We start from the raw sequence: 115,343 nt of genomic DNA on the forward strand, positions 1-115,343 counted from the left end.
AATTTGCCTCCGCCATACCTGACATAACAGCCCATAAACAAAGGTCTATTTTTCATGTTGAGAAATATAATTATTACAAAACCTTACATCGGATTCCATTTGACTTTTTGGTGATGATAGCTATGCTGGCATGATATAAGATTTAATTTTTTTCAGGAAAACTCAATGGTGAGTGGACCTGCCCTATTCTCAGATGATGTGTCTGGCCATGGGTTCTTGCAGGAATTTTACCCGAATCGCCCTTCCAGCCGGATCAATCTGAATTTTTAAGGAGGAATTATGAAAAAGTGGCACTTAGCAGCCCTGCTGTTCTGTCTCATTCCCCTCAATCTGTTCGCTGCACAGTCCAATCAAGCGGCTCAAACCGGCCGGTTCTTTGTCAACCCGATGGTCGGCATCATTGACATGGAAAGCAGCAGCTACGATCCCGAACTCAACTACAGCCTCGGCGGTGGGTACAACTATAACGCCAACCTCAGTAGCGAAATTCTGGCAACCTACGCCGAAGACAAAAGTGGTTCAGACAGTGATGTGTACAGTATCTCCATTGGCGGCATCTACCACCTGATCCCGGAAGAAAGCCTGGTGCCTTATCTGGTCGCCGGACTCGGACTGTTGACCGTTGATGAGGATGGTGAAGACAATGACCACCATGGCCAGCTCAATTATGGTGCAGGTCTGAAATACTTCCTCTCCGATGACTTTGCCGTCAACACGGAAGTCCGTCACATGCTGGCCACCAGTGGTGAATCCAACAACCTGCTGGCCAGCGCCGGTCTGGTTTACTATTTCGGCGGCCAGAAACCGGCACCGGCACCGTTGGACAGCGATGGCGACGGCGTCATCGATGCTGACGATCAATGCCCCAACACTCCGGCTGGTGTCACGGTAAACAGCATGGGTTGTCCGTTGGATACCGATGGCGACGGTGTCTATGATTATCTTGATAAATGCCCCGGAACACCTGCAGGCGTTGCCGTTGATGGCAAAGGGTGCCCGCTGGATACCGATGGCGATGGCGTCTATGATTACCTCGACAAGTGCCCGGGCACACCGAAAGGCGTGGCTGTCGATGCCGTGGGTTGCCCGTTGCCAATGGATAGTGACGGCGATGGCGTTTATGACGATGTTGACCGCTGCCCCAACTCTCCGGCGGGAGCTCATGTCGATGAATATGGCTGCCAACTGGTCCTGACCCTGTTGATTGAGTTTGACACCAATAAAGCGGATATCCGCCCGCAGCACATTCAGGACATGACCAACGCCGCCGCGTTCATCAACAAATATCCGGGCGAAAAGATCCTTATTTCCGGGCATACCGACAGCGACGGCAGTGAAGCCTACAACCAACAACTGTCGCAACGTCGTGCTGATGCCGTCAAAGCGTACTTGATCCAGAACTACGCTATTGACGGAACCAATCTGACCGCCAAAGGTTTTGGTGAAAGTCAACCGATCGCCGACAACACCACGGCTGCCGGCAAGCAGAAAAACCGCCGCGTTGAACTGAGCCTGTTTAACAACTAATCCACACAAAACTTAATACAGCCGTCCTGAGCACTCAGGGCGGCTGTGTTTTTTTAATGGAAAACTAACCCTCGCATCAGCTGCTTTTTCTTACAATCAGGTCTATAGATCGCGGCTTGTGCCCCCGTCATGGAGTCTGCTATGAAAACTCTTATCAAGCTCGTCGTTGTGCTACTGGTTATTGTCGCAGTGATCGTTGGAGCAGCAACCTTCTATCTCGATTCCATTGCCAAAAAAGCCGTCGAATATGGGGGAGAAAAAGCGCTCGGGGTTACAACCAAGGTTGACAGCCTGCATATTTCCCTGCTCGGCGGCAGCAGTGAACTTGGAGGTTTTACCATTGCTAATCCGCAAGGATTTGAGCAACAACACTTTATGAAACTCGACAATGCTGCGGTGGCCATCAATCTGCAGTCCCTGACATCGCAGACCATCCGTATCTCTAAAGTCGCTCTGTCCGGCTTGCACCTGGCCATCGAACAACAGGATCAGGCATCTAATGTCCAGGCGTTACTGAAAAACGTGCCGAAATCTCAAGGATCGACGCCCGCGAGCACTTCAAGCGATTCCAGCACAACTGACAGCGGTAAAAAATTCATCATTGAACACCTGATCCTTGAAGATATCAATGTTTCGGCCCAACTGACGGCGTTGGGCAACAAAGTCAGCCAGGTCAGCCTGACGGTTCCGCCCATCAACATGACCAATGTCGGCGAAAAAAACGGCGGCATGACCATGGAACAACTGATCGAATTCATTGTCCAAACCGTTGTCGAAGCCACAGCCAACAATTCAAGCGGACTTTCCCCAGCCCTGTCGCAATTACTTAACGCCGACCTGGCAAGCTTGGACAGCTTAAAAGGAAGTGCATCCGAAGCCGTGAGTAAAAAGATTGATGAAGCTCGCCAGAAAGCTCTCAAAAATATCCAGTTACCGGAAGGCAGCGACGAACAGTTAAAACAAACGACCGACAGCTTGCTCAAAGACTTACTCAACGACAAATAACCGTAACCATCGCGACCTGACAACTCATCAGGTCGCGAATTTTTTCAACAGGATCACGAATGACCGATACATTCACCCTTAATCAGCAACTGGCCAAGGACTGCATCGTCCTCGGCTCTCTCGGTGACAGTCTGTTACTTTTACTCAACAACTCTCTGGTTCCCTGGTTTATTCTGGTGCCACGCACCAACGCGTGTGAAATTCACGATATGCCCGCCGAAGAGCAACAACGGCTATTTGCCGAAATGATGGAACTGGCACGTTTTGTCGATAACGAATTCAAACCGGACAAAGTCAATACCGGTGCCATCGGCAATATGGTCCGCCAACTCCACGTCCATATCATTGCCCGTTACGAAGATGATTATTGCTGGCCACAGGTGGTTTGGGGGCGCCCGGAAAAGAAAGTTTACACCCAGAAGGAAATTGATAGGATTGTCACCCGACTGACATCACGCTTAAAAGAACGGTTTGTTGTCGACCAAAACTTGAATAAATAAGGTGAATAAAACGCCATAAAAGACTGAAACAACAACTAAAAAATGATGTTCGACGTGCCGAACTTTTCAGTCTCAGGTACGCTCCACAAAAAAGCACCGATCAGAGGATCGGTGCTTTTTACGTGAATGGGTTGATGGGAGCAAGCGCTTATTTGATCCATACAGTCTGGATGTTAACAAACTCCTTAATACCGTAATGGGATAATTCACGGCCAAATCCAGAGATGCCAACACCACCAAACGGCAGGCGAGGATCACTCTTGGTCATACCATTAACGAACACCGCACCGGAACGGATCTGTCCAGCAATCTTTTCACCTTTCTCGATATCCGTTGTCCACACAGAACCGCCCAGGCCAAACTCAGTATCGTTGGCGACAAAAAGTGCCTCTTCGGCGTCCTTAACACGGATCACAATCGCCACCGGGCCAAAGAACTCTTCGCTGTAGGCCGGCATCCCCTTTGCAACTTCAGTGAGAATGGTAGGCGGATAAAACGCCGCTTCGCCGGGAACACCGCCCAGCGCAACCTTAGCGCCTTTAGCCACAGATGCTTCCACCTGGTCATGCAATTCACGCATCAGGTCCTCGCGTGCCTGCGGGCCGACCTGGGTAGATTCATCACAGGGATCTCCAACCTTCAGTGCTGCCATATTGGCTTTAAATTTCTCCAAAAAGGACTCATAAACCCCATCTTCAACGATGAAGCGCTTGGCCGCAATGCAGCTTTGCCCTGAGTTAATACAGCGTGCCGTCACGGCAACAGATGCAGCCAGATCGAGATCGGCATCATTCAACACGATAAACGGATCACTGCCACCCAGCTCCATCACCGATTTTTTCAGCATGGCTCCCGACTTTTCCGCGACCTTACGCCCGGCGATATCACTACCGGTCAAGGTGGTGGCCACCACATAGGGATGCTCGATCACTTGGGCCACTTTGCGTGAGCCGATCATCAGCGTGCGAAATACATCGGCCGGGAAGCCCGCCTGAACAAACACCTCTTCAATCGCCAGAGCACAGCGCGGCACATTTGAAGCATGCTTGAGTACGCCAACATTGCCAGCCATCAGTGCCGGAGCGGCAAAACGAAACACCTGCCAAAACGGAAAGTTCCACGGCATGACCGCCAACACAATCCCTTGCGGTCGAAAGGCCACATAGGAACGACTGGCATCACTTTCGATCGGCTCCGGGGCCAACATCTGCTCGGCATTGTCCGCATAGTATTCACAGACCAGAGCGCATTTCTCAACTTCGGCGCGCCCTTCCACCACCGGTTTCCCCATCTCCAGGGCCATCATTGTGGCAAATTCATCTTTGCGTCGTCGCAGCACCTCAGCAGCCTTAAGCATCAACGGCTTGCGCTCGGCAAACGTTGTGGTTCGCCATTTCAAGTAAGCGTTATGAACCGTTTCAACGGTGGAGACCACCTGCTCATCAGACCATTCTGCAAAAGTTTCCAGCACGTCACCTGTCGCCGGATTCAGAGATTCCAGAGCCATCGTTTCCCTCCTTATTCATTCGCAACAAAATTGTGTTCAGCTTTATTTATAGACCGCCTTCAGCATAACCGCCAAAAGCGCTGTATACAACTGTGTATCATAACGTCATCACAAGGGCCAGATCAACAAAATAACATTGTTAACTTATTGGTTTTAAAGGCATCTAGCTAAAAAACTCAGTGACTTCTCTTGATTGGCAGACAAATTTCTGCAATAGTCTGACTTCAAACAGAATCACCCCCTTAAGCTTTTTGATCGGCAAGGAGACCAGCACGTGGATTGGAAACGTTTTTTCGATAACCTGGGCATGAATGGGACACGTTGGCAATGGCGCATTATGAAATGGCAGCGTCAATGGAAGCAGGTCAAACGTGGTGAAGGGGTTGCCAGCAGTAACTTCTCCATCTCCCAGGTACTACTGTTTGTCAATCTGGTCCTGTTCTCAGTGATGATCCTGCGCGGTATGGCAACGGGAGGCGGTATGTCCAGCCTGCTCAGTCCCAATGCCGAGTTACTGGTTATCTCAGGTGGACAATGGTGGCCGCTTGTCATTCAGAACGGTGAATGGTGGCGTTGCATTACGTACGCCTATACCCATGCTGGACTGATCCATATCGGTTTCAATATGATGGTGCTTTATCAAGTCGGCCCCATGCTGGAGCGGGAGATCGGCCCGAGTGGCTTCATCTCCCTGTATACCATCACGGCACTGGCCGCGACCGGACTCGGCTATTTCTGGCACCCCATGACCGTGGTCATTGGCGCTTCCGGTGCCCTGTTCGGCATGATCGGCTTTTCCATCACCTATTTTCACCGAATTGGTGGCCACCAAGCACTTGCCCAGCGTGACTTCATGATCCGTTGGGCCATCTTCGCCTTTATCTTCGGCTTTCTTGTCGGAGCCGATAATGCCGCTCATTTGGGCGGTGCCGTCAGTGGTGCCGTATTTGGATTGGTCTACCCGATCGCTCTGCGCACCCGACGCACTCTGGCTCCGCTGACCAACACCCTGGCGGCCGTGAGTCTGATTGCGACTGTTGCCAGCCTGGTGTTTCTGGTGCTGAGCTGGTTTTAACCCCGTTTCTTATAGATCGACTGTTATGGCTAAAGTTAAATTTCCAACAACACAGGCTGTTCGCCAACTGAAACAGCACAAAGTCCGCTACACCCCACAACTCTATGCCTATGAGGAAAAAGGGGGAACACGCGTATCGGCACGAGAGTTGGGCGTTGAGGAACACGCTGTGATCAAAACCTTGGTCATGGAGGATGAACACCAATCACCGCTGATTATCCTCATGCACGGTGATTGCGAGGTTTCCACCAAAGAGATGGCCCGTACTCTCAATGTCAAACGGATCGCCCCGTGCAGTCCAGACATCGCTCACAAGCATACCGGCTACCAGGTCGGCGGCACCTCCCCTTTCGGCACCTTAAAGCCTTTGCCCGTTTATGTGGAACGCACCATTCTTGATTTGCCGTTGATTTATATCAATGGCGGGAAACGGGGCTTTCTGGTCAGTCTGGCTCCTGAAGTGTTGGTGAATGTGTTACAGGCAACGCCTGTTGAGGTGGCGATCTAACACTTATCCTCCGCACAGAATTCGCTGATCCGGTCCAAGTGGTTCATCTTACGGAACAGCCCGCATCAGTCCTCAAGCAGGTTGCCGATACCCATCGCGCTGACGTTCATTGCGTTCGGTGCTGCTGAACGGGAGTGCTTGGCTGCTCAATGACAGACGAACAAAGGGGTGGGCACCGTCCCACCCGTTTGATCGGTGCCACACCAGAGATAAAGCGCGACTTAAGGTTGTTATCAACGTTTTATGCCATTGCAGATGAGTTGCACGATTCGTCGACCTAAAGGGCGGCGAGCCGAATCTGTGAAGCATCACGGAAACAGACACAGTGTCGGTGGATCCAGGTTCAGGAGGTGTTCAAGCCGGTTTTTGCATCTTTTGAGCGGCCAGTCAAAAGGATGTCGGCTGCCGGGGCGAAACCCGGCGACCTTGACTGTGATCTTCATTTTACTTGGTCCGCAGTTCACTCCATTCGATGCTGCTAAGCGGAAGGCTTCGCTGCTATAAGTCATAGAGCGGCACAACAAAGCGCCCCTGCCATAAGGTCAGAAGACGCTTTGTTGATAAAAACATTGTATTACCGCCGTTGCCACTGCGGCTGTCGTTTCTCAAGAAACGCCCGCACGCCCTCTTCGGCATCTTCAGTGGAACACAACGCAGCAAACAGATCATCCATGCTCTCTAAGCCCTGATGATATGGCACATCCTGCAAACGTCGCAGCCCCTCTTTGCCGATGCTCAACGCCAGCGGGCTTTTCTTCACTAGCTTTTTCGCCAATTTGAGGGTTTCCTCCTCAAGCTCATCATCAGCCACGGCTTTATTGATCAAGCCCAGCCGTTCCGCTTCTTGGGCCGTGATCATGTCACCGCTCAACACCATCTCCATCGTCTTTTTGCGACCGATCAACTTTGTCATCGGTGCTGCCGGTCCCAGACAGATCAGGCCAACATTAATCGCCGTGGTGCCAAACATGGAGGATTCAGCAGCCACGGTCAGATCACAACCAAATGAGAGCCCGGCCCCATTGGCCACGGCATAGCCCTGCACAGAAGCGATTGTCGGCGTATTCAGACGGTTGAGAGTATGATAAAACGCATCAATACCGTAAAGGAACTGCCGGTATTCCAAAGAGCTTTTGTTGTTGAACTGATCAAGCGAAATCCCGGTGCAGAAATGTTTTCCCGCCGCTTTGACAACAATCACGCGGATATCCTCATCACGTTCGAAATCCCACAACGCCTGATCCAGCAAGTCGGCAAACTCTGGGGTGAAAGTGTTCATATGTTCAGGACGGTTTAAGGTGATAAAACCGATCTGATCTTGTCGATCCGTCAAAATACAGGGGTCTGCCATGGTCTCCTCCATAAATAGGTCAATTTTAAAACATCGTTTAAATAATAACACATCATATTCAGAAGACACGATATACGTCAATGCCAATGGTGAAGAAAAGTGCCTATCAGTGGCTCCCCGTTGTCATAAAACAGATATGTAAAAACGTCATACAGAAATAGTAATAGACAGCTGCAATCAAACCTGTTAGTGTGTTTCATTCTTGGTGCCCATCGGTCGGCACCCGTTGTGTCCTCGGTAGTATCTCTTTTTTGCGACATTCCCCTGACACCCTGTTACAGCGTCTCCCGCCTCATCGACCGATCCTCGGCACTGCCCAGGATAGGCTGGTTACCATTTTGGAGTACAATTTTTGACGAAGTTTAACGACCTCGGCCTGTCGGCCGAACTGTTGCGTGCTGTTGCCGATCAAGGTTACAGCGAGCCCACCCCGATTCAAGCACAAGCCATTCCCGCCGTCCTTAATGGTGGCGACATTCTCGCCGCAGCGCAAACCGGCACCGGTAAAACCGCCGGTTTTACTTTGCCCGTCCTGCAGCGACTCAGCGACACTCCGGTGTCTTCAGGACGCCGCCCGGTACGCGCGCTGGTTCTGACACCGACACGTGAACTGGCGGCCCAAGTCGGTGCCAGTGTTGCTGATTACGGTAAATATCTGCCGTTGCGCAGCGCCATTGTTTTTGGTGGTGTTAAAATCAATCCGCAAATCAGCATGTTGCGCAAAGGTGTGGACATTTTGGTGGCAACCCCCGGCCGTCTGCTTGACCATGTGTCGCAGAAGACCGTTGATCTGTCCAAGGTGGAAATTCTTATCCTTGACGAGGCAGACCGGATGTTGGATATGGGATTTATCCGCGACATCCGCAAAGTCCTTGCCCTGCTGCCCAAGAAACGCCAGAACCTGTTGTTTTCGGCAACCTTTTCCGATGACATCAAACGTCTGGCGGATTCACTGTTGAATACACCGACTCTGATTGAGGTTGCCCGTCGCAATACGGCATCCGAACAGGTGGAACAAAGCGTTCACCTGATTGAAAAAAGTCGCAAGAGGGAGCTGCTCTCTCATATGATCGGCTCACAAAACTGGCAGCAGGTACTGGTCTTTACCCGTACCAAGCGCGGTGCCAACCGTCTGGCCCAACAGTTGGAAAAAGATGGCCTCAAATCCACAGCCATCCACGGCAACAAAACCCAGGGTGCACGCACCAAGGCGTTGGCTGATTTCAAAGCAGGCCGAGCACGGGTCCTGGTTGCCACGGATATTGCCGCACGTGGTCTGGATATTGATCAGCTACCCAATGTCGTTAACTACGAGCTTCCCGATGTGCCGGAGGATTATGTCCATCGCATTGGCCGCACTGGTCGTGCCGGACGTGACGGCAAAGCGGTATCTCTGGTGTGCAGTGAGGAAAAAAAGCAGCTGCGCGACATTGAGCGGTTACTAAAACGGCCCATCGCCAAAGAGGTGATCGCCGGTTATGAGGTGAGTACGACCAACAAACCTACGGCCCGGCCTGCGTCTCAGCCGAGAAAGAGTGCTCAGCGCAACCAACGCCCCAACCGTAACGCCGACGCTGGCCAAAAAAACGCGTGGTCAGGACGACGTAAGCCCTCATCGAGAGCCGCTGTTTAACAGCCAGCTCCCTGACCAATACACCTTAAAAAGACCTTCCGAAAAAGCGTTCGGAAGGTCTTTTTTTATTGCAATAGTCCTCACTCAAGTGCAAACGAGAGGACTTCTATCTTGCCCAGAACCCCGGTTGCCACTATTCTGAAAAGAGAACAGCTCCTCATCCAGTCCATAAATCAGGATAATTCGAAAGACTTTTGCGGAGACAAAGACATGGCACAAAAGAGCTTACAGAAAGCGGTCGACTATCTGCAGCAGGCGGAAGCGTTAGTAATCAGCACAGGTGCCGGCATGGGCGTGGATTCAGGCCTGCCTGATTTTCGTGGCGACGAAGGGTTCTGGAATGCCTATCCCATGTATAAAAACCTCGGCATCAACTTTTACGACGCTGCCAACCCTATCCACTTTTCCCGCGATCCGGAATTCGGCTGGGGATTCTACGGCCACCGTACCAATCTGTATCGTGAAACCGTACCCCATAACGGGTTTTCCCTGCTCCAAAAATGGATAAACACATTGGGACTGGACAGTTTTGTGGTCACATCCAATGTCGACGGTCAATTTCAAAAGGCGGGCTTTGACGTTGAACGGATTGTTGAGGTGCATGGTTCCATTCATCACCTGCAATGCCAGCGCCCCTGCCGTCGCGACATCTGGCGCAACAACGAGGAGATTCCCGTTGATTTTACCACCATGCGCGCCCAGCATCTGCCCCACTGTCCCCATTGCGGCGAGATTGCCCGACCCAATATTCTCATGTTCGGTGATTTTTCGTGGATAGGCGATCGTAGTGCCGCCCAGGAGAAACGCTTCAATGAGTTTCTCATCCGCCATAACGGCAAACGGCTGGTGATTATTGAAATGGGTGCCGGAACGGCAGTTCCGACCATTCGCCACTTAACTCAAACGTTAGCCCAGAAACCCAATGCAATAGCGATCCGCATCAATCCACGCGAGCCACAGATTTCCGCGCCAAACATCGGTCTTTCACTCGGCGCTCTGGAAGGACTGATGGCCATTGATCAGGAATTATTCTGAGGCGAATCGTTGACTGATGTCTTGTCGATCAATTCCGGGAGGTTAAAACCACTCAGATAATCATGATAGAAGCGGTTAAGGGGGCCGACAACCGCACTCACCTCCCGATCAAGCGTCTGAGAAATCCCAGGTTCAAGGATCAGCTCCAGGTCGATAATTTCTGCAGATTTCTGTGGAACCACCACCAGAGCATCTTGTGTTTCATCATCCGCCACCACCACAATGTCGCAGGCTTTGAGGCGTTCCAGCGCCAGAAGCGCCTGGGCTTTCGGCATGGAAGCCGCTTCCAGCAGCTCCTCCATCGGCCAGGGTGTCCGCCCCTGTTCGAAGCGATTATAAATCAACAGCAACAGCTCCAGCACATGCATCGGTTCCCACTCGTCATCGCGACTCCCCTTGCCCAGCAGACGACTGATATGACCACGAAACTGAAACGCCCAGCACAGTTCTACACCCAGCAAGGTGATCATCCACGACACATACAGCCAGATCATGAAAATCGGCAGCGCCGCCATAGTGCCGTAAATAGCATTGTATTTGCCGACGCCATACTGGAAGTTGATATAAGCCCACTGTGTCAACAACCACAGACTACCGGCACTGATGCCACCGACCAGAGCGGACACCAACTTGACCTTGGTATTGGGCACAAACATGTAGAGAAAAATAAACGCCGCCCAAATCGCAAAAAAAGGCAACACCTCAAACAGCAACAGCAGCGCATCACCAAACACCGGCTTGCTCAACAGCCATTGCACCACATGCTGGCTGCGAATCGAGGTATTCATGGACACGGCGGCGAGAACAAACAATGGGCCGAGGGTGACGACCGAGAAATAATCGGCGAAACGGCGGAACAGGGATCGGGTTTCCTGCACCTGCCACAAATCATTGAATGATTTTTCGATGTTGGACAAAAGTGCGAGAACGGTAAACACCAACATCACCAGACCAACGGATCCAAGGCGGCCGACATTGGTGTTGTTAATGTAGGTGATGATATTGGCAACAACTTCTTCAGAGCCGACAGAGAGTTGCTTGAGAAGCATCGGTTCAATGGTGTTATGAACACCGAGCCCTTTAAGCAGGGCAAACATGATGGCCAGCAGGGGAATCAGCGCCAGTAACGTATTGAAGGTCAATGCCGCCGCATGTTGAATGCAATTGTGGCGGCGAAAACCGATCAGTGCTGCTGCCAGCACTCGGGCAATGTCATAGCCACCCCGTTTGCCATCATCTGCCCACAAATCTCTGGCCAGCCACTTCTGCCATTTTTCCACGGATGCTTTCAATACCACGCGTTGTCCTCCCGACTCCGTCCGTTTTACACTTTAGTTTAAAACAAGCAGGCCAAAAAACAAATACCAGGCTTACCTAAGGACTCTTTTTTACATGATAACAACACAACAACACCCTGAACGAACTAAAGGTTGAGATAGTTGATAAACTGTTCTTTCTGACGCAGAACGCAGGCTTCCCCTTCATGGATCGCTTCTTCGGCACGATAAAATTCCAGCAAACCGATTTTGGACAATTTAGGGGTCAAAAGGAAATCGGGCGGATCACCGGCCATGCGACTGCGGGTAATGCGATCTTGGGTGATATTGATGGAACCGGCCAGGGCTTCGAAAATCCCCGGTGGTCTGGGAGTATCCTCTTTATCTTTTGTCGGAAACAACGCCGAAGAATAATCACGCAATGTCTTGCTGATATTGGCTTTGAGGCTATTCTCCTCCACGGCAGTTTCAATCTGTTTATCCGGATCAATTCGGGTGAAATGCTTGCCGACAATATCACCATTGAGGTTAACGGCGATCACCACTTCAGCGCCCAGCGCCCGGCAGATGGACACCGGAACCGGATTGACCAGACCACCATCCACCAGCCAACGATTCTGATGCCGTACCGGAGGAAAGATTCCCGGCAAGGCAATTGAGGCCCAGATCGCCTCTTTTATCGAACCTTCGGTAAACCAGATTTCCCGGCCGTTTTCCAGGTCAGTTGCCACAGCGGCAAAGGTTTTATCCAGCGATTCAATCTGCGATTGACCATCCATCACATAATCATCAAAAAAGCCCTGCAATCGCTCAATATCGATAAAACCACTCAGAGAAAAATCAAGCTCGAAAAAACGCGCCACATCCATGCGGGTCAACGAGCGCACCCACTCTTCAAATTGCTCAAGACGACCACTGACATAGGCGGCTCCGACCACACTGCCAATGGAACAACCGCTGATAATATCCGGCTCAATGCCGATCTCGGCCAAGGCCTTGATCACCCCGATATGGCTCCATCCACGGGCCGAACCACTGCCAAGAGCGAGTCCGATTTTGGGCATCTCTTGTTTGGTCATGAGTTATCTTCCTTAAAAGCTTGGAGAATCCAATTAGCCACAGACTAAATCAGACCTGACAGGACAAAAACCAAAGAAGTTCTTTTGTCTTGGTTTTTATCTGTGACCAAACAACTGATGTGACCTTTCCTCCGTGGTAACGACAACAGTTATTTAGTACGACATCGCCAGCAGATCAATAATGAGGCGGACGCTCTTCGTCATTGCTGTTTCCAGCCCCTGTCGACGCTGTAGACATCTGACTGATGCGTCGTGCCATCACCTTCATGGCCTCTTCCATATCGTAGAGTTGCTTCTGATGTGTCGCGATAAGATCCTGCAATTCCTGAATGGTGTGTTCCTGAAAAGCGATACGGCTTTCCAGATCATTGATACGATCGTCCATGGGGATATCCTCTCTGCAAAAACACGGCAGGCATTCGATGAGTTGGTGATAAAAACAATTACTGTTATGATAGCGGAAATACATGGGCAATGACAGTCATGAACAATCTTTTGCAGGAAAACAAACCAGGAGACAGTATGAACTACTGGCTGATGAAATCGGAACCGGAAGCGTTCGGCATTGACGATCTGCAACAGATGCCGGAGCAGACCGAACATTGGGACGGCGTGCGCAATTATCAGGCGCGCAACATGATGCGCGATGACATGAAGATCGGTGATCTGGCGTTTTTTTATCACTCCAACTGTGCCGAACCCGGTATCGTCGGCATTATGGAAGTGGTCAAAGAGGGCTATCCCGACTTTACGGCGTTTGACCCCAACAGCAAATACTTTGACGCTAAAAGTGTTGGTGATAAACCGCGTTGGTTCATGGTCGATATCCGCTATGTTCGTCACCTCAAAAGGCCGATTGCGCTCAAGGAGCTCAAAGAGTATCCACAGCTTGACGGCATGCAGATCCTGCGCAAGGGGAATCGACTGTCCATCACCCCCGTCAGCAAGGAGCATTGGGACTTTATTGTTGGTCTGGAAAACGCTTGAGCTTCTAGGACGCGCATTGTGAACGCCCCTGGCAAAACACGGAGATTAAACCTGCATGGAAATCACCCTGACCACACCAGCCCTGCTGTTTCCGGCTATCTCACTGCTGTTGCTAGCCTATACCAACCGTTTTCTGACCTTGGCCGCCCTGATCCGCAGTCTCTATGCCGAGTGGCGCGATAACCACGACCATGTTTTGTTCGGCCAATTGAAAAACCTGCGTAAACGCGTGTTGCTCATCCGCACCATGCAGACCATGGGCATTGCCAGTCTATTTCTGTGTGTGCTGGCCATGCTGCTGTTTTATTTCGAACTCATCCTGGTTGGAGAGATCATCTTTGCCCTGAGCCTGGTCTTGTTAATGATCTCTCTCGGTCTGTCGGTGTATGAAATCCAAATATCGGTGCACGCACTTGATCTACAACTCAAGGATCTGGAGTCACCCCGGCCAGCCAACCCCAACGGCACCTGTCATCCGCAACCGGAACAACGTCCCCCCTCATCACTGGGAAATTCATAATGACCTCGGCCAATTGGAATCAACGCTGGAAAGAGCGCCAGGAGCGCCCCTTGCAGGCCGACAACTGGCTGCTTAAAATGCTGCCATTGCTGCCTGAAACAGGTACAGTGCTGGATATCGCCTGCGGCAGAGGGCGTAATGCCGTGTATCTGCAACAACACGGCTGGCAGGTCACAGCAGTGGACGGATCAGACGAGGCTCTGCATCAGCTTCAATCCGTTTGTCCGCAGATCATCACACGCCATCATGACCTCGATCAGCCTCTTGAACTGAGTCAGCGCTTTGATCTGGTGCTGCAGTTTTTCTTCCTTAATCGCCGACAATTGCCTCATTTTATGCAGCAGGTGCGTCCCGGTGGCGCGATGATTGTGCGCACATTCAGCGATGCCGGAGAATTTGGCAGCAAGGGTGGTAACCCTGAGCACCGTCTGCAGCCGGGGGAATTGCTGGAGATCTTTTCACCATGGGAGATTCTTTGTCACGAAGAAGGGCTGGATCCGTCACACAAAGGTGGCAGTCTGGCCGGAATTGTTGCGCGGCGGCCGCTTTAAGAAGAAAGGTTTGGCTGAGCCTGAAGGAGTCCGTGACTAAACAGGCTTCAGGCAGTGAAAACTTTCCACCGTCCAGCGCCGGTAACGGCAATTGAAGCACGATATCTCTTCGTCTGCGACCCACTCATCTTCATCATCGGCGTGAAATTTTCCGCACTTTTGGGCGGCTTGGGCTGCTGCTTCGTCGTTCTGACGTCCTGGGACGAATTGACGGGTGCCGTTTTCCAGGTCTAACCACATTTACGATTCTCCTGTTTCTTTGGATAAGATCAAAGTCAAGGTCAAGGTCGCCGGGTTTCGCCCCGGCAGGCGACATCCTTTTGGCTTGCCGCCCAAAAGGATGCAAAAACCGGCTTAACTTCTCCTGAACCTGGCTACACCGACACTGAGGCTGTTTCCGTGAAGCTTCACGGATTCGGCTCGCCGCCCTTTAGGTCGGCGAATCGTGCGTATCATCAGCTTTGGTGTAAAACTGTGATAACACAATGATGTCTCGTTCTATTTTTCCCGTGGCACCGATCTAACGGGTGGGACGGTGCCCACCCTACCATAGAGTGTTATTTAGCACCTGAACTCTCTCGTTCAGCAGCGCCGAACGTAAGGAACGTCGCTGTGATGGTTGTCGGCAAACTGTTTGAGGACTGTTGCAAACAGGCCGAGTTTTTGCCGACATCACGGCGTAAGCGACTGAAGAGAGGGAACCCGCCAGGGTGCAATGACGGAAGTCGATTTTGCGCCACTTTTGTCGACGCAAAAGTGGCGCGACGTGTGGGCGCGGAAGCCCACGTCACGTGCGTACCAGGTATCGTGAACGGATGATTTCCATATGAAATGCCCCCCACAACACAACCGACTAAAGCAGCCTAATACTTCTTCAACTTCTGGCGCGTCAATGTCTGCCACTGGCCCTGCTCATTCTGCTCCACCAACAACACCGCCTGATGTCGCAAGCGCACCACCTTCACCTTATCCATCAACATCACTTGTGCAGAGTCGGAAACGGCAACGCCCTCCTCGGTTTCAACTGCATCAATCCACGGATGATCCTTGAGCTCTTCAGCCATAAAGGTCACCCTGTCACCACTGAAAGCTACTTTCCCTTTAAGCCGTCCGTCCATGCCACCAAGACGCAAACCGATGCCTGCCAAAGCGCCAATCACCCCTTGACCGGTGCCACCGTGCTCAGACAAATGCAATCCATTTTCCACCGCCATCTGATAGGCCAGAGTTTTATTCAACACCTCCAGCTTGGCGCGTTGGCCATAGGCAATTAACGCTTCAACATCGGCCAGGGCATCAACGACCGCGACACATAAACCGGGATCAGAACCTTCAGCACTGTTATTGGCCAAAAACTGACTGCTCCAGTCGATGATCGCCCCTAACTTGTCCGCATCAATGGTCGCCTCGAAACACATGGCGCTGTTGTGGGACGTGTACGGCACATCCGGATGAACCAGCAACTGGTGACGGGTGATGTAACTGCACGTTCCCCAGCCCTGCTCTGCAATGGTCTGGGAGATTTGTGTGGCCAGCTCGCCCGTGCCACAGCTTTCCAGATTGTCGGTATCGTCAATCGAAATAAGAATCTTCATCAGTGCATCCATTATCGTGTTGAATCCTGAATCACGCCACGTGCTTTAAGTTGCCGCAACAACGGCGGCACACACAACGCGGCCAGGAATGAAAAGATCAGACTGCCGACACCATCAATGGCTGCGCGCTGCAACACCACCGTGCTGTCCATCCCCAGAAATGTTCCCTGAGTCCAGCTGAGAAAGAACTTAGTGCTCCCGGCAAGCAGTGCCACAACCACACATGTTGCGACACTCCACAACGCCAATGGAAACAACAGCAAGGCTCCATCGATGACCAGGGCAGGAACAACAAACTTGGTCAGGATCAGCGGCCCGCCCTTGCCGAGGCCAAGCGACATGGCCATCAGCCCGGCCAGCAGTCCGGTCATGGTTGCGCTCCAGCGGTAGCTGACACAACTGCGCGCCACCATCAGGCCAATGAGGGTGAAAAACATTGAATGGCCGGAGATCCCCAGATGCCAGCGAAACAGAATTTTGCACAGGATAATGGCTCCGGCACAAAAGCCGAAAAACAGGGCATCGCGCAACGGCAACCGATCCAGAAAACGTGGTGATGTCATTGTTCCTCCATCCAGCAACTGCGGGGTCCATTTGTGAAGTTTCGGGCTCTGGCGGCCAACGCGATCTCATGGGCCAGACTCATGGCAATCACCACGGCGGGTACCACCAAACAGCGCATCACCAGTGACCATTTCCACGGTTGCAACAACTGCTTCCACGCCAGAGGCACGCCACGCAACTGCTGCGCTTGATAAAGAATGCGCCATTCGCCAAGCACCAGCGGGAAAAAGTGCAGGCTGGCAGCAAGAACAAACGCGGCCTGATCCGGCATCCAGCGCGAAAAGGTCCGCGCCATGTGAGACGGCGGCACACACCAGCTCAGCACGATGGGCGGCATCAGGGTCAGCATCAATTGCAACGACACCTGAGCTGCCGGCACCACACCCTGCTGGCCCTGTTTAAAACCGTAAAGCAGCAGCAACAGCAGCGTCTGCATAACAAAAGGGCGCACCAGACGTTTTAATTGCCGCCACGGGACCCCGCACACCATCATCCACAACAGATTCACGACAATCATGGTCGAAATCCATCGCCCATCACGCACCAGGAATGCACAGCTCGACAACGCAATCGTCATCAGCAAATGGACGCCAACCGGCACGTTCAGCCGCGACTCGGGTTTATTGAGGACCGGTGCAGCCATAAACAGCGCATCAACGCTTTTGCGTTTCAAAACGGCCTCCGTGAATGGCAAACACCTGGTCAAAATCGCACCATTGATCGCCGGACTCATGACTGGCGCAAATCACCGTCATCCCCTCATGACAATAACGCTCAATTAACTGGCTTACCCGGCGTTGACTGGTCGCATCCAGCCCGGCAAACGGGTCATCCATCAGCAACACTTTAGGCCGCGCCACAAGTACGGAGGCCAGTGCCACCAGATGACGCTGACCATAGCTGAGTTGATGCGGCGAGGCGTGTTTGAGATGAGTAATCCCGCACTGTGCCAACACCTCATCGCACGCTTGATGACAGTCACAGCGGGAATGTCCGGCCAGGCGATGACTTAAACTGACCTCATCCCAGACACTGGTCTCGGTCAACTGTTTATGCGGGTTCTGCATCATCAGTAACGCCGAGCCCTGCAACAGTTGAGGTGAGGGACAATGGCCCAGCACACGTAACTCACCATCGCGGGGGGAGAGAAAACCGCACAACGTTTGCATCAGAGTGCTTTTGCCACAGCCATTGTCGCCACACACCAGCATTTTTTCACCGGCAGTGAGGGTAAAGCTAGCGCCTTCCCACAGTGTTTTGCCTTCGTAGCCGACACTGAGATTTTCAGCCTCAACCACGGTCTCTTTACCAGTGCTGGCGGAAAAGGACGGAAGCCTTGTCGGTGCATCACTAAGCTCCGCAGGCACACGGCCAGCCAGCAATCGGCCGCCCTGCGCCAACGTCCAATACTGATCAATCAGATCGGCAAAGGGCTGGGGAGAATGCTCACACAACACCACGGCAATCCCCTGATTAAGCAACCGACGCACCACGCGCACCAACTGCTGTTGCCCCTCTTCATCCAATTGTGCAACCGGTTCATCAAGGATCAGCACGCGCGGCTGCAACACCAGAACCGCAGCCATCAGCAGGCGATATTTCTGGCCCATGGACAAATGTGCAGTCGGCGTACACAATGAGACAGTAAGATTAACCAGCGCCAGCGCCTCCGCAACCCGTGCCCGCATCTGGGCAGGCGGCACGGCTTCGTTCTCCAGACCAAAAGCCACTTCGGCACCAACAGTGTGAGCAAACAACTGGGTTTCCGGATTCTGCAAAACAAGCCCGACAGCCGCAAAGGGAAGATCCCCTTCGTGCCGTCGGGCTGAACTGGACACGCAGCTGTCCTGTTGTCCCCCCTCAAGCAGCCCTTTCATCGCCAAAGCCAGGGTCGATTTACCCTGGCCGGTGGCACCACACAAACAATGGCACTCACCGGCACGAATGGTCAGATTGATCCGGGAGAGGATCGGTTGCTGCACTTGGTAGCTGAAGCTGAAATTTTCCAGCTTCAGCACCTCGGCGTTTTCAATGTTAGAAGTGGTATTCCACTCCGCCATAGACATACCGTCCCGGTTGCGGGAAACCATAACTCTGCTCGTAGTCTTCGTCGAACAGGTTATTGACCCCGACATAGAGTTCGAGAGCTTCTTCAAGCAGTTTCTGGGTCAGTTTGACATCCACCAGCGTAAATGCCGGAGTACGTCGTTGATTGGCGTCATCATCGTAAGAGTACTGATTGGCGACATACTGCACAGAGGCCTGAGCCGTCATATTCCACGGCGTGTCATAGACGGATTCAAAGGTGACCCGGTCACGGGGGCGGTTCTGCAACTGGTGAATGTCACTGTCACTGGAACGATCTTCCGATTCAAGGTAGGAGTAGCTCAAACGCAGCAGCAGATCATCAATGGCTTCATTTTCCAGTGCCACTTCAAAACCGTGGAACATGTACTCATCAGCATTTTTATTGATCTCGGTGACCTCATCCTTTTCGATGAAGTCTTTAGCGTCGTTGATAAAGCCGGTGAGGCTGAACAGCGTCTTGCCGGGAAGAGCCTGCTCAACACCCAACTCGTAGTGCATGGTATGTTCGGCATCAAGATCTTCGTTACCGCTGTCGATATCATACAACTGCTTGATGGACGGGAAACGCACCTTGCGAGCATGGTTGATCTTGAGACGGGTGCCGACCACCGGATCAAAGTGGAAGCCGATCAGGTAAGAATAGGCATCTTCATCGCCACCACTGCTGCGATCTTGAACATGATAGCCCATACCGGCAACCATACCGGCTTTACCACCCAGTGCCACTTCGTATTCCAGAGCGACATTATACTGGTCAACATCTTCATTGTTTTTATAGTTAACGGCAACATTGTTTTTATCGACCTCAAAGCCTTTATCTTCCCAGTCATCGTTTTGAGTCGAGACCGCCAGGCTTAAACCACCGGCATCCTGAAGATCGGCATTAAGCTGAATGGCACCGCCTGTCGTGCGTGTGGTACTGTTGGACTCATAGGCCCCTTTTTTGGCTTGTGATGAATAGGTGTTGTCGTCGTAACGGTTTTCTTCCAATTCCAGTTCGTTGTAAAAACCCCAACCCCGAACAGTGAAACGATCCGTTGCCTTGTGACTGAACGCCAACTGAGACGACATGCCTTCGCTGTCATCCACACGCAGAAACTTTTCTTTTTTGGTAAAAGGATCGTTTTTATCGTAATTGGTTACGGCGGGTTTACCGTACTCCCCTTCCTGGTAATTGAATGTCAAGCCCACCAGGGTCTTGTCCGTCACCTGAACATCGAGGTTGGTGAACACATTGGTCTGCTCAAAATCGCTGTTGTCACGCTCATCGCCATCCTCGGCCTTCGTGGGTGAAAAATGGTTGGACAATGGTGTGCCGTCACGGTCGATGCGACCGACACTGGCAAACGCATGCACTTTTTCCGTGCCGCCAACCAGGCTCAGCCGACCGAGAGCACTGTCTTCTTGACCAATCTCAGCAACGATCGAGCCGTGCAGACCCGGCTGGCCCTGCTTGGTGATGATGTTGATGATGCCGCCGTTACCGCCGGAACCATACAACACCGATCCGCCGCCGGTCGTGACTTTGATCTGCTCGATGATCTCAACGGGAACCGTGCGCGGATCAAACTGGCCATCGTAGGTGGAATTGAGCGGAATGCCGTTGAGCAAAAACAGCACGTGGCGCGTCCGAAAACCACGGATATCAATGCGGGGAACCCCATCAGCACCGTAACGCACATAGACACCGGGCACCAGCACCAGGGCATCTTCGAGGGTACGAACGCCGCGATCCTTAAGGTTTTTTGCGTCAAGAGTGTACAGGGTTGCGACCTTTTCGGTTTCATTGCTCTCTGCAGAAACAACGATTTCTCCCAGTTCATAGCTGGGAACAGTAGCTTGTGCCGCCCATGACGTTGATGTCATGGCAACCAGGACCCCAAGGGTCAGATATAACATCAAGGCCTGATGCAGTTTCTTGCTCATCTGGATTCTCCATTCCTTCTGATAAATTTTTCTCGGTTGAAGCTGCGTTCCGTGCTTTACGCTATATGCCACGCTATACAACGCAAACGAAACAGCTCCTGTGACAGGTTGGTGAGATGGAAGAGCAACATCCGTTCCAAGCGATTAATCGGCTGCAAATGCCCCAAATGCGTTATATACGCAAATAATCACGAAATAGTTTCAAGGTGTTACATCCTGTCACAATGGCTCAAACTGAGCCACCATGTTCCACAATAGATCACTTTGGCAAAAAGTCGACTGCAGTCAAGTTTTTATTGACACACCTGTAACACTCTCCTAAGGTCAGACGATTAAAAGACACGCAACTGAACAGACTCCTCGCAAGAAATTCTTAGCGGGGTGTTGAAAACATCCCATCCGGGGGCTTTTCAACGGCGCAAGCCGAAGATGCAATTTCCGTCTTACTGACATTAGGGAGCGACACAGGAACATTCATGAGCGGTAAACGTGAAGAAAATAAACGCCTTACCCGATTGTCGATCCTCGATGCGGCGCGCATGCTGTTTATCCGCAAAGGGTTTGAACTGACGCGTATTGAAGATCTGGCCCGTCAGGCTGAGATTGGCAAGGGAACGGTGTACAGCTATTTTTCGAGCAAGGAGCAGATCCTTATCGAGCTGATCGGCGAAGAGCGTCAGAAACTGGTCGGCCGATTTGAACAGCGCAACGATGATAACGCGCCCGTGAGCGAGCAGATTCTTACCCTGTTCCTGTGCCAGTTTAACTATGCCCAAGAGCATCGTGAGATCTCTCGCATTATGTTTCGCGAATCGTTGTTTCCGGTCAAGCCATCGATTCATCAGCGCCATCAGGTCGACAACACCTATCTTAATGCGGTTGTCGCATTGGTTCGCCTTGGTCAGCAACGCGGTGAAATCAATGTCCATTGTGATCCACTCAGTACTGCAATCATTTTTTACAACCATTACACCATGGCCATCTCGGCCTGGTACATGGGGTATATCGAAACCGAACACATGGTCACCAATCTCAGGCACCTGATTGAAACGGCCATTCACGGGCTGCAGACATCGAACAACGAACCAACAACCGTACAGCCACTGAAATTAGCGCGTTTAAGCGCAGCCCCTTTGGAGAGTTCATGAAAAAAGCACTTTTTATCCTTATTGCATCCTGCTTGATTTCCGGGGGGATGGCCGGACAAACCCTGGCAGAATCACTGCGTGTTGAGCCAGGTTTTCGTGATGTCATCTTGCGTGGCTACAGCCGCCCCTTGGTCTCATCGACGGTAGCAGCCGAAGTCTCCGGAGTGATCACCACACGGTATTACGATGTCGGCGACACCATCACTAATCAGCCATTGGTGCAGATCGACCCCACCTGGATCAATCTGGAATTGCAGGAAAACGCCAGCGCCATAGAACGGACCCGCATTGCCGTTGATCAGGCCCGCTTACGCGCATCCTGGCTGGAAAAAGACTTTAAACGCCTGCAGACCCTGGTCAACGAAGGTGGCGTATCACGCAGTACCTTTGACGAAATCGAACAACAACGTGATCAGGCCCGTCTGGAGATCCGCCTTCAAGAGCAACAGTTCGAACAACTGCAGATACAGCGCAAAACCCTTGTTGAGCAACAAAAGCGCCACCGCCCCACCGCACCCACTGGCTGGCAGGTCGCGCAGCGCTATGTGGATGAGGGGGAACTGGTCGCTGCCGGCAGCCCATTGATGGATGTCGGCGATTATCGCCATCTGCTCATCCCGTTGTCGGTTACCGCCGCGGAGCTGTCCGCTATCCGTGAACAAACGCAGGCACGACTCAACGGTCAGGACGTAACTTACCACCTGCACACCGTCAGCCCGGCATTTGATGAAAAAACCCGCAAAATCACCATTGAACTGATGATTGATCATTTTACCGGAGAACAGCGCGGCGGTCTGCCTTTTGAGGTGGCAGTGCGCATGCCTGATGAGGGGCTGATGATTCCAGTCGCCGCAATCAGCAACCGCTACAACCATCCAAAGGTGAAGCGACGCGACCAATCACAGGCCATTGAGATCTCTATCCTCAATCACCAGGGAGACTGGGTGCGTATTGCGCCGACAACAGCTCTACAGCCGGGAGTGGAACTGCTCGATCAGACACCGGATGGCGGGAGTGGTAAACCGTGAAAAACTTTGTCACCCTGAATCTTAAACAAAAGGTGTTCATCAACGTCGTGTTCGTCATTCTCATGGTGAGCGGCGTGTACAGCCTGTTTAACACCCCGGTGGAAAACCTGCCGCCGGTAGCCATCGGCAAGGTAGTGATCACCACCATCCATTACGGCGCTTCGGCACGTGATGTGGAGCAACTGGTCACCCGCGAGATTGAAGAAGCCATCGACGGACTGGAGAATGTCGAATACGTCCAGTCCACTTCGATGCGTAACGTGTCGTCGATCCTGATTAAATTCATTGACGACACCGACTATCGCCATCTGTATGACGAGCTGCGTCTGCGCGTACTCAATGTGCGCGAGCAGTTGCCGGATGCCGTGGATGATCCGATCTTCACCTATCTCGACAGCCAGGACTGGAAACCGGTGATCATCGCCAACTTGATCGGTGATCTGTCCAACACCAGCCTGACCCTGCTGGCCGAGGAGTTGAAAAGCGATCTGCGCAAGCTCGATGGCGTGCAGGAAGTGGCGCTCGAAGGGGATTATCATCAGGAGTTTCAGGTTCATATCGACCCGCAACGGCTGCGCGACACCGGCATCAGCTTTGCCGAAGTGGCCAAGGCGATTGCCGATGCCAACGTCAAGATCCCCAGCGGCCGCTACCGTCAGCAAGGCCACAACACCCTGCTCGACACGGGTCAGGTGTTTGACCGCCAACAACAGGTGCTCGATGTGGCCGTACGCCGTGATGGCGACGGCAACTTCATCCGCGTGCGCGATCTGGCGACCCTGGCCAGTCTGTCTCACCGTGAACCCGACCTGATCTCCACGGTCAATGGTCAGAGCACGGTCAAACTGAAAGTCAAAAAACAGGATGCGGCCAACGCCATCACCATCGCTGAGCGGGTCAAGCAGGAGGTGGAACGCTTCAACCAGCTTCATCAGCGCGACGGTGTCACCACGGTACTGACCAACGACTCCACCATCGAGATCGACGACTCGATCCGCACCCTCGGCGGCAACATGGTGCTCGGCATGATTCTGGTTACCTTGGTGCTGTGGATCACCCTCGGCTTTCGTAATGCCATGCTCACGGCCATCGGCATCCCGTTTTCGTTTTTGGTCACCATCATCATCGTCAAGCTGACCGGTGAATCGATCAACACGATCAGTCTATTTTCGTTTGTGCTGGTGTCAGGGATTATTGTCGACGATGCGGTCATCATCATCGAAAACGTCTACCGCCACCTCTACATGGGCAAGACGCGTCGCACCGCCATTGTCGATGGCGTCAGCGAGGTGTTCCTGCCGGTGATCAGCTCGGCCATGACCACCATCTGCGCGTTTGCTCCCATGCTGATCATGACCGGCAGTACCGGCGACTTTTTCAGTGTCATTCCCAAAGCAGTCAGTTTTGCCTTGTTCGCCTCGCTGGTGGAATCGTTGTTTATCCTGCCGGTGCATATCCTTGATTACGGTCCACGCCAGATGAGTGCCAACCTGCATCCCGAAGGGGATTATCACCATCTGCAGGAAGGACCGTTTGCCCCATTGTGGAAGATCTATCGCGGTTTGCTCAACACCCTGCTCAACCACAAATGGCTGACCATGGCCGGAATCACCACGGCATTTATGGTCACGATGGTGATGATGATCGTCTCCGTAACCGGCATCATGCCCCTTATCAAGGTGAAGTTTTATCAGGACAGCTACCTGCGCTACCATGTCACCGTGGATATGCCTACCGGCACCTCCGTGGAAGGCACCGACGCGGTCATTCGTGATCTGTCGCGCTACCTGGTCAGCCTCGGCCCCGGCCAGACGTTGTCGACCAGCGGCAGCGCCGGGCTTAAAGAAGATCAGGATTATCAAATTCACCGCGCCCAGCATTACGGTCAGGTGGTGGTAGAATTACCGCCACAAAGCGAGATGGACCTGCCGACGGGTAATGATCAGATCTCCACCTATATCGACCAGATGTACGATCAGGTGGAAGCGTATGTCGACCAACATGCCGATCAATGGCCGGGACGACCGACCATTCAGGTATTTGGCGAAAGTACCGGCCCCCCGTCCGGCAAGGCAGTTAATATTCGCCTGTCGGCCATGGACATTGATCAGGCCCGCGCCGCTTCGGACGATGTTCTCGCCTATCTGCATAACGACCCGGCCTTTGCCGATCTGATCAATCTGGAGGACAACCGCGCTTCGATCCAATCGGTGCTCAATTTCGAAGTACGGCGGGATCGCGCGTTGGAATACGGGCTGTCGAGCAGTGACGCCACCCGTCTGATTGCCGGCTCACTCAACGGCATGCAGGCCGGCAACTACCGCACCACCCGCGAAGAGATCGACCTAATGGTCAAACTGGCCCGTCAGGAAGATTCGGGCCGTGGTCTGCTCAACCCCGAGCAAGTGGCCACCATTCCCATTGTCGAGCACAGTGAGCAGCCGATTCTCATCGGTGACCTTGCCAACCTCGATTACCGTCAGGAGCCGGACGCCCGCACCCGCTACAACGGCAAACCAACCCTGACCATCACCGCCGACATCCGCACCGGCTCACAACTATCGGCGAGTCGGGTCCAGGTGCTGGCCCAGCGTTATTTTGATTCTATCAATGATCGCTACCCCGGCGTCAGCATTGCTTTCGGTGGTGAATTTGAGAGCACTGCCCGTGCCTACACCTCATTGGCGGCAGCGTTTGTCATTGCCGTGCTGGCCATCTATCTGATTCTTGCCTCGCAGTTCAACGACTATATCCAGCCGATTATTATCCTGTCGGCCATCGCCTTTGCCTTCATCGGCGTGGTACTGGGGATGTTTTTTACCCGCTCAGTGTTCACCATCGGCAGCTTTATGGCAGTGATCGGTCTGGCCGGAGTGGCGGTCAACGACTCGTTGATTCTGATCGACTTCATGAACAAAGAGCGTGAACGGGGGCTGGGTCTGCGTGAAGCGGTGATCAACGGTTGCAGTGCGCGGATGCGCCCTGTGCTGATCACCACCCTGACCACCATGCTCGGTATGCTGCCCATGGCCATCGGCATTCCGCACAAGTCCATCACCTGGGCACCCATGGCCACAGCCTTTGCCACAGGTCTGGCCAGCGCCACCACATTGGCGTTATTGTTGATTCCAGTGGAATATGAATTGACGGAGAATGCCAAGGAACGGGTACGCAATTTTATGCGTCGTCGCCAGCGGCAGAATTTGAAGCAACAAAGAGAGAAGAATAAATAGGAAAATCTGATTGACAAAATCGGCAAGTCTAATCATAATCACCAGCCTGAACCCGTCATAACAGGCATCTGATCTTGTCAGATGCCTTCTTGCTGGGGTGTCGCCAAGCGGTAAGGCAACGGACTCTGACTCCGTCATGCGTAGGTTCGAATCCTACCACCCCAGCCATTTCTTTTTTGTTTGAATCCTAAGTCAAAACCCTAAATTCAAGATCAAGGTCGCCGGGATTCGCCCCGGCTGGCGACATTCTTTTGGCTGGCCGCCCTTTAGGTCGACGAATCTTGCAACTCATCAACACTGGCGTAAAACATTAATAACTTATTACGCTGCTCTCTATTTCTTTCGTGGCACCTGTAGGCGGGTGGGCGGTGCCCACCCTATTTTCTGAGTTTTCTCTACAACGTCACAAGATAGGTGCATAAAAATGATAAGACCAGCCATTCGGCTTAAGGCTGCAGCGGTTTGCTAGGAGACTAACTTGCCATATAAAAGCGCATTGTAAAATGAGCCGTTCTTATAGAGTGCTTTTTCGAGGTTGGCCTCTAATTTGAAACCGCATTTTTCGAGGACTTTGCAGGAGGGTGTGTTTCGATCAAAAACAGTTGCTTGTAACCTGACAAAGGTTTCCGGTGGAATAAGCGCAAGAAGTTGTTTTAGCGCTTCTGTGGCATGACCTTGATGCCAATATTCCTTGGCAAGCCAGTAACCGACTTCACCGGTAAAAGCATATTCATGTTGACCGGGTTCAACACCGATACATCCGGCCAATTCACCGTCAATTTCGATGGCTCTGATAAGACCTTGTTTACAGCCCGTTTCCAGCCACCAATCTGCATCAGCCACGGTGTAGGGCAAAGGGATGCGACTGGACAGCAGTTCAGTGACTTCCGGGCAATTGAGGATCGCCACAATTCGATTGCGGTCTGATTGTTCAAATTCTCGAAGAATTAACATATCCCTGCCTCATAACGCCCTGCTTCACCGGACGCAAAATGTAGAGCAAAGAACGCGCGCAGTTTTTTACGATCTTCAATCAAGCAGTTGTTCGCAGTGGATTTACAAGAATCTTAAGACATAACAGCGACAACAGCCAGAAATTGATCGGTAATCTCTTTATCACCGCGACACTCAAACTTGATGTCACTCTTGGGCTTGCTGTTTGTGACTAATTTCCAGAATTCTTCCTGACTGATTGAAACCTTGTTTTTTGACTCAAGATCATCAATAAACGCTGTCGACCTGTCAATTTTCTCAAGGGTGTATGTGCCACCACAGCAACCTGTGATCTCAACGTTTATCGTAAAATTTGTTTTGTCGAGTTTGTCGTAAGCAAACGGAATAGCCTTTATAAAGGTATCGATCACGGGTTGAAAAAAGTCTTATCATATAACTGACCCTCAATACCTACGGCCTGCCGAAGTTGCATTTGATGATGCCACTTTTCTGTGTATTCCCTTGCAATATCAAACCAATTTTCCGATTCATTTTCACCCGCCCAGTCAACTGGAAAAAAAGCCTTATCATGTGGGTTTAATAAGGTTTTCAAAAACGCAACCAACTCATTTTCCGAAGCCTTAAGCAGTGAGATAATGACTCTGGGCTCAATCTCCTGGTTGCACCAATCCAATCCCTGTTAAGCCGTTGAATAAAATCGACCAAATCGTCATAGGAATGGATTTCGGGATTCTCAGAAAAATAATTATCTCTCTGCAGTGATAACCGTCTAAGTGACGTGTCAAGGATGTGGCTGGCAAGGTCTTTTACATTTCTATTTTTTAAACAGGTGTCTTTTTCCCAATCCTCTTTGGAGAGATTTTCCAAAAGAAGAATCAGCTCTTTATTTAACTCGGCAAAAGCATCTAAAACATCAATCATGACCTGCCTCTAAATTTATTAAATTCGGCGACGAAATATCCCATTGCATGGAATAAACGACTAACAGCTCTTAATCCAAAATTATATCTAGCCCAGAAAGTAACGAAATAGCTTCTGGACTAGAAAACCTGGTTTTCTTCAATAAATTACATTCCGGATTAATAGTGTAATTGATTGAGCTTCGAAAATCAGATTGAGTTAAATTTGTTTTGGAGAAGCGACTATTTAAGAAATTCGTTGCGGCAAAAGTTCCTCTCGTCAAATTTGCTTCAGTAAAATCGACGTCTTTTGCACTACAATCAGTTATTGATATTTGTGTAAGGTTTAAGCCAAAAAATGATGATGAATTGATCGTACTAGAGTAAAAATTGATGTTAATTGGAGTTGCCGCTTCTGCCCAATTGATACCAACTGCTTTACAATTCACAAAATCAACATCAATAAACGAACAAAATTTAGGGATCGCTAAGCTAAGATTGCATTCTATAAAGGTGCAATCCTCAAACCTGCATTTCTTAAAAATTGTTCCAGTAAAATTGCATTTAATAAATCTGCAACCACAAAATTCAAAATCAATTAACTCCCGGTTTGCTAACTGTTTATTGTTAAACTCCAAACCGTCACTGTGATTGTCAAAATAATCCAATTGACTACCTTCTAGTACCATTTATTCACATAAGCCGTAAAACGCTTCCAGCAGGGCAATGTTCCTTCCCCCTAAGTTTTATTCAGCGGGGCATGAACCGGTCTCAAGATATGTCATAGCGACACTGAGCATACCTTCCTCTCTATCTCCCAACGGGTGTGTCACATCGTCAGTGGCGGAACATGTAACAGGAAAGCCGTCATAGTAGTCGCCTTCCATGTTTGCGTTCACCAATTTAAATGCAATAGGTTTTATATAATTACCACAATATTCGATAGCAAAGCTGCCCACTGGTTTGCCGGCTGTGGTTGAGCCTATCAGGGTGATATCCATATAGGGTTTGAGCATGTTGATCATAAGCTCGCTTGCTGACATTGTGCTCTCTGTGACAATGAACACAACTTTTTCGATATTCAGCGTGTTCTCCGATGCAAAAGAATACTGTGTACTCCATGATGAATAGTGGTCGTTGTAGAGTTCTGAATATGCGGGACGACCGGCAACAGTTGTACCGCCGATGATACCGCCCAATATCTGGGCTACATAGACTCTTCCGCCTCCATTGTATCTTAGGTCAACGACTATCTCTCTGATATCGTTCACAGCAAATGCTGTGTATGCTTCCGCTAAGTCTGTTGAATAATTGTCGTTAAATGTCAGATAGTTCAGGTAGCCTACTTTGTTACCGTTTGTGGAATTGGTAAGTATGCTGTATGCCGCGACAGAGCTTTCTGTAAAGGTTGTTTTTGTAATTGAAACGGATCCTGCGTTACTGTCGTTGTCAATATAGTCAAGATCCAAAACATCTGGTCCTAATGCTTCATCCCACAGGTCGTTATTTATGATGTCTGCTACAGGGTAGCCGTTTATGCTGGTCAGTGCGTATCCGCGCTGGAGACCAGCATCTTCAGCCGGAGAATCAGGATAAACATGTGTCAGATAGATCATGTCATCTTGGTCGGTAAAATTTATGCCAATAGCGACGGCTTCTCCAACCATATATGAATCATATTCTTCAAGAGTCGTGATACCGCTCCATTGTTCATCGTTATAAACGAGAGCATCCAGCAGTTCTCTTTGCGATGCGTATGAGTCGACATCCACATCGGGTGTGTATTCACTCCACAAGTAAACATCGTGCATCACTTTGTTGATGAAGTCCCGCTGGTCTGATTCTGAGCAGGATGCCGGTTCATACGAGAGTGTCTGGATGTCGCCCACCTCTATCTCTGAGGTGCCCTCATCTGAGTAGCTGTTATTATTTTCTGAAGTGCCGCAGGCTGATATCAGGACTGTTATTGCTATAAGCACTAGATAGTCAATAAATTGTTTTTTAATCATGGCTGAATTATTTCCAAAAACGTATTTTGCGATCATGAAATTAAAAATACTGTGGGTATGCTTAATTTTCAAACGTACTATTTTCCTGACTCATCAATTCACGAAACACTGTCGCCTTAATTTGGCCCCAAGAGCTCTCCATCATCATCTGTTTGAGCCTGTAGCACCCAGTTCTGCTCGAGATTAACCGGTTTGCAACAGGATGCACAAGAAAACACCTTCATATAAAAGCCATAGTACTTACCGGGCTTAAAAGGCTCGATACTCACGGACCAATCTTTGCTCCCACAATATTGGCAAATAAACAAGGTAGAGTTATCAGGTTCATTCTTTAGGGTCATTTCCTATTTCTCAATCAGACGGTTACTAATCACGAATGAGTTCCATAGGATCGTAAAAAGGAATACCGTTTTCTTACTGAGCTCACGGAGTTGAAAGCCTACATCGTTTGACGGTCACCCGTCTGTGAGTTCCACAGACTGGTGACCGTCCCTTCTCGAAGCTTCAACAAAAAATCCCCACCAAATCAGGCAGGGATTTCTTCAATCAATTTAGGGTAAAAGGGCGTTTACTTCGCCACAGTCCCTTTATCTTTGGCTGTCTTGGACTTATCATCCACCACATGCAGCTCTTTCTTTTTCAACTTCACTTCCCCATCAAGGAAAGCTCCCGATTCGACGGACAGATCTTTTGTGGTGATGGTGCCGTCGACATTGCCACCCTTCTTGACCTGTAATTCATCGACAGACAGATTGCCGGTCACTTGGCCGTGGCAGATACAGCTCTTGGCACTAACATCACCAACAACCTTGCCGCTGGCACTGATGATCAAATGATCGCCGGTGAGATTACCATCAAACTGGCCGTCAATACGCATGCTGCCTTTAAACACCAGATCACCGGTGACTTCAGTACCTTCACCAAGAATGGTGGTAATGGCTTCGGGCGTTTCTTTTTTGTTCGATGAGGACGAAAACATGGTTGCCTCCACGGTTGGGAATCAACTGCTACCGATTCAGGAATGTCAGACTATAAGGATTGATGGTACGGCCGTTGTCGTGAATTTCGTAATGAAGATGAGGGCCGGTGGAACGACCGGTGTTACCCATCGCGCCAATGGCATCACCACGCGCTACCTTCGTGCCGGGCTTGAGATAGATTTTCTGCAGGTGGCCATAAACCGTACTGTAGCGATCACCATGCTTGATCTTGACCATTTTTCCATAACCGGAAACCACCCCACAACTGACCACAGTGCCGCTGGCTGTGGCATACACCTTGGTGCCGACATAATGGGCAATATCGATACCGCTGTGAAACGCCATGTGGCCATTGAAAGGATCACGGCGACGACCATAACTGGAGGAGAGATAGCCTTCAGTGGGACGCCCTAAAGGCACCTGATCGGCAAGCTCTAGCAGTTGACCAGAATAAAACAGCGCGTCGTCAAAGGTTCCTGCACCGGCTTCGATGTAGGGACCACCGCTGCCTTCCTGTCCGGCACCACCATCTTCGGCAGCCACTTCAACACCCACCTTCTGCAGTAACGATTCGATTTGGGTGCTACGCTCGTTGAGATGGTTGACCGCATTGCTGATCAACTCTTTTTTCTCTGTACGTTGGCGATTGACCTGATTGCGCAGATGAGAGTTCTGATCGTTCAACCACAGAACCTGACTTTCCAGGTTGCTCATTCGCTGCTGGCGGCTGTGATCCTGAACCAGGGTGTAAATGGACACGACGGTAAAAATGGCAAACAGAACAGTTGCGCCTAGACCAGTACGGATCAGACGGCGCAACCGCTTTTCTGTCATCACCACGGAACGCGAATCGCGATTATCACCGGTGATAATTAGATGAACCTTTTCTTCCATGTGTCAGCAACTCCAACTAGAAATTCCGATCTTTGAAGGCTAAAAAACAGTGGCAGACCTTCATAATTTAGACACGGGCTGACAATATATCAGAAGAAAGGGGCAAAACGCACGCAAAACCGCTCATTATAAGAAAAAACACATTGGCCTACAGTGGGAATAAGGTGAAAAAGCACGATTATTGGGGCTTTTGCACCACCATCCAGAGGCCGATGGCATCGCTGTGGCGCACCGAGTAGTCGCTGATCCCGGCCTTTTCCAGGGCGTTAGTCAAGCGTTTTCGACTGGTATCACCCAAGTTGCGCCGAATGCGGTCGCGAAAAGTGTCCTCTTCACCACGTGCTTTAAATGCGCAAATGACCTGTTCAAGAAGCTGCTGATCGCCGAAACCACCGCCAATGTACATCCAGCCACCGGGTTTCAAAACCTGATAAAGATGCGAAAAACTTTGGTGAAGATCCTCCCAGAAGAACACGGAACCACGGCTGACAATCAGATCAACACTGTTGGGGGGCACCTCTATCCGTGCGACATCGCTGCATAGCGCGTGGCAGCGGTGTTGAAGCTGACGTGAGTCAATTGTGGTGGTAACCCGTTTCACCATATCCACAGAAGCATCTACAAAGCCTACGGCAAGATCCGTCTGCTGCAAAAGGGAAAAACCAAGATCACCGGGACCACAACCGACGTCAAGGCAGCACCCCTCTCGCACATTGGTCGTCTCAATAATTTGAGTCGCAATAACTGGATACACTGGGGCAAAAACGGTTTTGGCTAAATGATCAAATTTCTTGGCATCAATGGTCATGGCATTCTCCATAGCTCCACAAAGGGGGCTGAAAAAAGGAACACAAATAAGGTGATAGGCATTTACAATTTACCTGCTTATGAGAACGCCAGTGACCACTGCAGGTGACAACAATGCCACCCTCCAACTGCTGCACCATTTCTCTGGTGAATCAGACTTCGGCAATCACCTTGCCGGTGGCAGACGCCTCATAACCGGGCAACGCATCAATCTCTTTACGCAGTGCTGACGAATGCATGACATCAAGCACCACTTTGACCGTGGGGTGGTCAATCAAATCTTCGGGAAACAGCAGATCACAACGCACCGCTGTTAAAGGCACAAAACCGAGGTCAAAAGCTTCAGCTATGGCACGTAAGCCCAAAGCGGCATCTGCCACATTGCAGGCAATGCGGAAGGCCCCCTCGCGATGGGAATCGACCTCAGTAAGATAGCCGTTGATCATCGGACCGGCGATACCGGCTTTTTGCAGATGATCATCCAGCAATACACGCAGGGCAGCCCCGCAATCACGATTGACAAAACGCACCATGGGCTGAACCAGATCAGCGACGCCGCGAATCCCTAACGGATTGCCCTTAGCTACCATCAACCCCTCTTCGAGCAGGGAAAAACCGATCACTTTAGTACGACGCTGTTGCAGATCTCGGCTGGCGGCAATCACGTTGGATTCCTTTTGATCCTGATTGTGAAAATGACTGCCGGCAATATGGGCAACCCCTTCCCCCAACCCGCGTAGCGAACGTCGGCTGGAAGCAAACCGGCAATAGACCTGTGCATCGCGCACCAATCGATTGACATGGTGACTGAGAATTTCAAAGGCCGGATCACAACCCATGAGAATAATATTGTGGTCAAGGGTCTGCGATGGGGAAAAAATCCGCGCATGCTTACCGTCTTCCGACAAGAGTCCATCGGCGGAACGCAAGCCGAACGGCATGGCGTCATGGCCACTGAGCGGCAAGCCCACCAGGCGGTCACGCACCCGGCTCAAGGCCAAGCGAGTCGAGGGCAGGCACGTCCCATTGACCAGATCGACCCCCTGCTGTTGTTCCGGGGTGTCATCGACAAACAGATCCTCCACCCGGCAGCCGAACAACCGCGCCAGCCGGAGCGATATGCCGGTATTGGGCAGATAGCGGCCAGTTTCAATATCGTAAATGGCCTGGCGTTTGATGCCGATGCGCTCAGCGAGTTCTTTTTGCGACCAGCCTTGTTTCTGGCGATAGTCACGCACCATGCATTTAATCGAATCATCTTGTCGGGTCATAACGTTTTCCTTGTCGCAGATCACAGTAAATTGTGTTTACGCCAGACACATGTCTGGTACACACGTAACAACCCTCTATTTAGCACAGCGCATTCCCGCCCGTCAAACAGACCGAGGTCGATAAACATCACGCTAACAAATTCCCGGCTTCCTTTTGCTCATGCCAATACCAATCCGAGGAGGGTTTAGCAAATGAGCGATTGACTCTGTCGGCAATGAAATCGACACCATAGAAGCGGCGATAAAACTGCTGTGCTTCATCGAGCACATCAATCCGACAACGTTCCGGATGAAAAATACTCGCAAGATGGAGCAAGCCGAGAATCCAGCGCGGACTGCCGAAATCCCAGCCCGCAGCAGGGTGCACAATGATACGTTGGTTGCGCACCGCTTCGACATCAATACCCAGCGCCGCGCACTCTGTCAGCACATCTTCTTTAGAACTCGACATAAACGCCGACATGACGATCACCTGCGGGTTCAACTCATTCAGTTTATCAACCGTGAGTCGCCGACCGGGGCGACCACCAACGGAAAGTTGCCGGTTCAGACTTTCGCCCCCTGCCAATTCAACCAGACGGTTTTCCAGACGTCCCGGCCCTATGGCAAACAGTGTCTTACCCATGGCATAGTAAACACGCGGTCGATCTGTGACACCCGTCATCGCCAGATCCAGATTGTCCAACCAACGTTCAAGGTAGTCAGCCAACTGCGTTGCGGCAACGGGACGCCCAGCCTGGCGGCCAAAAGAATGTAGCGCATTGAGATAACGACGCGGATCCTGAATATGTTGATGCAGCACCTGCAAACCATCGCCCTGCAGCAGACTTTCCCATGATCGTGCCACATCCTGCTGGCGTACCACTCCCATGGCGATCAACATGGCTTCAACCATTTCCAGAGCGCGGGTTAACGGGTAGCCGCCTTGAAAATCCCCCTCTTCAAAGATCGTTGCAGCCACCGTCCCTTTAACAGGCAACTCCACATCACACTGCGGGCACCGCCCCCCGGCCAAAAGAGCCGGACTTTGATCAAGGAGCAATTTTGCACCCATGGGTCCATAGAAATCCCGCCGAATCACTTCCCCACCACAATCACGACAATAGCTATTAAGATAAGTGCTGCCGGGAGAATTAAACAGGTAAACATGGTGAAGCCCTTGCTGTAATTCAAGGCAGAGCGCTTCGGCTTCGATAATCGACGGTTCTTCATCAATCGTCGCCCCTTCAAAGGGCAGAAATCGCATCACCTGTAAAGGAATCTGTCTATCAAGGCGGCTCAACCACTGGCCCAGGGCCATCACTTCATTACGATTGGATCGCTGATAAACGCAAGACACTTCAATATGGATACCCGCATCATGCACCCGTTCAATGTTGCGGAGCACCGGAGCCAATCGCGCCCCTCCACAGGCCTGATACGAGGAGTCACTGAAGCCCTTCATGCCGAAATTGATAAAATCAAGATAAGGCACCAGCTTATCCAGCGCTGCGGCGCTGAAATAGCCGTTGGTCGAACAACCGACGCTCAGCCCGCACTGAGAAGCCAACTTGGCCACGGCGAGAAAACGCGGAAACGCCGCAAGTGGGTCATTCATCAAAAAAGCGATCCCCTCGCAGTCGCTATCCAGCGCCCGATCAATCACCATCTGCGGAGTTAACACTTCAAGGGCACAACTGTCCCGGTTCATCTCTTTAACCAGCACCGTGGAGATACACCCGGGACAATCAAAATTACAACCGGTGGTGGTCAGTTGCAGAAACTTGCCACCGGGCTGAAAATGCAGCATAGGCATGGTTTCAATGGAGATGGGACAAGCAACCAGATACCGGTCGGGCTGTCGCTCAACCAGTTGACCATTGCTGAGTTCATAGAGCCCACAGCGGCCAGCCGTTCCATCCTGAAGACGGCACTGATGTTCACAAATTGGACAAGTCATTTCAGTCATATACGTAATCCACAGAGAAAGAGAGGTGATGCGAAAGACAACGGTGATTCACGAAGGAGGCACTTGACGAACCCATCACCGCCGCTTTCGCATCAAGCCGTTTTTTTATGCTTCACCACCAAAGGATTGGCAAGAAGAGAGTCAATCTCTTCGCTGGTGAGTTCCATACGGTAAAACAGACGGTAAAAGCAACGCACCTCGTCGGCCATATCCCAGTTAAATTGCTGCGGATACAGCACCCCGCTCAACCAGATCACCCCGATCAGGCGGTTAATCGACGGGGGACGATCAAACCAGCTATACAACAGCCCCGGCGGTTCGTAACAGGTTCCCCTCTTCACAGCTTCAAGACACGACCAAAACGGATCGTCGGTCATGCGGGTCAACAGCCGATCTTCGGAATTTCCCTCATCGGACATCACCAGAATCACTTCTGGGTTCCACCGCAGCAGATCATCGGCACTAATCGGCGTCTGGCCGCAACCACGCAACTCATAGGTTTCAGCACAATTGATCCCGCCGGCCAGATCGATCACTTCGCCATGACGCGCTCCGCGAGGTTCGGTGTGCAAACCAGACGGCGTTTGCGCGTAATACACGGTATGGCGCGAAGACTTGGGGATGGTGGCTACTGTTCTTTGGATAATGTCGAGTTTTTTATCAAAATAATCGGCCAGCATCTCAGCGCGATCTTCGACACCAATCACCAGGCCGACACGGCGAATCACTTCGGCACTACGCTCCAGAGCACCATCAAAAATCAGCACCGGGATATCCAGTTCCTTTTGCAGGTTCTCAGCCATTTGAACCTCAGGTTCGTCAATCTTCGACAGCGTCATCGACAGGATCACATCCGGCTGTGCCTGGCGAATGGCTTCGGTATTAAGGGTTTGTTTACCGCCACCGAACAGGGCACCAAGTACGCCGAGAACCGGCAGGTCAAGATACGATTGCGGCGCGACCTGCAACTCCAAAGGCGATGGCGGAAAGTTGTGTCCGGCAATCTTTTCCGGCGCCAGGGCATACATCAACGCAGTGATCATCGGGTTGTAACCAAAAACTTTTTCTACGCGCTCCTTAACAATGACTTTGCGTCCGGCCATATCAGTGACCAGCCGGGTTCCAACTGGTGGCGTTTTTTCAATATCACTCATGGATTCACTCCTTGTTAAAGTCAGCATCTGTTATGCGGACGGCAATATTTTCTTGGCTCCCTTCTCCCGCCGGAAGAAGAATGCTCTGTTAACCAGGTACCGCGACCATTAAATTTGCGGCATACAACAGCGATAGCCGTGACGGCTCTCGGCAATTTCTACCGCCACACCGTACAAACGCTGCACGTTATCAGGCGTCAGCACGCGATCTACCTGATCAAAAGCAAGCATTTCTCCATGGTCGAGCATGGCCACCCGATCCGAACAGGCCAACGCATGATCCGGGTAATGGGTGGTTTTTAAAAACGTGGTGCCCTGTTTGGCAAAGTCACGCAAAAAGCGCAGCAACTTGATTTGATTGCCGTAGTCGAGTCCATTGACCGGCTCATCGAGAAACAGGATCTCCGCCTGCTGACACAACGCCCGAGCGATCAGAGCCAACTGCTGCTGGCCGCCACTGATCCGTGAAAAAGGCATGGCCGACAACGCATCTGCACCAACCTGCTCCAACGCTTCGTGAGCCAGTCGGTAATCATGCTTGCTGTAGTTTGAAAACAGACCACCATGGGCGAGACGGCCCATCAACACCACATCCAATACCGTGTAGGAAAACGGCATGTGGTGGATCTGCGGCACATAAGCGATCTTGCGGGCCAGTTCCTGACGGCGGTAATCGCCAATCGGCTTGCCGAACAACCTCACTTCCCCCTGACCGCGCAGCAGACCGAGCAGGATTTTCAGCAAGGTGCTTTTGCCGCTGCCATTGGGCCCCAATAAAGAGACCACTTCGCCACCGGCAAGATCGAAATCAACCCCCTGCAATACCGGCTTGCGACCGTAGGAAAATCGGATATTACGCGCCTCAATCACCATTAATGAAATCCCTCCCGTGCATGTTTCAACACGATAATAAAGATGGGAATGCCAACCAGTGACGTCAGGATGCCGATAGGGATCTCATGGGCAAACAAGGTGCGCGACAAATTATCCGTCACCAGCAGGAACAGCGCGCCGATCAGCGCGCTGGCCGGCAGCACTTTGCGGTTATCGGCACCGAGCAGCAGCCGCGCCATGTGCGGAATAATCAGACCAATCCAGCCTATGACACCAGCCATCACCACGCACAGGGCACTGACCAGGGTGGCCAAAGTGATGGCAATCACCTTGATGCGCCGCACGTTGAGACCAAGAGACTGCGCCTCTTCATCGCCAAGGCTCAGGGCGTTGAGATATTTAGCCATCAGCGTCAGAACCAGGACGGAAAACAGCATCGGCCCGGCCACCAGCACAATGGTGTCCTTATCGCTGAACGACAGACTGCCCATCAACCAGTAGACAATAGCCGGCAGAGTATCGTAGGGATCGGCACTGTACTTAAGCACCGACAACAGTGCGGTAAACAATGAACTGCTGATCACCCCGCCGAGGATAAGGATGATGACACTGCGACTATTGCGGTAGATCAAAGAGATCATCACCGCTGTGGCCACAGCCGCCGCACCAAACACAAATGCCGCCACCTGCACGCCCAGCCACGGCAATTGCAGCACCATGCCTAAAGCAGCACCAAACGATGAACCGGCCAGCACACCGAGAATGCCCGGCGACACCAGTGGATTAACAAACATGGCCTGAAAGGTACTTCCGGCCACGGACAGTGAAGCACCAATCACCACAGCGGCAATAATGCGCGGCAGGCGGATCTCAAATATCACACTGTACAAGGTGGCGAACTGCTGGCGCGCCACATCAGACTGGCCGGTGATCACCAGACGAGCAAACTCAGTATAATCATCGTATGATACCGGGTATTTGCCCAACAGCAGTGAGGCTTGCATGGCCACCAGCAACACCAGAACCAAGCCGACAAACACCAACTGTTGTCGATTGAACGACCAGCTCAGTCGCCGACAGGTACTGTTCCGCTTCCACAGCGGACGCCATTTCTCTGAACAGGAAGTGTCCATCAGCGCAACTCAAAAATAATCGGCGCGGTCACCGTCAGCGCACCTTGGGGCGGCGCAGCAAACGGCGCGGCATGACGAATGGTATGGATCGCAGCCCGATCGAGCATGCGCCTGCCGCAACTGGTCAACACCGTCACGTTGTTGTCGGTAAGAGAGCCATCCGCCGCAATCTCGAATTGAAATTTGCCCTTCCCTTCGATATGCCATTTACGCGCTTTAAGCGGGTAATGGAGATGTGCCTGAACCTGCTGTTGGACCAACATGACGTAGCGCTCCAGCTCCGTTGCCATTCGCTCGCCCTGCATGGCCATGCCCGGCACGGGATCAACCACCTGTTCGGCGGAGGCTGAAACCATTGACGGCCCCTGAACCTGTTCCGCGACATTGGCGACCGCGGCGGCAGCGGCGACCGGCGGCTCAGGCAGGACTTCAGGCTTCACAGCCACCTCTTCCTTACGTGGTGCAGGCGGCGGTTCTGGTTCACGCTGCTTTTCAATCGTCGTTTTGATCACTGGAACCGTCGGTTCCACCACTTTCGGTCTCTCGACAGGTTTGGGCGGGGCAACCACCGGAGGTGGCGTGACAGGCTCGGTGACGCGCACAACAGGTTGTGCGGCAACCGGAGCAGCCGCCACCGCAGACGGAGCAAAACTGACCAGTGTAATAGGCTGCGCCTCCACCGACTGCGGTGTCTGCGCCGGCACGGCCAGCAAGCTATACAGGCCAACATGCACCACCGCCGACAGGGTCAAAAATGTGCTCAACCCGGTGCTTTTTACCACTCCCAGCCCAACGGAACCACTGGAGCACAATGGCACCATGGCAACCAAAATGGCCTTCACGGCCAGCAACCAGGAATACGGCATCACCGCAGAAGATTTAAAGGTTCGGTTCATCGTCCTGACTCTCCAGAGCAAAGGTAAAAAAACCATGGCGTTTGCACAGATCGATCACTTCAACCACCAGACCGTAGCGGGCTCCGGCATCGCTGCGCACCAGCACCGGCCATTCACTATTCGCTTGCTCAAGGTGCGCCACCAGTTCGCGACGCTTCACCTGTTTATCGTCCACATACAGCAGTCCTCGCCGGTCGATGCTGATGGTAACGTGGGGATCAGTCTCAGACAGGGAGGCGGCAGTCTGCGCCTTGGGCAAATTCAGTTCCAGCGCCTGCTGCGTAATAAAACTAGCCGTAGCCATAAACACGATCAGCAGCACCAGCACGATGTCAACGAACGGTGTCATGTTGATCTGCGAGATCTCCTGGTCCGTCGTGAAATCGTTATTCATTGTTCTGCCTCAACAACAGCCAGGTTTGCAGGGTCTTTGAAAAGGCGTTGTAAGCGATCACCGCCGGGATGGCCACCAACAACCCCATGGCCGTGGCCACCAGAGCTTCGGAGATCCCACCCATGACCACCTTGATCCCAGAGCCTTGCTGCAGATGCAGGTCGTGGAATGCCTTGATCACGCCGAGTACCGTACCAAACAGCCCGATAAACGGCGCGTTGTTGCCGAGGGTAGCAAGTATCGTCAACCGCTTCTGACCGAACAGCAGCAGATCACGCTTGCTCAATTGACCATAACAACGCCGCAAGTGAACAAACGCATACAGCCGTTCGAGAATGACGCCCAATGTCACCACACTAAGTGCCAGCAAAATATACAGAACAAAATCACCGCCACCGAGAAACATCCGCAACAGGGAATCACTGACCTTCATCACGCCCCTCCTTTTCCTATCGCACGGGTCGCCGCCGGAAACATCATGCGTGATAAGTCGTCTTCGTCCACCCGCACTCCGAAAAACAGCTCAAAAAACGCCCGCGCCTTCGCTTTGACATCGTAGGGATAGCGCTGTGGATAAAACTGGGCCGCCAACCAATGCCCACCGATCAGCCGCATGAATGACGGTGGACGGTCGAGCCAGTTGAACGGGGTTTTTGGCACCAGAGCCACGCGGCCCTGCCGCACCGCTGTCAATTGTTGCCACAGAGGATCGTCAAACAGCTCGCGATAGCACAGCGGATTTTGCACAACAATCACTTCGGGATCATAGGCCAAAAGCTGCTCCATATTAATGCTCTGCAACCCCGTCACCGTGGTCTGACGCCCCTGGTGGACATTAATACCTCCGGCATAACGCAGCGGCTCCGCGTGAAAAGAACCGGCACATTCCGTTTGCAAGCCGTCACGCCCTTCGGCGTAATACACCCGCACCCGTTCGTCGGGGGGGATGGTGGCGACAAAGCGTTGCAAATCATCAATCTGCTGTTCGGCCCAAACAGCCAGCGCCTCGCCACGTTTGGCACGACCAATAACTGCAGAGAGTTGACGAAATACCTGCGGGTAGTTGGCCGTGTCATCAATATTCACCGCCAGCGCCTTGTATCCGATTCGTCCCAGATCGCCATCCACTTTGTCCTGCAACAACGGCGTATCCCAACTGACAATCAGATCCGGCTTTTGCCGGAGAATCTCTTCGAGATTGGGGTGACGATTGCCGTGCCAACCACCGAGAACCGGCAAGTGGCGGAACCATTCACGCAAAAACCGATCATCCGCGTTGTTGGATGGATTGCGCAGCGGAGCATTAACAGCAATCAGCCCGTCTGCACCAAGCACATAGAGGAGATGGGTAATGGGCGGCGCCGTACCGTAAATGCGCTGTGGCTGGGCATCCCTGTGCCCCCCCTGGGAAGCGGGGGCCACATTGGGAAACATCACAAACACACAACAGATGAGCAGGAGCAGGCCACGCATGGCTTAAAATCCGACCTGTACCGACAGCACACCGTTAATACCGGCTTCATCGGGCAGATACCACGAAGTCGCCGACACTTTATCGAGATGCTGACGATAATCGCGGTCAAGAACGTTGTTCAGTTCAAACGCCACCACCGGCGCAGTCATCCAGCCGATATCGGCAAAGGCATAGCTGACAGCCAGATTGGTAATGGCATAGCCCGGTGTTTCCACCTCGCCATTGACTGTGGAGATGCGGTCCTGCTCATCAACCATCACCTCTTCGATGAACCAGCTCAGACCGGTTTTACGCTGCTGACCGATGGTCAGGGTCAGCTTTTGCGGAGCAATGTAGGCCAAAGGCTGGTCATCCATTTCATTTTTGCCATAGGTATAGAGATAGGCGGCTTCAACAAACAGATCAGCGCCGAAATCGTAACCAAGCAACGCCTCTGCACCGTAGACTGTGGCGTCATCGAGATTGACATAGCGCTTGATGGGCAGACCGGCAGTGGTCTGGTAACCGGTTTGAACCAGTTCGATATAGTCGGTGTAGTCTTGGTAGTACAAGGCACTGGTGTAGTAAAGGCCACCGATGCGACCGTCAAAACCGACATCAACACCCCAGACACTTTCGTTGTCCAGATCCTGATTAGGGACCATGGAGCCATTGTTGGGGTTGTTGCCGTAGGACTCATTAAAGTACGGCGTGCGACTGGCATTGGAGAGTTTCACATAAGGGACAAAGGCGGAACAGAACTCATAGCCGGCCGTGGCACTGACCGACAGCAGATGATCACGTTCATCCGTATCCTTCTGTTGCACCTGATCAAGCAGTTCCGACGGCACCAGGCCGGACAGGGCTGTTGAATTGACGTTGGAATGGACTTTGCGACGGACAAATTCATACCCGGCCGCAACATTGAAAAACGCCTTGCCGTAGACCATATCGTCGGCAACGTTAACCATGGTGGAACTGATTTCGCCATCGGTAATGCCGAAAGCACTCACCCAGTCGCTCCAACTCTGCGTGGCACCGTTAAACATACGCACGCCGTTGGTCACTTCCATCTTGGTATATTTGCCGGAAAACGACAGCAGGTGGTTGCCGAGCTCTTTTTGCGCCGAGAGCTTGCCACCACGGGTTTCGCTATCGCGGAACAGCTCACGCACTTCGGGAATAGCCGCTTCCTTTTTCATGTCCATATCATAGTGGAGATCGCTGCCAAACAGTTGCAGATGAACGTTTTGCAGGCCTCCGAGTTCCGCGTCTTTGTAGCCGATGAACAGGGTCTCGCCGTCATCGTTGGGGCGGTCGGTATAAAACCAGACGCCGTTATTCTGGTAACGGGAAAAAGGATCCTCCGAATCAGCTTTATCCTTCATGTAACGGACATAGACGTGACTGTCGTCAGTGATCTTCACGGCCATACTGACATTGTAGTTAGAGGTCTCGTATTGGGAGTGTTCAACGTCATCGCCCTCACCGTCTTCATAGTCATCGTAATCGGACAAGCCGCCACTCACCGCGATATTGAAGCGATCATTGTAAGCGCGTCCTCCCAAAGCGGCTGAATACCCAGAGGTGGAAAACATCGATGTTTTGGCTTTAAAAAAACCACTGGTGACAAACGCCGCACTGTCGGCGAATTCGGGATCACTGAATTTGACCACAACCGCGCCGCTCATAGCGCCCATACCCAATGTTGCTCCACTGGGGCCGCGATAAACTTCCACGGTTTCCACGTCAATCAGGTTGAACAGATTAGTCGAGTCACTATGACCACTGTTAAGGCGCATCCCTTCCAGATAAACCGGCACACCCTTGGTGCCGCGCCCGCGAATGTAGGGTTCGGAGCTATACTCGCCGGATTTCTGGAATTCAACAAAGAATTCCTTGTCGAGCGCTTCGGTAAGAGACACCGGCTGCACCGGTTGTTCCGTGACGACAACAACCTTCTTGGGCTCTGCCAGCGTCTCGGTCACAGGAACCGACTCGGTGATCTTGACGGGGTCAAGAACAACGCTGTCATCGGCCAAGGCGCTGCCGACAGTACTCAGGACCATCATTGCTATGGTCAGGGAAATAAAGAACGTGGATAAACGTTTCATGGATGGGCCTCCTGCTGAAAAACATGACTACATCGAATGTACACACACGCGTCACTGGCGCAGCACCGGCAAAACAGCCATCAGCAAAAAAGACACTCTGTGACCATTTCAGTGGCACCGTAACGCGTAAACCCGTTCGCGAACGTGCTTCACGACCCTATCTGCCCACAGCGGTGTGGGGTCGGGTCCCGTTGATTGGCTGGAATCTCCAGGCAGAGAATCTGCCAAATATCGCCGCGAATTTAATCATCACTACGATGGACGGCAAAAGATACTGAAAGGAAAGATCGAAACGTCACATGACGTTTAAAAAGTACAAGACAGGAAAAGATGTAGCACAGCAAATTTAAACAAGTCAAACGAATCTTCCTAAATAAATCCTTATAAAAGAGCAATTTAGACACCAATAAACCATCTACTACAAGAGCAAGTGATGATTTTTAAAAAGGCGTTATGTCGTCTTAAGACGACTATTTGGTATGTAAATCGTAGACAAAGGAATACAAATTTTCCATGCAGGGGAAAAAATCAAACGTCTTTGCGCAAGGTGATAAAAAAACCGTTGAGGAGATTAAGGCAGGAAAAAAAGGGGTAGTGTGACCACACCATCAGTCTTTATGTGGTCACACCAGATAAGGGGTTATTCGGCGGTGGTCGGATCAATCATAGTTTCGATCTGACAAATCCGGTTGGCGGGAAAACCACCTTGAGCGGCATGATCAAGGATCTGCTGCTCATTTTCGGCAATATAAACGCAGTAAATCTTATCTCCGGTCACATAGCTTTCCACCCACTGAATCGACGTTCCCATTGCGTTAAGAACCTCACGTGACTTACGCGCAATGGCTTGCAGTTCTTCAGCCGATACCTGACCAATGGAAGGAATCTCTCGTTCTACAACAAATTTTGGCATAACATACTCCTTATCAAGATATAAATGGATGCGGGAAAACAGAGCAGAGACCGTGCCAAGCCAAGTGCCCTGGCAACACATAATCTTCAAATCCGGCTTCGCCTCACACCATTCCCCCTGCGTTGAAAAACCTTGAAGTGGAGTAACCACTTCGGCGATTTAGCGCCTGTGTGAACGGAACGATGCTGTGCCATAGACTCGAATCGTTAGCATTGACAGAGCACTAGAAGGTTTGTTCTCTGGGTGTTTTTTTTTGCTTTTAAAAAAAGCTGTAGACATGGGAAGTGAGGCAAAGCGTCCCACAGTGGCTCACTGTGTCACCATCCATTTAGCAACGCGCGACCACAAGAACACAGGAGAACCCTATGCAACAACTTATTGATCGATTGAGCTTGGCCCCCCATCCTGAAGGGGGCTTTTACCGGGAAGTGTATCGCTCCGAGCAAGCCGTTTCATCATCCGTTACCGATGCACCACGCCAGGCCCTGACCCATATCTATTTTCTATTGCTCAAAGGTCAGGTCAGCCGCTTTCATCGTGTACTCCATGATGAAGTGTGGAACTACTACGAAGGAGCGCCACTGCGTCTGTTACGCTGGCATGACACCACCATCGAAGAACAGCTTATCGGCCCGGGCGAAGCGGAGTATTGCACCACCATTGTCGGAGGTGATTTTCAAGCGGCAGAGAGTTGTGGCGATTACACCCTGGTCGGGTGTACAGTGGCGCCTGGCTTTGATTTTGCTGATTTCTCTTTTGCCGACGATAGCCAGTGGCTGAGTGTTCCCGAACAAGTGCGCCAGACGTATCAACGGTTTCGCTAAAAGGTTCTCAACGTTTTTGAGAACATAATAAAATTCTCATCTCCCTTTAACCCGGCAACGGTGAACTTGCTGCGTTTTGCAAGACAACGATTCACCACTGCCAACCACGGGAGAACACAGGATGAAACATCTGAACATGCCCAACCGCCCTCTGCTGAATTTTTTATTGATTGCTCTGACCCTGTTACTGGTCAGCGCCTGTGGCGACAGCAACAGCTCACCACATCGCACCTCAGTTAAGATTCTTCACGTCAACGATGTCCACTCGCATCTCGACAGCGACAACGTTGACCTAACACTGGACGGCACCACCACCGAAGCCGAAGTCGGCGGCATGGCACGGGTTGCCAGTTTGATCGACGCCTTGTCCGCTGAAAACGACAATCACCTGGTGCTGCATGCCGGTGATGCGGTTCAAGGCACCCTCTACTACACCCTGTTTCAAGGCGAGGCCGATGCCGAAGTGATGAACGCCATCGGCTTTGACGCCATGTGCATCGGCAACCACGAGTTTGACGATGGCGACACCTGGCTGGCCGGGTTCAGTGACCAGCTTGATGCCCCCCTGATCAGCTCTAATATTGAAGTGGCCCCAGGCAATGTGCTGGAAGGTAAATTTGCCCCTTACATTATTAAAGAGATGGGTGGCGAGCAGATCGGCATCATCGGTGTCACCATTGCCGGTAAAACCGAAGAGTCTTCTCAACCTAGCGATGAGATCACTTTCAAAGATGAAATTGAATCAGTTCAGACGGCTGTCGATGAGCTGAAGGCTGCCGGAGTCGGAAAAATCATCGTGCTCAGCCATTACGGCTACAACAACGTTCAAATACTCGCCACCCAGGTCAGCGACATTGATGTCATCGTTGACGGCGACTCTCACACCCTACTCGGCGACTTTTCGCCCTATGATCTGTCCAATTCCGGCGATTACCCGACCATGGCCACCAATGCCGATGGTGACGATGTGTGTATTGTTCAGGCGTGGGAATACAGCAAAGTGCTCGGTGAGCTGGACGTGACTTTTGTTGGCGACACTCTGGGCAGTTGCAGCGGCACGCCGCACCTGTTGCTCGGTGACACCTTTGTGCGTGAAGATGCCGATGAAAACGACTATACGGTAGACGGCGACGAACTGGCTGCCATCCAAGACGCCATTGATACCGACGACAAGCTGACCATCACCGAAGAAGATCCTACGGTAGCGGCCATCATTGCCGACTATGCTCAAGACGTGGATGCGCTGGGTGAAACCGTGATCGGTGAAGCCGGAGAAGACCTGCTGCTGAGCCGTGTCCCCGGCCATGATTACTACGGTGTCAACCTGCCACTGGGCAGTGACATTACCCCGGTCGTTGCCAAAGCGTTTTACGAGATGGACCCCAATGCCGACATCGCCATTCAAAACGGCGGCGGCGTGCGCACCAGCGTCAACAGCGGCGACATCACCTATGATACCGCCTACACCCTGCTGCCTTTCGCCAACACCCTGTATGAGATCGACATGTACGGCTCCGAGATCAAACAGGTGATGGAAGACGCCATCGAAAACATCGCTCAGGGTGGTTCCACCGGCGGATTTCCCTATGCCTATGCCATCAAATACGATGTCGATGCCACCCAACCCTACGGCAGTCGCCTCAGCAACCTTGAGTTTAAAGCCCGCGGCAGCGACAGTTACGTTCCCCTGGAAGACGGCACCTTGTATGTGGTGGTCACCAACAGCTACACCGCAGCCGGACGCGACGGCTACGACACCTTTGCCACCGTTCAGCAAGAGCGCGGTCTGGGTACCGATACTTACCTCGATTACGCCCTGTCGTTTGTCAACTATGTGGAAAGCCTTACGGTCAACAGTGAACAACTGATGAAGCTTCCGGCCGAAGACCACTGCATCAAAAGCTACATCGCCACACCGGACGCCACCGACAATCTGTAAATCATCCAGTACAAATAACAACGGGGGAACGCTTCAATACGTTCCCCCGTTTCTTTTCGAGACCAATCGGCGTTTAACTCGGCTGATGACAGACCATGCATTCCTCTTTATGGGGATGCGCCTCAGGCAGATCGGCCAGCGGATGACACTGGCGACAGCCCTGCTCCACCTCGACCCGGCGCTGTCCCTGCTCCAACTGACTGAAGAACGCCTGATGACCGGCATCTGTCGGCACATTCGGTCCGAGCTCTTTGCCGGTACCAAGCACCACCACAATCAGCACCGCAACAGCGCCACCAGCAAAGGCCAGATCTTTCCCTGATAATTTCATGCGCTTCCCCTCCTTTGAACAGTTCGGCCTTCAACTATACGGAGTCCTGCCTCCGTTCGCAATTCTAACTGTGCCCGTCGTTGACAGATGTGCGTAATACATCATACTTGGCGAAACAATGATGACGTCTTCAACCTCCCACCGACTCAAAAGGAACGGCCATGCCTCTTACCCGTGACCAGCACCTCTACAGTGACATCGCCGCCAATGCCGCAGACGCAATCATGTATGCCGATCGTGACGGCATCATCCGCCTCTGGAACCGTGGCGCGCAGCGCATATTTGGTTTCAGCACCGAAGAAGCTCTCGGACAATCGCTTGATATCATCATTCCCCCAAAACTGCGCGAACGACATTGGCAGGGCTATGCAACCTGTATAAAAACCGGCAACACCCGTTACGGCGATAAACTCTTGTCAGTACCTGCTCTGACCAAATCCTCAGAACAGTGCTCCAGTGAGTTTTCCATTGTGCTGTTGACCGATTCGCAGGGCAAGCCGAGCGGTGTTGCGGCCATCTTACGCGACGTGACCGAACGTTGGGAAAAAGATCAGCAGTTGCGCCGTCGCTTACGTGAACTGGAACAGGCTTTAAACAAATAAATTGTTTTCAAAAAAACACTCCAAAATCAAAAGGGCTGTCACCAAATTCAGGTGACAGCCCTTTTATTCTATCTGTTCAAAAAAAACAGAGTTTACTTTACGGCTTGCCGAAAATCACCGGCGGACGTGTTGTATCGCCGTTGGCATTGGGAAAGTCTTTGAAGATATAGGCTTTCTCACCGGTCTCCAGCAGATGACGTGCTTCCTGCATAAACCCGTTGTAACGGTGCTTACACTCGTAGAAACCATGCCACCAGGCATAATCCGGTGCCATCATCGCGGTACCCATGCGGGCCCGGCGCCCCTCGTGGTGCCACAGCTCATAAAATTCAACTTCAAGATGCTCATCAAAAAATCTACTGTTGTCGAGCAACCCTTTGCTGTAGAGATCATCAAGCATGGCCTTGGCCGGCTTGAAATACACTTCGTTGTACTCTTTCACCACGGCGTCTGTCTTGGTGTAATGATCTTCCACCCAGTTTTTGCCATGACATTGCTTACAGATATCCTTCATCTTATTACGTTCCACCTGCCAATTGCTGTTGGACGGGAACGGCTTAAAATCCTCCGGACGCACCGTCAACGGCACTTGCAACTCCCAACTCAACCGCTCGGTCACATCATGCGTGGTCAACTGCTTGCCGGCACCGCTCATATGGCAAGAGGCACAGGTCGGGCCACGATAATCAATGCCAGGCGTCCAGGTTCCGGCCGGAGCGTCCCAGTTATATTCATCACCAAAGGTGTCGTAGATATCACCGTGCTTGGATTCGGTGAAAATCTCAATCTGCGGATGATCCGGCCCCAGGTGACATTGACCACAGGCTTCAGGCTTGCGCGCTTCGGCAACGGAAAAACGATGGCGCGTATGGCAACTGGTACAACTGCCCTTACTGCCATCGAGATTGATACGACCCACACCCACATTGGGCCAGGTATCAGAAGACAACCGTCCCTCTTCATCCATCTCCAGCACCGTGCCGTGGCAATAATAGCACCCGGCCTGGCGTTCGGTTTCAGAGTTCATCCCTTTATTAAGCCACGGATCGATTTTCCACATGATTTCAATGGTATTCGCATGCTTGCTGCGACTGTATTGTTTCACTTCATCCGGATGGCAACGGGAACAGTCTTTCGGAGTGACCACCTCGGCAATGGGCACGCGAAATTCGGCACGCCCCCAAGGCGTATCACTACGCTGATACTGCTTGAAGTGGGTTTTGCTGATATCCTGATCTGTTTCGTCCGCCAGATGGCAATCGAGACAGGTAATATTCGCACTGGCATGGCGGCTTGCCGCCCAATCAGAGAAAATGCCCGGATGTTCCCGCTTGTGACATTCCAGACACGCCTGCGCCTGTTTGGACATGCTGCGCTCCAGCCTGAAATCTCTGAGCTTCACCTGGTTGGCCGCCAGGGCACTCCCAGCCAGAACAAAACAAACAATCCCGGCAATTGTCAGGGTAATCGTGGTTCTCATAACCGCTCCTTTCCTCGTTTTCCAGACAAGATAATTTCAATTCGTTACAGATTTTCGCTGTAGGCATAACTGGATTTGGGTCGATGCACCAGGTAGCGATGGCAGTCGGTACACCGCTTTTCGTAGCCCTGCCGTGCATAAACAACCGTACGATGGGCCAACATGGCTCCGCGTTTATCCGGCAGATACAACAGGTTACGATGACATTTCATGCACTGATCATTATGAATATCCGCCCAGGCATGACGACGGTTCTCGGCCCTGTCATACTCATCGAGCGTAAAGTGGGCAATCACGTCCTTGAGACCGTGATACGCTTTGGCATAAAAGAAATCGAACGTGTCGTGAGGAGCAGGCAGGTGGCAATCCATACAATCCGCCACCACCCCCTGCGCATTGAAACCATGACTGGATGTTTTCCAGTCACGATAGGCAGGCTGGATCTCGTGACACATAGCACAGAACTGCGGCGTCGACGTTCGCACCATGGTGTAATAGCCCATACTCATCAACGGCACTCCGAGAACAACTCCCAGTAATACCAGCAATGAGGCCTTCATCCATGTTCTCATCTAACCACCTCCTTCCAGAGACACAGGTCTTGGGATGTCGTGGTACGTAACAAACATGACTATTCACACGGATTCAGTCATTGAAACCGTGTGAACAGTCCGTGTGTGAAAATGGATTCAGCTATCCTGCAATGATGAAACAGGAGCTGTCACAATAAGATATATTTGCAGCACCCCATTTAATTGATTTAATTTCCTGTTGGTGAAGTATAGATGATGGGCTTTGGCATTCAAGCTAACGGCTGGATTTTGTGGAGAATAATCAGGAAGAAACATTCAAGCGATTCAGAAACGCATGAAGCGATTGCGCTAACTGGCTATGATTACATAAGGTTCGCTCGATCACATATGCTTGATACTCCGAGGGGAGACCATGCTCTTTCATGCCGATTAACAGATGGCGGACATAATCAAGTTCGGTCTTCAAACCACAACGTGGATGCTTGGCGCGATAGGTCCAGACGCAAATCGGATCATCACTGCCTTTGACCCGTACGCCAACCTGTTGCCGGCGATAAGACTCCCCTTCAAGCTCAATCCGGTCCAAGGTCATATGGTTGTGATAGCCAAAAACCAACGGGTCAGGAATCTCATAGACAACCCCATAAACACACCGCCCTGACGCATCTGCAACAATATCCGCCGCAGCACAATTGTTGTGGTGGCTCCACACCGTATAATCGAGATAAAAGCACTCAACGGTTCGTGCCACGCCGACAACCTGCGCCTGACCATCCAGACGGTCCGGCCCGTTCAGGCGAGTTGTGGACAGATTGGAACCGTATTGAAACACCAACGCCATAGTTACTACCTCCCGCCCCGGTTTCGCAGCATGTCATTTGTGAGAAAATCGCGCTAACAGGATGTTGAGAAAGTCCCATCCGGGGCTTTTCCAATGACGCAAGCCGAAAATGCGATTTCCGTCTTGCTTACAAAATCAAGGTCTTGAAAACCTATCCTTGATTTCGGTCGCCCGTCCATGGGCTCCACAGGCTGTTTTTCAACAGCCTGCTAAAAAAGAGCACAACACAACAGGACGCTAGCGGAGAATGTTTCTGTTTGTGTTAGAATACCAACATTTGCTCAATAAGCACATTAATGCAGTATACGCTTTATTCAGCAAAAACAGGGGGTTGTCATCTTATTGAAATTTGACTACATTGGTCAGGTAAATTTCAACCATGCCCCTCTCAACGATGCAGAGGTTCATTCGCACGTGCAAGCAGGCCAACGCAGCAACCTGCTTCAATGCTTATCCACCGAAAGGACGATTCAACATGAAAGCAGTTCAAATCAGTGACGGGATCTACTGCTTACCCGTTAACCTTGAAAGCTATCAATTGTTTGAAGGCATGTGGCCGATGCCCAACGGCATCTCCATCAACAGTTACGTGGTTCAGGGTGAAAAAACAGCTCTGATCGACCTGATCGAAGATATCAACGACAAGCCGGCTGAGTTTCAATCCGAGCTGCAGTCCATCGATCTGACACCGAAGAGCTTCGACTACCTGATCATCAACCACATGGAGCCGGACCACACCAGTTGGATTCCGACTCTGATCAAAGAAAATCCCGCTATCGAAATCTATTTGACCAAGAAAGCGGCAGCGGTGCTCAACTCATTCTTTTCTATCACTGAGCATACCCATATCATCAAGGATGGTGACACGCTCGATCTTGGCGGCGGCAAAGTGCTGCAGTTTTTCGAAACGCCCAATATCCACTGGCCGGAAACCATGATGACCTTCGAGCAGAGCAGCGGCACGCTGTTCTCCTGCGATGCGTTCGGCGCTTACGGCACGGTCAACGATATCTACTTTGATGACCAGCTTTCCAAAGAGCAACACGACTTCTTCCACCAGGAAGCCCTACGCTACTACGCCAACATCGTGGCCAGCTTCTCGACCTTCGTCAACAAAGGCATTGCCCGCCTCGATGATCTCGACATCAAGGTGATCGCTCCGTCCCACGGCATCATCTGGCGGGAAAACCCCAAAGCGATCATTGACGATTACCACCGCTTTGCCAGCTACATGAACGGCCCGGCGGAAAAAGAGATCACCCTGATCTGGGCCAGTATGTACGGCAACACCGCCAAGCTGGTCGACAGCATCATCAAAGGCGTAGAGAGCGAAGACGTGCCCCTGCACGTACATCGCGTGCCCGATGAGCACGTCGGTATTATCCTCGCCTCCGCATGGAAATCATCCGGCCTGATCCTCGGCATGCCCACCTACGAATACGAGATGTTCCCGCCCATGTCGTGGGTATTGGATATGTTCCGCCGCAAAAAACTGTGGAACAAAAAAGTCCTGCGTTTCGGCTCAGCCGGTTGGTCCGGTGGCGCCCAACGTGAACTGGATCGCATCACCGAAAAGAACAAATGGGAGTTCATGGAGCCCATCGAATGGTTCGGCGCTGCCGGACAAGAGCAGCATGATCTGGCCGTGCAACGCGCCGCTGAATTAGCACGGACGATCAAAGAAGGTTAAACCCTTTATTTAGTTCAAAACACGAAAGCCCGGCCACTCAGGCCGGGCTTTCTGTATGCAGGAATAATTATGGCAATCAGTGAATTTGAGATTAAACGTTACAAGAAAATTGTGAACCACTACATTGAAAGCCATCGCCCGGAACCACACATTCGCAACCAGGTGGATCTCTCGTTTCGAATCGAAAATCAAAGTGTGATCATTTTTGAAATCAGGGAAGTATGGAACCAGCCTGGTAAAAAAATGGAGTCGCCTATTGCAAAAGCCACATACGTTAAAAAAACAAATTCGTGGAAACTTTACTGGCAACGTGCTGACCTGAAATGGCACAGATACGAGCCAACCCCAGAAGTAAAAACAATAGAAGTTTTTTTAGCCGTCCTTGAAAAGGACGAGTATGGCTGTTTCTGGGGCTAAAGCGTACAATCAACCAACGTGTTGCTACAAGGGCAATTCTCGAACCGGTCTCTCTTGAATTTATATGACGACACTCATAAATATCGTTAAAACATATTGGATCAGCTTAACTCTGTTGGTTTTGACCGCAATTACCCTTCTTTCACTTTGGCCGTTAGACAGTTTACCAGCCGTACCCGGCACAGATAAAACGCATCACTTTATTGCTTATGCTTGCCTCATGTTGCCCACAGCACTTCGCAAACCAACGTACTGGAGAGCCTACGGGGTCTTTTTCATTGCTTATAGCGGAGCAATTGAACTGATTCAGCCATATGTAAATCGCTATGGTGAATGGATGGACCTATTCGCCAATAGTACAGGTGTGCTATGTGGAGTTCTTATTGCGGAACTGATAACGTTCATAACATCTGCTCAATCGGCAGAGTAATCAATGATAGATTGATCGCACAAATATTGAAAACATCCCGCCATAATTTTTCATAAAATATAAGAAATTATTTAAAATTATAGGTGCGAGTCACTTTGATGCTTTTGTGCCCTGTTGGTCGCGTTCTTCAATAAGTTGCTGTTTGAGTAATTGACATATAAGAACTGGTTTTCCATCCAACAATCGATACATCCGGTAACCACAATTACCGTAGCCACTGCAAGCGTGACATTTTATGTCCTTTATATCAAAGCCCTCAAGATCTTCTGGTTTGAGCTCGAAGTCTTTTCGAGTTTTGTGTGTGGCCATGAGTTTAGTCCTCCTGATTTTTATATAGGACAGCAGAAATGACATCCCGACCTATCATCACGTTGTCAGATTGCCACGTGTTCGACCTCCGGGAGATCACCGCTTCTGTCAATTACCCGATACGTTTTTTTGCTCTTTCGTTGGTTCTCGGCAGAATTTAATGCCTTTGGGGACCCGTTTTCCCGATAAAACGCAATGCCGCGGCCGTTGTGGCCTCCGCTGTTGCCCCACCCTAAATCGGGCCTCGCATGCGGACCAAATTGTTGGCCGCTGCTGCCAGGGTAAATGTTGCACTGCTCGCTGCTGCAGTCTGCCGCGAGCCTGTTCTCGCTCTCAGTCGTCGATCCCTTCGCGCGAGTCCCGCAGCTCATTTGGCGGCACGATGACCTCGAGTCCGAGTTCCCGCACCGCAGCGAGCGTGCGCGAGGGAACTGTAATGCTCTCGAAGCGGGCGCAATACTCCATGGCTTCCATCAGGGTCAAGGCGTGCAGCAGGTCGAGCATCGTGTCCACATCGGGCACGGCGGGCAGATAGAGCGCGGGGATCTCATTTGCTGCCGCCTTCTGAATGTAGGCGGGAAGCACAGTCAGGCCGTCCGGATTGTAGAAGACACCGCTGTGATCGATGCGGGTATCCTTGGTCCAGCCAACCAGTGAGACACCCATCTGCTGATCTGGAGAGAGCACGATGCCGCCCCCCTCGAGGTCGCACAGCCGTTGCAGTTTCTCAAAGCCTTCGATGACGACGAATTTCTCCAGAGTGGGCATATCAGCGCCATACGACAGGATCGTGGTACATCCGCGCTCAAAGACTTGCTCAAAGGCGTGGTTGTAGTGTTCGTCAAAGCTCGCGCCACTATCGCTGATGACCGTAAATTCCCTCGGCCATGGTCCGGCATCCGCAAGAACCTGCTCCATAACAGCGATATTCTCTGCGGGGGTTGTCGAAATAAAGATATCGTAAATATCTTCCAGATCGCCGGGCCGTCTCTTAGCGGCTTGCTTCGCTTCGAGGTCGGCAAGCGCGTCGCAGGTGATCTCCAGCAGGTCAAGAAGCATGCACTTGTAGAGTGAGGCGGCGATCTCCGGGGTGTACCACCCGTCCTTGATGGTGCTTAACCGGGTTTTCACGAGGCCGGGCACGGGCGGTTTGCTGAACAAGAGAATGGCGTTGCGTCGTATGGTCATGACTGGCGCTCCACAGCTTTCGGTTAGGGTTGGGGTTGCACATACTGAGTTCGCATACGCTGGCCCAGGAGCAACGCCGTCAGTGAAAAAAGGGGGCAAGTCTATGTTTAACTAAACCTCATTGTAAAGCTGGCTTTGAACATAGCAAGACAACCATGTTTCTGGAGTCCTGCGCCCTTCATTTATGTCATTGTACATAGCACCTGACAGCGCACAAAGATTTCACCGCCGGTTGCGACCATGCAGTTCCCCTGCCCGATCAGGCCTTGATAGCATCCCAGGCGTTGTTGATAAACTCTTCTGTGTACTCTTTGAGCGGTTTTGGCAGCACTGATTCCAGGTGGAGCATCACCGGGCGCAGAATCGCCCCAGTGTACGTTACCGAACACGCAAAATAATCCCCCGATTTGATATCGTTGGCAGCAATTCCTTCTTTAACAATATTTCGCACGATTTCAAACGGCTCACTCAACAGCGGAGACATATCGTCTACAAACTCGGAATGGCGCATGAACATCAGATACTCGATCATCGCAGGGTCGGATTCCGTCAAATCGAAAACCAACTCGGTAAACGCCCGCAATTTTCCGTAGGTGGTGGTGTGCTGTGCAAGGCGTTTTTGAAAGCTGACCATGAAACGGATACTCAACTCTTCGTACAAAGTGCGAGCAATATTCTCCTTGCTGCCGAACTGATTGTAAATAGCACCGGTACTGACGCCGGAAGCTGCGACGATCATGGGGATAGTCACCCGGTAATAGCCCCTGCTGACAAAGAGTTTGTGGGCGGTTCGAAGGATTTTCTTTCGTTTGGCTTCCGGGTTGATAGTGCGGCTCTTGGCAACTGGTACAGGGCGCTGTTTTCTTACTGAAGTGTTTTCGTTTTGTCGTAATTTCAGATAATTCATTTCTTTCCCCAAAGCTCTTGTTGAGGCCACTTGGACCAACAGGACATTCACATCATTACGGCGACAGACATTACTATGCTGTATTTACAGGTGTTTTGCCTGACAGCGACACCCGGAGCGGATATACAGTGCCTGTGCATGGCAGAACATTTATTCTTGAAAAAAGCAAAAAACATACCTGTCGAGAGAAAGAATTTTAAAAATATATAACCTTATGAAAATACAGGATATTTATTTAGGATAACGGTTGCTGGATAAACAATGGACATGTTTAGTGGTTGGCTAATTCTCAAATTGACATCTCAAACAGAGAGCGCTAAGCCTGTTTCTCTTCAATGGTGCGATGCCTGGGAACAACACAGTGAAGCATGATCTGCTGGGAAGGGTCTGTCTGTTCTGCTTTTAGCGGGATATGGGGGGGGGAAATCAGTCCGGGGACGTTTAATCTTTCGTGTCAGCAAGTCAGGCGATAATCATCTGACCATGGCCTCATAATAGACATTAATGCGATTTCGTCCATCGGCCTTGGCGTAGTACATGGCAATATCTGCCGTCTTGATCAGGTCGTGTTCATCATCGGCGTGAGTTGGGTAAACAGACATGCCGATACTTGAAGAAACATCGAGGGTTTTGCCATCCACGACAAAGGGCTGATTCAACTCTTCTCTAATTTTTTCGCCGATTTTCACACCATCTTCGATGGTTGCCAGAGTTGGCAACAAGATGACAAATTCATCGCCACCAATTCGGGCAACGGAGTCGGTTTTTCGCCGCAAGCAGCCACAGATTCGCTCTGAAACGGCTTTGAGCAGCACATCACCAACATGGTGTCCATATTGGTCGTTGACGGGTTTGAATTTGTCGAGATCCAAAAAGAGCAGTCCAACAAGCCTTTTTTCCCGATCAGCTTTGATCAGCGCCTGCTTCAAACGGTCGAAAAACAGGCTACGGTTGGGCAGGCCGGTCAAAACATCATAGTAGGCCATCTTTTCGACCTCTTCTTCCATGATTTTCCGATCTGTAATATCGTAGAACCACCCGAGCACAGCAGATTTGTTTTCATATTCAACGGCGATATAAGATGCGAGAACCCACTTAACCCAGCTGTTACCATCCGGCGAGCACAATTCAACCAGTTCATTGGTGACCTGCTTGCCATGACAAAGTTTGCGCATCATGTCTGCATAAACATCGGTGTTTGGATAGTAGGCTGTTGTCACAATACTCAGAATCTGGTCGGGAGTTGTATCGATCAAGGTCATATAACTGCTGTTGGCAAAAAGAACCTGGTTGGTTTCAGCATCGGCAATGCGTGCAGCAATCGGACTGCTTTCGAGCATTTGCCGAAACCTCAATGCACTTTCAATCGCCTGATGCCTCAGGTTGCAATTCTCTTCAAACTGCAAACGTAGTTGTTTTGCACTGGGTAACAAAAACAGCAGAAACAGGGTCATCATCGTGGCCATACCAAGAGACATCTTGTCGCCAACAGTGAGAAGAAAGACGATATGGGGAACTAACACAGAGAATAGATAGCTATTCACACACACACGATCAACAGCCATTGTGATCGCTGCCCCGGCACTCAAACCACCAACGGCAAACGAGATATAAATTTTGTGACTGAGGCTTTCCTGTGGTGTCAACACGACCCCGCCGACCCCCCAAAGAACACCGGTGATAATCGCACCAAGACGAAACCAAAACAGCCAGTCAAGTTGTTTGGCAGCGCCACTACGGTATTTTTTCCAGTAAAGGTGAAACAGGGCTCGCCCGAACAACACGACTCCCAGTAACGCTGACCATCCATACAGGCGTTCGTGGGCAATAACAGAATTGAACACAAAAATGATCAGCACAAGAAGCAGTGCACTGATCCCAACCGAGCTCGGCAGATTGGAATAAAGAAGTCTGACCCGCTCCTCCTTCAAAGTATCAGAGGTTCGTACATGCTCAGTGTGCTGAGAAAAGCCCGAAAATAGGCTGACGAAGGAAGGCATGAGACGTTGTCTTTCCAGAGTAGATAAATGATTCCGATCATTTATCTTTCAAACAAAGTTACAGATGGCTAAAAGATTTTACGGAATAACGAACTTCCCATCAAAGGCTAACGGACACACGTGCATCAATTAAAATAGACAAATCTAATTTAGAGCCCTAAATTAGCACAAGTAGATATTTTTTCAATCTTTTTCCTTCCTTGGAGCTGCTGTCAAAACGAGGCAGAATCCTCTTCATTGTCACCGATCTCCCCCCTCTCTACCGATGAATTACCGCTCGATTCGCAACTCCCAACTTAAATCGCCTTTGCATGTTTAAGGAGCATCAATCACATTCTGCCGGTTGCCTTTCCAGAGCCAAACTCCGCAAACAGGAAGAACGCCTACCGGGAGGCTATGACGAGTCTCTTTGAAACGGCGTGAGAGAAGCCAAGTTATCGAATCTCTAGGATTTATCGGTACCGCATCGGCCATTATCGTTCTGATCTCAATTCCTAAATTGACAATTCAAAAATAAACAGAAAAAACTCTTTAATTTCGAGTAATTACTCCACTCCGGCCTAATTTCCTGCTGTTTTTCAAACTCAAAAGAGGACAAACTTCACATTTTTCCACTCAAAGAAACACCTGCAATAACAACACCTTACGCTATTTTTCCATTTCAGAATTGTTGGCATACAAGTCGCAATTAAGCAACCGTACCGTGGTGCAGTCTGTGTCTTTTGCACAGAGAAGCACCGTTAACCGAAGTGATGGTCTTGCCAACCATCAGTTACTTATCACCAGAAGCTAGGAGGAAAAACGCATGAGAAAAATGGTTGTTTGTCTATTGCTGCTCTGCCTGTCCACACCGGCCATGGCTGCAGACAATCTAAAGGAGATGTTTGCCAACGGTACATTTAAGGGAGAAATTCAACTGTTGCAATTTACCAGGCATTTCGATCGGACTACGACTGATCGTCAGGACCGCGCCCTAGGGGGATCTTTCTATTATAGAACAGATAGCTTCAAGGGAATCAACCTGGGAGTTGCTTTTGCCAGTACAAACAACCTTGATAGTGACGATGATAAGGGGACCTATGGCTTGCTTGCTGCTGGACACGATAGTGTAACGCGCCTGCAAGAATACTATGTTCAGTTTCATTATTTCGATACAACCGTCAAGGTGGGTGCTCAGGAAGTATATACTCCGTTCCTGTTCCCTCATCCGTTCCGCATGATGCCCAGATCGTTCCGTGGGGTTTCAGCGGTTAACCAAAGTTTTGACAATCTGAAACTGATGGCTTTCTACCTGAAATCAGCCGTTGATTGGGACGATGAAACCTTTGGTGATATTTCAAAAGCGATCAATCCGCAAATCGATTCTGAAGACGTGTATATCATCGGCGCCAGCTACAACGTTCCGGTTGAGGGCATGAAGGTTAATGTTCAAGGCTGGGGATTCTCCATGACTGACGTCTTCAACCAGACCTATTTCTCCGCTGCCGCCAGTAAAAAGATGGATAACAACATGGTGCTGCACGGTGGAGCCAAATTCTTCACCCAGAACTCTCAAGGTGATGAACGCAATGGTGATCTCGATACCTACCAGTATGGTGTGAACGCTGGGCTTGCTGCATTCGGATTCGACCTGACTGCGTTCTATTCAAAAACAGGTGACGATGGAATCGTTGACCGTTGGGGTTACAACAAAGCGATCATTCAGCAGGTTTGGCACACAGGTATTCTGGCTGACGAAGACGCTTATGCCGCCAAGCTGTCCTACGACTTTGCTGACGTCGGAGCTAAAGGCCTCAGCGCGTATGTGTTCCATACGGAATACGACACGCACGATTCAAACCTCAATGATAAGGCCGAGACCGATTTGAGCGTTCAGTATGCCTTTTCCGGTGACTATAAAGGCCTTGGCCTGCGTGCACGCTACGCCATGATCAACACCAAAGGCGGTGGTGAAGATTTTACCGACACACGTTTTTACATTACCTATAAATTCTAAGTCCTCCTGATCCCTTCCAAACACAACTTACCAATGTGTTTGGCTTTATACCCCTCCTGAGAATACTCTCTTCCAGGAGGGGTTTTTTTGTGGATGTTCAGCAAAGAGATCAGAGTGCCCAAACAGATAGATCGCCCGGTATCGTACTGTTGACACCAGGTTTAAGAGCGGTTCAATCACTTAAGAGCACGGTATATGTTTCTTCTGTGTCATCAGCGTTCTATGGCGTTGCCATAGATTCCCCCGGCTAAAGCCGGGGTTCTAAGGCTTACGCCAACTAATTGCTTCGCAATCAGTTAAATTCACAGCACCTCACGGTGCTGACCTGAATCCTGGCGTCCTTGGTACTCTACGTATCTTTTGATAGTTTCTTCATCAACTCCGACACTACTAACAAAGTAGCCCGGCGACCACGTGACGTTTTCCAACCAATAGACTTTTGATAACCATTTGAACTTCTTCCGCATTCTCGACGACGATTGGCCCTTCAATTTTCCCATGACATCTGAAATTGAATATTTCGGTGGGATAATCATGACCATGTGCAGGTGATCCTCATCAAAGCCAATCGTCTCTATTTCTACGCCGGGCATCTGACGTAACAAGCCCGTAAGCACCTTTTCAAGGTACTTACAGACACCAGGCTTCAGGATCCTCCGGCGGTATTTGCATACCCATACAACATGGTATTGCAAACGATAGGCACAATGTGAAGCGATACGGACTTCCATTTCTCAACAATACCGCCTCCGGGCTCATTCATCCACGGCTAAAGCCGTGGTGTTCTGTCTTCGACCGCATAAACGGCCCTGATTGTGGTCGCCCATCCTTGAGCTTTCAACAACCTGCTAAACCTGGCCTGGAAGGCAGAACATCAAGCAGTAATAAGAATCAGAACAGAACAAGAAAACGCCCGCACAGATCTCTATGCGGGCGTTTTCTTGTTCTGTCTTGCTTGCAAACTCACGTGAGCCCATCCATGGGCATCACAAGCTGTTGTCCAACAGCCTGCTAGAATCGATAACTGTATTGAATCTGAGCGAACACCCAATCAGCGGCGACATTGTCAGCAACGTTTTTTGCAAACTCTCCCGGCCAGAAACGGCTGTAGCCGGCTCGAATAGAAATTTTCTCCCCTTTGACCGGGCGCAAAGCCGGCAGCTGCCATTGAACGATCAGATCGAGCTCATCACCGACATGGGAGCCGCTCTTTCCAGTCTTGTCGCGGTAGGTTTTACTACTAAGGGACCAGCCGTCCTGCTTGGCCGCCAACCAGAAACGATGCAGTTCCATGGTCAGCTTGAGATGTTTGCGTGGTTTGGCCATCACCGTGGCCTGGACTTCATGCAAGTTACTCCAAGAGAACAGGTTGATACGACCGTACATGCTGTCACGTGCCCCGAATACGCCGAGAAATGTCTGACGGGTGCCGTCATCAGGATCGCGATCCCCGGAGGCATAACAGTAATCAACTTTGATGGTAGGCTGCCAAGGTACGTGCTTGAAACAGTGTCCGAGACCGAAATGAGCACCCCAGGCGCGTAAATCGTCCTCACCGAAATGCCCCCACTGGCCAACCAGAGTTGCATCCAGAATCATAGGACCGATCAGACCGGTAACACGGCTGCCCAAGCTGTGACACACCAGATCATCCGTACCACTTTCAGCACTGAACGAACCATGTTCATCGTATTTGATCACATAAAAGGGCTCAATCGCCCAATCGTCACTGATTTGAGCATGGCTGTAAAAACCACCACCGTAGTTTTCATGGCGATGACGCAGAGAAAATTGTTCCGGCTCGTGGATAATGTGCGCGCCCCACAGCAGATCAATAAAATGATCCCCCGAATGCCACGACAGTTTAGCGGCATCCCAGTGGTAGCTACCGCTGTTACCCCAGTTACCGGGACCAAAGATGCGGTTGTCACCGTAGCAGATGGATTGACGGCCAATGCGTAACGTCAGATCGTGCTCTTGGAACGGCTTAAGCTCCAAATACGTCTGATAGAGTTCCCACTGGTCTTCATAGGGGTTTTTCTGGTGATCAAGGCGCTTGTTATAAAAATAGGAATCGGCATCAAGATCACTGTCAAACACGCGTGAATCCTGCATGCCGACGGCAACGGTCAGCCAGTCGTTGGCACGCCAGCTACCGCCGATGCGCAGGCGCTGCAGCCAGAATCCATCACAGCTTTCCCCTTTGGCGGGCTGTTCCCCATACGCCTTAAGGTTGAAATGGTGCTGATATTCATAACGGTAGCGCAGATCGACATAACCGGAAAAGGTGGATGCTGCCAAGGCCGCCGAGCTAAAACACAGGGTGGCACATACGATCAGAGTAACAATAGAAGATCGGCGGATCATGATCATTCCTTTCTTTTAGCAGGATGTTGAAAATATCCCGCCTGGGAGCCTTTCAACGACGCAAGCCGAAAATGCGATTTGCGTCTTGGTGACAAAATCAAGAACGTGAAACTGTCCTTGGTTTTGGTCGTCCGTCCACGGCCTCCACAGGCTGTTATTCAACAGCCTGTGAAATAAACTGGAAACGGCCCTTAGTTGTCTGTTTCTTATTGGAGAAGCAGCCTGTCTTCAGGGATCTGTAACGAACCATCTTCGCTTAGTTGAAATTTCTTGAGTGTGTCCTGAAGTTGAGCGGATTGTGATGACAATTCCTCTGCAGACGCGGCACTTTCTTCGGCCATCGCCATGTTCTGCTGAGTTGCCTGATCAATCTGGTTGAGGCCAACATTGATCTGTGCAATACCGTTGGCCTGTTCTTCTGACGCCATCGCGATCTCTGCAACCAGCCCGGAGACATTGCTGATCTCTGTGACGATGTTGATCAGTTCTTTCGACGTATGTTCCGCGGTCTCTGCGCCCGATGCGGTGAGTGAAACGGCCCCTTCGATCAGATCCGCCGTTTCCTGAGCCGCTTTGGCACTTCGCGCCGCCAGATTACGCACCTCTTCAGCAACAACGGCAAACCCTTTGCCATGCTGGCCGGCACGAGCCGCCTCAACGGCTGCATTCAATGCCAGAAGATTGGTCTGAAAAGCGATCTCGTCGATGGCTTTGATAATCTTCGAAATCCCCTGACTTGATGTCTGGATTTTATCCATGGCCTGGACCATCTCTTCCATCTGAGTGTGTCCCTGTTCAGCATAATTTTGAGCAGAGGACGTCAGGTCTTTGGCACGCATTGCTTTTTCAGCATTGGAGTTGCTTTGCGAGGACAGTTGGGTCACGGTTGCGGTGATCTCTTCAAGAGATGCTGCGGATTCTGTCCCGCCCTGGGACAGTGATTGCGCCGCACTTGAGATCTGATTGCTGCCTGCAGCAACCTGTTTACTGACAATCGTTGTTTCAATCAGGGCATGGTCGAGGTTGGCAAGCATCTTTTCCATGGCCAGACCTAACGTATCCCGATCTGAAAGCAGAGGAACCCTGACGCGCAAATCACCGGCAGCAACCTTACCGATAATCTCTGCACGCTGCCCCAAACTTTCCGCCATTTCGTTAAGAGCCTTACTGAGTTTGCCGAGTTCGTCGCTGCGTTGAACATCGATCCGCAAAGAGGTATCCCCCTGCTGCACCGCTTCAGCAAGAGTCACTCCTTTATTCAGTGCAGAAACGATGGGGGCAACCAGAAGGAAAAGGACGAGGGCAACCACAAGCGCAAGAACACAAGTGCTGGCAATGTTGATATTGCGAACCTGATAGGCCGAAGCATAGATATCTTCCGGTGAAGCCGTCACACCAACCGTCCATCCGGTTTTCGGGTCAATGTTAAAGGTAAGTATTTTCTCTTCGCCATTGAGCATATAGGAGACAATCTGATTCATATTCTCAGATTTCATCATCTCCTTACCGATCTGATAATCGCGCGTGTTCACTTTTAAAATGCGCTTCTTATCCGGGTGGGCAATCAGTATGCCATCCGCATCGGTGACAAAGGCGTAGCCCTCTTCTCCAATTTTCAACGGATCGATAAAATACTTGGAGAAACCAGAAAGAGCCACAGCCGCAAACAAAACGCCTTCGGCCTGCTGATCATTTTTAATCGGCACGGCCACCACAAAAATCGGTTCTCCGGTGTCACGACTGGCAACCGGTTTTGACAAAGAAGCGTGCCCTGCCATCGCTTCACGAAAGTAGGAGCGATCGGCAAGCTTCAATTTGCCGACAACATTTGGGTTACTGCCGGCAACAACAAGCCCCTGGTTATTGAGAATGACGAGGTTCTCGTAAAACGGATAATCGGTTTTAATTTTTTCCAACAATGCGTTGGTCTTGTCGGGTTGAGCCTGGTTTTGAAGTACCAAGCTGATAAGTGAATTGCGAGTCAGACTGTTCAGGTCTGTTTCAATATCATTCACCCAGGAGTCGATCTGCTTTTGGCAAGTTTGAATGGTATTGGTCATATTGTGACCAACAGCGTCCCGGATAGCGTTTTTTGAGTAATTATAAGAGATGGTTGCGGTTATCAGCATGCCGATAATCATGACTGACGTTATGGAGAACAAAAGACGATTTCGTAAACTATGAGACCAGCGCATTATTTAATTTCCCTTCGTTAAATCCAGTTGTGTATACAAATTACTCCAGGAGAGGTGATAGAGCTTGCGGAAGGACGTCGTCTGTATGAAAGGGAGCACCGGTTCCGTGCAGGTAAAACGATCAGAGCGAAAAGGTAAAAAACCTTGACGTGTGTCCGTACCCTCTGGCCACAAAAGCGCGAATACAACCCATCAGCTCCCGGTTAAACACGCCAGCGTCAACCATGCCCTGCTCTCGGTTCTGCCCCTGCAACAATAACCATTACATCGTCATTGCATTTCTCAGCAAAGCGTTGCCCACGTTGGTGGTGCAACAAATTCCAGGGGGCGCCCTCACGCCCCCCTAAGCCAAGTTATGCCAATTCGCTCCGCATGATAGCCCGATAGCGTAATTCATTGATCTTATTTGCGACAGCAATCGACCTGGTGTCAGGACTGGTGTGCAAACGATAGTTATTGGTCCCCATTGAGCTACTCGTGACGCCGTAAAAACCAAGCTCTGAATCTTTTAAGGGAGACACATCGTATTGTTCACACAGCCCTTCATATTCCTCTCTCGACAGCGGGTTGAGAGGAATGTTTCTGAAGCTGCGCATGTGGGCGATAAAATCTTCGGGATCTTCAACATTGATACAGCGAAACCATTGTTCCGGTTCACTGGTATGAAACCCTGTCTCTTCAAATCGACCCTTTTCAGTCTTTTCCATTGTTGTCCAAATGGTAGCCATTGCTTCTCCTTTTTATGGAAATCCCAGAAACATCGGTGTTTTATGTTCCGATTTGGTCCAACAGCAACGATGTAAAATCCTTTGTCGCTGCCTGTTCATTGCATCACGGACTACTGAGGGCCCTGCGTCTGTTCATCGAGAATACGCACAGGCTCCCCTTCGGTAAGGATCGCTTTGTCAACAATGTAATCCGTGGCTTTTTTCAGTCGAATGGAATGGATCAGTTGCTCTTTAGCGCCGGGTGTCTCTTCCATGCGCTTGAGACGCGTTTCAAAATCCAGAGCCATATCCATGATCGAGTTTTCTTGCTGTAGAATCGTTTGCTTGATGTCCTCTTCCGTAACCTCCAGCGCCTGAGTTTGCGCAACGGCAGCCAGAAGAAGATTTCTTCGAACCGTGACCTCAGCCTCAGGGCGAACTTCTTTTTTAACGTCCTCAATGGTCCGATGGGTCGACTTAAGGTATTCTTCGAACCTTTTACTGCCAACTTTCTGGCGGAACTGGTGAATTTGCAGTGCAACTTGTTGGTCAACCGCCTCGTCCTTGAGCGGACAGGGGTTTGTTTCAATCAATTTGCTGACCACGGCTTCTTTGATGTTGAGTTCAGACTTTTCTTGGGCCAGAGACACCAGTGAAGTGTGGATTTCAGCAGCAAATTCCTCTATCGAATCGAACGGCAGGCTTGCAAGCAGTTTTTCATCGTCATCGGCGGCTCCGCGTTGTTGTCTCAGCCCCTGCATCTGCTGGTTGACATCGTCTTCAGTGACTACAACCGGAACATAGCTCACCTCTAAGCCTTCGTATTCTTCCAAGGTGATTTTAGGTTCCAGAGCAACCTGAATTTTGACAACACAGGGTTCTCCCAGTTTGGTTTCCTGCGGCATAATCTTCGGGTAAGACATCGGCGTGATATCGAGCTCTTTGAGAGCCCCCATATAGTAGGAAGGCAGGATATTGTTCAGAGCCTGGGCCGCGATTCTGTCCAGCTCTTTGTGATTAGCCATCATCGCCCGATTGCTTAAGGGCAATCCCTGAGGTTCTTTATTTTCACCCTCAGTCACCATCACAAACTCCTTTGTGATGGCGTTTTCGATGGTATCGGCGTCGATTTCGATTTTGAAAAGCGCTTCTTCTTCACTGGATTGCAGCATCGTCACTGTCATGACTTTTCTCCTGATTCTCTATGGAGGATTACGTTGGTTACACCAAGACGATCATTTTGCTCTGCGGCCTCATTGCCGCATGACGAAGATCATTTGCCTTAGTATTCTTTACAAAAAACAAGCCAACCCTTCTTGAGCATGCCAAAGCCGGTCATATAAAGTCGTCACCGGGCAAGCCCCCAGCACAAAGAGATGTCTATAAGCCGCCAAATTATCGGGCTGTGCCGAACAGAGCCTTTATAATGATCGCAATTTTCCACCTTAGAATTGGAGCCGGTATGCAGGAGGAACAGCTTGAATTCACCACCCCTATTTTGTCTTTTTTTAGGATTTCACGTCTCACATCAGGAATAAACATCACTAAGAACGCTCCCTCGTGAAAAAGGAACGCCGAGCTGACATCAGAACACCAGGGGTGTTTGAAAAGACGTGAAAGAGAAATGGCCGGGGAGCCCGAAAGGAAAAGGACAAAACAGTTCAGGGCGCGATCTCATTCTTTCAAACAAGATCGCGCCCTGAAATTCATCCGCAGTCACGACACGCATCAGCCTGTCTGCACCCTGGGCTTAAAGAGATGTTTGTCGGTTTTTAGTCAAAACCATCATGGGTACAACCCTGATCGAGATGATCCCCATACGGTTTCGAGGCAGAAGAGAGCACCCTATCCGTCACAGTGCACATCAATCAGACTAAGGTGCAGCCAACGGTTCCACCTCAGAGAAATACCGGGCAACGCACAATGTTGGAATTGTCGTTTTCGACCGTGCAATGATAGTGAACTGCCGGCTTGCCAAAGGCCATGGCAGCACCAATCAGATGGTCCTCGGGAATGCCGAGTTTTTTTCGCACACCCGACAACAATTCGTCAATGGCGCAACGAGCCAAACCATCCCAGACCGTCCCAACTCCCAGGGTCTGAGCAAACAGCTCAAAATAGGAGAGCGCAATCACACAATCGGCAACCGGCGAAGAAATATTTCGAGGGGCCGAAGCAACGAGAAGATGAGGGGCCCCACGAAACAGCACATCGATATGTTTTTTTTGCCAGAGGAAAACAAAGTTGGCAAACACCTTGCGCTTGTCAGGAAGTTTCCCGTCATTGGCCAGTTTTTCGACAACATCATAGGTGTGCTGACGAAACTTATCCATCATGTGTTTATCGTCAATAACACTGAGTTGCACCTGTCGAACATTACCTCCCGTCGGAGCCTGACAGGCAACATCAAGCAGTCTCTGCATCAGTTCGGGGTCGAGGTTCTCATCGACATAGTGACGCACCGAGCGACGCCCCTTGATAAGAATTTCCATCTGGTCAGGGTCAGGGAATGCCCCTTGTATCAGCGTACTCTGGCTTGGACTCTTTCCGAGAATCGAGACTGCTCCGCTCGGACAGATCGCCAGGCAATGCTGACACTTGCGACATCCAATTTCTTTCTCTTTTGGAATCCGAGGCCAACCGCTATCCATATCAATGATATGAGCCACGCAATCTTTTGCACAAAGACCGCATTGGGTACATTTTTCTTTGTCGACGCTAAATTCAGGCATCATGTCCCTCATCCTTGCCCCGTTTCCGTTTGCAAACAGTACGCTTGTTGAATTGATGTAAAACTGACCGCTCTTGAAGACGCGATGCGGACACATCCTGGACAAATCAGCTCAAATCGCAGGAGCAACCCATCTCTACGGCCATCTCCTGCCAGTGGTCCATGCGTCGCTGTAACTCCGCTTTACTTTGTTCATCGGTGCGAAAAGCAATCGTTGTCCAGTCCATCTCGTCCAACGCGGTCACCACTTCATCGATTTTATTAAAGGGGATGGAGATCATGCGCAGACCCGCCTTAAAAATATCACGTCGCTTGATTCCATGGTAAAAGCCGGTTGTAATGTGATTCACCTTGCCGGAGATCAGGGGATACGCGTACATCCAACTGCAACTGACCACCGGTGTCGATTTCGACTCCCAGAGATCACCGGAAAGATAGCTGGTCGCACGCATGACAATATCAGCTTGTGGAATGTCGGCAAAAAGCACGATAAGATCCGGGTCAAAGTCACAACTGGCAACCGGGGCAAAAACGACGTAATTGATCGCGCCAGGCACCAGAACCGGCAATTGTTGATACAATTTACGACAACCGGAAAGGCTTTTATACACACCGAAATCCAACCCGGCCTGGCCGCAGGCCGTTACAGGTGGTTTGGGAACCATCCCCAAAGCGACTTTCCCGTAGCAGGCATCGTTCTCTTTCGAAATATAAAACGTTTTGCCGGTGTCCTGTGCTTCTTTGACATACTGACAAAAGGCCAACGTCTTGTCGCAGTGTTCAACCGCTTGTGGCTTGACCGGCAGATACTGCACAGCGACAGCGGGAATTTCCAGCTTGAGTCGCGCAAACATCTGTTTCGCTTTGTCACTTAACATAGAACCTCCACGTGGGACCCGACGTAAAAAAGAGTCCGTTACGATGTGAATATAACCTGGCTTCGTTGAGTCATGCTTAGGGCGGAAACTGGATAGATGAACGTGCCATCCTCTCAACCAATCGTCAATCAGACAAAAGCTTTTATGTTGACGGTTTTTTCTATGGCTCCGCGGCGCAAAAAAGAAACCTTGTGGCCCAAAACCGCCGCTTCGGTCATATTGTGGGTCACCAGCAACATGGTCACACCGGTTTTTCTCTGCAACTCCTTGAGCTCAAGTTGCAATTGTGAGCGGCTTTCCGGGTCCACATGGCTTAAAGGTTCGTCGAGCAGTAATGTTCCGGGTTCATTGGCCAGTGCCCGTGCCAGGGCAATACGCTGTTTCTGGCCGCCACTGAGCATCGCCGGGAATTTATGCTGTTCTTCCAGCAAGCCGACCAGCGCCAGGTAGTGCTGCGCTTTATTGAAGGCAGCCAGCCTGTTCACACCGCTGGCCTTGAGACCATACTCAACATTCTCCAATGCGTTCAAGTGAGGAAACAGCGCATAATCCTGAAACACAAAGCCCACATCGCGCTTTTGCGGCTGTTTTTTTGTGACACAGATATCGTTGAGATAAATTTCGCCGGAATCCGGTTTCTGCAGCCCGGCAATAATCGAAAGTAAGGTACTTTTCCCTTCACCGCTGGGTCCGACCAGCACATGGAAGGTTCCGGCTTCAACATGTAACGACAGGTCACGAAACAGTTCCTGGGAACCGAATTTTTTACTGATCGCCTGAAGTTCAATAGCCATGCTGACGTCCAGCTTGAAGCTTTAAGACAAACAGCAGCGTAAAAGAGAAAAGAATCAGCAGCAGTGCTGTTGAGATCGACTGGCCTAGCTCACCACTCATAGCATCCATGTAGATGGAGATGGTCATGGTTTCTGTTCTTCCCGGAATACTGCCGGCCACCATGGCCGTGGCGCCGAACTCGCCCAAAGCGCGTGCCCAGCTCATTGCCAACCCGGCACAGCCCCCTTTACGAATCAGCGGCAGAATCACGCGCCGAAAGGTATAGAAGTCCGAGGCGTTGAGCGTTGCCGAGGCTGCCAGCAGATTACTGGGTATCGAGGCGATACTTTCCCGAGCCGTCTTGATAAAGAATGGCGCCGCCACAAAAAACTGCGCCAGAACGATGCCGGTTGGGGTAAACAACAGCTCAATGCCTGCGTTATGAAGAAGATGGCCAAACAGGTTGTTGCCATTGAACAGCAACAACAGGCACAGTCCGGTCACCAGCGGCGGCATAATAATCGGCAAATCAAGAATCGCTTCGAGCAGCGCTTTGCCTTTAAAGTTTTTCAGGGCCAGAACATAGGCCACAGGCAAACCAAACACCAGGGTAAGAAGAACAACACCGCACGACGTCTTCAGACTCAACACAATGGTGTTGAGTCCCTGCGCCGAACAAAGATACGTCCAAAGATCGCCCCACGACGCTGCGCCGAGAAGAGCCAGCAACACCAGGCCGATCATGCTGAAAAATACAGCCGTCATCAAAGCCATCAACAGGTTAAAACGGAGCAATCGTGCTATCGGGTTAACGGTCGCCTGACTCGGTAGAGCAGCAACCTGTTCAGTGGAAATGTTGTACATACCGCGTACGCCCTTCTGCCGCTAAGCGGCCTCGAAGCAGTAACGTTTCAAATTCATCAGCTCGGCAGTTCCGGCAATACTGGTGCCGAAAAAACAGATGGGAACAGCGTTGTCATCCGCCAGTGCAAGCAATCCGGGCAAAGAGCCGTTGACCACGGTCGACCCCGTCGCCAACACCAGATCACTTTGCTCAAATAACGTTGCCGTCTCTTTTTCATCACCCCACTTGATCGGCACACCGAACTTACTACAGCCACGCTGTTGTTCATCACGGTCTACGCAAAAGACATTCTCTGCACCAAATGTTGTTGCAAGCTGTTCAAGAATCGCCGGCTGCAAGCCGACCAAACCCACCTTGGCAACGGGCTGTTGCTGCAACTGGCCGATTATTTCACCGGCACACTCTTCCGGCTCGTCGTTACGGCAGTGCACGGTCGCCAGTTCCGGCTTCAGGTAACGCATCACAGCGTTGAGACTGGCGATAAAAAGAGCGCGTTGTTCGGTGTTCTCCAGCGGCAACGCGACAATATCGGCCAGAGTCGAAATTTTCTCGCAAGGGGCATCAGTAAAAGCTTGTCCACGGCACTCTCTGAAACAGGCTTCCATCAGGAATTCCTTGCCTTTAAGCAGTGGATAATCCTGACGGGTCGGGTTGCCGATGGCTTCTTCATTTTTCAAAATTCGGGCAGAAATGCTGATTTTTTCACCAAGGAGGAAATCTTCCCGAACCAAGGTGGTAAACTTCTCTTTGAGTTGTGCATAAAACATGTTCGTCTCCTTAAGGTTTAATGGCTTTAAACCCGTGCCTGGAAAAGACTGCCGGTGCTTCAACGAGCATATACTGCCAGAACAGGTTCGCCTCCACGGGATGTCCAGGACTCTTCAATCGGCAGAACGGGATGGTATCGATCTGGTTAACATCCGGAGGAATCGCGATCGTTTCAACCTGACCGGATTGGAAGGCATCGGCGGCCCAAACAATAGACGCATCGACACTGCCGGTTTCGACCCAGCTCACCAACTGCTTGACGTTGATGCCACGAGCAACGATGTTCATCGCGGCCGGGTCAAGACCGACCTTTTCGAATAAGCGCTTATTGTTGCGACCGATTGCCGCTGCCTTAAGGTCGCCCAAAGCAAGCTTGACCGATGGCAGGGTCAGGTCACTGAGGCTTTGAACCTTGTGGCTCCCTTTGGGTGTGATAATGACCGGGATGTGATAGGCAATGGCGACACATTCTTCAGCCAACCCCTCTTTTTTCAGCCTCTGTGCCCACTTGTTCGATCCGGGAATAAACAGATCAGGCTTAACCCCCAGCAACATTTTGCTGCCGAGCCGTCCTGAGCCGTCAAAATCGAACGCCACATCAATACCGGTTTCGTCACTGAACTTCTTGCCCAGCTCCTGCATCGGCACACGCATTCCGGCACCGGAAAAAACCAACAACTCAGCGGCAAATCCGCTGTTCGCAACCAGAACAAAAATAAGGATCAGGTAAATTTTTTTCATCGGCATCATCCTTAAAACTGCAATGCGAAATCGAGCAGATCAACCTCGGTTCCGGAATTGATTCCATCACATTCTCCGCCGAGCAACACCAGTCCATCGCACATCCCCATATTCATAAAGTGCGAGGTCAACTGGCTCGCTGCACGATACGCCAACACGTCGCCCGGCTCACCCTTCACCTGCATCCGCAAGACATCCCAGCGGCCCTTGCGCCCCTTGAGATCATCGGCCAGTCGCACTTTGCGTGTTGGCGGCAGCACATCATTCAACCCCATCATTCGCTTGACTGCCGGCAGGAGAAAATAGAAGAAATTGACCAGACAAGCAGTCGGATATCCCGGCATACCGAAAAACAGAGTGTCGTCCTTACTGGCCACCATCAGAGGTCGGCCGGGTTTGATTTTGGTGCGGTTCACCAACATCCGGTAACCACTCGATTGCAGCAAGGGACGGATAAAATCGTACTTGCCCATGGAGACACCACCGGAGGTGATCACCAGATCACATTGTGCGGACAACTGTTCAAGACTTTCACGGATGGTGACTTCGTTATCTTTGACCGGGCCGAGAACCTGACACTCGATGCCCAATTGAGCCAGACTACTGACCAGAAAATGACGATTACTATCGAAAACACTTCCGGGTTTGTGGGTCTGACCCAGTTGAAGAACTTCGTCACCTGTAACCAGAATACCGACCCGAGGCAGGCAATGGACTTTCACTTCGGCAATTCCAGCACAGCACAGCACACTGAAATTAACCGGTGTCAGTCGGGTACCGGCTTGCAGGATACAAACGCCCGCCTCCATCTCTTCACCAATACGGTTGATATTCTCTTTCTTTTTAACCTCGGATTGAACGGTCAGCAGATTTCCATCCACAGCAACGTCTTCCACCCGAACAACGGCAATACTGCCTTGCGGGACGGTCGCTCCGGTCATAACAGCGGCGGCCTGACCGGCATGAAGCGGTTGCTCAGGAAGTTGCCCTGCCCCGAGGGTGGCAACAATCTGGTAGTTGCTTAACCCCACCTGGTTGAGGGCATAACCGTCAACGGCACTTCTGGGGGTGTCGGGAAAAGCATAAGGCGTGACGATATCTTCTGCTAAAACGCGCCCCAGCGCTGACCGGGTTGAGATCACTTCTGTGGCCATTGGTCGCGCCGCATCGATCAGAATACGTTGAGCGTCAGGTAATGGTAGTTCAGCGATATCTTTCATCATGCAGCCCCCCAGCCAAACGGACAGATTGGATAACGGCACTCAGGGCAGAAGTGACACAACCCACCATGGCCGGATTTCGAAATCTCTTCGCGGCTGATGTTTTCTCCGGTCAAGATGCGCGGCAGAAAAATATCGAGAGCCGTCTTTTCAAAAAACAGTGCCGCTGCAGGAACGGCGCAGACCGGAACATTACCGGCCCGGCCGATGGTCAGGTTGTTCCCAGGCTGAATCGGGTTGCCCTTTTCGTGGAAAACGACCCCGGCTTCTTTCATGGCACAGACGGTGACATCATCCGGATCAACTGACGTTCCGCCGGTCATCAGAATCATCTCACTATCTTCAGCAGCCGCTCTGATCGAGGCACTGATCTGTTCTTTCACATCCGGCAGAATCGTGGCATAGGTCACTTCAACGCCCAAATTCTTGAGTTTCTTCGTCAAAACCGGGGTGAAGTCATCAACGATTCGACCGGTGTACACTTCGCTTCCCGTGACCAGAATCGACGCCGTCTTGATGCGGTAAGGCTGCACAGAGATCAACGGCTCACGCAACAGATCCTCAATACGATTGATCATGGACCGCGAACAGGTCAGCGGAATAATACGGAAAGCCGCAACCTGCTTCCCCTTACCAACCGGAAAGTTGTTATGGATGGTGGGCAGCGAGGGGACCACCAGACCATTGATTCGCGCTAAACGCTCATGGTCGACTTTAAATACCCCTCTGCTTTCAGCATAAAAACTTACTTTGCCTTCATGCGGCTGCTCATCGTAACGAATGTTGGCACCGGCAATCTGGGGCGCCAGCAATCGCGCTGCGGCATCCTCATGCACATCATTTCCCATGTCCTCCCAGACATAGATGTAATTCTTGCCCAGACGTCGCAAAACATCCAAATCCTCATCTTGGACGACATGCCCGCGTTTAAAAGCCACGCCTTTATAGTGTTGCTTTCGATTAACCTCGGTGATGTCATACCCAAGTACCTGTCCTACCGCGTTTTCCAGAGACACACTATTCATTGATCACCCTTCGATTTTTTTGGTCAAAGTAAGCTTTTCAAGCAAGCAACAGATATGGCCACCTCATCTCAATTTGAGACTTGGCCGATTCTCAATCTGGGAACCGGAAACCATCCTGACCTCTTCCAGTAAACAACTTGTTGTCGTGTGTTTGCGTCATTCTCAGCACCCAATTATTTTTTTTGCAAAAAGGCTTCAACTGTCTACAAATACTCAATCTTTCACCTCTCGTCAGACTGGAGTTTTTTGCATCATCTCTGAAATCACCGAGAATCATTCATGACCCAGCTTCCAGTTTTTGACGAAAGCCCTCGTTTGCATATCTGTCAAACTTTTCAAAAACCGGGCCAGAACCTGCAAAGGCAACCGCCTTCTCATGCCAACCACCGGCAACTCCCCCAATAACCAATTGGAATAAAAGGGAAAAACATCTTTTAAAACAACATGAATCAACCATCGCAACACCGAGCCTTATCATTGTCAAAAACCGCCTCTGCCCCTTGGCCTGATTGTTGCTAAACATAAAAATCACCAAAAGATAAGTTTCACCCGAATACCCCAAAAAGATCTGCCGGGCAGATCAAAACAGGAGTCGACATGGATATTTCAAAAACAATTGCACAGATGAAACAGGATCCGGACTTTGCCCCGAATGTCGGTATGGTCTTGGTTCACAATGGCGTGGTACGTGGATGGTCGCGCAAAGACGGCAGCGATATTGAACAGATTGATATACGTTGTGATCAGGCCAAAGCTGAAGAGATTTGTCGCCAGGTCGAACAGATGCCCGGCATTTATAAAATCGCCATGGAAGCACGTTCCGGACGGATGAAACCCGGGGATGATGTGTTATTTCTGGTTGTTGCCGGAGACATCCGCGAAAATGTCAAACCAGCACTGGCTATCCTGTTGGACCGGATCAAAGCAGAAGCCGTCACCAAAAAAGAATATTTCGGCGAGGATGTCGCATGAGTTTTAATCATTTCGATACAAACGGCCGCGCCGTTATGGTTGATGTCAGCGAAAAAAAGAAAACCATGCGCACTGCAATTGCATCGGCACAGGTCAAAATGCAGCAGGACATTTTGCGCACCATCATTGAGGGCGCTGCCAGTAAAGGAGACGTACTCGGTGTTGCCCGCCTGGCTGGAATCATGGCGAGCAAAAAAGTGCCGGACATGATCCCGCTGTCTCACCCGCTGGCCATTCATCACGCGTCGATAGAGTTTGATGTCAACATCGATGACGGACTGATCACCATCAGGGCAACGGTAAGAGCGTATGAGCGCACCGGAGTGGAAATGGAAGCAATGGTCTCAGCTTCTTTGACCGCACTGACCATCTACGATATGTGCAAAGGGATGGATAAATCGATCGAAATACGCAACACCATGCTGGAGTATAAAGACGGCGGGAAAAGTGGCGTCTATCAAAAGCAGGCCTAGCAGGCGGGTAAAAAGTCCCATCTGTTTTTTCAACAGCCTGCTAAACGGCCAGCCACAACATGGGGAGAGTTCACGCATGAAAGCAGCGATACTGGTTCTAAGTGACAAAGGTGCTATCGGCCAACGAGAAGATACCAGCGGGCCGGCGATACGCGAGTGGTTGGCTGAAAACGGGGTCGAAACCGTCTGTGTGGAGATCATCCCTGATGAGTTCTCGATGATTCAGGACAAGCTGACCAACTGGTGCGATACCGCGATTGCCGAGTTGGTTATTACCTGCGGTGGAACCGGTGTCTCCCCCAGGGATGTGACTCCTGAAGCAACCAGAAGTATCCTCGAAAGAGAGCTGGAAGGGTTCGGAGAATTGATGAGGCAGAGAAGTCTTGCCAAAACGCCCATGGCCATTTTATCTCGAGCCACCGCCGGAATCCGCAGCAACTGCCTGATCATCAATCTTCCAGGGAGTCCGAAAGCTGCGCTGGAAAATCTTGAAGCGGTGTGGCCTGCCGTCGACCATGGCATCGCCAAGATCAAAGGCGACCCCTCCGACTGTGCCGAGGTCCATTCCCGACACAAAAAATCGCCGCCTGTTGTCTCTTTTGCCGGATATTCCGGAAGCGGCAAAACCACATTGGTCACTAAAGTTATCGAACTATTGAGCAATAAAGGGTATAAAATCGGTGCCATCAAACACGACGGGCACAGTTTTGAAATCGATAAACCCGGCAAGGACACCTGGCGGATGACGCAAGCGGGAGCCACAATCACCGGCATCTCTGACAGCAGCACCCTGGCGCTTATCAAAAAGCATCAAAGTGCGCCCAGCGTCAGCAGTATTATTTCAGACTACTATGCAGAGATGGATATTGTCATTGTTGAAGGGTGGAAGGAAAGTGCGCCAAATAAAATAGAAGTCTACCGCTCTGAAGTTGGCCATACTCCCCTGTTCCAACAGCAACATGCCGAAAACTTTATCGCTGTCGCAACGGACTGTGATCTGACAACGCAACTGCCGGTGCTTGATATCAACCAGCCAGACAAAGTTAGCGACTTTATTATCGATACCTACCTGAGCACACCTCACCAACACCATGCTCAGTAAAAATTATCACAGTGAATCTCGAAGGGAGACATGCACATGCCCAAATACACGCGATCGGTGGAAGCAATGAATCAAGGAAATAGGGCTGGGTCAAAAAAGGCGAAAAACGATGAAAAAATTGGTGTGATTGCCGACAGACCCTATTGCTTTGTTTATGTCTCGCTCATTTCTCGGGCCTTACACCAACTCGGCGCGGCAATCTTTTTGGCAACCTATGTTCTAAGCGCGACAGATTCACCCGCCTGGAGGATCTCCCTGATGCTCACTGTGGTAAGCGGAATGGTACTGCTCGGTTCCGAAGCGATCAGACATCGGCAATTTCTGCGCGAAGTCTTCGGCCTCTCAACCCTGTTCAAATTGGTTCTGGTCGGCTTCGCCCATCACGGTTGGCTGCCGGCAATCCCCAGCGTCACGGTGGCCTTTCTGTTGGCCTCACTGATCTCGCACGCACCGAAAGCCGTTCGTCACAGACTGCTTCTCTAGCAGTCTGTTGAAAAAAAATCGATCCGGAGGCTTCTCAACAGACTTCTGACATCTTTTGCGGTATGACATGAACAGCCTGTGACACATAGCGCCCGCCATGGACGTCACAGGCTGTTTTTCACCAGTCAGCGAGAAGACTCTGGTCCTGTTTGCGATCCTCAATCAGCAGCTTGACGCCCCTTTTTACCAACCAGCCAGATACCACCGATCACCAGCAGCGTCCCGCCCATCTGCAACAACGAAACCGCTTCATCCAATATCAGCCAACTGAAAAAGATCGTCAGAACCGGACCGAGACTACTGATCAGCGCTGCAGGCGAACTGCCGATACGGCGAACCGCAGCAGCCAGGGTAAGAACCGGCATCACCGTGGAAAAGGTTCCCATGATAAAGGCCAGCAGGTATATCTGCCAAGGCTGGACCAGATCGCTTAGCGGGTGGCTGACGGCAAAATGAAGCAGAGTTGCTGCCGTGGAAACAACCAGTGCTAAACAGGCGAATCGGGAAGATCCGTACCTGGCAATCAGGTGCCGCCCCCCGGAGAGATAAAATGCGTAACAGAGCGCCGACAGAAAGACCAGCCCACCGCCAACCCAAACCTCCTCCTGTACACCGGAGACGTCCATATCGTGGACAAATGCCAGACCGATCCCGCAATAACAGATCACAACCGCCAGCCACTCATAGCTCCTGATCTTTCGACCACTGAAAATAGCATCAAAAAACAGGGTCAACAGGGGAAAGCTGAACAGAACCACCCGTTCCAATCCGGCGGAAACATACTTTAAACCCAAGAAATCAAACAGACTGGCGCCATAGTAACCAACCGCCCCGAGAATAATGACCACAGCTAAATCCTTGCGGTTTAAGTTGCGCCCCTGATGTCCTGAAGACCTCAATAACAAAAGGAAGAAAGGCAGCGCAAAAAGCATTCGCAAGATTAGCAGGGTGACGGCATCGACAGGTACCTGTTGCGGCAACGCGTAAGCCAGCTTGATCAGAATCGCCTTAAAGGAAAAACCAAACGCGGAGATAACCGCCAACCAGAGTCCAAGGCTGTAGCTATTGGCACTTATTCGCTCAGTGCCTTCTTTACCGACACAACCACCCCGCTGCCGGCGGCCATCGGACGGTCCCTTCACAATTTCAGATCAAAATTCATATCAATCTTTACAACCGCGTCCGGGTACTCTTTCTTGATTGCTCTTTCTACCTGCAGCCGATGCATCCAAACCACATGCTCAGGAGAGAATTCATCCTCTGTTTGCCATAAACTGACGGTACCATTGTCATCAATGGCCGTCAGTTCCATCGTCCCACCCTCGCCGTTTATTGAAGGACGCAACGCATTCAAAATTTCATCGATCTTTTCTTTCATCTCTTTCCTCCAAATTGAAGTCAGACCCGTGACTGAACGCTCAACAATAAAGTATGTGCTCGGACGTTTGCCGGCAATTCATTCACAGATTCAGTAGAATTAACGTTGTGAAACCTCATCGGGATACAATCCCTGCGCCGAGCATGCAAACGGGATAAACCCAGTAATGTATCTATTTCGGGAGTGGCGATACCGACCTTTTGTCCGATTTCTCGCACCGCAGCCACCAATGCATTCAGTTCAAGAGAGCGCCCTGCCTCAACGTCCTGCAGCATGGAAGTTTTGAATGCTCCCAACTGGCGCGTTACGGCATTGCGCTCTTCACCGGTTTGGCTTATGGGACAACCGATTCGGGCACCGATCTCCCCCGCTTCGGCCATAATTTTAAGACAAAAACGATTCACCAACGGGTCATCAAGGATTTTGTCGCAGGTGACGCCAGTGAGCGCCGAGACCGGGTTCATCGTCATATTCCCCCACAGTTTGTACCAGATTTCCTGCTGAATAGAGGCGGTTGTTTCGATCTCAATTCCAGCCTTTGACAGCAGTGTGTCCAGGGCTTTCAAACGTTTGGAATCTGAACCATCGGGTTCGCCGACAATGAGCTTTTTGCCTAAATTGTTACGACTGAAGCCAAGCCCGTTTGAGGTAAAGCTGCCATGGACGACAGCACCGATCACTCGGTCCGCAGGAATCGCAGCGGCAATCTTCCCGCCGGGATCAACCGATTCAAGTTGCATCCCTTCAAACTCTGCACCCGGTCGCTGAAAAAACCACCAGGGCACACCATTCATGGCGGTTAAGACCACAGTCTGCGGGCCGATCAAAGGTGAGATCTTTGCAGCGACATCGGTCATCGACTGGGCTTTGACAGCAACAATGACAAGGTCTTGAACACCAAGATCACGCGGATTGTCTGAGGCGCGGACAGGTGCAACAATGATCTCGTCATCCATCAGCAGTCGTACCCCATCGGCCTTTACCGAACTGAGGGTCGCACCACGACTGACCACACTGACATCACTGCCCTGATGCGCCAATAGAGCACCGATAAAACCACCGACGGCTCCAACACCATAGATGCAGACTTTGTTCATCATGATTTCCACTTACCTTTCCCCTCTTGTTCATTGATTCATCTCTTTCTCATAAAATTGCCGTCACTGCCGAAGTTGCAATCATCGTACCTTGGCAGAACACAAAAACATGAGGGCAACGCAGAAAGGTCGTCATGTTGCAATGAGTCCCCTGCACCAGACAGCAAACCGGCCGATTCTACGCACACTCTCGTGACCATCAGGCCATGTCATCGAAACCGGGGACGTCGTCGCAAAATGAGACGGCTGATTTTTTCAGTCTCAAAAGAAAACAGCATTGCGGGGATGCACCACCCCACCACCAAGACAGTTGTCAGACAGCCATCGCCGTGCTTCAGCGCCTCATGGCACTGTCTTGAGCAGATGGCACGATCCTTGCCATTCTTATCACTGAACTCAGTAAACAGAAACGGCAACGGCGCTCTCATTCGTTATTGAGCAAGGACAAGCAATGGACTTATCGAAATCAGTGATTCAAACGTGCTTTCATCCCGAGTCCCACGCCTCTGTGGACGCTTCACAGGAAATTTTTCCAACCCAGACAACGCAGTCGTTACACAACAATGACAGCGATGCGATCTCGGAAAAAAGAACGCAACAGGAATCGATTACCGGTGTCATCCTTGCGGGTGGGAAATCAACACGGATGGGACGCAATAAAGCGCTGCTTGATCTGGGCGGCATCTGTCTGATCGAAAAGACCTACCAGACGATGTCGGCGCTTTTTCCCGAAGTGATCCTCATCACCAATACGCCTGACGAATATGCATTTTTGAACTGTCGTTGCCAGAAAGACATCTATCCGGGAATCGGCTCTATTGCCGGGCTTCATGCAGCCCTGAGCACCAGCAATACCGAACGTATTTTTGTCGTTCCCTGCGATATGCCCTTTCTGAGTCCGCCACTGATCAACCTGTTGTGCCAAACGACCCAAACCTACGATGCGGTTGTTCCTGTGAGCGATAAAGGGATGGAACCACTCCACGCGCTCTACCATCGCCGCTGTTTGCAACAACTGGAACAGGCCATCACGCACGGCGACAAAAAAATACAGAATTTCCTCCGTAACATCTGGACCTATTTCCTTCCGGTGAGCGCATATCGCCACATTCCACATGCTGAGCAGGCATTCCAAAATGTTAATCGTCCTGAAGATTATGCGGCTCTCGACTTGACGCAACTGAATGAGTTGCCTGCTGAATGGCAGGCAAAAGCGTCGCAATCGGTCCACTCTCTTGAAACGCTGTGAGGAGACAATGAAAAATTCACATTGTCAGACAGAAGAGATCCTCCAACAATTTACCCAACAATGCGTTTCCTGCGGACTGTGCTTTAAGGAATGCGATGTGCTGTCAGGATTGAATCTTTCGCCGGTGGCGATCGCCAAAATTCTTTCAGAGCAGGGTACCTACCCAGACGAGTTCGTTGAAGCGATTCAAAAATGTTCGTTATGCGGACTTTGCGGCCATAACTGTCCATTGGGCCTGGAGCCGAACAAGCTGATGCTGGTCGCCCGCGAGTTGTTTGTCCGGGGCCGCATGGTCAATAGCGACGACTACCGGGTGCTGCATGTTGATCATAAGCATCACCTGTTCAGCCTGTATCGCAAAACCTGGCAGATCGATTATCAAAAACAGCATCGCACAAAGAGTCCGGTTGTGTTTTTCCCCGGCTGTACTCTGTCCAGTTATGCACCGCAACTGACACGAACAGCCTATAGCTGGTTAGAGCAACAAGGCATGGAAGTCGGTCTCAACGAGCAATGTTGCGGCTTGCCCCTGGCAAGCATCGGTCTTGGCGAGCGTCATTCACGCCACATCGATCGCCTTGAAAAAGAGTTTATGGATGCAGGAGTAAAGCAAATCGTCACGGCCTGCCCCAACTGCTTTTATCACCTGCACGACAAATTTGACGGAATTGAGGTGTGTTCTCTCTACCACCTGATGGTCGAAGCCGGAATCAGGGTTGCCGCCATGGATGATCCGGTCACGGTTCACGACTCCTGCCCAGATCGCCACAGTGGCCAGATCGGCCGTTCCATCCGCACCTTGCTCGATGGCAATACGCTGATCGAAATGGCCCACCATAACGCGTCAACGATCTGCTGTGGTGCCGGAGGGCTGGTGTCGATGGTCGACGCGCCACTCAGTGATCAAAGAGCCACAACGCGCCTTGAAGAATTCCGCCAAACCAGCACCACGTACTGCGTCAGTGCCTGTATGGGATGCGTCAAGCGCCTCGAATCAGGACAAAAAAAAGTGACGGCACATTACGCCGATCACGAACACCCTCTTTCTCAACCGCAAATCGTTCACATTCTCGAGCTGGTGTTCAACATGCGTATCAACCATGACGAACTCCAACAGCAATTAGAAGGGATGTGGAGCGGTGAGCGCGGACAACAAAACATACAGCTACTGACAGAGGACACTGAACCCCAAACTGTCGCTTAGAGAATCTCTGGTTTCGTTTCCAAGCGAGGGAGCCCGTTCATGCCAAACCGCACAACAAAAACCAACTGTCGCCTCTGCAGCTATCTGTGCGGACTTGAAGCACAGATCGAGGATGACAAGATCGTCAGCCTGCAACCGGACCCGAGTCGCTACCCCTACGACGTCGGCATCGTCAAAGGGTGTCCGCGCTTTCATAGCAATCTTGAATTCCTCAATCACCCGCAACGGATCAACCACCCGTTGAAACGAGCCGGTGAGCGCGGAGAAAACCGCTGGCAGCAAATCAGCTGGGAGCAGGCGCTCAATGAGATCAGCGAAAAACTGTTGCACCTGCGCGAGAATTTTGGTGCCGAAACCCTTGCCACCTCCATCGGCGGTCCACACACAACATTCTGGCCCCTGCACCGTTTTATGAACCTGTTCGGCAGTCCGAACAACGTCGGCATCGGACAGATCTGCTGGAATCCGTCGATCTGGGTCAACAGCCTCACCTTTGGCTGGCCACTGGAAAACGAAATTGATCCGGAAACAACCGGCTGCGCCATCCTTTGGGGGGTAAACCCGGCGGAATCGGACAACTCGCTTTTCTGGCGTCAGGTCCTGGCTTACAATCTCACCGGCAAACCGTTAATCGTGATTGATCCGAGAGAAACCCGCACCGCCCGTCTGGCCACGCATTGGCTGGCACCGAATCCCGGCACTGATGCGGCACTGGCACTGGGGATGCTGCATGTCATCATCGCTGAAGAACTTTACCCGCAGCAATTCGTTGAACAGTGGTGCCATGGTTTCGAGCAACTCAAGCAACAGGTTGCCGACTATACCCCGCAACATGTCGCGCAGATCACCGGGCTGACGACCCAACAGATTATCCAGACGGCGCAACTCTACGCTCATGCAAACTCGGCGTCGATCTTTCATGGCCGCGGCATTGATCAGATCGGCGCCAACAGTGTTCAGGTCCACCGTGCCATCGCCTGTTTGAAAGGGCTGACCGCAAACATTGATCGTCCCGGCGCTTCCTACCTGTCGGAGATGCCCGAATATATCCCTGAAATCGACCTTGAGCTGACAGACCGGCTGCCTGCCGAGCAACGCCAGAAACAGCTTGGCCGGGATAAAATCAAGCTACAAACCTTTGAAGGGTACGAGCGTCTGACCCGCTATACCCTGCAGCATGGCAAGCAGCTTCCGGCACGCTATCTGACATCGGCGCAACCCAACCTGGTATGGCGGGCGATGCTTGAGAGTCAGCCCTATCCTATTCGCGCCATGATCGTCAGTGGCAGCAATCCATTGATCTGTCAGGCGGACAGCGAGCTGATCGCTAAAGCGTTACAGAGTCTCGACCTGCTGGTCGCCTTGGAACTGTTTCCCAATTCGGTCACCGCCCTGGCGGATTATGTGCTACCGATGGCCGGCAGCCTGGAACGCCCGGTCTTACAGACCAATGCCGGCGTTGCCAATATCGCCTACGGTGGTCCGCAAGCGATTGAGCCTCTCCATGAGCGTCGTTGTGATTACGATTTCTGGCGTGAATTGGGGCTGCTTTGTGGTCAAGATGAATTCTGGCCGTGGGAGGATTTCACCACCAGTTTAGACAACATCCTTAATCCCCTCGGCCTGACGTGGGAATCCTTCTGCGAAACAGGTATTTATGCGCCAGCTCCGGAATACCGTAAATACGAAAGCTATGAAAAGAACGGTCAGCCGGGCTTTGCCACCCCCAGCGGCAAAATTGAGCTGTACTGCGAGGTGCTCAACGAGGTCGGAAGCTCACCGCTACCGGTTCATCAATCGCAACCGGGCGCATCAGCCGAGTTTCCCCTGTTATTGATCACCGGTGGCCGCAAGCAACCCCACTGGGCCTCTTCTTTTCGTTGGCTGAAAACGCTGAAAAAACCGGGCACGGTCCCGCAGGCAGAAGTCAGCAAAGCAACCGCGGAATCGCTGGGATTGGAGCACGGCCAGCAGGTCGTTGTCGAGACCCCGCACGGCAAAACAAGCTTCACCTTAAGCATCGTCATCATGAAAGACAATGTCGTCAATGTCGACTACGGCTGGTGGTTCCCGGAACAATCGCTGGCAGCACCGGAGCTTGGGGGGGCTTTTACGTCCAACGCCAACATGCTGACAACGGCATCCTTTGAAACGTCGGACCCGATTCTGGGACAGTGGATCTACAACCGCATTCCCTGCTGTATCTATCCGGCACAACCCGTAGGACAAACAACCACTGACACCAACCACCTTCAACAGGTTCCGGCCTCAAAGGAGAACTAAAATGAGCCTTAAGAAAAGAGCACTGATTTTTTTCACAAAAGTCCCGACCCCCGGTCTCACCAAAACGCGCCTGACAAAGGAACATGGGGGCATTTTCACCCCGGAAGAGGCCGCCGAGTTCTACCAGGCTGTCATGCTCGACACGGCAGAAGTCGGTTTCCGTGCCCTGGAGCAGTTACAACCCAGCGAACAGGACGTGGAATACGATTTTGTGATCAGTGCCACCCCGGAACATGACCATCCGCGGCTCAAAGAGATTTTTGGCGCACTCGGCCAACGTCAAATCGATTTGAAATTCATTGCCGATCGCGGCCAGAATTTCAACGAGCATTTCAACGATGCCTTCCAGCAACTCTGGGGACTCGGTTACGACTGCGCCGTGGCTGTAGGTGGCGACCAACCGCAAATGACCACCAACAATATCAAGCAAGCCTTCCAGTGGCTTGACCGTTTTCAGGAGTCGCACCAAAAAGGCTTGGTTCACTGCCCCTGCCAGGCGTGCGGCGTCTCTCTGATCGGACTGACCAAAGACACCCCCATGGACTTTGAAGGGGTTTTCTATAACGCCGACGGCATCTCGGCTCTCGACGCCATTATCAATATCTGCAGCGAGAAACAGATCCCTGTCGCCGCCCTCGAAACCGTGGCGGACATCGACAATGTTGAAGACCTTGCTCACGCTTTGAGTCTGGCCCATTCGCAGTCGTACACCGCCGAGTTCCAGTCTGACGTTGTGGTTCCACAGCGTTTCATCGACTGGGCAAAAGAGACCGGCCTGAGCGTCACCACGCCACCTAACGATGACCACGACCCACGGGAGTTAATCGATGCCTGATGTCCAGATAGCAACTGAACAGTGTACCGGCTGCGGCATGTGCGTTAATTTCTGCCCGGTCGAGGTCTTTCAACTCGAAACCAGCGGTGAAAAAAATACCGTAAAGGTGGTAAACCCCTCAGCCTGCTGGGCGTGTGATACCTGCGTCGGCCAATGTCCGACCAACGCCATTCGCATTATCGAAAGCGCGGAGGAAGCCGCCGATCGGGAGGCACGCTTTAAGCCGTCGGCCCCACCGCTTGATCCGGCCGAACAGCAGCAGTACCAAGAATGGCATGAGGTTCTGACCCAAACCCTTGGTCTGCGTTGGAACCCGGTGGCGATCTCCTTGATCGGTCATGATCAGCCGCTTCCGGCAGCACCGATGCCACGCGTTAAGCTGCGTTATTGCCAGTCGTTGATGATGGCCCGGCGTGGCAAAACCGTGATGATGCCGGCCCAGTGCCATGCCTGCCCGGACGGCACCCATATCCTCGGCCTGACGGAAATTCCGCCTAAGCTTGCCAGTGGTGAAATGTATCTCCATTTCAAAAAACTGGCATCGATGGAGGCGGCCCGTCAGATGATCAAGGAGCGGCCACGGTTACCGGAAAAATCGACCCTGGCCACCCTGGTCAGCCCGCTGAAAGATGCGAAGGTCACACCGGATGTGATCGCGGTGATCGCCAAGCCGGAACAGATCATGTGGTTGACCATGAGTGCCTCCTACAGCACCGGCAAACGTTTTGACTTTAAAGTGAGTGGCTACAACGCTCAGTGCGTTGAAACCACCCTGCTCCCCTATACCCAGCAGCGTTTCAATCTTTCCCTGGGCTGTTACGGATGTCGCGCCAGTTCTGATATCGGCGACGAACTGATGTTCATGGGCATTCCACGCCAACAGTTGCCTGAACTGATCAACGGGCTGAAAAAATTGGGGGCTAAAGCGATTGGCGACTCGCGCAACAAGATCTATCTGCCGCCAAACATCTGACAAACAGGGTGTTGAAAAGCCCTGGGGATGACTTTTCAACACTCTAGAGACAGGTTCGGGACACTCCACGGTCCCGGACCTGTCCTGCCTAAAAAGTCTGCATGCGGCCTCCTGACAACAGGGTTCTATCCGGCTGTTCAAAACGGCCTGTGAGGCCCTTGGACGGACGACCAAAATCAAGGGCGGTTTTTCAAGGCCTTGATTTTGTCCGTAAGACGGACATCGCATTTTCGGCTTGCGCCGTTGAAAAGCCCCCGGATGGGACTTTTTCAACCCTGCTATATCAGCCATGAAAAGGGTGATCAAACATGAATCTACGACTCACGCCAAAAGCACAAAAAATTATTGTCGAAAGAGAATGTGATATCAGCGTCAGCCTGAAAGAACAGGTGTGTTACAGCTGAGGCGGTGCTCAATCGAGAGATGTCCCATCCGTGCGATGGGGAAAACCAGAACCATCACAGATCGACACATACGAAAAGATGATCATTGACGGAGTTTCTGTTTTTGTTCATCACGCCGTGAAAGGGATCGTCAATGCCCGCATTGATGTTGTCACTGGCGGAGTTGGGACTAAACTTATCTTTTTAGGTCATGTCGGGGGCAAATAGAATGTTCCGGGACTAAAAGACGTTGCCGTCCGCAAGACACCAAAGAACAAAAACCAACACCGACCCAGGATCAATGGAGTTTCAATGAGAGGGGCGAACATCGTTTTTGTGGCATTGGCTGCGTTATGCTGGGGGCTCTCAGGCGGCATCGCCGGTATTCTTATCTCCAGTGGTTGGGATGCGCTGGCCCTGTCATTCTACCGGGGAACCATCGGCTTGCTGATCTTTCTCGGCTGGCTTTGCCTGCGCCCACACGGCAGCGGATTGAACAACCGGCGCATGTGGTTCTGGTCAGCGATCGCCGGTTTGGGTGTCGCAGGGAATTTCTCTTTTTATTTTGTCAGTGTTACGCACTGCAATGTCGCAATCGCAGTAACGTTGATGTACAGCGCACCGGTCTTTGTCTGCCTAGTCTCATTTGCCCTGAAACTTGAACGCCCCACAGTGTTGAAATGGACAGCCATCGCGACGGTGATGCTTGGCATCGTCCTGCTGACACAGATCTACGATCTCGATGCAAGCAACGTGACACTGTTCGGCGTCAGCGCCGGATTACTTGCCGGTGTGTCTTACACAATCTTTATTTTCGGTTTCAAGTATGCCACGCAGTACGGCAGTCCACAGGCGATTCTTTCCATCGCATTTGCGATGCTCGCCACCCTCCTCGTCTGGTTCGATCATGTTGAAATAAGTTACGCCATTCTCAGTGCGCCCCAATGGCCGTTGATTGCCGGATTGGGCATACTGGGGGCTGGGGTGTCGTTTACCCTTTATCTTCTCGGCTTGAAACACACCGGCCCGACGTCAGCCTCAATTGTGGCCATGATCGAGCCGGTAACTGCAGCGCTATTCGGCGTCGTCGTCTTACATGAGAGTCTTGCAGGCTCACAAATGGTCGGCATGGGGGTAATCATCATCACCGTCACCGTGTTAAGCATCTATTCAAAGGCCGAACCGGCCCACGATCTCGGATCTATTCAGTCAAACTCCAACCAGAAAAAAGGCCCAGGGCGATAAACAACCCTAGACCTCCCCTCCTCCATCTGGTTCTTTTAAGCAGTGTACGCTAGCTAGACCTGCGGCGCATTTGCGCCATCCGGCACCTGACGGCAAAAATCTTTGAGTGCGGCACGCAGCCGAAGGATATTGGCCCTTTGCTTTTTGTCTGTACGGCTGCGCTCCAGCCCACGCTGAATCCGCAGCGTGGCATAGCAGCGGTTCGGTGGCCGCCCCATAATAACAACCCGATCAGCCAGATAAGCCGCTTCTTCGACGCTATGAGTGACAAAAACAACCGTCTGTCGACGCTGGGCGCAGATTTTCAGCAATTGATCCTGCAGATGCTCGCGGGTATCGGCATCAAGAGCACTAAAGGGTTCATCCATCAACAACAACCGCGGCTGCAGAGCCAATACCCGGGCCAATGCCGCCCGTTGTTTCATGCCGCCGGAAAGCTGATGCGGATAAGCCTTCTGAGAGCATTTCAGATCAACCAGGGCGAGACTGTCGTTGACAATATCGTGCAACTGCGTTTTCGCTACACCGGCAGCCTTGAGTCCCAATTCGAGATTGCGACGCAGGTTCATCCAGGGAAAGAGGGTAGCGTCCTGAAAGACAACGGCTCGTTCGGGGTCGGGACGGTTCACCCGCCGCCCGTCAAAAAAGATTGTTCCCCGATCAGGCGGGATAAACCCGGCGAGTATGTTGAGCAACGTGGATTTACCACAGCCACTCGGCCCGATGATGCAGACAAACTCCCCTTCGGCAACGGCAAAGGAAAGATCCTCCACCACCGGCTCAGGCTCGCCTTTATCGTCTTGCGTATAAGCCTTGCTGATATCGACAACGTCGATCAACATGCTCACACCTCCCTTTTCAAGCCCCACAGTTCGAGAGTTCTTTTTTCCAATGGAATAAAGATCACCCGCTCCATGATCAGTCCGATACCACAGATAATGGCAATACAGACAAAGGCTTTAGCAAAATCAAGCGTCCAGCGCGACTGGATGATGGCGTAACCGAGTCCGGTGCCGCGCCCCACGACCATTTCGGCGGCCACCAATACCCGCCAACTGCTGCCAAGCCCAACCCGCAAACCGCTCAGAATATGGGGCAGTGCCCCCGGCAGTAGAACGCTCCGGAACAGCATGCGGTTATTGAGGCCAAGCATACGCGCCGCACGGATGTACATCTCATCAACCCGTTTGACGCCCCCGGCGACATTGATGGCAATCGGCGCAAAGGCTGTTACCGCGATCATGAACAGGGTCGCGCCATCGCCAATTCCAAACAGTAAAATGGCAACAGGAATCCACGCCAGACCAGGAATTAACTGCAGAACCTGAACCGACGGCATTGTCAGCCGTTCAAACGTCCGCCAACGTCCGGCAGCCATACCGATCAATGCACCGCTGAATACGGCGATGGAAAAACCACCCAGCCAACGCCCCATACTACTGAGGGTATGCAGATAGATTGAATAGCCAAGCAGCGGCTCTCCCGCCAACATCTTCACCAGTTTCCAGCCGGTTTCGAAAGGGGTCGGAAAAGAGACACCTCGCCACCAACTGACCGACCAGGCGATGCACTGCCAGCCGAGCACAATCAGCAGTAAAGCGGCAACACCATAAAGCAGGTTACCGGACGCTCTCTTTTTGCCGTTCGAACCCAACGCGAAATCCTCCTTCACACGTTATTCTGTGATGTCGGAAAAAACGGACACCGCTTACCGGCACAGAGATCAGCCTGTTTGAACTGATCACACACCAGAACATTTTGCGCTGGAATGATGGTGTCGGTCAGCTCTTTCGAGATGGCCTCGGCTTCCTGCAATGCCAGCAGACATTCGCGTTGACAGCAGCGGCTGAAAGGGTGCGCGGCAATTTTTTCAGCCACCCTGATGACAATTTTCTGCACCGCCTGACGCAACGTGCCATCAAAAGGCGACGCCTTCAAAATCACCGAGAAGGCAATCCCAACCCCGATGGCCGCGCCATCGACACCGAAAAAGGAGCAAGACGCTCCCGGCACCTGAGTACCGCGATTGATCCCGGTAATAATATCTTCGTCACTGACATTCCCGCCATTGTTGCGATAGGCGGCTAGCAAAATCCCCGGAACCATCGGATGGTGATGGGGACCGTGGGTCGGAAATGCCGGATTCAATCGCAACTGTTGAAACATTGCGACAACGTCCTTTTCTTTGCTGGTCAGACACAGATTGCGAATCGCATCTGCTGCAGGCTGGATGTGGCATTGGTCACAGACAAAATGGCCATCTTCACAACAGCTTTCAACCCGCTCGCGCTTACCACAATAGTGGCACTCCAACTCCTTCGGCTCGGTGAGAATGGTGATCGGCTCACCACACACCAGACAGCCTGATTTATGACTGCTCTCGACCTGTGGCCGATCAGGATCAGGGCTGCAATCGGGCAGACAGCAACAGCTCATCTCCTGTTCAAAATTGGTCACTTGGCCCTTGGCGTCGAGCAGCATGACGTCCGCCCCCATTGGCAGGTTCTCCGGCAGGCTGACGGCTGTGCTGCAGCCACGCTGAATCACGTGACCATCATCGGTCACCACACCGGCAAAAGGACCACGGTAGAGCAAGCGGGTCTCGTTCTTTGGCCCCGGTTTGAACGCCTGATAGGTGAGTGAATAAAACGGATAGCCTTTGATTTCGCGATACAGATAGCGTTTAACAACGCTGATATTTTCAAAGCCGAAATCTTCCAGAATGCCGAACAGGTCACGCTCATGCATGGCACCACCAATACATTCACCACGCAATTTTTCGTTGAGCTTAATCGCCAGCGGCACCTCGGTATTGTGGATGATATCGGAAATTAGCAGACGACCGCCCGGTTTGAGAACACGGGCAATTTCCTTGAATGTCTGCCGTTTGTTTAATGCAAGGTTGATGACGCAGTTGGAGATGATCACGTCGCTGCAACCGTCTAACAAAGGCAGCTCTTCGAGGAACCCCTTCTTGAATTCGATATTGGCGTAACCAAGCTTTTCAGCCACCGTGTCACGAGCTGAGTTGGCTTGAGCCAACATGGTGTCGGACATATCAATGCCGTAAACCCGGCCTTGACGGCCGACCTGCTTTGCGGCAATAAAACATTCCACGCCGGTGCCGGAACCAAGATCGACCAGTGTTTCTCCCGCTTGCAGATGGCAATCCATAACCGGGCTGCCGCAGCCGTAACTGCGAACCCGTGCGGTTTCCGGGATATGCTCGAGCAAATCGCTGTCATAGTGCACCGGGTTGACGATATCCTCATTGACCTCTTGTGCCGCCTGCGAATAGAAGGAGCGAATCGAAGCATGCCCGTCGCCCTCCGACAAGGTAAGAACACAGTTGGAATGGGTGAAACAGACGGATTCGCCACTCTCGTCGCATTCATCGACCCGCTCTCCCATACGTGAGCGCAATGAAAGGCTCTCCTGGTCAGGAAACTGGCCGGCTTCACGTGCAATCAGGTAGAGCGCCATGTCGCGATAAAGAGGGAGATACGGATCCTGGCCGACAAACGCACCCGATGAGAGATAACTGTGGTCGATATCGCCGCCGCCAAGCAAAAACCGCAACGGGTCGGACGCCAGTTGCGGACTGTCGACAACCGACAGAGAGCGGATCTTCTCCATCAACGGGCTGTGGCGCCATACCTGATTTAAACCATCGCTCAAATGGCCGCAGTGCAAATCGTCTTCAAACACCATCGCCGGGGTTGGATAGATGGTGCCATCCGGACCAATGGCCAGGCTTTCCCAACAGGCGTTATTGAGATCCATGCGAATACCGCTGAAATTAAACACCTGGCTTTGCATAATGGTGAAATTATCAATTGTGACCCCCTTTTTCTCGGCGCACTCGTAAGCCTGCCGGGCATGACCAAAGATCTCCTGCGGCGCAACAAACAGCTCGCGTCCCGCCTTGCCTTTGACGAACAACCACATGAAGTGCAGGTTGCGGATCCCCTGGCCAGCGGCAAAATCAACGGCAGCGGTCATTTCATGCACATTCGTACTGTTGATCGACATCGACAAGGCTGCCGACAGACCAAGACCTGTGAGCCACTGGAGATTGCGCTGCAACTCGGCAAAGCTGCCACGACCGCGCAGCGCCTCGTGATTCTCCTGCATGCCGTCAAGGCTGATTTGAAAGTGCAAACGACGACAATCCTGCTGCTGCAACCAGTTTTCATACGTTGTTAACGCCCGGCCATTGGTCAAAATAACCAGGTGAGCGTCCTCATCCGCCAGAATCCGCTCGCAGGCATCGGTAAAGTCGGGATGAACCAGTGGTTCGCCACCGGTGAAATAAAACAACCGACACCCCTGTTCGTGGGCCTGATCGATGGCCGAGAACAGATCAGTGCGCGACAACTCAGCACAAGTCCCCTCGCCCGAAGCAAACAGACAATGTGAACAACTCATGTTGCAGCGGTTCGTAATATGCAGCCAGCATTCTTTTAACGCTGTAAGCTGACGATGTGCCGCTCGTCCGGTGTAGGCCGTCTCTGCTGCCGGTTGCAGCCGCTCCAGCAGGTGCTGCACGTGCAATTGTTCGGACAGTTCACTCTCAACGTAACCGGCTCTGGACCGCTCTAAAGCCGCCTCAGCCGCGGTCGTCGGCACAAACCAATCGGGTGCAAGCGGATTGACATAGATCGGTATTCCCTCAAAATTGAACCGTTCGTAGTGTGTTAAACAGTCGAGACCTGAAGAGTTTGTTTTGTTCATTTTCATCATCTTGCCCCTTTCAATAGACGGCTGAGTAATCTGGAATCAGCTCGATTTTCCCCATGCTTTTGAGATAATCAGCCGTCATCGCCATGCTGGCACGTTCATTTTCATCAAAACCAACCCGCCAAGTCAGACTGTAGGTGCATTGACGCTGCTGCTGCGACGGAAGTCCGGTGACTGCGGCCACAATGCGCACGGTTTCATCCGGATGTTCGTGCATAAACTCAATGGCTTTGTGTAAGGCACTGATCAGAGCATCAAGATCCTCTTTACGTTCTTCGAGCATCTGCTTTGTGGCAACACAAACAGCAGGAAAGGTGTTGTTCAATGCACTGAAATCGGTCAGTTCATGAACCGTGTCAGCACACAAGGCTTCAACGTTGCTCGGCCACGGTTCGCTTCCGGCCATGGCATCAATCTGCCCGGTCTGCATCGCCTGCGGCATGTCGAGTGGGTTGAGGGGAACAAAGCTCATCTTGTTAACATCCAGCCCGACAGAGCTGCTCCAGGCCAACAATGCTCCGTAAGTACTCGACCCCATCTGGATACCGATCCTCGCCCCTTCAAGCTGGTGGATATCGGTCAGCTCACGGCGCGAAACAAGCCGGTGCATCTTGCGGCCTGCGGCATACGCAGTCAGCAGCCGCACGTTTTTGCTGCGTGACGCAGCAATCAGAAAAGGGGCGTCGCCCATGGCTGCAACATCTGCAGCACCGGTGATCAAACTCTCCGCGGCCAGAATTCCGCCACCAACCAGTTTGATATCGACATTCAGTCCTTCAGCAGCAAAAAAACCCTTGGCATTGGCGACAATAAACGGCTCGTAGCAAACCTTGTTTGGATAAGCAAGCCGAAGAGGTTCAGCAGACTTTGCTGCTGACGCCAAGGGGGTGAATAAGAGCAACATCCCAAGAAAACTAACGACGAAGGATAGGTTATGCCGATGTTTCATCACGATCTCCTTCAATGCATGGCAACGTAAATTTGCTATGCCACAAGTTCAGAATAGCGGTACGTCGGCTCCGGACGTCCCGGTTTTAAACAGTTCCACTGCTCCTGGTACACGTTGATGCCGTCGCTGGACTGCTGCAACGCCTGCCAGATAATCTGCCGTAATTCTTCGGGTGAGGTTTCGACCCGCGCATTAATGGTCATCGTTGCATGGGGTGTCGATGTCATCTCGCCACGAATTTTTGGCTCAATTTCCGTTCCGGTCAGGTTGGCAAACAACACCTGTGATTCGCTTTCAACAATCAGTTTGACATGACCAATCGGCAGGTTTCTTTCGGCAAACTGGTGATGAAGTCGGGTCATAATCGCTTCAGCAAAGGTGCGCCAGGTGCCTGCGGTGGTGCGCAATTCAAAACGGGCGTTCAACCACCCAAGCACGGCCTCCCCCTCTGCGTAGCGATCATAATCAATATCCAGAAGTGTGTTGCCGGCTGTGGTTTTATGCAGAACATGATCCAGCCAGTAGTCCAAGCCAACATTTCTTTCCGCACTGAGCGGCTGAACGATGGCAGAAGGGAACGCTTTTCTCACCCGGATCAGTAGATCATCGACCATCGGCAGTGTCAGGAGGTCAACCTTACTGATCAGAATCAGATCAGCCTCTTCCAACTGCTTGCGGTAGATATAGGCTGCGTCATCGTGAAGACCGGCAGTTCCTCCAGCCAGAATGGCGCCGAGTTTGATTGGGTCGGCCAGAACAGTCAAAGGGCTGATCAGCAGCTTTGATTGCAGCTTATCCTTCAACGGTTGAATGATGGTTGCTGACAGATCGGTGCAACTACCAACCGGTTCGGCCAGCACAATATCGGCATCAAACGTTTTCTTGAGCTGATCCATGGCATCCAGCAGCCCTTGAAAGTTGCAACAGAAACAACTGCCACTGACTTCGGCCACGCCGGCCCCGGAACGGACAAGCATTCTCGTGTCGACCAGATTGGTCGCCTGATCATTGGTGATCAAACCAACTTTCAGTCCTTGCAGGGACAATTTATGCGCCGTTTCAGCGAGTAACGTGGTCTTCCCGGCTCCCAGAAAACCACCGACTAAAATCAAACGACAAGACATCGATAAAACTCCTAATGACGATCTGTGCAGGTTGTGCAAACCTGGTTCATTGCAGGTTCCAACAGATACATAAAAAATAGCGCAGCAAGTTGTCCGCCGATGATCGGCGCAACCACATAAACCCAGAAAAAACCACCACAATGATCGGGAAAAGCGGCGCTGCCCCACCCTGCCAGCCAAGTGACCACGCGGGGGCCGAAATCACGGGCCGGATTCAACCCGGCCTGGGTCAAGGGAGCGATCAGACAGATCACTGATGTAACCGTCAAACCGATAAAGACCGGAGTCAGAGCATTATCCGGACGTCCGACATTGCATCCCTCGGTCAGCGCAAAAATCATCAACACCAGTACAAACGTGCCAAATGCTTCCGCCATCATGGCTAACGGTAATGAAACAACCGCCGTCACCGTCGGGTTTGGATAATATTCGCCAAAAATCATAGCCAGCTTGACCGATTCACTTGATCCTCGTGCAATGCCATGCACTGTTTCAAACGCCAGAATTGACGGAGAAAACAACAGATAGACAACCACACCGGCGAAGAACGCACCTAAAAACTGCCCGCAAAGATAAACCGGAAGTTTCTCTGCCCGCATTCGTTGCCCCAAAACCATGGCCAAACTGACCGCCGGATTCAAATGTGCGCAGGACAGATGTCGCGTTAGATAAATAGCCAGACTCACTCCGATTCCCCAAACCAGGGCAACCTGAAGTAACCCCTGCAGTGAACCGAACAGCACTGAAACGGCAACGGAACCACAGCCAAACAGCACTAAAATAAACGTTCCAAGCAACTCGCCCAGAAATTCTCGAGATACAATCATACGCACTCATCCTTGTTACCCGCCGAGCTGCCAGACACACGTTTCCCTGCCAATGACAACGTTCAGCGTCATATCTAATCTATACAGACGACTGCACATCAGCCGAGGGCTGTGAGCAGATTCTTGTGAAAGAGTCGATGGCCGAAAAAATCAGGCCAGAGAGAATACGGGAGGGGGGAGTGCGGAATAGCGTGGCTCCGGAATTCGATCAGTGAGGAACTGACCCCTTGCGGTGGATCGAGAATGGATGGATGGGTAAATGTTGAGCCAGACATGGACCAGCTTCATCAATAAAGAAGCATTTTTCCGTCCATCTGTCGCATGATCAATATCACGGCGTCGTGGCAATTGCTCGCAACAGCGACGGCTGTCGGCAAGGCGCTCGATCAAATGGGAAAAAAGGTGTGATTGTCGCCAGGGCAGGTTATTAAAGAATCGAACATCCTCTTTTCCCAGACCGGCCAGATAGAAACCGCCGTCGCAACTTGGGCCAAGAACAACCTCGTTGCTATACAGAGCTTGATATAGATCGTTGCTGTCCAGAGTCGGGATATCTCCCCCGACCGCCACCACCCGTTCATAACCGAGGGCAAATGTATCTTGCAACGCAGTGCAGAAACATTCATTGAGATTGGTGCCGCGTTGCGGCAAATAGATGGCGTCCGCCAAAAGTGGCGCTTCGCCATCCTGGACAACAACAATATCAGTGTGGTGAATACGCTGCAGCAGATCGTAGGTCCGGTAGATCATGGCCTGATGGATCGACTGATCCATCCGCCGACCAAAGCCGAACGATTTGCCTTTGCCCTCCCCCTGAATAAACAGGAGCAGGGCCTGGCGTTTTGCTATGTTCATCTGCTGAGCTGGCATGGTAATCCCTGTTCAGAGCCTTAACGGGCCTGAGCCGCCTGTGCTTCCAAAGCCCGAGCTTCTTCTTCAATTTCCTGCTCGATTTTGCCGAAATCAAACTTGGCATCTTTGGGACGCACCGGTAGGCCTTCCTGGTCGACTTGCTTCATGTCAACGTCCAGAATCTTAACCTTGACCATTTTCTCGTCTTGCCATTTGATATCCAGGTCAATAAACGCTTTGGTGTCTTCATTTTCCAAGCGCAACTCAGAGTCATTTTTGTTTTCCAGAAGATTGTGGGCAAAACTCTCAATCAAACGGTAAACTTCCAGGAAGTTGACCTTCTGTGCCCCCAATTCTTCAATGAGCTCTCTGGTCATGTCGATGGAAACCTCAACATCGTCAATTTTGGTCGTAAATGCCGGTAACTTTTTTTCTGTTTCACTCATACCTTCAGTCCTTTGTTATGTTCTGCCCATTCACGATTGGTCGTGCGTTAACCACCAACCTGCGACATCAAAAAATTTTCGTGCTCATACCCGTCAATGGACAGGGCATGGCATTGCGGTTTGTTCTCAACCAGCTCCTCAAGTTTTCGCCTGACACCGACTTGATTATGGTTACGCAGCAATGGAGCCAGGTCGATCTCATGGTTGGAAAACAGGCAACTCTTGGCTTTACCGGTCGAGGTGATCCTGATCCGGTTACAGGTGGCACAGAAATGCCCTGAAACAGCGGTGATAATACCGATAGATCCCTGAGCGCCGGCAATCCGATAATCCTTCGACGGTCCGGCGAAAGGTCCTTTTTCAACCTCTTCCAATTGATATTTGCTGGAAATACGGTCGAGAATTTCCTGCCCTGAGATCACCTGTTTTTGCCAATCGACCAGATCCAACGTCGGCATGTATTCGATAAAGCGTACTGAATAGCCATAATCTCTGGTCATCTCAGTGAAATCGAAAATCTCATCGTCATTAAAACCACGCATGGCCACCACGTTGATTTTAGGGGGTGGGAAACCTGCTTTTTCAGCAGCTTTTAAACCGGCAAACACTTTTTTCAAGTCGCCGCCATGGGTGATCTGCCGATACTTGTCTTCCTGTAACGAGTCCATGCTGATGTTCAAACGTTGGACCCCGGCCTGGAACAGATCCTGTGCCATTTCCGGCAACAGGATGCCATTTGTCGAGATCGCCAGGTGTCGCAGGCCATCGATGGCGGAAAGCCGAGCCAGAAACGGGACGATGCCATTGCGCACTAACGGCTCACCACCGGTAACGCGAATTTTCTCTATTCCCATTGAGACCGCGGCTTGCGCGATAAGATGCAGACTTTCGTAGGGCAGGATGTCGTTGTGCTGACACGCTGCAACCCCATCCTCCGACATACAATATTTACAACGGAGGTTGCAACGATCTGTCACTGACAAGCGCAGGTAATTGATTTGGCGTCCAAAAGAATCGATCAATTTCATGATTTTCTCACTTTTAAACAATCAGGGTTATCTTGAGATAAACTGCCGACTTCATCAATCGGCGCATCAACCAGCTTCTCGTCGACAAAGAGCTTATCTGCCAACCAGTTGTTGGCCAGAGGTGTCTCCCCCAGCCATTTTCCAATAGAGTAATAGGACCGATCGCCAGCACTGCCGATCAGTGGTTTGATTTTCTCAACCGACGGTAAACCGTTTTCACCAAGAGCCTCTTCATCGGCCTTAACATCCATCACCTGGCCAATAAATTGCGTATGGGAACCAATCTCCAACATGTGCAGTAACGAGCACTCCATAATCAGTGGAAATTCCTCCACATAGGGGGCATCGACAACGCTACTGCGCACCGGAGTCAGCCCGGTGGCAAAGAACTTGTTAACCAGGACTCCTGAGACACTGCCGATAAAATCGGTCTCAATCAAAAAGTCACGCGATGGGATGCCGATGGTAAAGGCCTGATGCTCAACAATGTTGGCATAGGTCGCTCGGCTGGCGCGTAAGGACACTGCGACACACGCCGGGGTTGTACAGCAGATCGAGGCCCAGGAAGCAACCATGATGTTCGGTTGTGCACTGGACCCATAGCTTCCGATCACCCAGACAGGTGAAGGGACAGCTATCGCTTTACTTCCGAGTGAAATCTTCATCTGCCCCTCGCAATAGATTGAATTGCATCCCGTCATGCGCCAAAAAAACATTCGGCAGATCGCTCAAGCGCCCGTTCAGCTCCTCCACTGTCACCGGGTTGCCGTAATGAATCGCCAGATGTGTCAGGACGGTATTTTTTGCCCCGATGCTTTTGCCCAGTTCGATCGCCTCGGCTATGGACATATGGCTGTCAGGAAACCAGTTAGAATCACTGAAAGTCGCATCGCAAATGAGACAATCAATTGCTTCAACCTGACGTTTGGTCACATCCGGCAAACCTGATGTATCAGGGAAATAGGCAAGTCTTGAGACGTCCGACTCAATCAGGAAACCGGCGGTCTCAATCCCATGGTTGGCAGGGAGCGCAGTGATCCCTACATCACCACGTTTGTATGTCTTTCCAAACTCCCATGGTTGGGGTACCAAAACATCGTGCAGATAGGGGAATGCCGCATGGAAACTGTCGACTGCGGACGGCGGCAAATAGAGAGGAATCGGTTCTTTGCGGTCGAGTTTGACGTAATATTCCATCTCACCGAGTCCACCGAAATGATCAAAGTGCCAATGGGTCAGAAAAATTCCATCGATTCCTTCAAGGTTCTCACGCACTAATTGCGCTCTGAGATCGGGAGAGGTATCAATGAGATAATTCGCGTTCCCCGAGCGAAGCAAGGCTCCGCTACGCGTCCGGCAATAGCGAGAATTAGCACGTGCCTCGCGGCATCCACTGCAATCGCAGAAAAACGACGGAACGCCTGGTCCGGCACCTGAGCCTAGGATTTTGAATGAACTCCCCATAGCTTCCTCAATTGGTTCTCTCATTGAAAGACCAGCGTCACTGTCCCTGGTAAACCATTGCTGCCGATCCACATTGAAGGACATCGGGACAGACGTCACATTGACGATTAAAAGGCTCCCTCAGTTGATCGAAAGCACAATCAATCAAACCGTTTTTCAGATAAAACCCCCGGCTGCATCCCCTTGAGACCGTGGTCACACGGTAGTTCTGCTGAGGTTCACCAACAGCATCACGACAATACTTCCAAGGATTCTCCAACATCGGTTGCAGCAATTTTTTCCCAAGACCACAGCTACGACCATCAACCTGCACAACAATCGTCAGTAAATGAAAAAGGTTGATGTCCAGTTGGTAGAGCAGACCACCACCGTAAATTGCCGCGTGATCTTTCAAAATAACGTGATCTTCGATAGCACCGACCACGGCCATATCACTCGCGGAAAAAATACTGCTCAGTACGTCTTCCTCAGCAGCAGTTGCGAATTCGATTTGATATGGCATTTAGACCCTCCGATCGTTTCATTCGGCTTTTCATTGTTCACAAACAGGCTCTAACTAACTAAAAACAAAAGAGAACTTACAGAGAACATCCTGTTGCCAATAGATTTTCTCTTCCTGGTTTGACTGATGTGAGCAATAAAGGTGCCACCCTCTTGATATTTTTATTAAGTGTGCGTTTTCTTAACACTCTGGCTCAAAAAGGAGACATGACTGATCCATTTTGAACGATCATTCAACAGGGAAGCTTTGTTTTATTTTGAGATTGGTCGAACGTCTCGTGTCATTTTGAAACGAACGTTCAGAAAGAAATAATCAAAGAAATAGAAGTGTTTTATTGATAAAAATTAAGACCGAAACCCCCACCCTTCCTGTCTAAAGTGAGATAAAGTAGAAACATCAGCGATACCACTTAAGGCACATTTTTCACTTTTTCACATAGGCAGCTCCCACATGAGTAGCAGCTATTTCGCAGACAACTGATTCATTAGTAAGTTACCGATATATAAAAACAAAAAGGTTTTACTTCGATTAATAGAAACGTGGTGATTGGAAGGTGCAACTGCCGGTACAAACTTTGCATGTTTAATCTCTACGCTTTTACTTAACATCCTCAGTTCAAAGGAGAACGGTCCATGTCGTTGCGAGAACAGATTACAGAGGTTTTAGGCACTCAGATCCTTTTTGCAAACGCCGAGAAAGATAAGCTGACCAAAAAGCGATGGCAGGAGATTCTTCGCTGCAAAGAAGAGTTCTTAAAAAACCCCTCAGCCGATCCCAGCGACTACCCATGCATGGACAAAGATGTCGCCGCATCCTGGATGCGCTCCCGCAAAATGGGGGTCAACCCTCATAAGGTTGTGACCATCCCCAACGAAGACCAGCTCACCAAGCTTCGCGAACAACACCAGCAACTCATAGAGATCACCTCTGAACAGGTCAAACCATGTAAAGAGCAAATGGTGGCCTGTGGTTACATGTTTTACTTATTCGATAAGTCCGGAATGATTCTGTGTCATGAGGGAGTCTGGGCTGACGACAAAGTTGGCGAGTGCGGCTCGCGAATCGGCATCTTGGCTGACGAGGAATCAGAAGGAACAACCGCTCACGGTCTCTGCTTTCACTTGAAACGTCCTGTCCAACTGATTGGACCGGAGAACTACTGTGTTCCCCTGCAAAACCGGATTGCCTCGGCCGCACCGATCATGGGAGAGGATGGCGAAGTGAAGGCTGCCATCGTTGTCCTTAGTCCGCCGCTGGTCGAAGACTTGGAAGACGACAAGATTAACCACCTGTACATGCACACGCTCGGCCTGATCTCGTCATTGGCAACCTCGATCGAGACAAAAATCAAGTTGGTGAACCACACCGAATGTTTGGAAAAATCGCTTGAGGACGCTACAAAACTCAATGAAGAGCTGAAAAAAGCCAAAGACAACATGGCAAGTGCCCACGAAAGCCTCACCGCCTCCTTTGCTTTTATCGATGAGGGGATGATTGCCGTCGATAATAAAGGCAAAATCCGTCAGATCAACAACGAGGCCATGCGCATTTTCAGAGCCCATCCCGAAGAGATCGGCAATCGAAATCTCAACGAGTTCCTCAGTGCGGAATCTTCCATCATGCACCGTGCGAATAAAGGGGAAAGCTTTACCGTTGATGAGTGTGTCAAGGTCGGCACCAACAAAGCCAGACCCTACAGAATCTCGGTGCGCCCGATTCTGAATCAATACACCAAGAAACTCGATGTCGTCATTCTCAAGCTTATCAGCTGTGAAAAACTCAACAATGCACAAAGCAACCGCTCAGGGAGATCCGCAACATACCAGATTGAAGATATCCTCGGCGAAAGCGTGGCGATTAAATCAACCATTGCCCAGGCCAGCCGCTTTGCCGCATCACCGGAGAACATCCTGCTGATTGGCGAGAGTGGTACCGGAAAAGAGTTGTTCGCCCATTCAATTCATAATATCTACCGTCCGAACGGCCCTTTCATGGCCGTCAACTGTGCCGCCTTACCGCGGGAACTTGTCGGCAGTGAACTGTTCGGCTACGAGGGCGGCAGCTTCACCGGTGCCGAACGCTGTGGCAAACCGGGCAAGATCGAACTGGCCGACGGCGGCACCCTGTTCCTTGACGAAATCGGCGATATGCCCTTAGAACATCAAGCGATCTTATTGCGCAGTCTGCAGGATAAACGGGTAATGCGCATCGGTGGCAACCGCTACAAAGAAGTCGACTTCCGACTGGTTGCAGCAACAAACAAGGATTTGCAGCAGATGGTCGAGGAGAAAACCTTCCGTGAAGACCTCTATTACCGCATTTCAGTTCTCGGAATATTTATTCCGCCACTTAGAGAGCGGGGCAAAGATATCTCATTATTGAGCCGGTTGTTCATTCGCAATTACTGCCAACGCATGGGCTGGCAGGAGCCACAACTTAGCCCTGAGGCAGAAAAGGTCATCAATCAGTACAAATGGCCGGGGAACGTTCGGCAACTGCAGAACGCGATCCATCACGCCATTAATACGGCCAACGATAACGTGATTGAGCCATCCAACCTGCCCGGTTACGTCCTGGACGATACGACATCGCCCAGCTCGACGGGGCTTCCCAGATTTGCCGGGGCCGGCGACCACAACCTCTGCATCAAAACAATTGAAAAAGAAGCGATTGAAGCCGCTCTGCTACGCGCCAACAACTGTATCCCGACGGCTGCGGAAATCGTTGGACTGAGTCGGTCGACTCTCTATCGCAAACTGAAGGATTACAATATTTCGGTCAACTGATCCACGACTTCCCCCCACTCGCCTCTTATTTGTCGTCAAATTTATCCTCCTTGCGTTCAAGATAAAAACGCAAGGAGGAAAGTTTCCCTCCCTCCCGGTCTCAAAATGAAACCCCGTTCGCAGAAAAAGATTCTCATTACTAGAAAATCACTCCAGGTCAATTGTCCCATCCTCTGAAAGTACCCTCTTTCGCAAAAGCCATTTGCTGGATTTTCCCGGTGTTTGCAACGAGTTAGTACATCTGCTGTCAAATCCTCACAACAAGAAGACAGGCTTTGGCTTGCAAGTTGCAAAAAAAGAGGTTCAAGCGTCATCAGGCGCATCATAAGTTTTGTGATCGATCGCCCAAAGCCTTGAAATGATTCGTTTGCTGAGCATTAACACTGTCACGGACTGCTTAGTCAATATGAAGAAACGTTCGAGCGAGAGCCATGAGAGAGGAGCTATGATAGGAAACGTTGATTTAACTCAAGAAGGGGTAGAAGTAAAAAAGTCGGCCTGTTACTTCTGCCATCAGAATTGCGGTGTGCTTGCCTATGTGAAGGACGATAAAGTCCTGGCCATCGAAGGCGACCCCGAGTTCCCGACCAACCAGGGCGGCCTGTGCTGCCGCGGCAATATTGCCCTCAAACATCTGGACCATCCTGATCGCGTCAACTACCCGCTCAAACGGGTTGGTAAGCGCGGTGAAGGCAAGTGGGAGCAAATTCCATGGGACCAGGCCATCAAAGAGATTGCCGCCAAGCTTTCGGACATCCGCGACAAGTTTGGTGCCGAAGCTGTCGCCACAGCAGGCGGTACGCAACGGACCGATGACTGGGCCCGCCGCCGCTTTATGAACCTGTTCGGCAGCCCGAACGGTTTCCATAATGCCCACCTGTGCTGGATTCCGACCTTTATGGTGGAGACCGCGATCTACGGTTGGTGCCCCTTCGACCTCGACATCGGCGCGAGTAAATGTATCGTACTGTGGGGCCAGAACCCTGGCGCCTCTGGGATGCCGGAAGCCCATCACATTGCCGATTTGCAAGCCAAAGGCATGAAGGTGATCGTGATCGACCCACGCTTTACCGAATCCGCATCAAAGGCCGACCTCTGGCTGCCACTGCGCCCCGGTTCCGACCTGGCTCTGGCTCTGTCCTGGATTCACGTCATCATCTACGAAGGCCTGATGGATCAGGACTTTGTCATGGAATACACCGAAGGGTTCAACGAACTGGCTGAGCATGTCGTCGACTTCTCACCGGAATGGGCCGCAGAACGGACCTGGCTGACGCCGGAACAAATTCGCGCCGGTGCCCACATGTACGCTATGAACAAGCCGGGCAACATCCAGTGGGGTACTTCGGTCGACCAGATCGGCAAACCGGCCGGTGCCACCATGCATGCCCGCGCCATCCTGCGCGCCCTCACCGGCAACCTCGATTGCCCGGGTGCCGACCTGCTGACCGGCCCTTCGCAGGACTATCTGACCGATGAAGAACTCGAAGGCAACCAGTTTTTGTCGGATGAGCAGAAAGCAAAGCAGATCGGTTCCGACAAGTTCCCGATGGTCACGTGGCCCGGCTACAGCAAAATTTGCGAGCTGACCAAGAAAACCTGGGGCAAGGTGCCGACCGCAGAGTGGATGTGTGAAGCGCATCCGCCATCCGTTTTCCGGGCCATCGCCAACAGCGATCCCTACCCGGTCAAGGCCCTGATGATTGCGGCAACCAACCCGCTGGCCTCTTATGGTGAAACCAGCGTCGTGCTCGAAGCGTTGCGCAAAGTCGACTTTATGGTCGCTTGCGACTACTGGATCACCCCGTCGGCAATGTTCGCTGACTACATTATGCCGATCGCCGGCGCACTGGAGCGGCCGATCATCACCAACAGCTACGGCTGTGCCGACTTCATGTTGACCGCGCAACGGGCCATCAAGCCAATGTATGAGCGTCGCAACGATTTCAACTTCTGGCGTGATCTCGGCATCGCTCTGGGCCAGGAAGAAAACTGGCCTTGGGAAACGGTTGAAGACGCCTACTACAGCGCCATCGAGCCGATCGGGCACCCGGTCAGCAACTTTGACGAGTTTGTTGAAAACGTCCGTTTCCACTTCCCTGAACGCGAATACTACAAGTACAAGCGCCAGGGTTTTGCGACACCTTCGGGTAAAGTCGAGCTCTACTCGTCAACCCTCAAAGAGCTGGGGCTGCCACCGCTGCCGGAATATGTCGGTCCTTCGGAAAACGAGATCGACAATCCTGAGTTGGCCGAGAAATTCCCACTGGTGCTGACAACCGGTGGCGGATTCATGCCGTTCCACCACTCGGAGCATTTCCAAATCAAGGATATGCGCTTCCTGCGTCATTCGCCTTTTATGGACATCAATCCCGCGACCGCCAAGGAACTGGGGATCGAAGATGGTGATTGGGTCTGGATTGAAACTGATCGTGGCCGGATGAAGCAACGGGCGAACCTGACCGAAGCCATCCACCAGAAAGTGATCTACACACAACGCTGCTGGTGGTATCCGGAAAAAGACATGCGTGATATTGAGCTAGGCGGCGAACTCGGCGGCGCTCTGGAGTCGAACGGTAACGTTCTGACCTGCACAACTGATGACTATTGCGACCCCTATAGCGGCTCCTGGGCGAATCGCGGTTTGCTCTGCCGGGTCTACAAAGTAGAGGAAGCAGATTTGAAGGAGGTAATTTGATATGGCTCGCTATGCAATGGTGATGGACACCAGGAAATGCATCGGCTGTCATTCCTGTACAGTCGCTTGCAAAGTTCGTAATGAACTCCCGACAGATATGATCTACAACCCGGTGACCACAGATGGTCCACACGGCAAATTTCCCAACCTGAGCATGCGCTTTTTGCCTTTGCTCTGCATGCACTGCGACAATTCTCCCTGTGTTGATGCCTGCCCGACCGGCGCTTCAATTCAGGCCGAAAACGGCATTGTCCACGTTGAGGATAAGAAATGTGTCGGCTGCCTGTCCTGTATCATGGCCTGCCCTTATGGCGCACGCTACCACAATCATGAGACCGGGGCCGTCAACAAGTGTAATTTCTGCCTTGATCGGGTTGAAGAAGGTCTATTCCCACACTGCGTCGAAACATGTCACCAAAATGCCCGTATTTTCGGCGACTTGGATGACGAGAACAGTGAGGTCAGCAAGCTGATCAACGAGAATCCTTCGGTTCAGTTGCTGCCCGAACTGAACACCGACCCCTGTGTCTTTTACATCTACTGATGGAGGAGTTGAACAAATGAGCGAAAAACATCAAGCCTGGGGTTGGATGCTGGCGGTCGATTTCTTCTTCGCCGGTATGGGCGGTGCCATGCTGGTCATCGCCGCGATCATCGACCTCTTTATTGCACCGAATCAGGTTTCTTTACTGGGAAATATTCTTGGCCCGCTGTGTATGTGCGTCGGCTGCGGTTTCCTGATCCTTGAACTGGGACGTCCCATGCAGGCATGGCGCGTGTTCATGAATCCTAAGGCGATTCTTACTTTTGGCGCCTGGACCATGACTATTGCCATCATTTCCGGCTTCGCCTATGCCTCTTTCGGCATCAAGAGCAGCCTGATCTTCTGGAATGAAGGGGACTTCTTACGTCACCTGCTGGCACTGGTCAACATAGTCACCGGTTTAGTTGTCGCCACCTATCCAGGTGTGTTGCTGGGACGCCACAAAGGCCGCCCTTTCTGGGTTGGTCCGGGAGTTATGGGATTGTTCCTGCTGTCCTCCATGGTCACAGGTCTGGCCCTGCATTGCCTGTGTGCAATTGTTGTCCCAGTTGAAGGTTCTGTCCTGAGCAGCCTGCCGAAAGTTATTGCAGCGCTGCTACTGGTACAGGCCCTGATGTGGGTGGGATACCTGTGGATCAAAGCCAGTGGAACCACTGCTGCTGAAAGCGCCAGCGCAAAACGCTGGATCAACGGTGACCTGGCAAAAGGATTCAAAATATACTTCATGCTGATCGGCACGGTGGTACCGATGATTCTGTTCCTGACTCCGATAGCATTCTTTCATGGCCTTGCAGCTTTAATGGTTCTGTTCGGCGGCGTCATGATGCGTATCCAGATCGTTACCAGCGGTAAAGATCGAACCTTCCTGCCCGGCGAGTTGCAGTATCGTTCCCGCTTGCCAAAGGGAGACGAAAAGTTCCTCAAAAAAGCGTGGATGTAACAGCGGACACAGTTGGGCACTGCCAAATCAGCACGATTACTCTGCCTCGGCCGTCACCGAAGCCGATTTCGGCAGTGCCCTGTTCCATAATAAATGCATAACGCTTCCAAATGCACAGAATTGAGGTTAAAGATGACACAGGCAGTCGGGACAAACAGAACTGATACAAAAAAGAATATAAGACTTTTAGAACTCACACAGAGTGTTTGCCCGGCCTGCCTGGATGTCATTGAAGCCCGCATTGTCGTCAAGGATAATGCAGTGTTCATGGAAAAAACCTGTGCACAGCACGGTCCTTACTCCACCTACCTGTGGCCGGATGAAGAACATTATCGCTGGATGAAAGACTTTAAGTTCCCGCACATCCGTCCGCAATCTAACCTCCCGGTCCTCAACGGCTGCCCTGAAGATTGTGGCCCCTGCACAGCCCATCAACACCATCCCCGCTTGGTTGAACTGGAACTGACCCAGCGCTGCAATTTGCGTTGCCCGGTATGTTTTATGGCCGCGGACGACAATCAGACCCATGTGGAAACGGATCTCTCGCTGGCGGACATCAAGAAGCAACTGGTCAAAATCATGGACCAGTGTGGCCCGCAAACCAGCATCCAGTTGACCGGTGGCGAACCCACGGTCCGCAAAGACCTGCCGGACATCATCGCCTTGTGTCGCGAGATCGGCTTCAGTGCGATTGAGGTCAATACCAACGGCGTTGTTATCAGCCGCAATCTCAATTACCTTGAACAACTGGCGGCATCAGGTGCGACCGGGATCTATATGCAGTTTGACGGACTGGACGACGACGTTTTCAAAAAGGTCCGCGGGGCAAACCTGTTGAAAGACAAGCTTCAGGCCATTGAAAACTGTCGCCGTATCGGCATGCAGATCGTCTTGGCCATGGCTGTTATCAGAGGAATCAACGACGAACAAATGGGCAAGGTTCTCGAATTTGGTCTGAAAAATCGAGACGTGATTGCTGGAGTCGCTTTTCAGCCGGCATTCGGTTCAGGACGGTTCGAGATTACCGACAAAAAGCCGTTAACCATGGGCGATGCAATTTATGAACTCTCGGAGCAGAGCAATGGTCTGCTTTCTCCTTACGACTTCTGGCCGACCGGCTGCTCCCATCCTTTGTGCGATGCGACCACCTATATCCTACCGCAGCCACAGGGCTTAGTCCCAATGAGCCGCGTCATCAACGTCCAGGACTACATGGATCATTTCAACCCGGCAAGCCCACAGGGCTCAGTACTGCCGGACATTGCCGACACAATGTACCCCGACCACGAACCGGGGCTGTCGATCTTGATCATGAACTATATGGATGCCATGAGCATGGACTTAAAACGTCTACAACAATGCAGCATGACTGTTGCCGGTAAAGATGGCAGCCAAATCCCCTTTTGTTCCTATCAATTGACAAACATTGACGGACTTAAACGTTCAGAGCTGGCATAACTCAACGATTCGACTTCCTTGCTTAGCCCAACGGGTCAATCTCTCTCACCCGTTTATTGACAGCCCACTTCTGTACCACGGATGTTCCGCAAAGTCATCGCTGTGCAAGCGGTTCATCCCGTAAAATCACTTTACAGCCTCTCGCGTTCGGCCTCCCGTACTCACAATTTCGCTCTTCTTGCATACAAACACGGGCAAGACGATCCTTGAGAAATAACCCTTCCCCTACGGTAGTAACAAGAGACGCTCAAAAAGAGGCCGAAGCCACGATTCGTCCTGCACATTTCTACAACTTGAACACTCGTCCCGGTTTATGTCGCCGGTTTATCCCCCTCTGCGAACCGATTGCAGCCTCAATGGCGAGCACCATTTTGCCAAAGCCCTTTGCCGACGAACCTCATTGCCCCGGCAAACTTTCCACCAACACACCATAAAACGTTTGTTATGCCAAAGAAAGATGGTAGCCCACGTGTCAGGTGCGCGTCCGACACCGGTCATGTCTCTCACTTTGAACACAGCATGATCACAATGGGACAACTCCATCTGTTGTATCCAACGCGTTATGTTGGCTGTTTGCAGAGATGATTTCAATCTGAGCGACATCCTGAACCATTGAAACGTTGTTCAATCATATAAATAGCGATGGGGAAATGCCTGAGAAGGGAGGACTCCCTCATCCCACCTCCATCGCGTAAACCTCAAGCAGGCTGCTGATGTCAGCGATTGGCTCGTGGTTTGTGCAAAGCAGCACCCGCCTTTTTAACCTCCTGGTTTGTTTGTAGACAAACATGCGGCCGATCATGGCCAGCAACAGCGGTACTGCACCTCTTAAGTCGCATATTTATGCCTTAAACGGGCGTTCCTAATTTGATACCACCTGGGACAAACAACTTGTCCTCTATTTTCAGATACTTAGATAGAAAAACATCCTCTTTGCACGATTAATCTATCTCAAAAAAAGAATTCAAAGAAAATCCACAAACCCATTTTTCCTTTTTTATTTCAGATACTTACAAATACAGAATTTTCCTCAAAGATTGGCACACTCATAGCAATTATCCATAGCAACAACAAAATCCATTTTATGACTTGCATGCAGTGGAAATACCTCATGCAACAAATCGAAAAGGAGGTGCAACGAAAAGATTTACGTGGATGGTTTGTTTGAATTAACGATTAGAGAATGAAAGGATGGAACAAGACAATGGCAATGAGTAAAGAATGGAAAACAGAAAATGAGGATGGTTCCGTTACAGTAAGGACTTGTGCCTGGTCACCTCCAGGAGACCACCCCGTTGGTTACGGCATGAAGCTGACCGTCAAAGGCGATAAGCTGATTAAAGTCGAGGGTGACGAAGAACATCCCATCAGTCAAGGTCGCCTCTGTGTCCGTAACTTGACTTTGGCTGACTATGTCCACCACCCCTCCCGGATTTTGACGCCGATGAAGCGTAAGCCGGAAGATCGCGGTAAAGACAAGTGGACCAAGATCTCCTGGGACGAAGCATGGGATATTATTGTTCCTAAGATCAAAGAATACAAAGAGAAGCATGGTGCTGAATCGATCATCGTTTTCGGTGGTACCGGTCGTCAGGCATGCCTCTACTACTACCCGCTCGGTTTTGCTTCCATCGGCACACCGAACGTATGTTACCCGCTGAGTGGCTGGTCCTGCTACGGTCCTCGTTGCTCCATCACCGACTACGTTCTGGGCGCCGGTTATCCTGAAATCGACTATGCTGGTTTCTATGAAGATCGTTACGACGATCCTCGCTTCACCATGCCTGAATTGATCGTCGAATGGGGTAAAATGGCTCTGTACTCCAACCCTGACGGTTTCTTCGGTCATGCCCTCATCGACATGATGAAGCGCGGCGCAAAAATGATTCACATCGACCCCCGTATCACCTGGTTGGGTACCCGTTGTGAAGAAGTTTGCCAACTGCGTCCTGGTACTGACTCTGCTCTGGGTCTGGGTTTCCTCAACGTTATCATCAATGAGGAACTGTACGACAAAGACTTCGTCGAAAACTGGACCTACGGTTTCGACGAGCTCAAAGAGCGCGTTCAAGAGTATCCGCCGAGCAAAGTTGCCGACATCACTTGGGTTCCGGAAGATCAAATCATCCGTTGTGCCCGCATGATGGCAACTGCCAAGCCGTGCTCAATCCAATGGGGTCTGGCAACTGACGAGAACCCCAACGGTGTTCAAATGGGTCACGCAATCCTGTCCCTTATGGCTGTTACCGGCAATCTGGACGTGCCTGGTGGTGTTACCATTGGTCCCCCGGCTGCACTGCTCGGTAAATGGCGCGTTGAAACTCGCAGCAACCTGTCAGACGAGCTGTGGGAAAAGCGTATCGGCGCTGCAGAGTGGCCTGCACTCAGTACTGCAATGGCGACCACTCACCCGGACGAAACTCTGGACACTCTGGAAAGTGGCAAGCCCTACAAGCTGCGCATGGGTTGGTTCAATAGTAGTAACTTTATCACCCCGACCTGCTCGGCTCAGCCTGACCGCTGGTACCATGCCCTGAAGTCTTTGGAATTCAACGTTGTTCAGGATGTCTTCATGACCCCGACCGCTATGGCGTTCGGTGATATCTTCCTGCCCGTATCGACTTTCGCTGAGCAAGATGGCGTTGTTGTTACTCACTTCGGCCGTAATGCTGTAACCCTCGGTCCCATCAACGAGGCACTGCGCGTTGGCGATACTAAGTCCGATATCGAAGTCTGCATCGAGCTGGGTAAAAAGATGCATCCCGAAATGTGGGATTACGACGATGTGCCTGACTTCTTCACCAAGCAGCTTGAGCCTGAGCTGGGCGTTGACTTCGACGGCTTGCGTGAAATGGGTGCATTCCAACCGGACTACATCTACAAGAAATACGAAAAAGGCCTGTTGCGTGGTGATGGCGAGCCTGGCTTCAACACCGTTACCGGTATGGTTGAGCTGTCTTCCACACTGTTCGAAGCCTGGGGTGACGATGCCCTGCCGTACTTCAAAGAGCCGCCTTACAGCCCGGTCAGTACTCCGGAACTGTTCAGCGAGTATCCCCTGATCCTCACCACCGGTGCACGTAAAGTTACCTCGTTCCACTCCGAGCACCGTCAAATCGCTGTACTGCGTGAGATCGATCCTGATCCGGAAGTAGAATTGCATCCGGACACAGCAGCCGCCCTCGGTATCAACCACGGGGATTGGGTCCTGCTGGAGAACATGTTCGGTAAAGCAAAACTCAGAGCTAAGGTGACTCCGACCATTCACCCGAAAGTTGTTCACGCAACTCACGGCTGGTGGTTCCCTGAGAAGGACGCTGAAGAGCCGAGTCTCTATGGCGTATGGCAGTCGAACATTAATACCTTGGTTCCCCATAAGCATATCGGAAAGCTTGGTTTCGGTTGCCCCATGAAGCAGATGATTTGTAAAGCTTCACGTCTGGACAGCTTCGATAGCTACAACATCGAAGTGTAATCGCTGATTAAAACGTTTGGCCGAAACCAAATAGAATTGGAGGAAAAAAATGTCCGAAAAAGCAACCCAAAACGGACTGTTGATTCACTATCAATGGTGTACTGGCTGCCATGCTTGTGAGGTAGCCATCAAGAAAATTTTGAACCTGCCTGTTGGTAAACACGGCATCAAACTGCTTGAGCACGGCCCCTGGGAAGTAACCCCCGGTAAATTCGAGTGGGACTACATCCCGGTACCGACTCAGCTCGTCGGTTCCAATCCTGAGTTGGAACCCGGTGAGGACATCAAGTTTGCAGTCAAGCACTGCAATGCTCAATGCATGGAGTACGGACCTCTGGAAGACCTGGTTAAGAAAGCTGCGGAATTGGGTCCGAAAGTAGTGATCTACAACGTGTAAATAGAACGACACTGGCTCCCCCAACATCCGTTGGGGGAGCCAGAAAAAGAAGGTGAAACATTCGTGTCAATTAAAGTTGCGTAAATTGCTGGGTACTGATGGATCACAAACACCATGTCAGTCGGTAGGGTCAACAACAGGTGTGTGAACATTTCACCAATATATCGACAAAAGACAGGTTCAGGTTCCGGCCTTTTAGGCAAAACGTGCTTGCACTTTCTACATGTAGCCGAATCGTGAAAATTAAATGTTCCACAGTTATCACATTTTATCGGCTTTGGTTTAGGTGGCTTACAGCCACCGCAATATGGATTACAGGTCCAGCATATAGTGTTTCTCCAACAGATTTTTTGTAAGTTATTTATAGATAAGTTTGCTACATAATTATTAGCAATATATACCAATGACTTTATGAAAAAAGTCAACTAGAGAAAGGAATTTATCATGGCCGATGAAAAGAAAAAAGTCAAAAAGCCTCTTAATCCACTTGCTGCTAAACCTGGACAAAACTACGGAAGTACTAAGTTTAAGCCATCTAAAGAATACAATGGTGGCAAAATAACGTTTGAAGAAGAAAAAGAAAAATAAAAATAGTAAAAGTAGTATAAATTATTTACTTTCCCTAGTCTGTAGACATAGTTAAACAGACTTATTAACATAATTAAGGAGACATATTATGTGCTTTAGACCTGGTGGCGTAGAAAAACCGCAAGAATGCCCGAAATGTGGAAAAAAATTGGTCGCCCTTGGCGGCGTAAAACAAAAGAAATGCCCGTTCTGCAAAACTGATCTGGAAACAGAAGCTAATAAAGAGGGGTAAAAGAAAAACTCACTGAGAACTTCAGTGCCAGTGTACGTTGCGACCCTGAAAAGACAGCGGTCGGTGCCTGCCGGGGAAAGCCTCCAGCTAACCTCCTTCCCCGGCAGGCATATTTGTACTACTCACACGCGAAGGATTGAAAAATATGTCAGAACAGAACTACAATCGATGGCTGATCCTGGCTGCTGCCGTTATCATGAACCTCTGTATCGGCACACTTTACGCCTGGAGCGTCTTTGCTAAGCCTTTAGGTGCCCTGTTCACCTGGGCTCCGCCGGCACTCGCCCTGGCTTTCACCATTAACCATGGTCTCAGCCCTGTCTCCATGATTGGTGGGGGCTTTATCCAAGATAAACTCGGCTCAAAAACAACCATCGTCATCGGTGGCCTCATGTTTAGTGCCGGACTTATTCTAACCGGCTTTCTCTCTGAAGGTTCGTCGATCGGCAAGCTCTACCTGACCTACAGTACCCTGGCGGGTATCGGCGGTGGCGTAGTTTATGCCGGTACTATGGCGAACACCGTTAAGTTCTTTCCCGACAAACGTGGACTCGCTGCCGGCATCTGTGCTGCGGGTTATGGCTGTGGCGCGATGCTCATGGCCCCTATTGCCAGCGTATTGATCATAAAATACGGCATCTTGGGCTGCTTTCAGATTCTCGGCTCAGTGTTCTTTGTTGTGATCGCGTTGGCTCTGACCGTAACCAAAAGGGCTCCGGCCAATTACATTCCCGATGGTTGGACGCCTCCGGTAGTAACAACGACGACACCCGCCGGCGCAAACTCCAAATGGACCCAAATGATCAGCGAAGGGATCTGGTGGGTAATCATGATCATGCTGTATTGCGGTGCCATGTCAGGACTGATGGTTGTTGCACATGCCTCCCCCATCGGCCAACTGATGTTTGATCTGCCGCCGATGAAAGCGGCATTCTTCGTCAGCGTAATCACCTTAGCAAATGCCTTTGGACGGATTGGATTCGGTGCTCTTTCCGATAAAATCGGCCGTTCCAATACCATCATGCTGATGTACATTGTATCAGCTCTGTCCATGCTCAACCTGACATTTACCACCTGTGTGGCTGGCTTTGTTGCCTCAGGTATTGGCGTCGGTGCCGTTTTTGGTGGCTTCCTGTGCCTGATCCCGCCCATTATCGGCGAGCGCTATGGCATGAAAAACTTTGGTGTCAACTACGGCGTCACCTTTATCGGCTTCAGTCTGGCCGCTTTAACTGGTCCGTTACTGGCAGCGAAAATTCGTGTCGCCAGTGGTGACTACAATCAGGCTTTCTGGATTGCCCTGGGCGTCAATGTGGTCGGTCTTGTTTTTGCATTCCTTTACAGAACAATGGACAACAAAACGCAGGACAAGGTTAGATAGGTAAGGATTTGACGGGATCTGCGCCCATCTCAGGTGAGGTCCCGTTCTGTTTTTTTTGCCGGTACCCACGATACCGATAGGGTACCGGCAGAAAGGCCTAGAACTTCATGCTGGAACGAATTCGTAATGAAACCTTATGCCTGTTGAACGAAAAGGGGATGAGCTTTACCGTCGCCGAGTTGGCAAAACGACTCGCGGTCAGCAAACGCTACATCTACGAGCAATTCAGTTCTAAAAACGAACTGGTCACATCAATTCTCAATGAAATACTGAACGACTTGCAGCGTCAGGTTCAAGAGATCGCCAATTCGCAGCAGCTGGGAACAATTGACAAACTAAACGCCCTGATGACGACAGCACCAAAAGCGCTTGGACCTCTGAGTTCACGCAGTATTGCTGACATCAAACGCCTACTTCCCGAGCAATGGGGCAATTTTGAACGTTTTTTCGATGACAGGTGGGAAGAAATAAAAAAACTGATTGAGTGCGGTGTCCAACAAAAACTTTTCCGACCAATCGACTTGAGTGTTCTGCAGCAGGTCTACCGGGGAACAATTAACGGACTCAATGAGTATCAATACCTAACCCGTAACAATCAAACCTTTCACAATGCGATTGTTACAATGACGGACATTTTGCTCTACGGTATCATTGCATCAGACAATCAATAGCCAGCTATGACGGCCG

107 protein-coding genes, 1 tRNA gene and 2 pseudogenes are annotated in these 115,343 nt (G+C 51.2%); 42 read left to right on the forward strand and 68 right to left on the reverse strand.

Annotation, left to right across the window (positions count from 1 at the left end; translation table 11 throughout):
* The first annotated feature begins 279 nt into the window (after window positions 1-279).
* The 3 genes from DACE_RS03100 to DACE_RS03110 all read left to right on the forward strand — a co-directional run bounded on the left by DACE_RS03100 (window position 280) and on the right by DACE_RS03110 (window position 3,032).
* Window positions 280-1,527 carry an OmpA family protein gene (locus DACE_RS03100; protein WP_005998246.1) on the forward strand — a complete coding sequence of 416 codons (1,248 nt, stop codon included), beginning with the start codon at window positions 280-282 and terminating at the stop codon, window positions 1,525-1,527.
* 141 nt (window positions 1,528-1,668) lie between these two features.
* Window positions 1,669-2,532: a DUF748 domain-containing protein gene (locus tag DACE_RS03105; RefSeq protein WP_005998248.1), complete on the forward strand. Its 864-nt coding sequence runs from the start codon at window positions 1,669-1,671 to the stop codon at window positions 2,530-2,532.
* 59 nt (window positions 2,533-2,591) lie between these two features.
* Entirely contained in the window at window positions 2,592-3,032 is a 441-nt protein-coding gene (locus tag DACE_RS03110; RefSeq protein WP_005998250.1) for an HIT family protein, read from the forward strand.
* Between the two features lie 148 nt (window positions 3,033-3,180).
* Here the strand turns inward: DACE_RS03110 and DACE_RS03115 are convergent, their stop codons facing one another.
* Window positions 3,181-4,539 carry an NAD-dependent succinate-semialdehyde dehydrogenase gene (locus tag DACE_RS03115; protein ID WP_005998253.1) on the reverse strand — a complete coding sequence of 453 codons (1,359 nt, stop codon included), beginning with the start codon at window positions 4,537-4,539 and terminating at the stop codon, window positions 3,181-3,183.
* 274 nt (window positions 4,540-4,813) lie between these two features.
* Here DACE_RS03115 and DACE_RS03120 point away from each other — a divergent pair, with 274 nt between their 5' ends.
* Window positions 4,814-5,614 carry a rhomboid family intramembrane serine protease gene (locus DACE_RS03120; RefSeq protein WP_005998254.1) on the forward strand — a complete coding sequence of 267 codons (801 nt, stop codon included), beginning with the start codon at window positions 4,814-4,816 and terminating at the stop codon, window positions 5,612-5,614.
* A 25-nt stretch (window positions 5,615-5,639) separates the two neighbouring features.
* Window positions 5,640-6,122, forward strand: a complete 483-nt coding sequence (locus DACE_RS03125; RefSeq protein WP_005998255.1) for an aminoacyl-tRNA deacylase — start codon at window positions 5,640-5,642, stop codon at window positions 6,120-6,122.
* A gap of 574 nt (window positions 6,123-6,696) precedes the next feature.
* On the opposite strand, the gene DACE_RS03130 is transcribed toward DACE_RS03125, so the two are convergent.
* A complete protein-coding gene (locus DACE_RS03130; protein ID WP_005998256.1) occupies window positions 6,697-7,473 on the reverse strand; it encodes an enoyl-CoA hydratase/isomerase family protein in 777 nt (258 codons plus the stop codon).
* Window positions 7,474-7,825: 352 nt separating this feature from the next.
* Here DACE_RS03130 and DACE_RS03135 point away from each other — a divergent pair, with 352 nt between their 5' ends.
* Complete coding sequence (locus DACE_RS03135; protein WP_005998257.1) at window positions 7,826-9,106, forward strand: DEAD/DEAH box helicase; 1,281 nt, start codon at window positions 7,826-7,828, stop codon at window positions 9,104-9,106.
* 210 nt (window positions 9,107-9,316) lie between these two features.
* Entirely contained in the window at window positions 9,317-10,141 is an 825-nt protein-coding gene (locus tag DACE_RS03140) for an SIR2 family NAD-dependent protein deacylase (protein WP_005998258.1), read from the forward strand.
* On the opposite strand, the gene DACE_RS03145 is transcribed toward DACE_RS03140, so the two are convergent.
* From DACE_RS03145 to DACE_RS03155, 3 genes are all read right to left on the reverse strand, one after another.
* Complete coding sequence (locus DACE_RS03145; protein ID WP_005998259.1) at window positions 10,126-11,439, reverse strand: YihY/virulence factor BrkB family protein; 1,314 nt, start codon at window positions 11,437-11,439, stop codon at window positions 10,126-10,128. The two genes, DACE_RS03140 and DACE_RS03145, sit on opposite strands and share 16 nt — an antisense overlap.
* Before the next feature lie 125 nt (window positions 11,440-11,564).
* Window positions 11,565-12,497, reverse strand: coding sequence for a patatin-like phospholipase RssA (gene rssA / locus DACE_RS03150; protein WP_005998260.1), 933 nt, complete (start codon window positions 12,495-12,497; stop codon window positions 11,565-11,567).
* A gap of 175 nt (window positions 12,498-12,672) precedes the next feature.
* Entirely contained in the window at window positions 12,673-12,882 is a 210-nt protein-coding gene (locus tag DACE_RS03155) for a SlyX family protein (protein WP_005998261.1), read from the reverse strand.
* A gap of 137 nt (window positions 12,883-13,019) precedes the next feature.
* Between DACE_RS03155 and DACE_RS03160 the strand changes: the two genes are divergently transcribed.
* Genes DACE_RS03160 through DACE_RS03170 form a run of 3 tightly spaced genes read left to right on the forward strand, consistent with a single transcriptional unit; the run spans window position 13,020 to window position 14,555 of the window.
* A complete protein-coding gene (locus DACE_RS03160) occupies window positions 13,020-13,484 on the forward strand; it encodes an EVE domain-containing protein (RefSeq protein WP_005998263.1) in 465 nt (154 codons plus the stop codon).
* Window positions 13,485-13,539: 55 nt separating this feature from the next.
* Window positions 13,540-14,004, forward strand: coding sequence for a DUF2721 domain-containing protein (locus tag DACE_RS03165; RefSeq protein ID WP_005998265.1), 465 nt, complete (start codon window positions 13,540-13,542; stop codon window positions 14,002-14,004).
* The gene (locus tag DACE_RS03170; RefSeq protein ID WP_005998266.1) at window positions 14,004-14,555 is read left to right on the forward strand and encodes a class I SAM-dependent methyltransferase; all 552 of its coding nucleotides are present in this window, start codon (window positions 14,004-14,006) and stop codon (window positions 14,553-14,555) included. The genes DACE_RS03165 and DACE_RS03170 overlap by 1 nt, the downstream gene beginning before the upstream one ends.
* 36 nt (window positions 14,556-14,591) lie before the next feature.
* Here DACE_RS03170 and DACE_RS03175 read toward each other — a convergent pair whose 3' ends face one another.
* The 6 genes from DACE_RS03175 to DACE_RS03200 all read right to left on the reverse strand — a co-directional run bounded on the left by DACE_RS03175 (window position 14,592) and on the right by DACE_RS03200 (window position 20,728).
* On the reverse strand, window positions 14,592-14,795 hold the full coding sequence (locus DACE_RS03175) for a hypothetical protein (protein WP_040366054.1): 204 nt from the start codon (window positions 14,793-14,795) through the stop codon (window positions 14,592-14,594).
* A gap of 623 nt (window positions 14,796-15,418) precedes the next feature.
* The gene (locus DACE_RS03180) at window positions 15,419-16,150 is read right to left on the reverse strand and encodes a hypothetical protein (protein ID WP_040366120.1); all 732 of its coding nucleotides are present in this window, start codon (window positions 16,148-16,150) and stop codon (window positions 15,419-15,421) included.
* Window positions 16,151-16,161: 11 nt separating this feature from the next.
* Complete coding sequence (locus DACE_RS03185; protein ID WP_005998269.1) at window positions 16,162-16,713, reverse strand: hypothetical protein; 552 nt, start codon at window positions 16,711-16,713, stop codon at window positions 16,162-16,164.
* Window positions 16,710-17,387: an energy-coupling factor transporter transmembrane component T family protein gene (locus DACE_RS16990; RefSeq protein WP_050769962.1), complete on the reverse strand. Its 678-nt coding sequence runs from the start codon at window positions 17,385-17,387 to the stop codon at window positions 16,710-16,712. The genes DACE_RS03185 and DACE_RS16990 overlap by 4 nt, the downstream gene beginning before the upstream one ends.
* Window positions 17,368-18,774 (reverse strand): ABC transporter ATP-binding protein, encoded by a 1,407-nt coding sequence (locus tag DACE_RS03195; RefSeq protein ID WP_005998271.1) that lies wholly within the window; start codon window positions 18,772-18,774, stop codon window positions 17,368-17,370. The genes DACE_RS16990 and DACE_RS03195 overlap by 20 nt, the downstream gene beginning before the upstream one ends.
* Window positions 18,749-20,728: a TonB-dependent receptor plug domain-containing protein gene (locus DACE_RS03200; RefSeq protein WP_005998272.1), complete on the reverse strand. Its 1,980-nt coding sequence runs from the start codon at window positions 20,726-20,728 to the stop codon at window positions 18,749-18,751. The genes DACE_RS03195 and DACE_RS03200 overlap by 26 nt, the downstream gene beginning before the upstream one ends.
* A gap of 476 nt (window positions 20,729-21,204) precedes the next feature.
* Between DACE_RS03200 and DACE_RS03205 the strand changes: the two genes are divergently transcribed.
* The 4 genes from DACE_RS03205 to DACE_RS03220 all read left to right on the forward strand — a co-directional run bounded on the left by DACE_RS03205 (window position 21,205) and on the right by DACE_RS03220 (window position 26,305).
* Window positions 21,205-21,876 (forward strand): TetR/AcrR family transcriptional regulator, encoded by a 672-nt coding sequence (locus DACE_RS03205; RefSeq protein WP_005998273.1) that lies wholly within the window; start codon window positions 21,205-21,207, stop codon window positions 21,874-21,876.
* On the forward strand, window positions 21,873-22,904 hold the full coding sequence (locus tag DACE_RS03210) for an efflux RND transporter periplasmic adaptor subunit (RefSeq protein WP_005998274.1): 1,032 nt from the start codon (window positions 21,873-21,875) through the stop codon (window positions 22,902-22,904). The genes DACE_RS03205 and DACE_RS03210 overlap by 4 nt, the downstream gene beginning before the upstream one ends.
* Window positions 22,901-26,137, forward strand: a complete 3,237-nt coding sequence (locus tag DACE_RS03215; protein WP_005998275.1) for an efflux RND transporter permease subunit — start codon at window positions 22,901-22,903, stop codon at window positions 26,135-26,137. The genes DACE_RS03210 and DACE_RS03215 overlap by 4 nt, the downstream gene beginning before the upstream one ends.
* Before the next feature lie 93 nt (window positions 26,138-26,230).
* A tRNA-Gln gene (locus tag DACE_RS03220) sits at window positions 26,231-26,305 on the forward strand.
* Between the two features lie 297 nt (window positions 26,306-26,602).
* On the opposite strand, the gene DACE_RS03225 is transcribed toward DACE_RS03220, so the two are convergent.
* The 20 genes from DACE_RS03225 to DACE_RS03315 form a co-directional block, all read right to left on the reverse strand.
* The gene (locus tag DACE_RS03225) at window positions 26,603-27,091 is read right to left on the reverse strand and encodes a GNAT family N-acetyltransferase (protein WP_005998276.1); all 489 of its coding nucleotides are present in this window, start codon (window positions 27,089-27,091) and stop codon (window positions 26,603-26,605) included.
* A gap of 113 nt (window positions 27,092-27,204) precedes the next feature.
* On the reverse strand, window positions 27,205-27,501 hold the full coding sequence (locus DACE_RS03230) for a hypothetical protein (RefSeq protein WP_005998278.1): 297 nt from the start codon (window positions 27,499-27,501) through the stop codon (window positions 27,205-27,207).
* Window positions 27,498-27,683, reverse strand: coding sequence for a hypothetical protein (locus tag DACE_RS03235; RefSeq protein WP_155808974.1), 186 nt, complete (start codon window positions 27,681-27,683; stop codon window positions 27,498-27,500). Before DACE_RS03235 ends, DACE_RS03230 begins: the two co-directional genes overlap by 4 nt.
* Window positions 27,680-28,012, reverse strand: coding sequence for a hypothetical protein (locus DACE_RS18040; protein ID WP_005998279.1), 333 nt, complete (start codon window positions 28,010-28,012; stop codon window positions 27,680-27,682). Before DACE_RS18040 ends, DACE_RS03235 begins: the two co-directional genes overlap by 4 nt.
* A 70-nt stretch (window positions 28,013-28,082) precedes the next feature.
* Window positions 28,083-28,679: a pentapeptide repeat-containing protein gene (locus tag DACE_RS17775; protein WP_081449923.1), complete on the reverse strand. Its 597-nt coding sequence runs from the start codon at window positions 28,677-28,679 to the stop codon at window positions 28,083-28,085.
* Between the two features lie 57 nt (window positions 28,680-28,736).
* Window positions 28,737-30,071 carry a S41 family peptidase gene (locus DACE_RS03240; RefSeq protein WP_040366058.1) on the reverse strand — a complete coding sequence of 445 codons (1,335 nt, stop codon included), beginning with the start codon at window positions 30,069-30,071 and terminating at the stop codon, window positions 28,737-28,739.
* 496 nt (window positions 30,072-30,567) lie between these two features.
* Window positions 30,568-30,978 carry a bactofilin family protein gene (locus DACE_RS03250; RefSeq protein ID WP_005998281.1) on the reverse strand — a complete coding sequence of 137 codons (411 nt, stop codon included), beginning with the start codon at window positions 30,976-30,978 and terminating at the stop codon, window positions 30,568-30,570.
* Window positions 30,979-31,006: 28 nt separating this feature from the next.
* The gene (locus DACE_RS16995; protein WP_005998282.1) at window positions 31,007-31,873 is read right to left on the reverse strand and encodes a peptidoglycan DD-metalloendopeptidase family protein; all 867 of its coding nucleotides are present in this window, start codon (window positions 31,871-31,873) and stop codon (window positions 31,007-31,009) included.
* Between the two features lie 178 nt (window positions 31,874-32,051).
* On the reverse strand, window positions 32,052-32,681 hold the full coding sequence (locus DACE_RS03260) for a class I SAM-dependent methyltransferase (protein ID WP_005998283.1): 630 nt from the start codon (window positions 32,679-32,681) through the stop codon (window positions 32,052-32,054).
* Window positions 32,682-32,832: 151 nt separating this feature from the next.
* Window positions 32,833-33,951 carry a substrate-binding domain-containing protein gene (locus tag DACE_RS03265; RefSeq protein WP_005998286.1) on the reverse strand — a complete coding sequence of 373 codons (1,119 nt, stop codon included), beginning with the start codon at window positions 33,949-33,951 and terminating at the stop codon, window positions 32,833-32,835.
* A gap of 127 nt (window positions 33,952-34,078) precedes the next feature.
* A complete protein-coding gene (locus tag DACE_RS03270) occupies window positions 34,079-35,899 on the reverse strand; it encodes a radical SAM protein (protein WP_005998289.1) in 1,821 nt (606 codons plus the stop codon).
* A gap of 92 nt (window positions 35,900-35,991) precedes the next feature.
* Complete coding sequence (locus tag DACE_RS03275; protein ID WP_005998290.1) at window positions 35,992-37,053, reverse strand: ABC transporter substrate-binding protein; 1,062 nt, start codon at window positions 37,051-37,053, stop codon at window positions 35,992-35,994.
* A 108-nt stretch (window positions 37,054-37,161) separates the two neighbouring features.
* Window positions 37,162-37,926, reverse strand: coding sequence for an ABC transporter ATP-binding protein (locus DACE_RS03280; RefSeq protein ID WP_005998293.1), 765 nt, complete (start codon window positions 37,924-37,926; stop codon window positions 37,162-37,164).
* Window positions 37,926-39,020, reverse strand: a complete 1,095-nt coding sequence (locus tag DACE_RS03285) for a FecCD family ABC transporter permease (protein WP_005998295.1) — start codon at window positions 39,018-39,020, stop codon at window positions 37,926-37,928. The genes DACE_RS03280 and DACE_RS03285 overlap by 1 nt, the downstream gene beginning before the upstream one ends.
* Window positions 39,020-39,916 carry an energy transducer TonB gene (locus DACE_RS03290; protein WP_005998297.1) on the reverse strand — a complete coding sequence of 299 codons (897 nt, stop codon included), beginning with the start codon at window positions 39,914-39,916 and terminating at the stop codon, window positions 39,020-39,022. Before DACE_RS03290 ends, DACE_RS03285 begins: the two co-directional genes overlap by 1 nt.
* Complete coding sequence (locus tag DACE_RS03295) at window positions 39,900-40,310, reverse strand: ExbD/TolR family protein (RefSeq protein ID WP_005998299.1); 411 nt, start codon at window positions 40,308-40,310, stop codon at window positions 39,900-39,902. The genes DACE_RS03290 and DACE_RS03295 overlap by 17 nt, the downstream gene beginning before the upstream one ends.
* Entirely contained in the window at window positions 40,303-40,743 is a 441-nt protein-coding gene (locus DACE_RS03300) for a MotA/TolQ/ExbB proton channel family protein (RefSeq protein ID WP_005998301.1), read from the reverse strand. The genes DACE_RS03295 and DACE_RS03300 overlap by 8 nt, the downstream gene beginning before the upstream one ends.
* Window positions 40,743-41,783 carry an ABC transporter substrate-binding protein gene (locus DACE_RS03305; RefSeq protein ID WP_005998303.1) on the reverse strand — a complete coding sequence of 347 codons (1,041 nt, stop codon included), beginning with the start codon at window positions 41,781-41,783 and terminating at the stop codon, window positions 40,743-40,745. The genes DACE_RS03300 and DACE_RS03305 overlap by 1 nt, the downstream gene beginning before the upstream one ends.
* A gap of 3 nt (window positions 41,784-41,786) precedes the next feature.
* Entirely contained in the window at window positions 41,787-43,877 is a 2,091-nt protein-coding gene (locus DACE_RS03310) for a TonB-dependent receptor (RefSeq protein ID WP_005998305.1), read from the reverse strand.
* Between the two features lie 640 nt (window positions 43,878-44,517).
* Window positions 44,518-44,790, reverse strand: coding sequence for a DUF4242 domain-containing protein (locus DACE_RS03315; protein WP_040366063.1), 273 nt, complete (start codon window positions 44,788-44,790; stop codon window positions 44,518-44,520).
* Window positions 44,791-45,155: 365 nt separating this feature from the next.
* Between DACE_RS03315 and DACE_RS03320 the strand changes: the two genes are divergently transcribed.
* A complete protein-coding gene (locus DACE_RS03320; protein WP_005998309.1) occupies window positions 45,156-45,614 on the forward strand; it encodes a cupin domain-containing protein in 459 nt (152 codons plus the stop codon).
* Between the two features lie 121 nt (window positions 45,615-45,735).
* Window positions 45,736-47,553, forward strand: a complete 1,818-nt coding sequence (gene nadN, locus DACE_RS03325; protein ID WP_005998311.1) for an NAD nucleotidase — start codon at window positions 45,736-45,738, stop codon at window positions 47,551-47,553.
* A 73-nt stretch (window positions 47,554-47,626) separates the two neighbouring features.
* Here nadN and DACE_RS03330 read toward each other — a convergent pair whose 3' ends face one another.
* Window positions 47,627-47,884, reverse strand: coding sequence for a hypothetical protein (locus tag DACE_RS03330; RefSeq protein WP_005998313.1), 258 nt, complete (start codon window positions 47,882-47,884; stop codon window positions 47,627-47,629).
* A gap of 161 nt (window positions 47,885-48,045) precedes the next feature.
* Between DACE_RS03330 and DACE_RS03335 the strand changes: the two genes are divergently transcribed.
* Window positions 48,046-48,486 (forward strand): PAS domain-containing protein, encoded by a 441-nt coding sequence (locus tag DACE_RS03335; RefSeq protein WP_005998315.1) that lies wholly within the window; start codon window positions 48,046-48,048, stop codon window positions 48,484-48,486.
* Window positions 48,487-48,583: 97 nt separating this feature from the next.
* Here DACE_RS03335 and DACE_RS03340 read toward each other — a convergent pair whose 3' ends face one another.
* The 3 genes from DACE_RS03340 to DACE_RS03350 form a co-directional block, all read right to left on the reverse strand.
* Complete coding sequence (locus tag DACE_RS03340) at window positions 48,584-49,966, reverse strand: multiheme c-type cytochrome (RefSeq protein ID WP_005998316.1); 1,383 nt, start codon at window positions 49,964-49,966, stop codon at window positions 48,584-48,586.
* A gap of 44 nt (window positions 49,967-50,010) precedes the next feature.
* Window positions 50,011-50,538, reverse strand: coding sequence for a cytochrome c3 family protein (locus tag DACE_RS03345; RefSeq protein ID WP_005998317.1), 528 nt, complete (start codon window positions 50,536-50,538; stop codon window positions 50,011-50,013).
* Between the two features lie 262 nt (window positions 50,539-50,800).
* Window positions 50,801-51,340 carry a gamma-glutamylcyclotransferase family protein gene (locus tag DACE_RS03350; protein WP_005998318.1) on the reverse strand — a complete coding sequence of 180 codons (540 nt, stop codon included), beginning with the start codon at window positions 51,338-51,340 and terminating at the stop codon, window positions 50,801-50,803.
* Window positions 51,341-51,815: 475 nt separating this feature from the next.
* Here DACE_RS03350 and DACE_RS03355 point away from each other — a divergent pair, with 475 nt between their 5' ends.
* From DACE_RS03355 to DACE_RS18930, 3 genes are all read left to right on the forward strand, one after another.
* The gene (locus DACE_RS03355; protein WP_040366066.1) at window positions 51,816-53,030 is read left to right on the forward strand and encodes an FprA family A-type flavoprotein; all 1,215 of its coding nucleotides are present in this window, start codon (window positions 51,816-51,818) and stop codon (window positions 53,028-53,030) included.
* 69 nt (window positions 53,031-53,099) lie between these two features.
* Window positions 53,100-53,447, forward strand: coding sequence for a DUF3024 domain-containing protein (locus DACE_RS03360; protein ID WP_005998320.1), 348 nt, complete (start codon window positions 53,100-53,102; stop codon window positions 53,445-53,447).
* Between the two features lie 64 nt (window positions 53,448-53,511).
* Window positions 53,512-53,877, forward strand: coding sequence for a VanZ family protein (locus DACE_RS18930; RefSeq protein ID WP_005998321.1), 366 nt, complete (start codon window positions 53,512-53,514; stop codon window positions 53,875-53,877).
* A gap of 90 nt (window positions 53,878-53,967) precedes the next feature.
* Here the strand turns inward: DACE_RS18930 and DACE_RS03370 are convergent, their stop codons facing one another.
* From DACE_RS03370 to DACE_RS03385, 4 genes are all read right to left on the reverse strand, one after another.
* A complete protein-coding gene (locus tag DACE_RS03370; protein WP_040366068.1) occupies window positions 53,968-54,186 on the reverse strand; it encodes a hypothetical protein in 219 nt (72 codons plus the stop codon).
* Window positions 54,187-54,519: 333 nt separating this feature from the next.
* Complete coding sequence (locus DACE_RS03375; protein WP_005998322.1) at window positions 54,520-55,374, reverse strand: TIGR04282 family arsenosugar biosynthesis glycosyltransferase; 855 nt, start codon at window positions 55,372-55,374, stop codon at window positions 54,520-54,522.
* Between the two features lie 259 nt (window positions 55,375-55,633).
* Window positions 55,634-56,281 carry a TetR/AcrR family transcriptional regulator gene (locus DACE_RS03380; RefSeq protein ID WP_005998323.1) on the reverse strand — a complete coding sequence of 216 codons (648 nt, stop codon included), beginning with the start codon at window positions 56,279-56,281 and terminating at the stop codon, window positions 55,634-55,636.
* A 473-nt stretch (window positions 56,282-56,754) separates the two neighbouring features.
* Window positions 56,755-58,125, reverse strand: a complete 1,371-nt coding sequence (locus tag DACE_RS03385; protein ID WP_162013584.1) for a sensor domain-containing diguanylate cyclase — start codon at window positions 58,123-58,125, stop codon at window positions 56,755-56,757.
* A 961-nt stretch (window positions 58,126-59,086) separates the two neighbouring features.
* Between DACE_RS03385 and DACE_RS03390 the strand changes: the two genes are divergently transcribed.
* The gene (locus tag DACE_RS03390; RefSeq protein WP_005998326.1) at window positions 59,087-60,277 is read left to right on the forward strand and encodes an OprD family outer membrane porin; all 1,191 of its coding nucleotides are present in this window, start codon (window positions 59,087-59,089) and stop codon (window positions 60,275-60,277) included.
* Between the two features lie 302 nt (window positions 60,278-60,579).
* Here the strand turns inward: DACE_RS03390 and tnpA are convergent, their stop codons facing one another.
* From tnpA to DACE_RS03460, 14 genes are all read right to left on the reverse strand, one after another.
* A complete protein-coding gene (gene tnpA / locus DACE_RS03395; RefSeq protein ID WP_040366070.1) occupies window positions 60,580-61,008 on the reverse strand; it encodes an IS200/IS605 family transposase in 429 nt (142 codons plus the stop codon).
* Between the two features lie 280 nt (window positions 61,009-61,288).
* Window positions 61,289-62,644 carry an alginate export family protein gene (locus tag DACE_RS03400; RefSeq protein ID WP_005998328.1) on the reverse strand — a complete coding sequence of 452 codons (1,356 nt, stop codon included), beginning with the start codon at window positions 62,642-62,644 and terminating at the stop codon, window positions 61,289-61,291.
* A 206-nt stretch (window positions 62,645-62,850) separates the two neighbouring features.
* Window positions 62,851-64,773, reverse strand: coding sequence for a methyl-accepting chemotaxis protein (locus DACE_RS03405; RefSeq protein ID WP_050769963.1), 1,923 nt, complete (start codon window positions 64,771-64,773; stop codon window positions 62,851-62,853).
* 419 nt (window positions 64,774-65,192) lie between these two features.
* Window positions 65,193-65,567: a hypothetical protein gene (locus DACE_RS03410; protein WP_005998330.1), complete on the reverse strand. Its 375-nt coding sequence runs from the start codon at window positions 65,565-65,567 to the stop codon at window positions 65,193-65,195.
* Window positions 65,568-65,677: 110 nt separating this feature from the next.
* Complete coding sequence (locus tag DACE_RS03415) at window positions 65,678-66,730, reverse strand: trigger factor (protein WP_005998331.1); 1,053 nt, start codon at window positions 66,728-66,730, stop codon at window positions 65,678-65,680.
* Window positions 66,731-67,444: 714 nt separating this feature from the next.
* A complete protein-coding gene (locus DACE_RS03420) occupies window positions 67,445-68,281 on the reverse strand; it encodes a nitroreductase family protein (protein WP_238326389.1) in 837 nt (278 codons plus the stop codon).
* Window positions 68,282-68,384: 103 nt separating this feature from the next.
* Window positions 68,385-69,155, reverse strand: coding sequence for a DUF169 domain-containing protein (locus DACE_RS03425; RefSeq protein ID WP_005998333.1), 771 nt, complete (start codon window positions 69,153-69,155; stop codon window positions 68,385-68,387).
* Between the two features lie 128 nt (window positions 69,156-69,283).
* Window positions 69,284-69,949: an ABC transporter ATP-binding protein gene (locus tag DACE_RS03430; RefSeq protein ID WP_005998334.1), complete on the reverse strand. Its 666-nt coding sequence runs from the start codon at window positions 69,947-69,949 to the stop codon at window positions 69,284-69,286.
* Complete coding sequence (locus DACE_RS03435; RefSeq protein ID WP_005998335.1) at window positions 69,939-70,793, reverse strand: ABC transporter permease; 855 nt, start codon at window positions 70,791-70,793, stop codon at window positions 69,939-69,941. The genes DACE_RS03430 and DACE_RS03435 overlap by 11 nt, the downstream gene beginning before the upstream one ends.
* Window positions 70,794-70,814: 21 nt before the next feature.
* A complete protein-coding gene (locus DACE_RS03440; RefSeq protein ID WP_005998336.1) occupies window positions 70,815-71,561 on the reverse strand; it encodes a Rossmann-like domain-containing protein in 747 nt (248 codons plus the stop codon).
* 10 nt (window positions 71,562-71,571) lie between these two features.
* On the reverse strand, window positions 71,572-72,303 hold the full coding sequence (gene modA, locus DACE_RS03445; RefSeq protein ID WP_005998338.1) for a molybdate ABC transporter substrate-binding protein: 732 nt from the start codon (window positions 72,301-72,303) through the stop codon (window positions 71,572-71,574).
* An 11-nt stretch (window positions 72,304-72,314) separates the two neighbouring features.
* Window positions 72,315-73,526: a molybdopterin molybdotransferase MoeA gene (locus DACE_RS03450; protein ID WP_005998339.1), complete on the reverse strand. Its 1,212-nt coding sequence runs from the start codon at window positions 73,524-73,526 to the stop codon at window positions 72,315-72,317.
* A complete protein-coding gene (locus DACE_RS03455; RefSeq protein ID WP_005998340.1) occupies window positions 73,523-74,548 on the reverse strand; it encodes a molybdopterin-binding protein in 1,026 nt (341 codons plus the stop codon). Before DACE_RS03455 ends, DACE_RS03450 begins: the two co-directional genes overlap by 4 nt.
* Window positions 74,549-74,825: 277 nt before the next feature.
* Complete coding sequence (locus tag DACE_RS03460; protein ID WP_005998341.1) at window positions 74,826-75,071, reverse strand: hypothetical protein; 246 nt, start codon at window positions 75,069-75,071, stop codon at window positions 74,826-74,828.
* A 74-nt stretch (window positions 75,072-75,145) separates the two neighbouring features.
* On the opposite strand from DACE_RS03460, the gene DACE_RS03465 reads away from it, so the two are divergent.
* From DACE_RS03465 to DACE_RS03480, 5 genes and pseudogenes are all read left to right on the forward strand, one after another.
* Entirely contained in the window at window positions 75,146-75,520 is a 375-nt protein-coding gene (locus DACE_RS03465; RefSeq protein WP_005998342.1) for a molybdenum cofactor biosynthesis protein MoaE, read from the forward strand.
* Window positions 75,517-75,993 (forward strand): cyclic pyranopterin monophosphate synthase MoaC, encoded by a 477-nt coding sequence (gene moaC, locus DACE_RS03470; RefSeq protein WP_005998343.1) that lies wholly within the window; start codon window positions 75,517-75,519, stop codon window positions 75,991-75,993. Before DACE_RS03465 ends, moaC begins: the two co-directional genes overlap by 4 nt.
* Window positions 75,994-76,069: 76 nt before the next feature.
* A pseudogene (locus DACE_RS18935) lies at window positions 76,070-76,549 on the forward strand (MogA/MoaB family molybdenum cofactor biosynthesis protein); the annotation flags it as partial.
* A gap of 42 nt (window positions 76,550-76,591) precedes the next feature.
* A pseudogene (mobB, locus tag DACE_RS18940) lies at window positions 76,592-77,095 on the forward strand (molybdopterin-guanine dinucleotide biosynthesis protein B); the annotation flags it as partial.
* Between the two features lie 36 nt (window positions 77,096-77,131).
* Window positions 77,132-77,578, forward strand: coding sequence for a hypothetical protein (locus DACE_RS03480; RefSeq protein ID WP_050769964.1), 447 nt, complete (start codon window positions 77,132-77,134; stop codon window positions 77,576-77,578).
* Between the two features lie 158 nt (window positions 77,579-77,736).
* Here the strand turns inward: DACE_RS03480 and DACE_RS03485 are convergent, their stop codons facing one another.
* The 3 genes from DACE_RS03485 to DACE_RS03495 are packed head-to-tail and all read right to left on the reverse strand — an operon-like array spanning window position 77,737 to window position 80,053.
* Entirely contained in the window at window positions 77,737-78,720 is a 984-nt protein-coding gene (locus tag DACE_RS03485) for a DMT family transporter (RefSeq protein WP_005998350.1), read from the reverse strand.
* Window positions 78,717-78,956 carry a hypothetical protein gene (locus DACE_RS03490; RefSeq protein ID WP_005998351.1) on the reverse strand — a complete coding sequence of 80 codons (240 nt, stop codon included), beginning with the start codon at window positions 78,954-78,956 and terminating at the stop codon, window positions 78,717-78,719. The genes DACE_RS03485 and DACE_RS03490 overlap by 4 nt, the downstream gene beginning before the upstream one ends.
* A gap of 20 nt (window positions 78,957-78,976) precedes the next feature.
* A complete protein-coding gene (locus DACE_RS03495; RefSeq protein WP_081449931.1) occupies window positions 78,977-80,053 on the reverse strand; it encodes a 2-dehydropantoate 2-reductase in 1,077 nt (358 codons plus the stop codon).
* 451 nt (window positions 80,054-80,504) lie between these two features.
* Between DACE_RS03495 and mobA the strand changes: the two genes are divergently transcribed.
* From mobA to DACE_RS03530, 6 genes are all read left to right on the forward strand, one after another.
* Complete coding sequence (mobA, locus tag DACE_RS03505; protein WP_005998355.1) at window positions 80,505-81,302, forward strand: molybdenum cofactor guanylyltransferase; 798 nt, start codon at window positions 80,505-80,507, stop codon at window positions 81,300-81,302.
* A gap of 7 nt (window positions 81,303-81,309) precedes the next feature.
* Entirely contained in the window at window positions 81,310-82,506 is a 1,197-nt protein-coding gene (locus DACE_RS03510; RefSeq protein ID WP_005998357.1) for a (Fe-S)-binding protein, read from the forward strand.
* Between the two features lie 39 nt (window positions 82,507-82,545).
* Window positions 82,546-84,789, forward strand: coding sequence for a molybdopterin-containing oxidoreductase family protein (locus tag DACE_RS03515; RefSeq protein ID WP_005998359.1), 2,244 nt, complete (start codon window positions 82,546-82,548; stop codon window positions 84,787-84,789).
* A gap of 1 nt (window position 84,790) precedes the next feature.
* The gene (locus DACE_RS03520) at window positions 84,791-85,624 is read left to right on the forward strand and encodes a TIGR04282 family arsenosugar biosynthesis glycosyltransferase (RefSeq protein ID WP_005998361.1); all 834 of its coding nucleotides are present in this window, start codon (window positions 84,791-84,793) and stop codon (window positions 85,622-85,624) included.
* The gene (locus tag DACE_RS03525; protein WP_005998362.1) at window positions 85,617-86,597 is read left to right on the forward strand and encodes a DUF169 domain-containing protein; all 981 of its coding nucleotides are present in this window, start codon (window positions 85,617-85,619) and stop codon (window positions 86,595-86,597) included. Before DACE_RS03520 ends, DACE_RS03525 begins: the two co-directional genes overlap by 8 nt.
* 695 nt (window positions 86,598-87,292) lie before the next feature.
* A complete protein-coding gene (locus tag DACE_RS03530; protein WP_005998364.1) occupies window positions 87,293-88,225 on the forward strand; it encodes an EamA family transporter in 933 nt (310 codons plus the stop codon).
* 53 nt (window positions 88,226-88,278) lie between these two features.
* Here DACE_RS03530 and DACE_RS03535 read toward each other — a convergent pair whose 3' ends face one another.
* The 12 genes from DACE_RS03535 to DACE_RS03590 all read right to left on the reverse strand — a co-directional run bounded on the left by DACE_RS03535 (window position 88,279) and on the right by DACE_RS03590 (window position 100,157).
* Complete coding sequence (locus DACE_RS03535) at window positions 88,279-89,067, reverse strand: ABC transporter ATP-binding protein (RefSeq protein ID WP_005998366.1); 789 nt, start codon at window positions 89,065-89,067, stop codon at window positions 88,279-88,281.
* 2 nt (window positions 89,068-89,069) lie between these two features.
* A complete protein-coding gene (locus tag DACE_RS03540; protein ID WP_238326390.1) occupies window positions 89,070-89,897 on the reverse strand; it encodes an ABC transporter permease in 828 nt (275 codons plus the stop codon).
* Window positions 89,894-92,959: a DUF5714 domain-containing protein gene (locus DACE_RS03545; RefSeq protein WP_162013585.1), complete on the reverse strand. Its 3,066-nt coding sequence runs from the start codon at window positions 92,957-92,959 to the stop codon at window positions 89,894-89,896. The genes DACE_RS03540 and DACE_RS03545 overlap by 4 nt, the downstream gene beginning before the upstream one ends.
* Window positions 92,960-92,978: 19 nt before the next feature.
* Window positions 92,979-93,914, reverse strand: coding sequence for an ABC transporter substrate-binding protein (locus tag DACE_RS03550; RefSeq protein ID WP_005998372.1), 936 nt, complete (start codon window positions 93,912-93,914; stop codon window positions 92,979-92,981).
* A gap of 35 nt (window positions 93,915-93,949) precedes the next feature.
* Window positions 93,950-95,038 carry a GTP-binding protein gene (locus DACE_RS03555; RefSeq protein ID WP_005998374.1) on the reverse strand — a complete coding sequence of 363 codons (1,089 nt, stop codon included), beginning with the start codon at window positions 95,036-95,038 and terminating at the stop codon, window positions 93,950-93,952.
* 11 nt (window positions 95,039-95,049) lie between these two features.
* Window positions 95,050-95,865, reverse strand: coding sequence for an MIP/aquaporin family protein (locus DACE_RS03560; protein ID WP_005998376.1), 816 nt, complete (start codon window positions 95,863-95,865; stop codon window positions 95,050-95,052).
* 150 nt (window positions 95,866-96,015) lie between these two features.
* Window positions 96,016-96,735, reverse strand: a complete 720-nt coding sequence (locus DACE_RS17000) for a TIGR04282 family arsenosugar biosynthesis glycosyltransferase (RefSeq protein ID WP_005998378.1) — start codon at window positions 96,733-96,735, stop codon at window positions 96,016-96,018.
* Window positions 96,736-96,755: 20 nt separating this feature from the next.
* Window positions 96,756-97,163, reverse strand: a complete 408-nt coding sequence (locus tag DACE_RS03570; protein WP_005998380.1) for a hypothetical protein — start codon at window positions 97,161-97,163, stop codon at window positions 96,756-96,758.
* 47 nt (window positions 97,164-97,210) lie between these two features.
* Entirely contained in the window at window positions 97,211-98,191 is a 981-nt protein-coding gene (gene moaA / locus DACE_RS03575; protein ID WP_005998381.1) for a GTP 3',8-cyclase MoaA, read from the reverse strand.
* Entirely contained in the window at window positions 98,188-98,856 is a 669-nt protein-coding gene (locus tag DACE_RS03580; protein WP_005998383.1) for a flavin reductase family protein, read from the reverse strand. Before DACE_RS03580 ends, moaA begins: the two co-directional genes overlap by 4 nt.
* Window positions 98,834-99,739 carry an MBL fold metallo-hydrolase gene (locus DACE_RS03585; protein WP_337442368.1) on the reverse strand — a complete coding sequence of 302 codons (906 nt, stop codon included), beginning with the start codon at window positions 99,737-99,739 and terminating at the stop codon, window positions 98,834-98,836. Before DACE_RS03585 ends, DACE_RS03580 begins: the two co-directional genes overlap by 23 nt.
* Window positions 99,693-100,157 (reverse strand): GNAT family N-acetyltransferase, encoded by a 465-nt coding sequence (locus tag DACE_RS03590; RefSeq protein ID WP_005998387.1) that lies wholly within the window; start codon window positions 100,155-100,157, stop codon window positions 99,693-99,695. Before DACE_RS03590 ends, DACE_RS03585 begins: the two co-directional genes overlap by 47 nt.
* 632 nt (window positions 100,158-100,789) lie before the next feature.
* On the opposite strand from DACE_RS03590, the gene DACE_RS03595 reads away from it, so the two are divergent.
* From DACE_RS03595 to DACE_RS03635, 10 genes are all read left to right on the forward strand, one after another.
* The gene (locus tag DACE_RS03595; protein WP_005998388.1) at window positions 100,790-102,943 is read left to right on the forward strand and encodes a sigma-54 interaction domain-containing protein; all 2,154 of its coding nucleotides are present in this window, start codon (window positions 100,790-100,792) and stop codon (window positions 102,941-102,943) included.
* A gap of 445 nt (window positions 102,944-103,388) precedes the next feature.
* Entirely contained in the window at window positions 103,389-105,641 is a 2,253-nt protein-coding gene (locus DACE_RS03600) for a molybdopterin-containing oxidoreductase family protein (RefSeq protein WP_005998389.1), read from the forward strand.
* Window position 105,642: 1 nt separating this feature from the next.
* Window positions 105,643-106,185: a 4Fe-4S dicluster domain-containing protein gene (locus DACE_RS03605; protein WP_005998390.1), complete on the forward strand. Its 543-nt coding sequence runs from the start codon at window positions 105,643-105,645 to the stop codon at window positions 106,183-106,185.
* Between the two features lie 16 nt (window positions 106,186-106,201).
* A complete protein-coding gene (nrfD, locus tag DACE_RS03610; RefSeq protein WP_005998391.1) occupies window positions 106,202-107,125 on the forward strand; it encodes an NrfD/PsrC family molybdoenzyme membrane anchor subunit in 924 nt (307 codons plus the stop codon).
* 132 nt (window positions 107,126-107,257) lie between these two features.
* The gene (locus DACE_RS03615) at window positions 107,258-108,583 is read left to right on the forward strand and encodes a radical SAM protein (RefSeq protein ID WP_005998392.1); all 1,326 of its coding nucleotides are present in this window, start codon (window positions 107,258-107,260) and stop codon (window positions 108,581-108,583) included.
* 1,210 nt (window positions 108,584-109,793) lie between these two features.
* Window positions 109,794-112,058, forward strand: a complete 2,265-nt coding sequence (locus tag DACE_RS03620; RefSeq protein ID WP_040366163.1) for a molybdopterin-dependent oxidoreductase — start codon at window positions 109,794-109,796, stop codon at window positions 112,056-112,058.
* Window positions 112,059-112,107: 49 nt separating this feature from the next.
* Complete coding sequence (locus tag DACE_RS03625) at window positions 112,108-112,455, forward strand: 4Fe-4S dicluster domain-containing protein (RefSeq protein WP_005998395.1); 348 nt, start codon at window positions 112,108-112,110, stop codon at window positions 112,453-112,455.
* A gap of 444 nt (window positions 112,456-112,899) precedes the next feature.
* Window positions 112,900-113,043, forward strand: coding sequence for a hypothetical protein (locus DACE_RS18045; RefSeq protein WP_155808976.1), 144 nt, complete (start codon window positions 112,900-112,902; stop codon window positions 113,041-113,043).
* A 377-nt stretch (window positions 113,044-113,420) separates the two neighbouring features.
* On the forward strand, window positions 113,421-114,656 hold the full coding sequence (locus DACE_RS03630) for an L-lactate MFS transporter (protein ID WP_005998397.1): 1,236 nt from the start codon (window positions 113,421-113,423) through the stop codon (window positions 114,654-114,656).
* Between the two features lie 107 nt (window positions 114,657-114,763).
* On the forward strand, window positions 114,764-115,327 hold the full coding sequence (locus DACE_RS03635; RefSeq protein ID WP_005998399.1) for a TetR/AcrR family transcriptional regulator: 564 nt from the start codon (window positions 114,764-114,766) through the stop codon (window positions 115,325-115,327).
* Window positions 115,328-115,343 lie beyond the last annotated feature (16 nt).

This window comes from Desulfuromonas acetoxidans DSM 684, assembly GCF_000167355.1.
GTDB lineage: Bacteria > Desulfobacterota > Desulfuromonadia > Desulfuromonadales > Desulfuromonadaceae > Desulfuromonas > Desulfuromonas acetoxidans.

Excerpts from the sequence above, each read along its gene's own strand:
- DACE_RS03130 (WP_005998256.1), bottom strand. The coding sequence starts at position 7,473 with ATGGCAGACCCCTGTATTTTGACGGATCGACAAGATCAGATCGGTTTT.
- DACE_RS03280 (WP_005998293.1), bottom strand. The coding sequence starts at position 37,926 with ATGGTGATTGAGGCGCGTAATATCCGATTTTCCTACGGTCGCAAGCCG.
- DACE_RS03275 (WP_005998290.1), bottom strand. The coding sequence starts at position 37,053 with ATGAGTGATATTGAAAAAACGCCACCAGTTGGAACCCGGCTGGTCACT.
- DACE_RS03530 (WP_005998364.1), top strand. The coding sequence starts at position 87,293 with ATGAGAGGGGCGAACATCGTTTTTGTGGCATTGGCTGCGTTATGCTGG.
- DACE_RS03200 (WP_005998272.1), bottom strand. The coding sequence starts at position 20,728 with ATGAGCAAGAAACTGCATCAGGCCTTGATGTTATATCTGACCCTTGGG.
- DACE_RS03305 (WP_005998303.1), bottom strand. The coding sequence starts at position 41,783 with ATGCGTGGCCTGCTCCTGCTCATCTGTTGTGTGTTTGTGATGTTTCCC.
- DACE_RS03420 (WP_238326389.1), bottom strand. The coding sequence starts at position 68,281 with ATGATGCCTGAATTTAGCGTCGACAAAGAAAAATGTACCCAATGCGGT.
- DACE_RS03370 (WP_040366068.1), bottom strand. The coding sequence starts at position 54,186 with ATGGCCACACACAAAACTCGAAAAGACTTCGAGCTCAAACCAGAAGAT.
- DACE_RS03340 (WP_005998316.1), bottom strand. The coding sequence starts at position 49,966 with ATGAGAACCACGATTACCCTGACAATTGCCGGGATTGTTTGTTTTGTT.
- DACE_RS03225 (WP_005998276.1), bottom strand. The coding sequence starts at position 27,091 with ATGTTAATTCTTCGAGAATTTGAACAATCAGACCGCAATCGAATTGTG.
- DACE_RS03330 (WP_005998313.1), bottom strand. The coding sequence starts at position 47,884 with ATGAAATTATCAGGGAAAGATCTGGCCTTTGCTGGTGGCGCTGTTGCG.
- DACE_RS03100 (WP_005998246.1), top strand. The coding sequence starts at position 280 with ATGAAAAAGTGGCACTTAGCAGCCCTGCTGTTCTGTCTCATTCCCCTC.
- DACE_RS03510 (WP_005998357.1), top strand. The coding sequence starts at position 81,310 with ATGAAAAATTCACATTGTCAGACAGAAGAGATCCTCCAACAATTTACC.
- DACE_RS03525 (WP_005998362.1), top strand. The coding sequence starts at position 85,617 with ATGCCTGATGTCCAGATAGCAACTGAACAGTGTACCGGCTGCGGCATG.
- DACE_RS03115 (WP_005998253.1), bottom strand. The coding sequence starts at position 4,539 with ATGGCTCTGGAATCTCTGAATCCGGCGACAGGTGACGTGCTGGAAACT.
- DACE_RS03615 (WP_005998392.1), top strand. The coding sequence starts at position 107,258 with ATGACACAGGCAGTCGGGACAAACAGAACTGATACAAAAAAGAATATA.
- mobA (WP_005998355.1), top strand. The coding sequence starts at position 80,505 with ATGGACTTATCGAAATCAGTGATTCAAACGTGCTTTCATCCCGAGTCC.
- DACE_RS03520 (WP_005998361.1), top strand. The coding sequence starts at position 84,791 with ATGAGCCTTAAGAAAAGAGCACTGATTTTTTTCACAAAAGTCCCGACC.
- DACE_RS03585 (WP_337442368.1), bottom strand. The coding sequence starts at position 99,739 with ATGTCCTTCAATGTGGATCGGCAGCAATGGTTTACCAGGGACAGTGAC.
- DACE_RS03555 (WP_005998374.1), bottom strand. The coding sequence starts at position 95,038 with ATGTCTTGTCGTTTGATTTTAGTCGGTGGTTTTCTGGGAGCCGGGAAG.
- DACE_RS03465 (WP_005998342.1), top strand. The coding sequence starts at position 75,146 with ATGGATATTTCAAAAACAATTGCACAGATGAAACAGGATCCGGACTTT.
- DACE_RS03105 (WP_005998248.1), top strand. The coding sequence starts at position 1,669 with ATGAAAACTCTTATCAAGCTCGTCGTTGTGCTACTGGTTATTGTCGCA.
- DACE_RS03285 (WP_005998295.1), bottom strand. The coding sequence starts at position 39,020 with ATGGACACTTCCTGTTCAGAGAAATGGCGTCCGCTGTGGAAGCGGAAC.
- DACE_RS03125 (WP_005998255.1), top strand. The coding sequence starts at position 5,640 with ATGGCTAAAGTTAAATTTCCAACAACACAGGCTGTTCGCCAACTGAAA.
- DACE_RS03580 (WP_005998383.1), bottom strand. The coding sequence starts at position 98,856 with ATGAAGATTTCACTCGGAAGTAAAGCGATAGCTGTCCCTTCACCTGTC.
- nrfD (WP_005998391.1), top strand. The coding sequence starts at position 106,202 with ATGAGCGAAAAACATCAAGCCTGGGGTTGGATGCTGGCGGTCGATTTC.
- DACE_RS03375 (WP_005998322.1), bottom strand. The coding sequence starts at position 55,374 with ATGACCATACGACGCAACGCCATTCTCTTGTTCAGCAAACCGCCCGTG.
- DACE_RS17775 (WP_081449923.1), bottom strand. The coding sequence starts at position 28,679 with ATGGTACTAGAAGGTAGTCAATTGGATTATTTTGACAATCACAGTGAC.
- DACE_RS03545 (WP_162013585.1), bottom strand. The coding sequence starts at position 92,959 with ATGAACAAAACAAACTCTTCAGGTCTCGACTGTTTAACACACTACGAA.
- DACE_RS03415 (WP_005998331.1), bottom strand. The coding sequence starts at position 66,730 with ATGACAGTGACGATGCTGCAATCCAGTGAAGAAGAAGCGCTTTTCAAA.
- DACE_RS03210 (WP_005998274.1), top strand. The coding sequence starts at position 21,873 with ATGAAAAAAGCACTTTTTATCCTTATTGCATCCTGCTTGATTTCCGGG.
- DACE_RS03180 (WP_040366120.1), bottom strand. The coding sequence starts at position 16,150 with ATGAAGATTCTTATTTCGATTGACGATACCGACAATCTGGAAAGCTGT.
- DACE_RS03600 (WP_005998389.1), top strand. The coding sequence starts at position 103,389 with ATGATAGGAAACGTTGATTTAACTCAAGAAGGGGTAGAAGTAAAAAAG.
- DACE_RS03455 (WP_005998340.1), bottom strand. The coding sequence starts at position 74,548 with ATGAATAGTGTGTCTCTGGAAAACGCGGTAGGACAGGTACTTGGGTAT.
- DACE_RS03380 (WP_005998323.1), bottom strand. The coding sequence starts at position 56,281 with ATGAATTATCTGAAATTACGACAAAACGAAAACACTTCAGTAAGAAAA.
- DACE_RS18045 (WP_155808976.1), top strand. The coding sequence starts at position 112,900 with ATGGCCGATGAAAAGAAAAAAGTCAAAAAGCCTCTTAATCCACTTGCT.
- DACE_RS03315 (WP_040366063.1), bottom strand. The coding sequence starts at position 44,790 with ATGCCAAAATTTGTTGTAGAACGAGAGATTCCTTCCATTGGTCAGGTA.
- DACE_RS03550 (WP_005998372.1), bottom strand. The coding sequence starts at position 93,914 with ATGAAACATCGGCATAACCTATCCTTCGTCGTTAGTTTTCTTGGGATG.
- DACE_RS17000 (WP_005998378.1), bottom strand. The coding sequence starts at position 96,735 with ATGCCAGCTCAGCAGATGAACATAGCAAAACGCCAGGCCCTGCTCCTG.
- modA (WP_005998338.1), bottom strand. The coding sequence starts at position 72,303 with ATGAAAAAAATTTACCTGATCCTTATTTTTGTTCTGGTTGCGAACAGC.
- DACE_RS03295 (WP_005998299.1), bottom strand. The coding sequence starts at position 40,310 with ATGAATAACGATTTCACGACGGACCAGGAGATCTCGCAGATCAACATG.
- DACE_RS03635 (WP_005998399.1), top strand. The coding sequence starts at position 114,764 with ATGCTGGAACGAATTCGTAATGAAACCTTATGCCTGTTGAACGAAAAG.
- DACE_RS03435 (WP_005998335.1), bottom strand. The coding sequence starts at position 70,793 with ATGTACAACATTTCCACTGAACAGGTTGCTGCTCTACCGAGTCAGGCG.
- DACE_RS03625 (WP_005998395.1), top strand. The coding sequence starts at position 112,108 with ATGTCCGAAAAAGCAACCCAAAACGGACTGTTGATTCACTATCAATGG.
- DACE_RS03590 (WP_005998387.1), bottom strand. The coding sequence starts at position 100,157 with ATGCCATATCAAATCGAATTCGCAACTGCTGCTGAGGAAGACGTACTG.
- DACE_RS03185 (WP_005998269.1), bottom strand. The coding sequence starts at position 16,713 with ATGACATCACCACGTTTTCTGGATCGGTTGCCGTTGCGCGATGCCCTG.
- DACE_RS03570 (WP_005998380.1), bottom strand. The coding sequence starts at position 97,163 with ATGAGTGAAACAGAAAAAAAGTTACCGGCATTTACGACCAAAATTGAC.
- DACE_RS03140 (WP_005998258.1), top strand. The coding sequence starts at position 9,317 with ATGGCACAAAAGAGCTTACAGAAAGCGGTCGACTATCTGCAGCAGGCG.
- DACE_RS03175 (WP_040366054.1), bottom strand. The coding sequence starts at position 14,795 with ATGTGGTTAGACCTGGAAAACGGCACCCGTCAATTCGTCCCAGGACGT.
- DACE_RS03620 (WP_040366163.1), top strand. The coding sequence starts at position 109,794 with ATGAGTAAAGAATGGAAAACAGAAAATGAGGATGGTTCCGTTACAGTA.
- DACE_RS03450 (WP_005998339.1), bottom strand. The coding sequence starts at position 73,526 with ATGATGAAAGATATCGCTGAACTACCATTACCTGACGCTCAACGTATT.
- DACE_RS03605 (WP_005998390.1), top strand. The coding sequence starts at position 105,643 with ATGGCTCGCTATGCAATGGTGATGGACACCAGGAAATGCATCGGCTGT.
- DACE_RS03260 (WP_005998283.1), bottom strand. The coding sequence starts at position 32,681 with ATGACCATTGATGCCAAGAAATTTGATCATTTAGCCAAAACCGTTTTT.
- DACE_RS03320 (WP_005998309.1), top strand. The coding sequence starts at position 45,156 with ATGCAACAACTTATTGATCGATTGAGCTTGGCCCCCCATCCTGAAGGG.
- moaA (WP_005998381.1), bottom strand. The coding sequence starts at position 98,191 with ATGAAATTGATCGATTCTTTTGGACGCCAAATCAATTACCTGCGCTTG.
- DACE_RS03630 (WP_005998397.1), top strand. The coding sequence starts at position 113,421 with ATGTCAGAACAGAACTACAATCGATGGCTGATCCTGGCTGCTGCCGTT.
- DACE_RS03335 (WP_005998315.1), top strand. The coding sequence starts at position 48,046 with ATGCCTCTTACCCGTGACCAGCACCTCTACAGTGACATCGCCGCCAAT.
- moaC (WP_005998343.1), top strand. The coding sequence starts at position 75,517 with ATGAGTTTTAATCATTTCGATACAAACGGCCGCGCCGTTATGGTTGAT.
- DACE_RS03250 (WP_005998281.1), bottom strand. The coding sequence starts at position 30,978 with ATGTTTTCGTCCTCATCGAACAAAAAAGAAACGCCCGAAGCCATTACC.
- DACE_RS03560 (WP_005998376.1), bottom strand. The coding sequence starts at position 95,865 with ATGATTGTATCTCGAGAATTTCTGGGCGAGTTGCTTGGAACGTTTATT.
- DACE_RS03410 (WP_005998330.1), bottom strand. The coding sequence starts at position 65,567 with ATGGCTACCATTTGGACAACAATGGAAAAGACTGAAAAGGGTCGATTT.
- DACE_RS03595 (WP_005998388.1), top strand. The coding sequence starts at position 100,790 with ATGTCGTTGCGAGAACAGATTACAGAGGTTTTAGGCACTCAGATCCTT.
- DACE_RS16995 (WP_005998282.1), bottom strand. The coding sequence starts at position 31,873 with ATGGAAGAAAAGGTTCATCTAATTATCACCGGTGATAATCGCGATTCG.
- DACE_RS03345 (WP_005998317.1), bottom strand. The coding sequence starts at position 50,538 with ATGAGAACATGGATGAAGGCCTCATTGCTGGTATTACTGGGAGTTGTT.
- DACE_RS03170 (WP_005998266.1), top strand. The coding sequence starts at position 14,004 with ATGACCTCGGCCAATTGGAATCAACGCTGGAAAGAGCGCCAGGAGCGC.
- DACE_RS03425 (WP_005998333.1), bottom strand. The coding sequence starts at position 69,155 with ATGTTAAGTGACAAAGCGAAACAGATGTTTGCGCGACTCAAGCTGGAA.
- DACE_RS03355 (WP_040366066.1), top strand. The coding sequence starts at position 51,816 with ATGAAAGCAGTTCAAATCAGTGACGGGATCTACTGCTTACCCGTTAAC.
- DACE_RS03495 (WP_081449931.1), bottom strand. The coding sequence starts at position 80,053 with ATGAACAAAGTCTGCATCTATGGTGTTGGAGCCGTCGGTGGTTTTATC.
- DACE_RS03155 (WP_005998261.1), bottom strand. The coding sequence starts at position 12,882 with ATGGACGATCGTATCAATGATCTGGAAAGCCGTATCGCTTTTCAGGAA.
- DACE_RS03480 (WP_050769964.1), top strand. The coding sequence starts at position 77,132 with ATGCCCAAATACACGCGATCGGTGGAAGCAATGAATCAAGGAAATAGG.
- DACE_RS03535 (WP_005998366.1), bottom strand. The coding sequence starts at position 89,067 with ATGTTGATCGACGTTGTCGATATCAGCAAGGCTTATACGCAAGACGAT.
- DACE_RS03290 (WP_005998297.1), bottom strand. The coding sequence starts at position 39,916 with ATGAACCGAACCTTTAAATCTTCTGCGGTGATGCCGTATTCCTGGTTG.
- DACE_RS18930 (WP_005998321.1), top strand. The coding sequence starts at position 53,512 with ATGACGACACTCATAAATATCGTTAAAACATATTGGATCAGCTTAACT.
- DACE_RS03265 (WP_005998286.1), bottom strand. The coding sequence starts at position 33,951 with ATGACCCGACAAGATGATTCGATTAAATGCATGGTGCGTGACTATCGC.
- DACE_RS03360 (WP_005998320.1), top strand. The coding sequence starts at position 53,100 with ATGGCAATCAGTGAATTTGAGATTAAACGTTACAAGAAAATTGTGAAC.
- DACE_RS03310 (WP_005998305.1), bottom strand. The coding sequence starts at position 43,877 with ATGAAACGTTTATCCACGTTCTTTATTTCCCTGACCATAGCAATGATG.
- DACE_RS03460 (WP_005998341.1), bottom strand. The coding sequence starts at position 75,071 with ATGTTTAGCAACAATCAGGCCAAGGGGCAGAGGCGGTTTTTGACAATG.
- DACE_RS03270 (WP_005998289.1), bottom strand. The coding sequence starts at position 35,899 with ATGACTGAAATGACTTGTCCAATTTGTGAACATCAGTGCCGTCTTCAG.
- DACE_RS03300 (WP_005998301.1), bottom strand. The coding sequence starts at position 40,743 with ATGAAGGTCAGTGATTCCCTGTTGCGGATGTTTCTCGGTGGCGGTGAT.
- nadN (WP_005998311.1), top strand. The coding sequence starts at position 45,736 with ATGAAACATCTGAACATGCCCAACCGCCCTCTGCTGAATTTTTTATTG.
- DACE_RS03350 (WP_005998318.1), bottom strand. The coding sequence starts at position 51,340 with ATGGCGTTGGTGTTTCAATACGGTTCCAATCTGTCCACAACTCGCCTG.
- rssA (WP_005998260.1), bottom strand. The coding sequence starts at position 12,497 with ATGACCAAACAAGAGATGCCCAAAATCGGACTCGCTCTTGGCAGTGGT.
- DACE_RS18040 (WP_005998279.1), bottom strand. The coding sequence starts at position 28,012 with ATGATTGATGTTTTAGATGCTTTTGCCGAGTTAAATAAAGAGCTGATT.
- DACE_RS03405 (WP_050769963.1), bottom strand. The coding sequence starts at position 64,773 with ATGCTGATAACCGCAACCATCTCTTATAATTACTCAAAAAACGCTATC.
- DACE_RS03490 (WP_005998351.1), bottom strand. The coding sequence starts at position 78,956 with ATGAAAGAAAAGATCGATGAAATTTTGAATGCGTTGCGTCCTTCAATA.
- DACE_RS03165 (WP_005998265.1), top strand. The coding sequence starts at position 13,540 with ATGGAAATCACCCTGACCACACCAGCCCTGCTGTTTCCGGCTATCTCA.
- DACE_RS03195 (WP_005998271.1), bottom strand. The coding sequence starts at position 18,774 with ATGGCGGAGTGGAATACCACTTCTAACATTGAAAACGCCGAGGTGCTG.
- DACE_RS03515 (WP_005998359.1), top strand. The coding sequence starts at position 82,546 with ATGCCAAACCGCACAACAAAAACCAACTGTCGCCTCTGCAGCTATCTG.
- DACE_RS03430 (WP_005998334.1), bottom strand. The coding sequence starts at position 69,949 with ATGGCTATTGAACTTCAGGCGATCAGTAAAAAATTCGGTTCCCAGGAA.
- DACE_RS03160 (WP_005998263.1), top strand. The coding sequence starts at position 13,020 with ATGAACTACTGGCTGATGAAATCGGAACCGGAAGCGTTCGGCATTGAC.
- DACE_RS03110 (WP_005998250.1), top strand. The coding sequence starts at position 2,592 with ATGACCGATACATTCACCCTTAATCAGCAACTGGCCAAGGACTGCATC.
- tnpA (WP_040366070.1), bottom strand. The coding sequence starts at position 61,008 with ATGGAAGTCCGTATCGCTTCACATTGTGCCTATCGTTTGCAATACCAT.
- DACE_RS03400 (WP_005998328.1), bottom strand. The coding sequence starts at position 62,644 with ATGATCCGCCGATCTTCTATTGTTACTCTGATCGTATGTGCCACCCTG.
- DACE_RS03205 (WP_005998273.1), top strand. The coding sequence starts at position 21,205 with ATGAGCGGTAAACGTGAAGAAAATAAACGCCTTACCCGATTGTCGATC.
- DACE_RS03440 (WP_005998336.1), bottom strand. The coding sequence starts at position 71,561 with ATGTTTTATGCACAACTCAAAGAGAAGTTTACCACCTTGGTTCGGGAA.
- DACE_RS03390 (WP_005998326.1), top strand. The coding sequence starts at position 59,087 with ATGAGAAAAATGGTTGTTTGTCTATTGCTGCTCTGCCTGTCCACACCG.